105 protein-coding genes (1 of these 105 only partly in view) are annotated in these 113913 nt (G+C 70.9%); 62 read left to right on the top strand and 43 right to left on the bottom strand.

The window, feature by feature from the left end:
* Nucleotides 1-100, top strand: the 3' portion of a protein-coding gene (locus ACPYN5_RS14945) for a hypothetical protein (protein ID WP_424449779.1). It extends 785 nt beyond the left edge of the window; 100 of the gene's 885 nt are visible here — the last part of the coding sequence; the start codon falls outside the window, past its left edge; the stop codon is at nt 98-100.
* A 92-nt stretch (nt 101-192) separates the two neighbouring features.
* On the opposite strand, the gene ACPYN5_RS14940 is transcribed toward ACPYN5_RS14945, so the two are convergent.
* A complete protein-coding gene (locus ACPYN5_RS14940; RefSeq protein WP_424449778.1) occupies nt 193-786 on the bottom strand; it encodes a hypothetical protein in 594 nt (197 codons plus the stop codon).
* Nucleotides 787-1008: 222 nt separating this feature from the next.
* Here ACPYN5_RS14940 and ACPYN5_RS14935 point away from each other — a divergent pair, with 222 nt between their 5' ends.
* Nucleotides 1009-2157 carry a glycosyltransferase gene (locus ACPYN5_RS14935; RefSeq protein WP_424449803.1) on the top strand — a complete coding sequence of 383 codons (1149 nt, stop codon included), beginning with the start codon at nt 1009-1011 and terminating at the stop codon, nt 2155-2157.
* A gap of 2 nt (nt 2158-2159) precedes the next feature.
* A complete protein-coding gene (locus ACPYN5_RS14930) occupies nt 2160-3266 on the top strand; it encodes a glycosyltransferase (protein WP_424449777.1) in 1107 nt (368 codons plus the stop codon).
* On the opposite strand, the gene ACPYN5_RS14925 is transcribed toward ACPYN5_RS14930, so the two are convergent.
* Nucleotides 3247-3540 (bottom strand): hypothetical protein, encoded by a 294-nt coding sequence (locus tag ACPYN5_RS14925; protein ID WP_424449776.1) that lies wholly within the window; start codon nt 3538-3540, stop codon nt 3247-3249. The two genes, ACPYN5_RS14930 and ACPYN5_RS14925, sit on opposite strands and share 20 nt — an antisense overlap.
* Before the next feature lie 71 nt (nt 3541-3611).
* On the opposite strand from ACPYN5_RS14925, the gene ACPYN5_RS14920 reads away from it, so the two are divergent.
* The 3 genes from ACPYN5_RS14920 (at nt 3612) to ACPYN5_RS14910 (ending at nt 7822) form a co-directional block, all read left to right on the top strand.
* Complete coding sequence (locus ACPYN5_RS14920; RefSeq protein ID WP_424449775.1) at nt 3612-4619, top strand: helix-turn-helix domain-containing protein; 1008 nt, start codon at nt 3612-3614, stop codon at nt 4617-4619.
* Nucleotides 4620-4683: 64 nt separating this feature from the next.
* Nucleotides 4684-6903: an ATP-dependent Clp protease ATP-binding subunit gene (locus tag ACPYN5_RS14915; RefSeq protein ID WP_424449774.1), complete on the top strand. Its 2220-nt coding sequence runs from the start codon at nt 4684-4686 to the stop codon at nt 6901-6903.
* A 91-nt stretch (nt 6904-6994) separates the two neighbouring features.
* Nucleotides 6995-7822: a UbiA family prenyltransferase gene (locus ACPYN5_RS14910; RefSeq protein WP_424449773.1), complete on the top strand. Its 828-nt coding sequence runs from the start codon at nt 6995-6997 to the stop codon at nt 7820-7822.
* A gap of 60 nt (nt 7823-7882) precedes the next feature.
* On the opposite strand, the gene ACPYN5_RS14905 is transcribed toward ACPYN5_RS14910, so the two are convergent.
* The 4 genes from ACPYN5_RS14905 to ACPYN5_RS14890 form a co-directional block, all read right to left on the bottom strand.
* Nucleotides 7883-9058, bottom strand: coding sequence for an FAD-dependent oxidoreductase (locus ACPYN5_RS14905; protein WP_424449772.1), 1176 nt, complete (start codon nt 9056-9058; stop codon nt 7883-7885).
* A complete protein-coding gene (locus ACPYN5_RS14900) occupies nt 9051-9749 on the bottom strand; it encodes a methyltransferase domain-containing protein (RefSeq protein WP_424449771.1) in 699 nt (232 codons plus the stop codon). Before ACPYN5_RS14900 ends, ACPYN5_RS14905 begins: the two co-directional genes overlap by 8 nt.
* The gene (locus tag ACPYN5_RS14895) at nt 9740-10957 is read right to left on the bottom strand and encodes a type III polyketide synthase (RefSeq protein WP_424449770.1); all 1218 of its coding nucleotides are present in this window, start codon (nt 10955-10957) and stop codon (nt 9740-9742) included. Before ACPYN5_RS14895 ends, ACPYN5_RS14900 begins: the two co-directional genes overlap by 10 nt.
* Before the next feature lie 130 nt (nt 10958-11087).
* Nucleotides 11088-11669 (bottom strand): nitroreductase family protein, encoded by a 582-nt coding sequence (locus ACPYN5_RS14890; RefSeq protein ID WP_424449769.1) that lies wholly within the window; start codon nt 11667-11669, stop codon nt 11088-11090.
* A gap of 133 nt (nt 11670-11802) precedes the next feature.
* On the opposite strand from ACPYN5_RS14890, the gene ACPYN5_RS14885 reads away from it, so the two are divergent.
* Nucleotides 11803-12192 carry a VOC family protein gene (locus ACPYN5_RS14885; RefSeq protein ID WP_424449768.1) on the top strand — a complete coding sequence of 130 codons (390 nt, stop codon included), beginning with the start codon at nt 11803-11805 and terminating at the stop codon, nt 12190-12192.
* Between the two features lie 100 nt (nt 12193-12292).
* On the opposite strand, the gene ACPYN5_RS14880 is transcribed toward ACPYN5_RS14885, so the two are convergent.
* Nucleotides 12293-13381 (bottom strand): ABC transporter permease, encoded by a 1089-nt coding sequence (locus ACPYN5_RS14880; protein ID WP_424449767.1) that lies wholly within the window; start codon nt 13379-13381, stop codon nt 12293-12295.
* Complete coding sequence (locus tag ACPYN5_RS14875; RefSeq protein WP_424449766.1) at nt 13378-14274, bottom strand: ABC transporter ATP-binding protein; 897 nt, start codon at nt 14272-14274, stop codon at nt 13378-13380. Before ACPYN5_RS14875 ends, ACPYN5_RS14880 begins: the two co-directional genes overlap by 4 nt.
* A 193-nt stretch (nt 14275-14467) precedes the next feature.
* Here ACPYN5_RS14875 and ACPYN5_RS14870 point away from each other — a divergent pair, with 193 nt between their 5' ends.
* Together ACPYN5_RS14870 and ACPYN5_RS14865 are read left to right on the top strand one after the other, a co-directional pair.
* Nucleotides 14468-16279 (top strand): glycoside hydrolase family 15 protein, encoded by a 1812-nt coding sequence (locus ACPYN5_RS14870; RefSeq protein ID WP_424449765.1) that lies wholly within the window; start codon nt 14468-14470, stop codon nt 16277-16279.
* Nucleotides 16280-16355: 76 nt separating this feature from the next.
* The gene (locus tag ACPYN5_RS14865) at nt 16356-17693 is read left to right on the top strand and encodes a hypothetical protein (RefSeq protein WP_424449764.1); all 1338 of its coding nucleotides are present in this window, start codon (nt 16356-16358) and stop codon (nt 17691-17693) included.
* A gap of 43 nt (nt 17694-17736) precedes the next feature.
* Here the strand turns inward: ACPYN5_RS14865 and ACPYN5_RS14860 are convergent, their stop codons facing one another.
* The 3 genes from ACPYN5_RS14860 to ACPYN5_RS14850 form a co-directional block, all read right to left on the bottom strand.
* Nucleotides 17737-18414: a response regulator gene (locus tag ACPYN5_RS14860; RefSeq protein WP_424449802.1), complete on the bottom strand. Its 678-nt coding sequence runs from the start codon at nt 18412-18414 to the stop codon at nt 17737-17739.
* Between the two features lie 50 nt (nt 18415-18464).
* Nucleotides 18465-19754 (bottom strand): sensor histidine kinase, encoded by a 1290-nt coding sequence (locus tag ACPYN5_RS14855; protein ID WP_424449763.1) that lies wholly within the window; start codon nt 19752-19754, stop codon nt 18465-18467.
* A gap of 79 nt (nt 19755-19833) precedes the next feature.
* Complete coding sequence (locus tag ACPYN5_RS14850) at nt 19834-20673, bottom strand: exodeoxyribonuclease III (protein WP_424449762.1); 840 nt, start codon at nt 20671-20673, stop codon at nt 19834-19836.
* A gap of 214 nt (nt 20674-20887) precedes the next feature.
* On the opposite strand from ACPYN5_RS14850, the gene ACPYN5_RS14845 reads away from it, so the two are divergent.
* From ACPYN5_RS14845 to ACPYN5_RS14825, 5 genes are all read left to right on the top strand, one after another.
* Nucleotides 20888-21382 (top strand): metallophosphoesterase family protein, encoded by a 495-nt coding sequence (locus tag ACPYN5_RS14845; RefSeq protein ID WP_424449761.1) that lies wholly within the window; start codon nt 20888-20890, stop codon nt 21380-21382.
* A gap of 59 nt (nt 21383-21441) precedes the next feature.
* The gene (pyrE, locus tag ACPYN5_RS14840) at nt 21442-22020 is read left to right on the top strand and encodes an orotate phosphoribosyltransferase (RefSeq protein WP_424449760.1); all 579 of its coding nucleotides are present in this window, start codon (nt 21442-21444) and stop codon (nt 22018-22020) included.
* Nucleotides 22021-22151: 131 nt separating this feature from the next.
* Nucleotides 22152-23240, top strand: coding sequence for an alkene reductase (locus ACPYN5_RS14835; RefSeq protein WP_424449759.1), 1089 nt, complete (start codon nt 22152-22154; stop codon nt 23238-23240).
* Between the two features lie 284 nt (nt 23241-23524).
* Complete coding sequence (locus tag ACPYN5_RS14830; protein ID WP_424449758.1) at nt 23525-23809, top strand: hypothetical protein; 285 nt, start codon at nt 23525-23527, stop codon at nt 23807-23809.
* Nucleotides 23796-24212, top strand: a complete 417-nt coding sequence (locus tag ACPYN5_RS14825; RefSeq protein WP_424449757.1) for a hypothetical protein — start codon at nt 23796-23798, stop codon at nt 24210-24212. Before ACPYN5_RS14830 ends, ACPYN5_RS14825 begins: the two co-directional genes overlap by 14 nt.
* Before the next feature lie 13 nt (nt 24213-24225).
* On the opposite strand, the gene ACPYN5_RS14820 is transcribed toward ACPYN5_RS14825, so the two are convergent.
* Together ACPYN5_RS14820 and ACPYN5_RS14815 are read right to left on the bottom strand one after the other, a co-directional pair.
* Nucleotides 24226-24411, bottom strand: coding sequence for a hypothetical protein (locus tag ACPYN5_RS14820; RefSeq protein ID WP_424449756.1), 186 nt, complete (start codon nt 24409-24411; stop codon nt 24226-24228).
* A 112-nt stretch (nt 24412-24523) separates the two neighbouring features.
* Nucleotides 24524-25333: an HAD-IIA family hydrolase gene (locus ACPYN5_RS14815; RefSeq protein ID WP_424449755.1), complete on the bottom strand. Its 810-nt coding sequence runs from the start codon at nt 25331-25333 to the stop codon at nt 24524-24526.
* Nucleotides 25334-25375: 42 nt separating this feature from the next.
* Between ACPYN5_RS14815 and ACPYN5_RS14810 the strand changes: the two genes are divergently transcribed.
* Entirely contained in the window at nt 25376-26338 is a 963-nt protein-coding gene (locus ACPYN5_RS14810) for an SDR family NAD(P)-dependent oxidoreductase (protein WP_424449754.1), read from the top strand.
* Nucleotides 26339-26351: 13 nt separating this feature from the next.
* Here ACPYN5_RS14810 and ACPYN5_RS14805 read toward each other — a convergent pair whose 3' ends face one another.
* Nucleotides 26352-26990: a metal-dependent transcriptional regulator gene (locus ACPYN5_RS14805; protein ID WP_424449753.1), complete on the bottom strand. Its 639-nt coding sequence runs from the start codon at nt 26988-26990 to the stop codon at nt 26352-26354.
* A 134-nt stretch (nt 26991-27124) separates the two neighbouring features.
* Between ACPYN5_RS14805 and ACPYN5_RS14800 the strand changes: the two genes are divergently transcribed.
* On the top strand, nt 27125-27772 hold the full coding sequence (locus tag ACPYN5_RS14800; RefSeq protein ID WP_424449752.1) for a TrmH family RNA methyltransferase: 648 nt from the start codon (nt 27125-27127) through the stop codon (nt 27770-27772).
* Nucleotides 27773-27790: 18 nt separating this feature from the next.
* Here ACPYN5_RS14800 and ACPYN5_RS14795 read toward each other — a convergent pair whose 3' ends face one another.
* Both ACPYN5_RS14795 and ACPYN5_RS14790 read right to left on the bottom strand, forming a co-directional pair.
* Nucleotides 27791-28300: a hypothetical protein gene (locus ACPYN5_RS14795; RefSeq protein WP_424449751.1), complete on the bottom strand. Its 510-nt coding sequence runs from the start codon at nt 28298-28300 to the stop codon at nt 27791-27793.
* A 67-nt stretch (nt 28301-28367) separates the two neighbouring features.
* The gene (locus ACPYN5_RS14790; RefSeq protein ID WP_424449750.1) at nt 28368-29684 is read right to left on the bottom strand and encodes an MATE family efflux transporter; all 1317 of its coding nucleotides are present in this window, start codon (nt 29682-29684) and stop codon (nt 28368-28370) included.
* 125 nt (nt 29685-29809) lie between these two features.
* On the opposite strand from ACPYN5_RS14790, the gene ACPYN5_RS14785 reads away from it, so the two are divergent.
* The 3 genes from ACPYN5_RS14785 to ACPYN5_RS14775 are packed head-to-tail and all read left to right on the top strand — an operon-like array spanning nt 29810 to nt 34620.
* Nucleotides 29810-31606, top strand: coding sequence for a lipase family protein (locus ACPYN5_RS14785; RefSeq protein ID WP_424449749.1), 1797 nt, complete (start codon nt 29810-29812; stop codon nt 31604-31606).
* A gap of 46 nt (nt 31607-31652) precedes the next feature.
* Nucleotides 31653-33650 carry a M13 family metallopeptidase gene (locus tag ACPYN5_RS14780; RefSeq protein WP_424449748.1) on the top strand — a complete coding sequence of 666 codons (1998 nt, stop codon included), beginning with the start codon at nt 31653-31655 and terminating at the stop codon, nt 33648-33650.
* A gap of 52 nt (nt 33651-33702) precedes the next feature.
* Nucleotides 33703-34620: a serine hydrolase gene (locus ACPYN5_RS14775; RefSeq protein WP_424449747.1), complete on the top strand. Its 918-nt coding sequence runs from the start codon at nt 33703-33705 to the stop codon at nt 34618-34620.
* 82 nt (nt 34621-34702) lie between these two features.
* Here ACPYN5_RS14775 and purU read toward each other — a convergent pair whose 3' ends face one another.
* The 6 genes from purU to ACPYN5_RS14745 all read right to left on the bottom strand — a co-directional run bounded on the left by purU (nt 34703) and on the right by ACPYN5_RS14745 (nt 41070).
* Nucleotides 34703-35581, bottom strand: a complete 879-nt coding sequence (purU, locus tag ACPYN5_RS14770; RefSeq protein ID WP_424449746.1) for a formyltetrahydrofolate deformylase — start codon at nt 35579-35581, stop codon at nt 34703-34705.
* A gap of 132 nt (nt 35582-35713) precedes the next feature.
* Nucleotides 35714-36349, bottom strand: a complete 636-nt coding sequence (locus ACPYN5_RS14765) for an alpha/beta fold hydrolase (protein ID WP_424449745.1) — start codon at nt 36347-36349, stop codon at nt 35714-35716.
* Nucleotides 36350-36510: 161 nt separating this feature from the next.
* Nucleotides 36511-37704 carry a cobalamin-independent methionine synthase II family protein gene (locus ACPYN5_RS14760; protein WP_424449744.1) on the bottom strand — a complete coding sequence of 398 codons (1194 nt, stop codon included), beginning with the start codon at nt 37702-37704 and terminating at the stop codon, nt 36511-36513.
* A gap of 131 nt (nt 37705-37835) precedes the next feature.
* Nucleotides 37836-38105 (bottom strand): hypothetical protein, encoded by a 270-nt coding sequence (locus tag ACPYN5_RS14755; protein ID WP_424449743.1) that lies wholly within the window; start codon nt 38103-38105, stop codon nt 37836-37838.
* Nucleotides 38106-38158: 53 nt separating this feature from the next.
* A complete protein-coding gene (locus ACPYN5_RS14750; RefSeq protein ID WP_424449742.1) occupies nt 38159-39652 on the bottom strand; it encodes a peptide MFS transporter in 1494 nt (497 codons plus the stop codon).
* Between the two features lie 20 nt (nt 39653-39672).
* On the bottom strand, nt 39673-41070 hold the full coding sequence (locus ACPYN5_RS14745) for an MFS transporter (RefSeq protein WP_424449801.1): 1398 nt from the start codon (nt 41068-41070) through the stop codon (nt 39673-39675).
* A gap of 75 nt (nt 41071-41145) precedes the next feature.
* On the opposite strand from ACPYN5_RS14745, the gene ACPYN5_RS14740 reads away from it, so the two are divergent.
* The 3 genes from ACPYN5_RS14740 (at nt 41146) to ACPYN5_RS14730 (ending at nt 43517) form a co-directional block, all read left to right on the top strand.
* Nucleotides 41146-41877, top strand: a complete 732-nt coding sequence (locus ACPYN5_RS14740; protein ID WP_424449741.1) for a GNAT family N-acetyltransferase — start codon at nt 41146-41148, stop codon at nt 41875-41877.
* 165 nt (nt 41878-42042) lie between these two features.
* Entirely contained in the window at nt 42043-42396 is a 354-nt protein-coding gene (locus ACPYN5_RS14735; RefSeq protein ID WP_424449740.1) for a PadR family transcriptional regulator, read from the top strand.
* Nucleotides 42393-43517: a hypothetical protein gene (locus ACPYN5_RS14730; protein WP_424449739.1), complete on the top strand. Its 1125-nt coding sequence runs from the start codon at nt 42393-42395 to the stop codon at nt 43515-43517. The genes ACPYN5_RS14735 and ACPYN5_RS14730 overlap by 4 nt, the downstream gene beginning before the upstream one ends.
* 170 nt (nt 43518-43687) lie before the next feature.
* On the opposite strand, the gene ACPYN5_RS14725 is transcribed toward ACPYN5_RS14730, so the two are convergent.
* Both ACPYN5_RS14725 and ACPYN5_RS14720 read right to left on the bottom strand, forming a co-directional pair.
* Nucleotides 43688-44143, bottom strand: coding sequence for a MarR family transcriptional regulator (locus ACPYN5_RS14725; protein ID WP_424449738.1), 456 nt, complete (start codon nt 44141-44143; stop codon nt 43688-43690).
* Nucleotides 44144-44250: 107 nt separating this feature from the next.
* Nucleotides 44251-45006 carry an SDR family NAD(P)-dependent oxidoreductase gene (locus ACPYN5_RS14720; protein ID WP_424449737.1) on the bottom strand — a complete coding sequence of 252 codons (756 nt, stop codon included), beginning with the start codon at nt 45004-45006 and terminating at the stop codon, nt 44251-44253.
* Between the two features lie 76 nt (nt 45007-45082).
* On the opposite strand from ACPYN5_RS14720, the gene ACPYN5_RS14715 reads away from it, so the two are divergent.
* The 7 genes from ACPYN5_RS14715 (at nt 45083) to ACPYN5_RS14685 (ending at nt 51356) form a co-directional block, all read left to right on the top strand.
* The gene (locus tag ACPYN5_RS14715; RefSeq protein WP_424449736.1) at nt 45083-45349 is read left to right on the top strand and encodes a hypothetical protein; all 267 of its coding nucleotides are present in this window, start codon (nt 45083-45085) and stop codon (nt 45347-45349) included.
* A gap of 86 nt (nt 45350-45435) precedes the next feature.
* On the top strand, nt 45436-46962 hold the full coding sequence (locus ACPYN5_RS14710) for a SulP family inorganic anion transporter (protein ID WP_424449735.1): 1527 nt from the start codon (nt 45436-45438) through the stop codon (nt 46960-46962).
* Nucleotides 46963-47092: 130 nt separating this feature from the next.
* Entirely contained in the window at nt 47093-47629 is a 537-nt protein-coding gene (locus ACPYN5_RS14705; protein WP_424449734.1) for a hypothetical protein, read from the top strand.
* 329 nt (nt 47630-47958) lie between these two features.
* Nucleotides 47959-49263: an HNH endonuclease signature motif containing protein gene (locus tag ACPYN5_RS14700; protein WP_424449733.1), complete on the top strand. Its 1305-nt coding sequence runs from the start codon at nt 47959-47961 to the stop codon at nt 49261-49263.
* A gap of 137 nt (nt 49264-49400) precedes the next feature.
* Nucleotides 49401-49697 (top strand): DUF7882 family protein, encoded by a 297-nt coding sequence (locus ACPYN5_RS14695; RefSeq protein ID WP_120265238.1) that lies wholly within the window; start codon nt 49401-49403, stop codon nt 49695-49697.
* A gap of 144 nt (nt 49698-49841) precedes the next feature.
* Nucleotides 49842-50210, top strand: coding sequence for a hypothetical protein (locus tag ACPYN5_RS14690; RefSeq protein WP_424449732.1), 369 nt, complete (start codon nt 49842-49844; stop codon nt 50208-50210).
* A 123-nt stretch (nt 50211-50333) separates the two neighbouring features.
* Complete coding sequence (locus tag ACPYN5_RS14685; protein ID WP_424449731.1) at nt 50334-51356, top strand: SDR family oxidoreductase; 1023 nt, start codon at nt 50334-50336, stop codon at nt 51354-51356.
* A 46-nt stretch (nt 51357-51402) separates the two neighbouring features.
* On the opposite strand, the gene ACPYN5_RS14680 is transcribed toward ACPYN5_RS14685, so the two are convergent.
* Nucleotides 51403-52293 (bottom strand): hypothetical protein, encoded by an 891-nt coding sequence (locus ACPYN5_RS14680; protein WP_424449730.1) that lies wholly within the window; start codon nt 52291-52293, stop codon nt 51403-51405.
* A 190-nt stretch (nt 52294-52483) separates the two neighbouring features.
* On the opposite strand from ACPYN5_RS14680, the gene ACPYN5_RS14675 reads away from it, so the two are divergent.
* The 3 genes from ACPYN5_RS14675 to ACPYN5_RS14665 all read left to right on the top strand — a co-directional run bounded on the left by ACPYN5_RS14675 (nt 52484) and on the right by ACPYN5_RS14665 (nt 54371).
* Nucleotides 52484-52654, top strand: a complete 171-nt coding sequence (locus ACPYN5_RS14675; RefSeq protein WP_424449729.1) for a CsbD family protein — start codon at nt 52484-52486, stop codon at nt 52652-52654.
* 167 nt (nt 52655-52821) lie between these two features.
* A complete protein-coding gene (locus ACPYN5_RS14670) occupies nt 52822-53307 on the top strand; it encodes a sigma factor (RefSeq protein ID WP_424449728.1) in 486 nt (161 codons plus the stop codon).
* Nucleotides 53308-53378: 71 nt separating this feature from the next.
* Nucleotides 53379-54371, top strand: coding sequence for an LLM class flavin-dependent oxidoreductase (locus tag ACPYN5_RS14665; protein WP_424449727.1), 993 nt, complete (start codon nt 53379-53381; stop codon nt 54369-54371).
* Nucleotides 54372-54547: 176 nt separating this feature from the next.
* Here the strand turns inward: ACPYN5_RS14665 and ACPYN5_RS14660 are convergent, their stop codons facing one another.
* A complete protein-coding gene (locus ACPYN5_RS14660; protein WP_424449726.1) occupies nt 54548-56191 on the bottom strand; it encodes a sensor histidine kinase in 1644 nt (547 codons plus the stop codon).
* Between the two features lie 221 nt (nt 56192-56412).
* Between ACPYN5_RS14660 and rplM the strand changes: the two genes are divergently transcribed.
* From rplM to ACPYN5_RS14640, 4 genes are all read left to right on the top strand, one after another.
* A complete protein-coding gene (rplM, locus tag ACPYN5_RS14655; RefSeq protein ID WP_424449725.1) occupies nt 56413-56859 on the top strand; it encodes a 50S ribosomal protein L13 in 447 nt (148 codons plus the stop codon).
* 28 nt (nt 56860-56887) lie between these two features.
* Complete coding sequence (rpsI, locus tag ACPYN5_RS14650; RefSeq protein ID WP_424449724.1) at nt 56888-57379, top strand: 30S ribosomal protein S9; 492 nt, start codon at nt 56888-56890, stop codon at nt 57377-57379.
* A gap of 5 nt (nt 57380-57384) precedes the next feature.
* A complete protein-coding gene (gene glmM / locus ACPYN5_RS14645) occupies nt 57385-58743 on the top strand; it encodes a phosphoglucosamine mutase (RefSeq protein WP_424449723.1) in 1359 nt (452 codons plus the stop codon).
* Between the two features lie 395 nt (nt 58744-59138).
* Entirely contained in the window at nt 59139-61157 is a 2019-nt protein-coding gene (locus ACPYN5_RS14640; RefSeq protein WP_424449722.1) for a glycoside hydrolase family 71 protein, read from the top strand.
* Nucleotides 61158-61173: 16 nt separating this feature from the next.
* Here ACPYN5_RS14640 and ACPYN5_RS14635 read toward each other — a convergent pair whose 3' ends face one another.
* Nucleotides 61174-62658 carry a tyrosine-protein kinase domain-containing protein gene (locus ACPYN5_RS14635; protein ID WP_424449721.1) on the bottom strand — a complete coding sequence of 495 codons (1485 nt, stop codon included), beginning with the start codon at nt 62656-62658 and terminating at the stop codon, nt 61174-61176.
* 102 nt (nt 62659-62760) lie between these two features.
* Here ACPYN5_RS14635 and ACPYN5_RS14630 point away from each other — a divergent pair, with 102 nt between their 5' ends.
* Complete coding sequence (locus ACPYN5_RS14630) at nt 62761-64305, top strand: hypothetical protein (protein ID WP_424449720.1); 1545 nt, start codon at nt 62761-62763, stop codon at nt 64303-64305.
* On the opposite strand, the gene ACPYN5_RS14625 is transcribed toward ACPYN5_RS14630, so the two are convergent.
* The 4 genes from ACPYN5_RS14625 to ACPYN5_RS14610 all read right to left on the bottom strand — a co-directional run bounded on the left by ACPYN5_RS14625 (nt 64237) and on the right by ACPYN5_RS14610 (nt 68007).
* Nucleotides 64237-65214, bottom strand: coding sequence for a GDP-L-fucose synthase family protein (locus ACPYN5_RS14625; RefSeq protein ID WP_424449719.1), 978 nt, complete (start codon nt 65212-65214; stop codon nt 64237-64239). The genes ACPYN5_RS14630 and ACPYN5_RS14625 overlap by 69 nt on opposite strands.
* Entirely contained in the window at nt 65211-66236 is a 1026-nt protein-coding gene (gene gmd / locus ACPYN5_RS14620) for a GDP-mannose 4,6-dehydratase (RefSeq protein WP_424449718.1), read from the bottom strand. The genes ACPYN5_RS14625 and gmd overlap by 4 nt, the downstream gene beginning before the upstream one ends.
* Nucleotides 66237-66373: 137 nt before the next feature.
* Nucleotides 66374-67474 carry a glycosyltransferase gene (locus tag ACPYN5_RS14615; RefSeq protein ID WP_424449717.1) on the bottom strand — a complete coding sequence of 367 codons (1101 nt, stop codon included), beginning with the start codon at nt 67472-67474 and terminating at the stop codon, nt 66374-66376.
* Nucleotides 67471-68007 carry an LbetaH domain-containing protein gene (locus tag ACPYN5_RS14610; RefSeq protein ID WP_424449716.1) on the bottom strand — a complete coding sequence of 179 codons (537 nt, stop codon included), beginning with the start codon at nt 68005-68007 and terminating at the stop codon, nt 67471-67473. Before ACPYN5_RS14610 ends, ACPYN5_RS14615 begins: the two co-directional genes overlap by 4 nt.
* A gap of 173 nt (nt 68008-68180) precedes the next feature.
* Between ACPYN5_RS14610 and ACPYN5_RS14605 the strand changes: the two genes are divergently transcribed.
* The 3 genes from ACPYN5_RS14605 to ACPYN5_RS14595 are packed head-to-tail and all read left to right on the top strand — an operon-like array spanning nt 68181 to nt 70865.
* Nucleotides 68181-69404 carry a hypothetical protein gene (locus ACPYN5_RS14605; protein WP_424449715.1) on the top strand — a complete coding sequence of 408 codons (1224 nt, stop codon included), beginning with the start codon at nt 68181-68183 and terminating at the stop codon, nt 69402-69404.
* Entirely contained in the window at nt 69397-70101 is a 705-nt protein-coding gene (locus tag ACPYN5_RS14600) for an acyltransferase (RefSeq protein ID WP_424449714.1), read from the top strand. Before ACPYN5_RS14605 ends, ACPYN5_RS14600 begins: the two co-directional genes overlap by 8 nt.
* Nucleotides 70098-70865, top strand: a complete 768-nt coding sequence (locus ACPYN5_RS14595) for an SGNH/GDSL hydrolase family protein (protein WP_424449713.1) — start codon at nt 70098-70100, stop codon at nt 70863-70865. The genes ACPYN5_RS14600 and ACPYN5_RS14595 overlap by 4 nt, the downstream gene beginning before the upstream one ends.
* Before the next feature lie 19 nt (nt 70866-70884).
* Here the strand turns inward: ACPYN5_RS14595 and ACPYN5_RS14590 are convergent, their stop codons facing one another.
* Complete coding sequence (locus ACPYN5_RS14590; protein ID WP_424449712.1) at nt 70885-71595, bottom strand: CDP-alcohol phosphatidyltransferase family protein; 711 nt, start codon at nt 71593-71595, stop codon at nt 70885-70887.
* Between the two features lie 181 nt (nt 71596-71776).
* Here ACPYN5_RS14590 and ACPYN5_RS14585 point away from each other — a divergent pair, with 181 nt between their 5' ends.
* Nucleotides 71777-77290, top strand: a complete 5514-nt coding sequence (locus ACPYN5_RS14585; RefSeq protein WP_424449711.1) for a LamG-like jellyroll fold domain-containing protein — start codon at nt 71777-71779, stop codon at nt 77288-77290.
* 425 nt (nt 77291-77715) lie between these two features.
* Here ACPYN5_RS14585 and ACPYN5_RS14580 read toward each other — a convergent pair whose 3' ends face one another.
* Nucleotides 77716-79032 carry a glycosyltransferase family 4 protein gene (locus tag ACPYN5_RS14580; RefSeq protein WP_424449710.1) on the bottom strand — a complete coding sequence of 439 codons (1317 nt, stop codon included), beginning with the start codon at nt 79030-79032 and terminating at the stop codon, nt 77716-77718.
* Nucleotides 79032-80510, bottom strand: a complete 1479-nt coding sequence (locus ACPYN5_RS14575; protein ID WP_424449709.1) for a sugar transferase — start codon at nt 80508-80510, stop codon at nt 79032-79034. Before ACPYN5_RS14575 ends, ACPYN5_RS14580 begins: the two co-directional genes overlap by 1 nt.
* A gap of 405 nt (nt 80511-80915) precedes the next feature.
* On the opposite strand from ACPYN5_RS14575, the gene ACPYN5_RS14570 reads away from it, so the two are divergent.
* Complete coding sequence (locus ACPYN5_RS14570; protein WP_424449800.1) at nt 80916-81362, top strand: FAD synthase family protein; 447 nt, start codon at nt 80916-80918, stop codon at nt 81360-81362.
* Nucleotides 81363-81449: 87 nt separating this feature from the next.
* Nucleotides 81450-83225, top strand: a complete 1776-nt coding sequence (locus tag ACPYN5_RS14565) for an ATP-binding protein (protein ID WP_424449708.1) — start codon at nt 81450-81452, stop codon at nt 83223-83225.
* On the opposite strand, the gene ACPYN5_RS14560 is transcribed toward ACPYN5_RS14565, so the two are convergent.
* Nucleotides 83186-84130, bottom strand: coding sequence for a Ppx/GppA phosphatase family protein (locus ACPYN5_RS14560; RefSeq protein WP_424449707.1), 945 nt, complete (start codon nt 84128-84130; stop codon nt 83186-83188). The genes ACPYN5_RS14565 and ACPYN5_RS14560 overlap by 40 nt on opposite strands.
* Before the next feature lie 65 nt (nt 84131-84195).
* On the opposite strand from ACPYN5_RS14560, the gene coaA reads away from it, so the two are divergent.
* The 10 genes from coaA (at nt 84196) to ACPYN5_RS14510 (ending at nt 93931) form a co-directional block, all read left to right on the top strand.
* The gene (coaA, locus tag ACPYN5_RS14555; RefSeq protein ID WP_424449706.1) at nt 84196-85152 is read left to right on the top strand and encodes a type I pantothenate kinase; all 957 of its coding nucleotides are present in this window, start codon (nt 84196-84198) and stop codon (nt 85150-85152) included.
* 1045 nt (nt 85153-86197) lie between these two features.
* Nucleotides 86198-87322, top strand: coding sequence for an esterase/lipase family protein (locus tag ACPYN5_RS14550; protein ID WP_424449705.1), 1125 nt, complete (start codon nt 86198-86200; stop codon nt 87320-87322).
* 70 nt (nt 87323-87392) lie between these two features.
* The gene (gene glmS, locus ACPYN5_RS14545) at nt 87393-89243 is read left to right on the top strand and encodes a glutamine--fructose-6-phosphate transaminase (isomerizing) (RefSeq protein ID WP_424449704.1); all 1851 of its coding nucleotides are present in this window, start codon (nt 87393-87395) and stop codon (nt 89241-89243) included.
* A gap of 25 nt (nt 89244-89268) precedes the next feature.
* On the top strand, nt 89269-89625 hold the full coding sequence (locus tag ACPYN5_RS14540; protein WP_424449703.1) for a holo-ACP synthase: 357 nt from the start codon (nt 89269-89271) through the stop codon (nt 89623-89625).
* A complete protein-coding gene (alr, locus tag ACPYN5_RS14535) occupies nt 89622-90755 on the top strand; it encodes an alanine racemase (protein WP_424449702.1) in 1134 nt (377 codons plus the stop codon). Before ACPYN5_RS14540 ends, alr begins: the two co-directional genes overlap by 4 nt.
* A complete protein-coding gene (tsaE, locus tag ACPYN5_RS14530; RefSeq protein WP_424449799.1) occupies nt 90755-91258 on the top strand; it encodes a tRNA (adenosine(37)-N6)-threonylcarbamoyltransferase complex ATPase subunit type 1 TsaE in 504 nt (167 codons plus the stop codon). Before alr ends, tsaE begins: the two co-directional genes overlap by 1 nt.
* Nucleotides 91259-91294: 36 nt before the next feature.
* A complete protein-coding gene (gene tsaB, locus ACPYN5_RS14525) occupies nt 91295-91957 on the top strand; it encodes a tRNA (adenosine(37)-N6)-threonylcarbamoyltransferase complex dimerization subunit type 1 TsaB (RefSeq protein ID WP_424449701.1) in 663 nt (220 codons plus the stop codon).
* The gene (gene rimI, locus ACPYN5_RS14520) at nt 91954-92421 is read left to right on the top strand and encodes a ribosomal protein S18-alanine N-acetyltransferase (RefSeq protein ID WP_424449700.1); all 468 of its coding nucleotides are present in this window, start codon (nt 91954-91956) and stop codon (nt 92419-92421) included. Before tsaB ends, rimI begins: the two co-directional genes overlap by 4 nt.
* Nucleotides 92418-93485, top strand: a complete 1068-nt coding sequence (tsaD, locus tag ACPYN5_RS14515; protein WP_424449699.1) for a tRNA (adenosine(37)-N6)-threonylcarbamoyltransferase complex transferase subunit TsaD — start codon at nt 92418-92420, stop codon at nt 93483-93485. The genes rimI and tsaD overlap by 4 nt, the downstream gene beginning before the upstream one ends.
* Complete coding sequence (locus ACPYN5_RS14510) at nt 93482-93931, top strand: hypothetical protein (RefSeq protein ID WP_424449698.1); 450 nt, start codon at nt 93482-93484, stop codon at nt 93929-93931. Before tsaD ends, ACPYN5_RS14510 begins: the two co-directional genes overlap by 4 nt.
* Here ACPYN5_RS14510 and ACPYN5_RS14505 read toward each other — a convergent pair.
* Nucleotides 93910-95136, bottom strand: coding sequence for a THUMP-like domain-containing protein (locus ACPYN5_RS14505; RefSeq protein WP_424449697.1), 1227 nt, complete (start codon nt 95134-95136; stop codon nt 93910-93912). The genes ACPYN5_RS14510 and ACPYN5_RS14505 overlap by 22 nt on opposite strands.
* Before the next feature lie 143 nt (nt 95137-95279).
* Here ACPYN5_RS14505 and groES point away from each other — a divergent pair, with 143 nt between their 5' ends.
* From groES to ACPYN5_RS14490, 3 genes are all read left to right on the top strand, one after another.
* A complete protein-coding gene (groES, locus tag ACPYN5_RS14500) occupies nt 95280-95576 on the top strand; it encodes a co-chaperone GroES (RefSeq protein WP_023954390.1) in 297 nt (98 codons plus the stop codon).
* Between the two features lie 141 nt (nt 95577-95717).
* Nucleotides 95718-96659 (top strand): EamA family transporter RarD, encoded by a 942-nt coding sequence (rarD, locus tag ACPYN5_RS14495; protein WP_424449696.1) that lies wholly within the window; start codon nt 95718-95720, stop codon nt 96657-96659.
* A 231-nt stretch (nt 96660-96890) separates the two neighbouring features.
* Nucleotides 96891-98249, top strand: a complete 1359-nt coding sequence (locus ACPYN5_RS14490) for an ABC transporter substrate-binding protein (RefSeq protein WP_424449695.1) — start codon at nt 96891-96893, stop codon at nt 98247-98249.
* Between the two features lie 157 nt (nt 98250-98406).
* Here the strand turns inward: ACPYN5_RS14490 and ACPYN5_RS14485 are convergent, their stop codons facing one another.
* From ACPYN5_RS14485 to ACPYN5_RS14465, 5 genes are all read right to left on the bottom strand, one after another.
* Nucleotides 98407-98706 carry a hypothetical protein gene (locus ACPYN5_RS14485; protein ID WP_424449694.1) on the bottom strand — a complete coding sequence of 100 codons (300 nt, stop codon included), beginning with the start codon at nt 98704-98706 and terminating at the stop codon, nt 98407-98409.
* A gap of 512 nt (nt 98707-99218) precedes the next feature.
* Complete coding sequence (locus ACPYN5_RS14480) at nt 99219-99941, bottom strand: ABC transporter ATP-binding protein (RefSeq protein ID WP_424449693.1); 723 nt, start codon at nt 99939-99941, stop codon at nt 99219-99221.
* A complete protein-coding gene (locus ACPYN5_RS14475; protein ID WP_424449692.1) occupies nt 99938-100972 on the bottom strand; it encodes an ABC transporter ATP-binding protein in 1035 nt (344 codons plus the stop codon). Before ACPYN5_RS14475 ends, ACPYN5_RS14480 begins: the two co-directional genes overlap by 4 nt.
* Entirely contained in the window at nt 100962-101942 is a 981-nt protein-coding gene (locus ACPYN5_RS14470) for a branched-chain amino acid ABC transporter permease (protein ID WP_424449691.1), read from the bottom strand. The genes ACPYN5_RS14475 and ACPYN5_RS14470 overlap by 11 nt, the downstream gene beginning before the upstream one ends.
* A 5-nt stretch (nt 101943-101947) precedes the next feature.
* Nucleotides 101948-103222: a branched-chain amino acid ABC transporter permease gene (locus tag ACPYN5_RS14465; RefSeq protein ID WP_424449690.1), complete on the bottom strand. Its 1275-nt coding sequence runs from the start codon at nt 103220-103222 to the stop codon at nt 101948-101950.
* Nucleotides 103223-103471: 249 nt separating this feature from the next.
* Between ACPYN5_RS14465 and guaB the strand changes: the two genes are divergently transcribed.
* Nucleotides 103472-104977, top strand: coding sequence for an IMP dehydrogenase (guaB, locus tag ACPYN5_RS14460; protein ID WP_424449689.1), 1506 nt, complete (start codon nt 103472-103474; stop codon nt 104975-104977).
* Between the two features lie 162 nt (nt 104978-105139).
* Here guaB and ACPYN5_RS14455 read toward each other — a convergent pair whose 3' ends face one another.
* Nucleotides 105140-105973: an endonuclease domain-containing protein gene (locus tag ACPYN5_RS14455; protein ID WP_424449688.1), complete on the bottom strand. Its 834-nt coding sequence runs from the start codon at nt 105971-105973 to the stop codon at nt 105140-105142.
* Nucleotides 105974-106365: 392 nt separating this feature from the next.
* A complete protein-coding gene (locus ACPYN5_RS14450) occupies nt 106366-107478 on the bottom strand; it encodes an FAD-dependent oxidoreductase (protein WP_424449687.1) in 1113 nt (370 codons plus the stop codon).
* A 124-nt stretch (nt 107479-107602) separates the two neighbouring features.
* On the opposite strand from ACPYN5_RS14450, the gene ACPYN5_RS14445 reads away from it, so the two are divergent.
* The 5 genes from ACPYN5_RS14445 (at nt 107603) to guaA (ending at nt 113480) form a co-directional block, all read left to right on the top strand.
* Nucleotides 107603-109291, top strand: coding sequence for an ABC-F family ATP-binding cassette domain-containing protein (locus ACPYN5_RS14445; RefSeq protein ID WP_424449686.1), 1689 nt, complete (start codon nt 107603-107605; stop codon nt 109289-109291).
* A gap of 57 nt (nt 109292-109348) precedes the next feature.
* Entirely contained in the window at nt 109349-110467 is a 1119-nt protein-coding gene (locus ACPYN5_RS14440) for a GuaB3 family IMP dehydrogenase-related protein (RefSeq protein ID WP_424449798.1), read from the top strand.
* Nucleotides 110468-110537: 70 nt separating this feature from the next.
* Nucleotides 110538-111371 (top strand): SURF1 family protein, encoded by an 834-nt coding sequence (locus ACPYN5_RS14435; protein ID WP_424449797.1) that lies wholly within the window; start codon nt 110538-110540, stop codon nt 111369-111371.
* A 10-nt stretch (nt 111372-111381) separates the two neighbouring features.
* The gene (locus ACPYN5_RS14430; RefSeq protein ID WP_424449685.1) at nt 111382-111903 is read left to right on the top strand and encodes a DUF3817 domain-containing protein; all 522 of its coding nucleotides are present in this window, start codon (nt 111382-111384) and stop codon (nt 111901-111903) included.
* Nucleotides 111900-113480 carry a glutamine-hydrolyzing GMP synthase gene (guaA, locus tag ACPYN5_RS14425; RefSeq protein ID WP_424449684.1) on the top strand — a complete coding sequence of 527 codons (1581 nt, stop codon included), beginning with the start codon at nt 111900-111902 and terminating at the stop codon, nt 113478-113480. Before ACPYN5_RS14430 ends, guaA begins: the two co-directional genes overlap by 4 nt.
* The last annotated feature ends 433 nt before the right edge of the window (nt 113481-113913 follow it).

Here is a 113913-nt window from a genome sequence, read left to right as displayed (position 1 = left end):
CGCGCGCCTCGGCTGGCGTGTCATCCGGGTGAACAAGAGCCACCGCGGTGCGCGGCGACGCGCCATCCTTCTGCGCGCTCAGGAGGCACTGACCCGCTGACTGCCGCTCCCGACGTCGACCCGACGCGAACGGCTGCCCGCACCGGCGCATGACGACCGTTTGCGTCGGGTCGGAGACGGAAAGAGAAGTCGTCAGGCGGGCGGAAGGCGGAGGGTTCCGGCGCTCTCGCCGAGGGTCAGGTCGTCGACCACCCGGAGCGAACGGGCGAGGTGATCGAGCTCGTCCAGCACGGTGCCCACGCGTTCCCGGTCGGCGCACACGGCCGACAGCGTCACGAGGTGCGAGCCGGTGTCCCAGGTGTACGACACGAACGGGGGCGTCCGGGGGTCGGGCGGCAGCGTCATGACGAGCTTCTCGCCCACACCGAGGTACGGCGAGCGGAAGTCCTCGGTGTCGTCATACTCCATCGGCATCATCGCCCGCGCGGTGCGCACCTGCGGCGTCGCCTCCTGCATCTGGGCGAGGACGACGAGCAGCTCGGGGTCGGCCTTCCACATCCACGCCCGCACGCGTCCGTTCGCGCGGCGCATGAGCATCGGCACGGCCTGGCTCGCGACCCACGCGGCGAAGCGTCCCCCTGGGCGCGGTGCACCGCCGATCGCGGTGTTCGCCTGGCCGAGCAGCATCCCGATCGCGCGTTTGCGGGCGCGGCGACCGGAGAATCCGAAGGATTCGGTGACGGCCACCCAACGGGCGGGATCGGCGTCGGCTTCGAGTCGGGCCATGCCCTCAGCCTAGGGATGTCGGCTGGCATGCGCCTGCACGCTCGGGTTTCCCCCAACGCCGCCCCGCCTCCGGGAAGCGCTGAGACCGCTCCGGTAAGCTCGGGCCCGCCGCGACGGCTGAAGCCGGCGGCACTCCGCCGTACAGATTGGGCCTGACCCGTGACCGAATCCACGACGACCGAGGGTGTTCCCGCCAGTTCGCGCGCACCCCTGACCATCGTGATGGGTGCCGACACCTTCGCACCCGACGTCAACGGCGCCGCCCGCTTCGCCGAGCGGCTCTCCGCCGGTCTCGCCGCCCGCGGTCACGACGTGCACGTCGTGACGCCGAGCGTGAAGCACTCGCAGTCGGGCACCTTCACCGAGAACATCGAGGGCGCCGACCTGACCGTGCATCGCCTGCCGGGCTGGCGCTGGTACCCCCATGACTGGCTGCGATTCGTGCTGCCCTGGCGGTCGAAGCACTACGCCCGCCGCGTGCTCGATTCGGTCAAGCCGGATGTCGTGCACAGTCAGTCCCACATCGTCATCGGGCGCGGGCTCACGCGCGAGGCCACGAAGCGGGGCATCCCGGTGGTCGCGACCAACCACGTCATGGCGGAGAACGTCATCGACTTCACGACGCTGCCGCCGTTCCTCGACAAGATCATCATCAAGCTCTGCTGGGACGACGCCCGGCGCACCTTCGAGATGTCACGCGCGGTGACCACTCCGACGCGCAAGGCGGCGGAGTTCCTCCAGGACACGATCGACATCTCCGGCGTGATCCCGATCAGCTGCGGCATCGACAAGCGCAACTACACCCCCGACCTGACGCCTCGCGAGCACCGCCGCATCCTGTTCGTCGGTCGCCTCACCACCGAGAAGCACGTCGAGGTGACCCTCAAGGCGGTCGCGCAGCTGGCGCCGCAGCTCGACGTGCACTTCGACATCGTCGGCGGTGGCGATCAGCGCCGGAACCTCGAGCAGACCGCTCAGCAGCTCGGCATCAGCGATCGCGTGACCTTCCACGGTCGCACCGACGAGGCCGAGCTCCGCGCGGCGTACACGCGCGCCGACGTGTTCGCGATCGCCTCGATCGCCGAGCTCCAGTCGATCGCGACGATGGAGGCCATGGCCTCGGGGCTGCCGGTCGTCGCAGCGGATGCCGTCGCCCTGCCGCACCTCGTCCAGTCGGGCGTCAACGGCTACCTCTTCGAGCCCGGCAACGTCGACGACCTCGCCGACAAGCTGCGCCGCGTGCTCACCGCCTCGCCCGAGGAGTACCTGCGGATGCAGCAGGCATCGCTCGACGGCGTCGAGATCCACGACATCGAGCGCACTCTCGACACCTTCGAGAAGCTCTACCGCGGCGAGCCGCTCGACGCCTGACGATGCGGCTCTTCTTCGACGCGCGCTACATCCGCACCGACTTCCACGACGGCATCAGCCGGTTCTCGCACGAGCTCGCCCACGCCGTCTTCGCGGCGGCGCCCGGGGAGGGCGTGGAGGTCACCTTCATCGTGCACGACCCCGCGCAGCTCGCCTTCCTGCCCGACGGGGCGCCGCATGTCACGCTGCACGCGCCGACGTCGGTGCTCGAGCCGGTCGCGGCCCTGCGGTTGAACCGGCACCGGCCCGACGTCGTGTACTCGCCGATGCAGACCATCGGCGCTCTGGGGCGCCGGTTCGGTCTGATCCTCACCCTGCACGACACGATCTACTACCGGCATCGCACGCCCCCGCGCGACCTGTCGTGGTTCGTCCGCCTGGGCTGGCGCCTGTTCCACCTGTCGTACGCGCCGCAGCGTGCCACGCTCAACGCCGCCGACATCGTCGCGACGGTGAGTGAGACGAGCAAGCGGCAGTTCGCCGACGTAAGGCTCACCAAGCGCGAGGTCGTCGTGCTTCCCAACGCGCCGCAGCGTCTGGCCGAGCTCGCTCCGGCGGGCGCGATGCCGGGGGCCGCGAAACCGCGCAACATCGTCTACATGGGCTCGTTCATGCCCTACAAGAACGTCGAGACCCTCGTCCGCTCGATGCAGTGGCTGCCGGGCCGCACTCTGCACCTGCTGAGCCGCATCTCGGATGCGCGTCGCGCCGAGCTCGAGCAGCTCGCGCCGTCGGACGCCCACATCGTCTTCCACGGCGGTGTGACGGATGCCGAATACGCCGCGCTCCTCGCCGACGCCGGGTTGCTCGCCACGCTGAGTCTCGACGAGGGGTACGGCCTGCCGATCGCCGAGGCGCTCGAGCTCGGTGTTCCCGCGGTGGTCAGCGACATGGAGATCTTCCACGAGGTCGGCGGGGACGGCGCGCTGTATGTGCCGCCACGCGACCCTCGCGCCTTCGCCGCCGCCGTCGAGTCCCTCGATGACGACGAGGCCCGGGCGGGGCTCGTCGCGGCAGGACGCGCGCACATCGCCCGCTTCACCTGGACGGAGTCGGCGTCGCGGCTGCTCGCGGCATCCCGACGCGCCGTTACGCTCCGCGCGCGCTGACCCGGCCGGCCGGGGCGGTCTGAGACCCGCGGGGCTGAGGTCCCCGGGCCGTGGCGCCGCGGGCTGCCGCGTCGCCGACCCGTCCCTCGCCGGCTTCCGCCTGGCGCCGCGACAGTCGGCGAGGAGTTCCGGCGCCGCGACGTCGCCGGAGCGGAAGGCGGGTCGGGTCGGTCGGGATGCGGCGATACCCGTCGCGCGAGGCGACCACGATGGTGGCGGCTGCCGCGAAGACCACGAGCAGGCCGAGGGCGAGGAGAAACAGTTCACGGGACATGGCAGGAACGCTACGATGATCGTTATCCTGCCGATACTGGCAGAGAAGCCATCGTCCGAAGGATTACTGCCATGCACACGATCGCCTGCATCGTCCAGCCGGGCTTCGCGCCGTTCGAGTTCGGGCTGGCCTGCGAGGCGTTCGGGCTCGACCGCAGCGACGAGGGCATCCCGAACTTCGACTTCCGGGTGGTGACGCCCGATCCCGGTGTCGTCCCCGCCAACCTCGCGTTCTCGCTCAACGTCGACGCAGGACTCGCCTTCGCCGACGAGGCCGATCTGGTCGTGATCACACCGATTCCGCGAGAGAGCTGGGATGCGGTGGACGAACGCGTCACGGCGGTGGTGCGACGCGCCGTCGAGCGTGGCGCTTGGGTGCTGACGGTGTGCAGCGGCGCGTTCGTCGTCGCGGCCTCCGGTGTGCTCGACGGCAAGCGCGCGACGACCCACTGGCGCTACGCCGAGACCATGGCGCGCATGTACCCGCGCATAGAGGTCGATCCCGACGTGCTCTACGTCCAGTCCGACCGGATCATCACCTCGGCGGGCACGGCGGCCGGCCTCGACGCCTGCCTGCACCTGCTGCGCATCGAGCTCGGCGCCGAGGCGGCGAACACGATCGCCCGGCGGATGGTGGTTCCGCCCCTCCGTGACGGTGGACAGGCCCAGTTCATCGCCCGGCCCCTGCCCGAGGCGGCGTCCCTGTCGCTCGCGCCCATCACCGACTGGATGATCGCGAATCTCGATCTCGACCTCTCGGTGGATCTGCTCGCGTCGCGCGCGCACATGTCGGCGCGCACCTTCGCCCGGCGGTTCAAGGCCGATTACGGAACGACGCCGGCCGCCTGGCTCGGCCGCCAGCGCATTCTCCGGGCGCAACGCCTGCTCGAGCAGACGGACCTCGGGCTCGAGCAGATCGCCGCCGACAGCGGATTCGGATCGGCCTCGGTGCTGCGCCAGAACTTCGCCCGCGCGCTGGGACTCAGCCCGAGCGCCTACCGGGCGCGCTTCGCCTGCACTCCCGACGCTGTCGCCGCGGCCGGAGTGGAAGGCCGCCTCGCCGAGCCCGTAGCGTCCTGAGCCCGTCGATGTTAAACTTGAGTCACACAGGCTCAAGTTTGAGCCGAGAGATTTCAGGAGACAGATGAACGCCACTCAGCAACCCGGGCAGGAGGACGCGCAGAGCGCCCTCGAGCAGTTCGGCATCAACCTCACCGACCGTGCCCGTCAGGGCAAGCTCGACCCGGTGATCGGTCGCGACAGCGAGATCCGCCGCGTCAGCCAGGTGCTCACGCGACGCACGAAGAACAACCCCGTCCTCATCGGCGAACCCGGCGTCGGCAAGACCGCCGTCGTCGAGGGCCTCGCTCAGCGCATTGTCGCGGGCGACGTCGCCGAGAGCCTCAAGAACAAGGAGCTCGTCTCGCTCGACATCTCGGCGCTTGTCGCCGGCGCGATGTACCGCGGGCAGTTCGAGGAGCGCCTCAAGAGCGTCCTCAAGGAGATCACCGAGTCCGACGGCCGCGTCATCACCTTCATCGACGAGCTGCACGTGCTGATGGGCGCGGGCGGCGGCGAGGGGTCGGTCGCAGCGTCGAACATGCTGAAGCCGATGCTCGCTCGCGGCGAGCTGCGCCTCATCGGCGCCACCACGCTCGACGAGTACCGCGAGTTCATCGAGAAGGATGCCGCCCTCGAACGCCGCTTCCAGCAGGTCTACGTCGGCGAGCCGAGCGTCGAGGACACCATCGCGATCCTCCGCGGGCTCAAGGAGCGCTACGAGGCGCACCACAAGGTCGCGATCGCCGACGGCGCGCTCGTCGCCGCGGCATCCCTGTCGAACCGCTACATCCCGGCCCGTCAGCTGCCCGACAAGGCCATCGACCTGATCGACGAGGCCGCCTCGCGCCTGCGCATGGAGATCGACTCGGCACCGCTCGAGATCGACGAGCTGCGCCGTCACGTCGACCGGCTGAAGCTCGAGGAGCTCGCGCTGAAGAAGGAGAAGGATGCCGCATCGCGCGAGCGCCTCGAAGCGCTGCGCGCGACCCTGAAGGACGAGCAGCAGAAGCTCGACGACCTGCAGGCGCGGTGGGAGCGGGAACGCGCGTCGCTGAACCGCGTGGGTGACCTCAAGACGCGTCTCGACGCCGCCCGCGTGGAGGCGGAGCGCGCGCAGCGCGAGGGGAACCTCGAGAAGGCGTCGCGTCTGCTCTACGCCGAGATCCCCGCGCTCGAGCGCGAGGTCATCGAGGCCGAACGCGCCGAGACGGCCGTGGACGGGCCCGAACGGATGGTCAATGACCAGGTCACCGACGAGGACATCGCCGCCGTGATCGCCGCGTGGACCGGGATCCCGGTCGGCCGGCTGCTGCAGGGCGAGACCGAGAAGCTCGTGCGGCTGGAGTCCGAGCTCGGCAAGCGCCTCATCGGGCAGAAGGTCGCGGTGAAAGCCGTCGCCGACGCCGTGCGCCGCTCGCGCGCGGGCATCAGCGACCCCAACCGTCCGACGGGCTCGTTCCTCTTCCTCGGCCCCACCGGCGTCGGCAAGACCGAGCTGGCCAAGGCGCTCGCGGAGTTCCTCTTCGACGACGAGCACGCCATGGTGCGCATCGACATGTCGGAGTACGGCGAGAAGCACTCCGTCTCGCGGCTCGTCGGTGCGCCTCCGGGCTACATCGGCTACGAGCAGGGGGGACAGCTCACCGAGGCCGTGCGCCGGCGCCCGTACTCGGTCGTGCTCCTCGACGAGGTCGAGAAGGCGCACCCCGAGGTCTTCGACGTGCTGCTGCAGGTGATGGACGACGGCCGCCTCACCGACGGCCAGGGCCGGACGGTCGACTTCCGCAACGTCATCCTGATCCTCACCTCGAACCTCGGGTCGCCGATCCTCATCGACCCGACGCTGAGCCTCGAGCAGAAGCGCGAGCAGGTGCAGATCCTGCTGAGGCAGGCGTTCCGGCCCGAGTTCCTCAACCGCCTCGACGACACCGTGATGTTCGAGGCGCTCAGCCAGGACGACCTCGCCCAGATCGTCGAGCTCTCCGTCGACGCCCTGCAGCGCCGGCTGAAGGACCGGCGTCTCGCGCTGGCCGTGACCCCCGACGCACGCGCGTGGCTCGCCGAGCGCGGCTACGACCCGGTGTTCGGCGCCCGGCCGCTGCGCCGCCTCATCCAGTCCGAGATCCAGGACCGCCTGGCCATGGCGATCCTCTCCGGCGGTGTGCACGACGGCGACGTCGTGCGGGTCGATGTCGCGGCCGACGGCTCGTCGCTCGTGCTCACGAGCGCGGGGCCCGCCGCCGAGCCGGCCGCCCGCCCGGGCGACGACGACGTCATCGAGGCCGAGCTCCTCGACGACTGATCGACCGGCACGCGCAGCCGTGACACTGCCGATCGATCACCCCGGACGCAAGCCCGCGGGTCGGTCGGCCTCGGCGTGGAAGCATAGGGGCATGCGCACCGTGCGGGCCCTGTGGGGCGCCTCCCATCCCGGACCGGCGCTTGTCGTCACGGCCCTCTCGCTGGCGCTGGGGCTGGCCGCCGGCCTCGAGCCGTGGCGCGTCGTCGTGCTCGTGGCCGCGGTGCTCTTCGGGCAGCTGTCGATCGGCATCTCCAACGACGCGATCGATCGTGAGCGCGACCGCGCCGTCGGCCGCCGCGACAAGCCTCTCGTCCGCGACGAGGTCTCGAACCGGACGGCGTGGACCGCCGCGATCGGTTCGGTGATCGTCGCGCTCGCGCTGTCGGTGCCGCTCGGATGGGGGATGCTGCTCGCCCACATGGTCACCATCGGGGCGGGCTGGGCGTACAACGTGGGGCTGAAGGCGACCGCGGTGTCGATCGTCCCGTTCATCGTCAGCTTCGGCCTCTTCCCCTCGCTCGCGACGCTCGCGGCTCCCGAGCCGGAGCTCGCCGCGCCGTTCGCCGCGATCGCCGGCGCCGCGCTCGGTGCAGCGGTGCACCTCACCAACGTGCTGCCCGATCTCGACGACGACCGCGCCACCGGCATCCGCGGTCTGCCGCATCGGCTCGGCGCGAGCGTCTCGGTGCTCATCGCCGTCGCGGGCGTGGTCGTCGCGGCTCTCGCGGTCGTCGTCGGCGGCGGTGCCGGCGGCGTGCTGCCGTGGCTCTTCTTCGCCGCCGTGCTCGCCCTGGCCGTGGCCGTCGTCGTGCGGATGCGGCTGCGGGGGCCTGATCGCACCGGCTTCCGCCTCGTGATGGCGGCAGCGCTCCTGCTCGCCGCCCAGCTCGTGGTGACCGCCGGCGCGCTCGCCGCCTGAGGCCACGCGCGACCCGCGTCAGCCTCGGGCTCGCCGGCAGCGTCGGCGCGAGCGGCGGCCTCAGCGTGCGGCGGAGTCGAGGCCCATCGCGTAGGCGTGCGGGATGAGCGAACCGGTCGCCGCGAGCGCGGCGCCGAGCGTGCGTCGCCGCAGAGCGTGCGTCGCCGCGCTCACGGGGCGGCCGAGGCGCATGTTGACGGCGGCCATGCGTCCGGCGATGCGGGCCGACCGAAGCCGGTCGCGCTCCCATTGCGCGAGCGCCGACGCGGGCTCGACGCCGGTGCGGGTCCACTCGGCCAGCAGGGGAGCGAGGGTCGCCGCATCCAGCAGTCCGAGGTTCATGCCCTGCCCGCCGATGGGGCTGATCTCGTGTGCGCTGTCGCCGATGACGACGAGGCGGCCGCGCCGCATCGCGGGTGCGAGCACGCGCCGCACCCGGAAGCCGGTGGCGCTCGTGACCGCATCGGCGGCGGAGGCCTCGCCGCGCTCGCGCAGCGCGGTGCGCAATCGCGCGAGCCGGGCGTCGGGGTCGTCGGGGTCCGCCTCCCTGGCAGCGCCCCCCGCGGCACCCGGGGCTGCGGCATCCCACGCGACGAATCGTCGACGTCCGCCGGGCAGGGGGAACGACTCCAGCACGCCACTGGCCGCCAGGTGGACGACGGCCGTCTCGGCGTCGGGCCGGTCGGGCACATCCGCGTCGCTCATGAGGTAGCGGTCGGGATAGCTCGTGCGGCGCACCGCCCCGGGGCGGAAGACGAGGTCCCGCGCCCCGACCCCCGCGGCGACGACGACGATGGGCGCGCGCAGCTCGTCATCGCCGCGTGCGTCGGTGACGCTCAGTCTCACGTCGGTGTCGCCGGCGCGGACCGCGGTGACGGTCGTTCCCCGTCGCGGTTCGGGTGCTCCGACGGCCAGCGCCGCCTCTGTCCTCGCCTGGGGGAGGGTCGCGACGTACGGATGCCGCATCGACAGGCGATCGAAGCGGACCACGCCGAGCAGCTTTCCGTCGCTTCGCGCTTCGCCGCGTGCCACGCGGACGGCGTGCTCGAGGATGCGGTCGGTCGCACCGCCCTCCTCGAGGGCGCTCAGCACCGGTGCGTGCAGCCCGATGGCGCGCGATCCGTCGCCGGAGCGGTCGCGGCGCTCGACGACCTCGACGTCGACGTCGCGGCGCGCCAGCTCGGCGGCCAGCAGGGTGCCGACGGGGCCCGCGCCGATGACGATGACGTCAGGCACGGCCGGATCCCACCGCGAGCAGCCGGAACGGTGCAGGACGCAGCACATGCCAGGTGCCGCGGTCGGCGAGCGTCGTGCGCAGCTCGGGCGCTCGATAGCTGCGGCGGATCGAGCGGAGGCCGTCGGTTCGGAGGAAGGTGCCGCGCTGCAGCGGAAGGATGCCGGCGGCGTACAGGGCGTAAGCGGTCCGGCCGCGTTCGATGTCGGCGTGCAGCACGATGCCGTCCGACAGGGCGCGGGAGTCGTCGAGGAACGCCGCCAGCTCGGGCTCGCCGAGGTGATGCAGCACGTGGTTCGAGATGACCGCGTCGAAGCGCTCGCCGGTTGCCCGCAGCTGCGTCGAGTCGGTGCTGCGGAACTCGAGGCCGGGTCGGGAGCGCTCGCGGGCGACCTCGAGCGCCCGCGGATCGGGGTCGATGCCGAGCCATTCCACGCGCAGCCCGTCGCGCTCGGCCAAGCCGGCGAGGCGGGCCGTGACGTCGCCGCCGCCGGAGCCGATGTCGAGCACGCGGGCGGGACGGTCGAGGCGTGCCAGCGCCGGCCGCAGGTGGCGGCGCCACACGGTTCCCCATCCGCTGACCGCGCGGTTGACGATGTCGAAGCGCCGCAGCGTCGCCGAGAGAGCGGCCGGATCGCAGTCCGGATCGTCCATCAGCTCGCGGAGGTCGACGTCGCGGTGCCTCAGGTCCACGACGCGACGGGCTCGGTCAGGGCGGCATCCCGGGGCACCGCATCCGCCGCCGCGACTCCGGCCGTGAGCAGGGCGGCCTCCATCGTGAGCCCGGGGCCGAAGGCGAGGGTCGCGATCGCCTCGCCGTCCGTGAGAGCCTCACCGGTGAGAAGCGCGTGCAGGATGAAGAGGATCGTCGCGCTCGACATGTTGCCGTAGTCGCGAAGCACCGCCCGGGAGACGGCGAGGGCCTCGGGAGCCAGCTCGAGCCCCGACTCGACGCGATCGAGCACGGCGCGTCCGCCCGGATGCACGGCCCACGTGTCGACACGCGCGCCTCGGACGACGTCGTCGACGGCCGCGCGGATCTCGCGCCCGATGATGCGCGGCACCTCGGCGGTCAGCACCATCTCGAAGCCGGCGTCGCCGATCGTCCAGGTCATGTCGCGTTCGCCGTCGTCGGTCACGGCGGTCGCGAACCGTTCGAGGTCGAGCCAGCGCTCGCCGCGGCGCGCCGGGTCGGCGCTGACGACCGCGGCTGCGGCGCCGTCGGCGAACAGCGAGGCGGCCAGGATCTGATCGGGGTCGTCGGCGACGCGGAAGTGCAGGGTGCACAGCTCGGCGCACACGACGAGCACGACCGCCTCGGGCTGCGCCGCGCACATGCGAGCGGCTGCCCGCAGGGCCGGCACGGCGGCGGCGCAGCCGATGAAGCCGAGGTGGTAACGCTCGACGGTCGTGGGCAGCCCGAGGTCGCGGACGAGCCGGTAGTCGGGCCCCGGGGCGTACATGCCGGTGCACGAGACCGTGACGACGTGCGTGATCTCGCCCGGTTCGACGGATGCCGCGGCCAGGGCCTCGCGCGCCGCCCGCGCTGACAGCTCGGGCGCGAGAGCGATGTAGGCGTCGTTGCGCGCGCCGGTGGGCGGTGAGAGGAGGGCCCCCGCGTCGGAGATGACGGGAAGGTCGGCGGTGGCGGGATGGGATGCCGCTCCGGCTGCGGCCGGGTGCTCGCGCGGCGCGGATGCGGGCGAGGCGTCGAGGGCGTCGGCGAGGTCGGTCAGGACCGTGTGGCGGGTCTCGATGGCCGAGGCGTCGAAGGCGGCGCGAACGAGCCGCTGCGACAACCGCCCGATCCCGGGCTGTGACGCGAACAGGTCGCGCACGGAATTCTGATGGAGCACGGCCGGCGGCACGGCGGTGCCGATCGACAGGATGCGGGCGGTCATGCTTGACGATAACCGGCCCAGAGGGCCTCGGGCGCGGGGGTGCCGAACCAGGGGGCCTCGTCTATGGTGCGGGCGGGAACAGCGGCGCCCCGCCGACGCGGGGTCGGCGGGGCGCTGCTGTCGGCGGCGATCAGTCGTCGATGACGACCGACTCGCTCGCGGGGCGGCGCGTACGCGGCGAGAGCTCGCGCTCGCGCACGGCGGAGGGGGCGGCGTCGACGTCGCCGAGGTCACCCACGGCCATGACGGTGACCGGCACGAAGGGCGCCTCGATGCCGAGCTTCTCGGCGAGGGCGGCGGCGTCGAAGCCGGTCATCTGGTGGGTGTAGAGGCCGTCGGCGTGGGCCTGCACGGTGAAGTGAGCGGCAGCCTGACCGAGGTCGTAGAGCGCGGTGGGAACGGGCCTGCCGTCGATCTCGGTCTGTGCGATGAAGACGACGAGCGCGCCGGCGGGGCCGGCCCAGGCCTGGTTGAACTCCACGAGGGCCGAGACGACCTTCGCGTGGGTGGCGGTGCCGCGGCGCGCCACGACGAAGCGCCAGGGCTGGGCGTTGAACGCGGACGGCGCCCAGCGTGCGGCCTCGAGGGCACTGGCCAGGGCGTCCTCGTCGACGGGGGCGACGTCGTCGTACAGACGCGTGCTCCAGCGCGCGGCGAGGACGTCGAGGACGGGGGCGTCGGTTTCGGCGACGCGCTCTTCGATGAGAGACATGGGTTTCTCCGGGGGTCGTGTGGACAGCGTCGGACTCCATCGTCCCGCCAGGAGCGAACGACGGGATCCGCGCCGACATTCCCCGTCATCCGATCCTCTTGTGCGCCGCCTCCGAGAGGGCGACCCTGTCGTCATGAGCGCTTTCACAACCAACGGGGCCTTCAGTGGGTTCAGCGTCGACGACATCGATGCGGCCCGAACCTTCTACGGCGACACCCTCGGTCTCGACGTCGAGACCAACGCGATGGGCTTCCTCCAGGTCCGCCTCGCCTCGGGCGGCGGCATCCTGATCTATGCCAAGCCCGACCACACTCCTGCGAGCTTCACGATCCTGAACTTCCCCGTCGACGACATCGACGCCGCTGTCGACGAGCTGCGCGAGCGGGGCGTCGACACGAAGATCTACCCCGATGACGTGTTCCCCTCCGACGAGCGGGGCATCGTGCGCGGGGAGGGTCGCGGCCCCGACATCGCCTGGTTCCGCGACCCCGCGGGCAACGTCATCGCGGTCCTCCAGGCCTGAACCGCGAAGACGTCGGCGCCGGGTGCGGACATCCCTGAGCGGATGCGCACCCGGCGCCGACATCGCGGGCCGGAAGCCCCGGCGGGCGGGCCCGACAGCGTCAGCGGCGCAGTGCCTCGCCGAGCTTCACACGGGCGCCCATCCGCAGGAGCGAGTTCTCGTAGATCTTCGCACCGAGGAGGATCGCCCCGACGCAGGTCACGAGCAGGATCGCGAGCGAGAGGAGCGGCTCCCACCAGAGCGCGTCGCCGAGGAACAGGCGCATCGGCATGCCGACGGGGGCCGAGAAGGGCACGTACGACATGATGCCGAGGATCAGCGGGTTGTCCCAGGCGAAGATGACGAGGAAGTACGGCGCCATGATCAGCATGAGGAGGGGCGTGGTGGTCGTGCCGATGTCCTCCTGGCGCGAGACCATGGCGGCAGCAGCGGCGAACAGTGCCGCCAGCAGCACGAACCCGAACAGGAAGAACACCGCGAACCACGCGATCGGCGCTCCGATGCCGGTGAGCAGCTCGGTCTGATCCGTCACGGTGAGACCGATCACCGCCACGGCCGCGAGGATGAGGATCTGCCCCATCGCGAGCACGGTGTTGCCGAGGACCTTGCCGGCCAGGAGCGCCCGCACCGGCACCGCCGAGATCAGCAACTCGACGACGCGGGTCTGCTTCTCCTCGACGACCGACTGCGCGATCGTCGCCCCGAAGATCTGCGCCGAGATGAAGAAGACCGCGCCGAACCCGATCGCGACGATGTAGCCGAGGAACCCGGCATCGCCCGACGGGTCGAGCAGCTCGACCTTCGGCAGCTGTGCGAGCGACATGAGGATGCTGTTCGACACCGACGTGTCGCCGATGACGACGTAGCCGCTCGGGGCCGTCGAGTCCGCGACGATCGCGGCGTCGACGTCGCCGTCGCGGACGGCGCTCTCGGCCGCGGCCCGGTCGGCGACGTCCCGGACGTCGAGACCGGGAGCGTTCTGAACGTATGACGCCGCGTCGGGGGTCACCGCGACGGGTGAGCCGCTGTCGTTCCCGGCCGAGAACCCGCCCCATACGACCAGGGCGAGGGCGCCGAGGAAGAGGATGGCGAACGAGATGACGAACGACTTGCTGCGAAGCTTCGAGCCGATCTCGCGTTCGGCGACGAGCCAGGTGCTCTGGGCGAATGAGGGCGATGCGGCGCTCACGGGGCGACCTCCTGGATGACTTCGGTGAAGATCTGGGCGAGGGACGGATGCCGCGGCGTGAAGCTCGCGACGTCGCCGTGCTCGACGGCGCGGCGCAGCACCCGCTGCGCGGTCTCGTCGGCGTCGACGTCGAACAGGGCGTAGCCGCCGTCGAACTCGACGACCTCGACACCGGGTTCGCTGCGCAGCCACCCGGCATCCCCCGCCGAGACCAGCTCGTAGCGGTGACCCTGGTGCTGACGGCGGAGGCCGTCGCGAGTGCCGGCCGCCCGGATGGTGCCGCCGGCGATGATGACGAGGTCGTCGCAGAGGCGCTCGACGACGTCGAGCTGGTGCGACGAGAACAGCACACCCACGCCCTGGGCGGCTCGGCTCTGCAGCACGCCCGCGACGACGTCGACCGCGAGGGGGTCGAGGCCCGAGAACGGCTCGTCGAGGATGAGCACCTGCGGATCGTGCACGAGGGCCGCGGCGATCTGCGCGCGCTGCTGGTTGCCGAGCGACAGGGTCTCGATGTTGTCGTTCAGGCGCTCGCCGAGACCGAGCTCCTCGAGCAGCGCCCGGGCCCGAGTCGTGGCATCGGGCTTGGAGAAACCGTGGAGGCGGGCGAGGTAGACGATCTGCTCGAGGACCTTCATCTTGGGGTACAGCCCGCGCTCCTCGGGCATGTAGCCGAAGCGGCGCCGGTCGGCGGCGGTCAGCGGCGCGCCGTCGATCGTGACCTCGCCGCTGTCGCGGGAGAGCACGCCGAGCATGATGCGCATCGTGGTGGTCTTACCTGCCCCGTTGCCGCCGACGAAGCCGGTCAGGCGTCCGTCGGGAACGCGGAAGCCCACGTCGTCGAGCACGCGGTGCGTGCCGTAGTTCTTGGTGATGCCGCTCAGTTCGAGCATTCCGCCTCCTTAGCCGATGCCTCCACGCTAGGGAGCCGGTGGGCGCGGCGGATCCCCCGCATGGCGGATCGTGCCCTCGGTCCACCCGCCCGGCGGGGGAGCGGCACGGGGGAGCCGCACGGGGGATGCCCGCGCCAGCACCGCATTCCCCTCACGCTTGCCCGGCGGGTACCGGAGCGGAACAATGTCGAGGATGCCCGCAGCGATCGAGCGCTACGCCCTCCTCAGCAACTGCCGCAGCGCCGCTCTGGTGTCGGATGCCGGTGATCTCGACTGGCTCTGCCTGCCGCGATACGACTCCGGGTCGATCTTCGGAGCGCTGCTCGGTGACAGCTCGCACGGCCGCTGGGGCCTGCGCCCGCGCGACCCGCATGCCCGGGCGACACGGCGCTACGACGGCGACACGTTCGTGCTGGTGACCCGCTGGGAGTGCGAGGACGGCGTCGCCGAGGTGCACGAGTTCATGCCCGTCCTCGATGGTGCGGATGCGGTGGTCCGCCGCGTCGCCGGTGTCGAGGGCGAGGTCGCGTTCGTCAGCGAGGTGCGTCTGCGCTTCGACTACGCCCGCGCGGTGCCGTGGGTACGGCAGATCGGGTCCACGAGCACGCCGGATGCCGAGACCACCGGCGTGCTGCTCGCGGTCGCCGGTCCCGATGCCGTGACCGTTCGCGGGCCACGACTCGTCGCGGACGGCGCCATGCACCGCGGTGAGTTCGTCGTCGGCGCCGGGCAGATGGTCGACTCGGTGCTGCAGTGGGCGCCGTCGTTCCGCGACATCCCCCAACCGTTCGACGTCGACGAGGCCCGCGACCGCACCCTGACGTGGTGGACGACGTGGGCGCGCCGCATCGACGACGACGGCCGGTGGGGCGATCGCGTGCTGCGTTCGATGCTCGTGCTGCGAGCGCTCACCCACGCCGAGACCGGCGGCATCGTCGCGGCGGCGACCACGTCGCTGCCCGAGGACTTCGGCGGCACGCGCAACTGGGACTACCGCTACGTCTGGCTGCGCGATGCGGCGCTCACGCTCGAGGCCTACATCTCGCACGGGTATCTCGAAGCGGCCGCGCGCTGGCGCGACTGGCTGCTCCGAGCAGTGGCGGGCGACCCCGCCGATGTCCAGATCATGTACGGCATCGCGGGGGAGCGCGATCTTCCCGAGCGCGAGCTCACGAGCCTGCCCGGGTATGCGGGGTCGGCGCCGGTGCGCGTCGGCAACGGCGCGGTCGACCAGTACCAGGCCGACGTGGTCGGCGAGGTGATGGTCGCCCTCGAAGCCGCCCGGCTCGCCGGCGTCGCCGAGACGACGTTCTCGTGGGCGTTGCAGCGCGCGCTGCTCGACCAGGTCGTCGCGTGGCTCGACCGCGCCGATCACGGCATCTGGGAGATGCGCGGCGCCCCGCAGATGTTCACCCATTCGCGCGCCATGATCTGGGCGGCCCTCGATCGCGGGGTCCGCGCCGTCGAGGACCACGGGCTCGACGGCGACGCCGACACGTGGCGGAGCCTCCGCGAGCGTGTGCGCGACGAGATCGCCGAGCGGGGGGTGGATGCCGCGGGCGGCCACTTCACGCAGCACTTCGGCACCGACGAGGTCGACGCCTCGCTGCTGCTGCTGCCCGCCGTCGGGTTCTGCGCGCCCGATGATCCGCGGATGCTCGCGACCGTCGCGCGGATCGAGCAGACCCTGCTGCGCGACGGCCTCGTGATGCGCTACCGCACCGAGGCCGGAGTCGACGGACTCGGCGGCACCGAGCATCCCTTCCTCGCGTGCTCGTTCTGGCTCGTCGAGCAGTACGCCGCGACCGGGCGCATCGATGACGCGACGCAGCTCATGGACCGCCTGTGCGGTCTGACCAACGACCTCGGCCTGCTGTCGGAGGAGTACGACGTCACGCACGGGCGGCAGGCGGGGAACACCCCGCAAGCCCTGTCGCACCTGGCTCTCGTGGGCGCGGCCGACGCGCTCGCCGGGCACGGCGGCCGGGCGGCGCACCGGCGCTGAGGCGGGCGGGCGCGCGCAGGGCGGACCGCCCCCGTTCGTTCATTGCGCGGATATGCGCGGGGCCTATGATGCCCGGGTGACGTCACTTCCGGCATCCCCCCGCCGCAGGACGCGCCGCCAGCGCTTGGCGGCGTTCGGTCGGACCCGTCGCGGTCTCGTCACCGGATTCGTCGCCTTCCACGTCGCATACATCATCGCCCTCTCACCGCTCATCATCACCGGGGGCACCGAGGGCGATCTGCCGCTGTACCGGCAATGGGCGCAGGATGCCGTGCAGGGGACCTGGCCGGTCATCGACTTCGAATGGGTCTATCCGGCGGGCGCGTTGCTTCCAATCGTCGCGCCCATCGCCCTCGGGCCGTACCTCTACCAGCTCGTCTGGCTGCTCATGCTGGCCGGAGCGAACTGGCTCGCACTCGCGGCGATCGCCGGGGCGCGGCTGCAGCGGCGCTCGGCGTACCCCGCCGCCTGGTACTGGCTCCTGAGCATCCTGCTCCTCGCGCCCGTGTCGATGCTGCGCCTCGAAGGATTTGCCGCCCCGCTCGCGATCGCGGGCCTGGTCTGGGTCTCGCGCCGTCCCGTGGTGGCCGGGGCGCTCATCGCACTCGCGACGTGGGTCAAGGTGTGGCCGGCGGCGATCGCTGCCGCGGTCATCGCCGTGTGCCGCAGCCGGTGGTGGGTTGCTCTGGGCGGACTCGCGGCGAGCGCCGCGATCATGGTGGCCGTCGTTCTCGCCGGCGGCGCGACGAACCTCTTCAGCTTCCTGACCATCCAGGGAACGCGTGCTCCGCAGCTCGAGGCTCCCGTCGCGACGCCCTGGGTGTGGGCGACGATCTGGGAGATGCCCGGTGCGCGCATCCAGCAGAACCACGAGCTCGCGACCCGCGAGGTGATCGGGCACGGCGCGATGGCGGCGGGTGAGATCGTCGGGTGGCTGATGATCGCCGCGTTCATCGCGATCGCGCTGCTGCTGGTGCGGGCCCGCATGACCCGGGTCACCGAGGCCCGCCGCACCGAGTCCGCCGAGGGGCGCCTCGTCGTTCTCGGGGCCTTCGCGTTGACGGCTGCCCTCATCGTCTTCAACAAGGTGGGCTCGCCGCAGTACATGCTGTGGCTCGCCCCCATCGTCGTCGTGGGGCTCCTGCTCGACCCGGACCGCTGGCGGACGCCCGCGATCTGGATGGCGGTGACGAGCTTCCTGACGACCCTCGTCTTCCCGATCTTCTACATGCCCCTCGTCCGGGCCGACCCCTTCGCCGCGAGCCTGCTGCTCGCTCGGAACATCCTGCTGGTCGGCCTGTTCGTGTGGAGCGTCCGAGCGCTGTGGCGGGTCGCCGTGCCGGGACGGGCCCGCCGGCGCGTTCCGGTGCCGATGCAACGCACCTCCCGCTCGCCGGTATCCGATCCGGCCTGAGACGGCGGGCCTGATGCCCGGCCTGACGCCTGCCGGCGGCCCGTCAGGCCCAGCCGTTGCGGTGAGCCAGGACGACGGCGGCGACGCGATCGCGGGCGCCGAGCTTGATGAGGATGTTCGACACATGCGTCTTGACGGTGGCGTCGCCGATGAACAGCTCCCGGGCGATCTCGGCGTTGCTGAGCGCACGCGCCAGCAGGCGCAGCACCTCGGCCTCGCGCTCGGTCAGGCCGTGGTGGGCGGGTGACCGCGACGGGGTGACGGGCGTCGCGTGCTCGGCTGCGAGCGCCGGTGCGACGTCGGCGACGGTGCCGACGGCGGTGCCGCCGGCGGTGCCGCCCGCGAACCGCTCGATCACCCGGCGGGTGACTTCGGGTGCGAGCAGCGCGTCACCGGCGGCGGCGATGCGGACAGCCGCCGTCAGCTCCTCGGGCCCGGCGTTCTTGAGCAGGAACCCGCTCGCGCCGGCCTCCAGCGCCTGGAAGAGGTAGTCGTCGCGGTCGAAGGTGGTCACGACGACGACCGCGCTGGTGTTTCGGGGGTCCGAGACGATGCGGCGCGTGGCCTCGAGTCCGTCGAGGACGGGCATCTGGACGTCCATGAACACGACGTCGGGTCGAACCCGGGCGACCGTCTCGATCGCCTCCGCCCCGTCGCCCGCCTCACCGACGACGGCGATGTCGCCGCCCGCCTCGAGAATCATCCGGAAACCCGCGCGCATGACGGCATGGTCATCGGCGAGCACCACCGTGGTCGGTGTCGACGCATCGCTCACGCGAGCACCCCCTGCTCGATCGGCTCTGCGGCGGTGCGGGAGCCGGCGGGAACACGCGCGCGGACGAGGAAGCCGCCGCGCGGGCGGGGGCCGGCTTCGAGCCAGCCGCCGGATGCCGCCGCGCGCTCGCGCATCCCCACGAGCCCGAGCCCCGGCTTCGCGCCGAACCGCACGCGGCCGTCGTTCGCGACCTCGAGCTCGATCTCGTCGCCGTCGAAGCGCAGGCGCACATCGGCCCGGGCGTCGGGCCCGCCGTGGCGGCGGGCGTTCGTGAGAGCCTCCTGCGCGATGCGGTAGAGGTTCACCTGGGCGACCTCGGACGCCGCGACCGGCTCACCCACGACGCTCAGGGTCGTCGGCATCCCGTTCTCCTCCGCGTACCGCACGAGCTCGCCGATGGCGTTGAGCCGCAGCGTCGAGTCGCGCGGAGAAGCGGCATCCGATGTCCGCAGTGTCTCGAGCAGCTGGCGCAGCTCGGCCAGCGATGCTCGCGCAGACTCTTCGACGACGGCGAGCGCGCGCCGCGCCGCCTCGGGGTCGCGGTCGAGCACCGTGCGCGCCGCACCGGCCTGCACGCCCATGGCGGACACGTGATGGGCGACGACGTCGTGCAGCTCGCGCGCGATCCGCACCCGGTCGAGCGCCACGGCCTGCGCTGCCGTGATCTCGCGCTCGTGCTCGAGTTCGCGCGTGCGCTGCTCGAGCTCCTCACGGCTGAGGGCGCCGGCGTATGCCCGCTCGCCGAACGCGAAAGCCCCGGCGAAGAAGACGACGTTGAAGAGGAACTGCAGCATCATCAGGGCCGCGACCGGGGAGAACAGGGAGAACTCCGCCGCGGTGCCGCCGCCCTCGTCGCTCGCGGCCTGGAACATCGCGGCCAACAGCCACAAGAACATGCCGATGATGACCACGACGCGCACGACCATGGCGCGTCGACGGTTGACGACCCACGCGCCGACGGAGTACATGACGATGAAGAGCGCGATGCTGCCGACATACATCTCGGGGATGTGGAAGGACATGCCGACGAAGTAGACGACGGCCACCGCGATGAGTGCGACCTCGGGAAGGCGGCGGCGCAGCGCGAGTGGCGCGGTCAGGCCCACGGAGTACAGCAGGCCCCAGCCGAGATGCGGAGATTCGTCGCCCCAGACCTGGGCGACGCTGCCCAGCCAGGTGCTGAGGATCGCGCTGACGAGCAGGGCGGCGGCGAGCCAGAGGTCGTTGCGCAGCTGCTCGGGCGTCGGCGCCAGACGCTCGTCGGGAACAGGGGGAGCCACGGACATGCCCCCACGCTACGGGCACCCCGCAGGTGCGACATCCCCCCGACGGGGGACGCGGGCCCCGCCCCTCTCGAGCGGCGGATCAGAAGATCATCGGGCGATCGTCGTCGTCATCGCCGGCGAGGTCGAGGTCGACCACGACGGGAACATGATCGCTCGGGGCCTCGCCCTTGCGCTGATCGCGGTGGATCGCCGCGCCCGTCACGGCATCGGCGAAGGCGGGGGATCCGAGGATGAAGTCGATGCGCAGGCCCTCGTTGCGGGGGAAGCGCAACTGCTTGTAGTCCCAGTAGGTGAAGCCGGTGGGCACGAGCGGACGAACCGTGTCGGCGAGGCCGGCGTCGAGCAGTGCCTGGAACGCGGCGCGCTCGGGAGGCGAGACGTGCGTCGTGACGCCCTCGACCAGGGTCGGGTCGCCGACGTCTTCGGGGGTGGGGCAGATGTTGAAGTCGCCGGTCAGGGCGAGAGGAAGCGCCGGCGAGGCGGCGAGGGTCTCGCGCGTGTACTGTTCGAGCGCCTGCAGCCAGTGCAGCTTGTACACGTAGTGGGGGTCGTCGAGCGAACGCCCGTTGGGCACGTAGAGGCTCCACACCCGGACCCCGCCGACGGTCGCGGCGATCGCGCGCGCCTCCTGCGGCGCGTCGGGGCCCTCGTGGCCCTTGAGGAATCCCGGCATCCCCGGGAACCCGATCTCCACGTCGCTCATCGGCTCACGACTCGCGATCGCGACCCCGTTCCACTGGTTCAGGCCGTGGAGCTCGACGTGGTACCCGGCCGCCTCGAACTGCGCCATCGGGAACTGCTCGGGCTTGCACTTGATCTCCTGCATCGCCAGCACATCGATGTCTTCGTTCACGGCGAAGCCGACGATGCGGTCGACACGAGCACGGATCGAGTTCACGTTCCAGGTGGCAAGACGCATGCCTCCAGCCTATTCGGCGCCCCGGACGTCGCCGCCTCGAGGCCCTGACGGGACGCGCCGGGACCGTGCGCGCGGGCCATGCGCCGGGATGCAAGGAATCATGACCGACACGCCGAAGGGGCGGCCCTCGCCGCGGCGAGCCGCGCACCATCCCTTGCACCGCGGCCCGCGGCATCCCGGTGCGCACAGCCAGGGACCGGGCTAGCGTCGGGGGATGGCCACGAGACTGCTGCTCATCGCCGACACGCACATCCCCGGGCGGGCGCGGATGCTGCCGGATGCCGTGCTGGCGGCGGCCGACGCGGCGGATCTCATCGTGCACGCGGGGGACTGGGTCTCGGCATCCGTCCTCGACGAGCTCGAACGCCACGGCGAGGTGCTGGGTGTGTGGGGCAACAACGACGGCGACGACCTGCGCTCTCGGCTGCCCGAGGTGGCGCGGCGCACGATCGAGGGAGTCCGGGTCGCGGTCGTGCACGAGACCGGCGCCGCGACCGGCCGCGAGCGACGCATGGATGCCGCCTATCCGGACGACGATCTGCTCGTGTTCGGTCACAGCCACATCCCCTGGGACACGACGACTCCGCGCGGCCTGCGGCTGCTCAACCCCGGCTCGCCGACCGATCGGCGCCGCCAGCCCCACAAGACCTTCCTCACACTGACCATCGACGCGGGTGAACTGCGCGACGTGGACCTCGTCGTCGTCTGAGCCGCGGGGCACGCGGAGCCCGTGCGGCGGCGCATCGGGCCGCTCGTAGAATCGGGGGCATGACCGTCGCAGGCACGCCCGAGCTCGAAGCCGACCGCCAGGACCTCATCCGGCTGATCCAGGACGAGGCGGTGTTCCACGGCGACTTCACGCTCTCGAGCGGAAAGAAGGCGACGTACTACGTCGACATGCGCCGCCTGACCCTCGACCACCGCGCCGCCCCCGCGATCGGTCGGATCATGCTCGACCTCATCGCGGACGTCGACGGCGTCGTGGCGGTCGGCGGGCTGACCCTGGGAGCCGACCCCATCGCGAACGCGGTGATGCACGAGTCGGTGCACGCGGGTCGTCCGCTCGACGCTTTCGTCGTGCGCAAGGAGCCGAAGGACCACGGCCGTGGCCGTCAGATCGAGGGCGCGGATGTCGCGGGCAAGCGTGTCGTCGTCGTCGAAGACACCTCGACCACCGGTCAGTCGGCGCTCAAGGCCGTCGAGGCGCTGCGGCGCGAGGGCGCCGAGCCGGTGGCCGTCGCCGTGATCGTCGACCGCAAGACGGGTGCACAGGCCGCCGTCGAGGAGGCCGGGCTGCGCTGGCTCGCCGCGATCGATCTCGACGACCTGGGGCTCCAGCCGCAGTAAGGCCCGCGGCCGCGTCGCAGCTGCTCACCCGGCAGCATCCGCCCCTCCGCTTCGCCGGAGCGGCGAGAACTGCCGGGTGAACCTCGCCTGCGGAGGAATACCCCGCGGGGCCGGCCGGGTTGCGCTTCGGTATGAGCCTGTACGAGCCCGCCGTCTTCGGCACCCTGAACCTCTCGAACCGTGTCGTGATGGCGCCGCTGACGCGCACCCGAGCAGCCGAGGACGGCGTGCCCACCGACGTCATGGTCGAGTACTACCGGCAGCGCGCGGGGCAGGGTCTCATCATCACCGAGGGCACGTGGCCCGTCGTCGAGGGCAAGTCGTACCCCGGCCAGCCGGGCATCCAGACTGATGATCAGATCGCGGGGTGGCGCCGCATCGCCGACGCCGTCCACGAGGCGGGCGGCACGATCGTCATGCAGCTCATGCACGGCGGCCGCGTCTCGCACCCCGACATCACCGGAGCAGACCGCGTCGTCGGCCCCAGCGCGCTGGCCGCCCCCGGGCAGACGCGCACACCGAAGGGCAAGGCCGACATGCCCATCGCCCACGCCCTGTCTGCGGCAGAGATCCCCGAGGTCATCGAGCAGTTCGCGCAGGCCGCGCGCAACGCCCGGGCCGCCGGTCTCGACGGCGTCGAGGTCCACGGCGCGAACGGATACCTCGTCCACGAGTTCCTCTCGCCCGTTTCGAATATGCGCGACGACGAGTACGGCGGATCGCCCGAGAACCGCGCCCGCTTCGCGATCGAGGTCACGCGGGCCGTCGCCGCGGCGGTGGGCGCCGACCGCACCGGCATCCGCCTGTCGCCGCAGCACAACATCCAGGGCGTGCTCGAGCACGATGACGCCGACGCGCTCGCCACGTACACGGCCGTAGCCGAGGGGCTCGCGCCGCTCGGGCTCGCCTTCGTCGACGTGCTGAGCGCCGATCCGACCGGCGAGCTCGTGCAGCACCTCCGCCGGACGGCCGGTGCCCCCTTCATCCTCAACTCCGGATTCGGGTCGCCGACGACGCGTGAAGAGGCAGAGACGCTCGTGACGTCGGACTGGGCGGATGCCGTCGCCGTCGGACGCCCCGTCATCGCGAACCCCGACCTGGCGGCGCGTTGGAAGCAGCGTGCCGAGCTCAACGACGCGCGTCCCGAGCTGTTCTACGGCTCGACGTCCGAGGGGTACACCGACTACCCGTTCCTCGACGAGGTGCGCGCCGGCGTCTGACGCGCGGGGCGGCGGCGGGAGCACGGCCTCTCGTGCGGGTACGGAGGTCCCGTCCCGTGTACGGGACAGGTTCGCACGGTTTCGCGGATGGCCGTCGCCCTCAGCAATTCTCGACGCGAGTGTCCGAGGTGGGCGGTGCTCGCGGGGCGGAGCCTAGGCGAGGGGCCGCCCACGGCGGTACTGTCTGAGCCATCGGTCTGCTCCGATCTGCGTCGCAGGAGGCGGAGGGCCGTGAGTGCTGCTTTGGGGGCGGTGTGGTTTCTCGTGCATGGGGATGGTGTTCGGTGCGGGCCCGGGCACGTCGGTCGGAGCAGGCGGCCGCGCTCGAGCGCGAGGACGACCTCGACCCGAACCGCGAGCCGGACGGCGACCCGGCGCGGGTGTGGGGTGGGTTCGCGCTCGGCCTCATGTTCGCTGTGATCGGTGCCGCCCTCGGTCTGGCGGGTGGGTGGGATCGGATGGCGGTCGGACTTGTCGCCGGAGGCGGTGTCATCGTCGTCATCCAGCTGCTCTGGCTGCGGCGCGGACGCCGTCGCCGTCGGGGAGGGCGACCGGATGAGCCTGCGTGACACGGATGAGGCGCACGTCGCGTTGCTCGCGGCGGGAGCGATCTCCGTCGGAGCCGGCATCGTCATCGTGATGCTGCCCGCCGGACTCGGCTTGGGGCTCGTCGCGATCGTCGTCGGAGTCGCCGCCATCCTGGCCGCCGCTCGATCAGCGCTGACCGCCTGGCGTCGACCTCGAAAGGCCCCGGCCCGACAGACGACCGGACGACGCTTCTGGGACGCCCGGACTCGACTCGAGTCGCTGATGGGAGTCAGCGCCGGGATGGGGGGCTGTGCGCTCCTCGTCTCCGCGATGGCTCCCGAGCACGAACGGTGGTCGACCGCGCTGTTCTCCGCGTCTGTCTTCGTGCCGGCGGTGATCGCGTGGGTGATCGTGCGTGCGATGCGGCGGCGTCGACGGAAGTGAGTGCGCGGGGCGCTCAGCTCTGGAAGACGGGCAGCTGCGAGGCGAGCCCGAGCAGCAGGCCGAAGAACATCAGCAGGATGATGCCGCGCCGGGTCGAGCCGCGGTTGGTGCCGTCGTCGCCGATGCGCTGGTTGCGCACGAAGATGACGAGGGCGATCAGCAGGATCGCGAGGCCGGTGAGTGCGAGGACGATCGACATCAGTCGTCATCCCCGCCGCGCCGACGGCGCATCAGCTGCACGACGATCACGACGAGGCTCGTCGTGAGCATCAGTGCGGCGCTGATCAGCAGAAGGTTCTGCTCGAGCTCGTTCACAGGATGCCCGGATCCTCGGCCTCGTACGGCTCGTCGTCGAGCAGATCGGCGACCGAGTCGAGGATCTCGTCGGGACGGAACGGGTACCGCTCGATCTCGGCGTCGTCCGAGATGCCGGTGCGCACGAGGATCGTGTGCAGGCCCGCCTCGATGCCCGCCACGACATCGGTGTCCATGCGGTCGCCGATCATCCCGGTGTTCTCGGAGTGCGCGCCGATGCGGTTCATCGCCGACCGGAACATCATCGGGTTCGGTTTGCCCACGACATAGGGCGTCTTGCCGGTGGCGTGCGAGATGAGGGCGGCGAACGAGCCGGTGGCCGGAACGACGCCCTCGGGCGTGGGCCCCGTGGCATCCGGGTTGGTGATGATGAACCGCGCACCGGCGTTGATGAAGCGGATCGCCTTGGTGATGGCGTCGAAGGAGTAGTTGCGCGTCTCGCCCACGACGACGTAGTCGGGGTCGCTCTCGGTCATGATGTAACCGGCCTCGTGGAGAGCGGTCGTCAGGCCCGCCTCGCCGATGACGAACGCCGAGCCGCCCGGATGCTGCGAGCGGAGGAAGTCCGCCGTCGCGAGGGCCGACGTCCAGATGCGGTCCTCCGGCACCTCGAGCCCCGACCGCGCCAGTCGCGCGCTGAGGTCGCGTGGCGTGAAGAAGGGGTTGTTGGTCAGCACGAGGAACGGGGTCCCGGTCTCGCGCCACTGCGCGAGCAGTTCCGCCGCTCCCGGGATGGGGTGGTTCTCGTGGACGAGAACGCCGTCCATGTCGGTGAGCCAGCACTCGATATCGGCACGTGTCCGCATGGCCCCAGCCTAGCCGTGGCGATCCGGCCGTAGTCTTCAGTCGTGGCCCGCGACGACTGGAATCCCCGCAAGCTTCCCGACCTGTCGGGCAAGCGCTACCTGGTCACGGGGTCCAACGCCGGACTGGGCTATTTCGCCTCGCTCCAGCTCGCCTCGGCAGGCGCCCACGTCATCATGACCGGACGCAGCCCGCAGCGTCTGGCCACCGCGCGCGCCTCGGTCATGCGCGCTCTTCCCGAAGACGTGGGCTCGGTCGAGACGCTGCTGCTCGACACGAGCAATCTCGGCTCGGTGCGTGCGGCCGCGGCCACCGCGCGGGGCCGCAAGCCGCTGCACGGGCTGCTCCTCAACGCCGGGGTCGTCCACCCGCCCCGCCAGCGCCGCACGACGCCCGACGGTCACGAGCTGGTCTTCGCAACCAATGTGCTCGGTCACTACGCGCTGGCCGGTGAGCTCCTGATCGCGCTCGCCGCCGGGCGCGGCCGGATGGTGTGGGTGGGTTCGGTGTCGACGTCGATCTGGAAATACGACCCGGTCGACATCGAGCTCGAGGACGACTACTCGCCGTGGCGCGCGTACGTGCAGTCGAAGGTCGCCACGACCTCGCTCGGTCTCGAGGCCGACGACCGGCTGCGCGCGGCGAGCGTGCCGGTCGCGAGCCTCGTCGCCCACCCCGGCTATTCGACGAGCGGACGCACCCGCGGCATCGCCGGCATCAACGAGCCGTCGCGGATGACCCGGTTCACCGACAACCTGCAGGTCGTCGTGACGCAGTCGAAGGAACGAGGCGCGTGGCCGCTCATCCGCGCCCTCGTCGATCCGGATGCCGAGGGCGGCGAGTTCTACGGTCCCGGCGGGGTCCTCCGTGGTGAGCCGCGCATCGCGACCCCCGCCGCGGTGACGCGCGACCCCGAGGTCGCAGCGCGCCTGTGGTCGTACTGCGAGCAGACGACGCGTACTCCGTGGCCGTATCTCAAGGCCAGCCGCACCCGGGCGAAGAGCTGAGGTCCGGCCGTCCTCAGGCGGTCACCCAGATCGCCGCAGCGCCGCCGGTCGGCAGCGCGATCGAACCGCCGCCGTCGAGCTGCACGCTCCGCCTGCCGGTGACGGTCAGCGTGTGTCCGACGTCCACGCCCTGCTCCTCGAGGGCGCGCAGCAGCGCGGGATCGCGGTCGCTGACGCGGAGGATGCGGCCCGAATGGCCGATGGCCGCCTCGGCCAGCAGCACGAAGGGCTCGCGATGCACCTCGCCGTCGGCATCGGGGATCGCGTCGCCGTGCGGGTCGAAGCGGGGATCACCGAGGCGCTCGGCGATACCCGACAGCAGCCGATCGCTGATGGTGTGCTCGAGGACCTCTGCCTCGTCGTGAACTTCGTCCCACGCGTAGCCGAACTCGCGGACGAGCCACGTCTCGATGAGGCGATGCCGCCGGATGATGGATGCCGCGCGCAGCCGGCCGGCCTCGGTCAGTGCCACGGGGCCGTAGGGGCGGTGCGACACGAGGTCCTGCGCGGCGAGCTTGCGGACCATCTCGGTCACCGTCGACGGTGCGAGCCCGAGCGTTGCCGCGAGTTGCGAGGGCGTAATGGGCGCGGGCTGCCACTCGGTGTGGTGGTAAATCGTCTTCAGGTAGTCGTCGACGGCGGGGGAGGGCACACTCCACAGTACCCAGCCACCCCCGCCGATCCCGCCGAGTGCACGGCATCCTGCCGAGTGCACGGGGTACGGACGTGCGGATGCCGTGCACTCGGCGCCCAGCCGTGCACTCGGGCGCCGGATAGCCTGGCTCGGTGGACGCTACAGACCCGGCTCAGGAGCACGTCGAAGCGCAGCTCCCGGTCGGTGTGGGGCCCTGGCCCGGCGGACCCGACGCGTGGCCCGACGATTCCCGCTACGACCCGCAGCTTCTCGCCGACGGGGACCGGCGGAACGTCATCGACCGCTACCGCTACTGGCGGCTCGAGGCGATCGTGGCCGACCTGGACGAGCACCGGCATCCGTTCCACGTCGCCATCGAGAACTGGCAGCACGACATGAACATCGGCTCGATCGTGCGCAGCGCCAACGCGTTCGGTGCGGCCGAGGTGCACATCGTCGGACGGCGGCGCTGGAACCGACGGGGAGCGATGGTGACCGACCGCTACCAGCACGTCCGCCACCACGAGGATGTCGCGGCCTTCGCCGCCTGGGCGCGCGAGAACGACCTCCCCATCGTCGCCGTCGACAACGTGCCGGGTTCGGTTCCGGTCGACCGGGCGGAGCTGCCCGAGCGCGCCGTGCTGATGTTCGGCCAGGAAGGTCCGGGGCTCTCGCCCGAAGCGGTGGCCGCGGCATCCGTCGTCGTCGAGATCACGCAGTACGGCTCGACCCGCTCGATCAACGCCTCCGCCGCGGGAGCGGTCGTGATGTACGAGTGGTGCCGTCGCTGGGCTCGCTGAGCCCGGCCGGCCCGGGTGTCAACGCGCCGGATCGCGATCGGGAGTGACCGAGTAGACGAACAGCCCCGCGGCGGAGGCGGTGAGCTCGACCGTGGCATCGGCGGGGACGTCGCGGATGCCGTGCGGCTCCGCGTTCTCGTCGACGGCCGCGCACACGACCTCGCCGCTTGCCAGCACCTTTCCGGCCGCGGCGACGGTGTAGGCCAGGTCGCCCCCGGATCCGCTCACGCAGGCGATCGTCACGATAGCGGGAGCCTCGGCCGCCGTCACCGAGATGATCGGCTCCCTGCCGGGCTCGAGCACGCCCGTCTCGCGCTGCGTCCAGGTCGCACCGCCGAGCGCGTTCTCCGGGATGACGGTGTCGGCCCATCGCACCGCGTCGTCGGCGGTGGGGCGGGGGAGCGTGCCGGGATCGGACGATCGAGTGGGGATCTCGACGGGCGGCGTCCGTTCCGCGCAGCCGCACGTCAGCATCCCGACCGCGAGCACGGCGACGCCGGCGGCGGCTGCGGAGAAGAGCTTCGGCATGCCGCCACGCTAAGGGCGGTTCCTGAGGTTCGGGCGTGAGAGACGTTTCTCCCCGATCACAGTCCGCTCACACGGCGATGCTGAGCCACGCCCCGCGCCGGACGCGCCACCCCAGCGTGAGGAGGCGGGCGAGCATGTACACACCGAAGAACGCCACCGCCAGCCACGCCAGCCCGGCCGCGCCGACCGGATGCAGTGCGGCGATCACGACAAGCGCCGGGATGAACGGCACGAGGTTGAGCCCGCCCGCGATGGCGAGGTAGCGGGCATCGCCGGCACCCATGAGCACCCCGTCGAGCACGAAGACGATGCCGCAGACGGGCTGTGCGATCGCGAGCACGATCAGGGCGGGCTGCACCAGCGCGGCCACCGCCGCATCGCCCGTGAAGACGAGGCCGATCACCCCCGACGCCGCCGCGATGCCGATGCCGACGAGCACGCCGAACCAGGCGCCCCACGCGACCGTCCGACCGAGGACGCGCCGGACGAACGCCTCGTCGCCGGCGCCGAGGCCGCGGCCGATGAGGGCCTGCGCCGCGATGGCGAGGGCGTCCAGCGCGAAGGCGGCGGTGGAGAAGATCGTGAAGGCGACCTGCCATCCGGCGAGTTCGCCGGTGCCCAGACCGGTCGCGACGGCGACGGTGGCCAGGAGGGCCGCGCGCAATGACACCGTGCGCAGGAACAGCCACCCGCCGAGCCGGGCAGAACCGCGCATGCCCTCGGCGCGGGGGCGCAGCGATGCCGAATGAAGACGGGCGAGCCGTCCGATCACCACGACGTAGGCGCCGACCATGCCCCACTGCGCGATGACGGTGCCCAGTGCCGAGCCGCCGATGCCCCAGCCGAATCCGTAGACGAACAGCACGTTCAGCAGGGCGTTGGCGCCGAAGCCGAGCCCGGCGATCCACAGCGGGGTGACGGTGTCCTGCATCCCGCGCAGCAGACCCGTCGCGGCGAAGACGATGAGCATCGCCGGCAGGCCCCACATCGACAGCCGGAGGTAGGTCTCCGCATCCGTCGACACCGCCTCACCCGCCCCGAACATGCCCACCAGCAGCGGGGTGGCGAGCGAGCCGACCGCCGCGAGCACGGCGCCGAGCCCCAGCGCGAGCCACAGTCCGTCGATGCCCGCGCTCACCGCACTCGTCGAGTCGCCCGCCCCGAAGCGGCGCGCGACCGCCGGGGTCGTCGCGTAGGCGAGGAACACCATCAGCCCGACGATCGTCTGCAGCACGGCACCCGCGATGCCCAGCGCCGCGAGGGGCACGACGCCGAGGTGCCCGATGAGGGCCGCATCGACGATGAGGAACATCGGCTCGGCGATGAGAGCGCCCAGCGCGGGAACGGCCAGCCGCAGGATCTCGCGGTTGAGCGTAAGCGCCATGCCTCGAGCCTAGGGCCGCGGCGTCGGCGGGCTCGCCTTGCACGGGGGTCGCGTCGCTGTCGAGCGCCGAGGCCGGCACAGCATCCGCCGCTAGCGTTGATGGTCGACCGGAGGGACGGACTCGGATGCGGTTGCTCAAGCGCCTGGCGATCGCGCGCCTGCACGCGCGGCTGCCGACGTGGGTCCGCGTGGTCGTGGCGGCGGCGGCCGTCGTGCTCGGCGTCGTCATCGTCATCCGCCCGACGACCGCCCTCGACGTGCTCGCCTGGCTCATCGGCGGCGGCATGGCCCTGACCGGGCTGCTCGAGCTCACCGGCCGCGAGGACGAGTCGCATCGGCCGCGCTGGCGGACCGTGACCGGTGTCGCGTGGCTGATCGGCGGCGCGATCGTGTTGCTTGCCCCGGGGCTGACGGTGCGGGTGGTCGCCGTCGTCGTGGGCGTGCTGCTCCTGTCGGGCGGCGTCCTCGGCGTCATCGCGGCGTTCGGGCGCGGCCGCACGTGGGATGCGCGCATCGCCGACGCCGCCTTCGGTGCCTCCGGGGCGATCTTCGGCTCACTCGCGTTGTTCTGGCCCGACATCACCCTGCTCGTCACGGCGGTGGTGTTCGGGGCACGGCTCATCATGAGCGGAGTGGTCGACCTGTGGACGCGGCTGCGCCGGCGCCGCGACGACCGCGCGGCAGCGGGTGTCGGTGACGACGGTCGCCCCCGGCGGCGTTGGGGTCGTACCGTCGTCGCCATCGCCTCGGTCGCGCTCGCGGTGAGCACGACGATCGTCACGGCGCCGCTGCGCGAGGGCTCGACCGTCGTCGACGACTTCTACGCGGCGCCTCGCGACCTGCCCGACGAGCCCGGCCGCCTCGTGCGCGCCGAGCCGTTCACCGGCGGCATTCCCGCGAGCGCGGAAGGCTGGCGCATCCTCTACACCACGACGGGCGTCGACGGTCGCGTGCGCGTCGCCAGCGCGATCGTCGCGGTGCCGCGCGAAGGCGACGGCCAATGGCCCGTCATCGACTGGAACCACGGCACGACCGGTTTCGCTCCGCACTGCGCACCCTCGCTGCAGCCCCGCGGACTGTGGGCGGGAGCGTTCTACATGCTGCCGCGCGCCATCAGGGAGGGATGGGCGGTCGTCGGAACGGACTACATCGGCCTCGGCACCGAGGGCCCGCATCCCTACCTCGTCGGCTTGCCGAGCGCACACGCCTCGCTCGACGCCGTCCGCGCCGCGCGCGAGCTCGACGAGGCGGACCTCGGCGCGCGCACGGTGGTGTGGGGTCATTCGCAGGGCGGCGCCGCGGCGCTGTGGGCGGGCTCCGTCGCACGCGAGTACGCGCCCGAGGTGTGGGTGCAGGGAGTCGCGGCGCTCGCGCCGGCGAGCGACCCCGCCGCGCTCGTGCAGGGGATCTCGGGCGTCACCGGCGGCAGCATCTTCGCCTCGTACGCATTCGCCTCGTTCTCGGAGATCTACCCCGAGATCGAGTACCGCGACTACGTGCGACCGGGAGCGGAGACGGTGCTGCGCCAGATGTCGGAGCGGTGTCTGTCCGACCCCACGATCGTGCTGTCGGTGGCGGCTGCGCTCGGGATGAGCCGTGATCCGGCGCTGTTCTCGCGATCGCCGGCATCCGGTGTGCTCGGCCGGCACCTGCGCGAGAACACGGCGCCGCTGCGCTCGACCGCGCCTGTTCTGCTGGCGCACGGCGGAGCCGACAGCGTCATCCCCGTCCAGACCCAGGCGGACTTCGTCGACCGGATGTGCGGGGCCGGCCAGGACGTCGACTTCCGCACCTACGCGGGCTTCGAGCACGCGGGTGTCGTCGAGCGCCCGTCGCCCCTCATCGACGAGCTGTTCGACTGGACGAAGGATCGTTTCGCCGGCATCCCGGTGGCCGAGGGGTGTACCACCACGGAACGCTGAGCGTGCTCCGAAGTTCGTGTCGTCCGGTCGGCCTAGCATGGGTGCCATGACCGATCCCGTCCTCCCCTCCGGCATCGACATCGCCGAGCTCAGCCCCGAGATCCGCCCGCAGGACGACCTGTTCCGGCACGTCAACGGCAGCTGGCTCGAGCGCACCGCGATCCCCGACGACAAGGCCCGTTGGGGGTCGTTCCACCTCATCGCCGAGCAGGCGGAGAGCGACGTCCGCGCCATCGTCGATGAGGCGACGACGGCCGAGCCCGGCACGGTCCGCCGCAAGATCGGCGACCTGTTCACGAGCTTCATGGACACCGAGCGCATCGACCGGCTCGGCGCCGAGCCGCTGCGACCGCAGCTCGCCCGGGTCGATGCGATCGACTCCGTCCCGTCGCTGCTGCGCACCGTCGGCGAGCTCGAACGCGAGGGCATCGGCGGGATGATCGGCACGTTCATCGAGCCCGATCCCGGGCATCCCGAGCGTTACGTCGTCTTCTTCGTGCAGGGCGGCCTGTCGCTGCCCGATGAGAGCTACTACCGTCTCGACAACTTCGCCCCGACGCGTGCCGCGTTCCGCGGCTACGCCGAGCGCATGCTCGAGCTCGCCGGGGTCGGCGACGCGGCGGAGCAGGCCGAGCGCATCGCCCGCCTCGAGACGGAGCTGGCCACGCACCACTGGGACAACGTCCGCAATCGCGACGCGGTCGCCACCTACAACCTGCAGACCTGGGATGAGGTGCGCGCGCTCGCCGGCGTCGACCTCGACCCGTGGCTCGACGGGCTCGCCCCCCGACACCGCGACGGCTTCGCCGAGATCAACGTCAATCAGCCGAGCTTCCTCTCCGGTCTCGGCTCCCTGCTGACCGACGAGCACCTCGAAGACTGGAAGGCGTGGCTGCGGCTGCAGGTCGTGCGCGCGTCGGCGCCGTTCCTTCCCGAGGCGTTCGTCGCCGAGAACTTCGCGTTCTACGGCACCCAGCTGACGGGCGTGCCGGTCAACCGCGAGCGCTGGAAGCGCGGCGTGAGCATCGTGCAGGCCGCCCTCGGCGAGGCGGTGGGCGAGATCTATGTCGAGCGGCACTTCCCGCCGCAGGCGAAGGTCGAGATGGACGCGCTCGTGGCGAACCTCATCGAGGCGTACCGGCAGTCGATCACGGCGCTGGAGTGGATGACGCCGGCCACGCGCGAACGCGCGCTCGAGAAGCTCGCGGCGTTCACGCCGAAGATCGGGTTCCCCGACCGGTGGAAGGACTACTCGGCGCTCGAGATCGAGCCGGCCGATCTTCTCGGCAACGTCCTGCGCTCGACCGAGTGGGAGTACGAGCGGCAGCTGGCGAAGCTCGGCCAGCCGATCGATCGCGACGAGTGGCACATGACCCCGCAGACGGTCAACGCGTACTACAACCCGCTCATGAACGAGATCGTGTTCCCCGCCGCCATCCTGCAGCTGCCGTTCTTCTCTTCCGAGCGCGATGCGGCTGCGAACTACGGCGGCATCGGCGCGGTCATCGGCCACGAGATCGGGCACGGGTTCGACGACCAGGGCAGCGCCTACGACGGCACCGGAGCTCTCAACGACTGGTGGACCGACGCCGATCGCGCCGCCTTCGAAGAGCGCACCGGAGCCCTGATCGAGCAGTACAACGCGCTCGTGCCGCAGGGGCTCGGCGAGGAGCACACCGTCAACGGTGCGCTCACGATCGGCGAGAACATCGGCGACCTCGGTGGTCTGGGGATCGCGCTGAAGGCCTACCGCCTGCACCTCGCCGCGACGATGTCGGAGGACGAGCTGGCCGAGGCGCCCGACGGGCCCGTGATCGACGGTTTCACCGGGGTGCAGCGCCTGCTGCTCAGCTGGGGCCAGATCTGGCAGCAGAAGGGCCGCGACGCCGAGACCATCCGGCTGCTGACGATCGACCCGCACGCGCCGAACGAGTTCCGCTGCAACCAGATCGTCCGGAACATCGACGCGTTCTACGATGCGTTCGGCGTGACCGAGGGCGACGAGCTGTGGCTCGCGCCCGAACGCCGCGTCACGATCTGGTGATCGACCGAATCGAATCGCTGAGACTGACTCCGACGGAGACGAGAACATGACGGTGGACGGATCAGAGTCCTCCTCCGAAACCGCCCGCTCCCGGGCGGAGCGTCGCTCCGGCCCCCGGCCGCGGCGGCGCTCCGGCGCGCCGCGCCGGGGATTCGCGTCGACGGAGAAGGCCCTCGACGCTCTCGCAGCCTCGGGGGCACGGGTGTCGGTGCGGGTCGCCGACCTCGACCGAGGCACGCCCGTGCTCGCCGGCGACGACTTCGTGACCCTTCCCATCGCCGGGGTGGGGATCGTGCCGCTGCTGATCGAGGTGGCGACGCGATTCGATGCCGGCAGCCTGGATCCGCTCGAGATCGTCGACCGGTCGGCCGTCGGTGACGTCGCGGTCGCGGGAATCTGGCGTCATCTGCTCGCACCGGCCCTGCCGCTGGGCGACCTCGCCGTGCTGGCGGCCTCGACCGGCGACGCGCTCGCCGCCAACGCCCTGCTCGACCGGGTCGGCCTCGACGCGGTGCGTGCACGACTCGGAAGCCTCGGGATGCCGCGGACGGCACTGCTCGACCGCTTCCGCGACGACCGCGGCCCCGACGACGCGCCGCACTACGCCCTCGGCACGGCGCGCGAGCTGGCCGCGATGTTCGCTGCGCTCGTCAACACCGACGTCGTCTCGGCCGGGGTGAGCGCGCAGGTGTCGGAGTGGCTGAGTCTGAATCACGACCTGTCGCTCGTCGGGTCGGTGACGGGCCTCGACCCGTTCGCCCACGACGACGACAAGCACGAGCTGCTCTTCGTCAACAAGACCGGCCGGGCCGACGGCATCCGGGCCGAGGCCGGCGTGCTCGCGGGCCCCCGTGCCGGGGTGTCGTACGCGATGATCGTCGGCTTCGACGACCTGTCGATGAGCGACCGGCTGCGTGCCCACGAGGCGTTCCGTGCCTTCGGGCTCGACCTCATGGAGTACGTCTTCTGAGGTGATCCGACCCGCGCTCGAGTCTCACTCCGTGTCGTGACGGGGCGCAGGTGGGCGCGCGCGTCGCGGTCGTATCCGCCGGTCAGAAGACGATCGTGTGGTTCCCGTGCCGGATGACGCGGTCCTGCGCGTGCCACAGCACGGCTCGTGAGAGCACCTGACGCTCGACGTCGGCTCCGCGTCGCGCGAGCTCGGCTGCCGTGTCGGCGTGGGTGACGCGGATCGTGTCCTGCTCGATGATCGGGCCCTCGTCGAGGTCGGTGGTCACGTAGTGGCTCGTCGCTCCGATGAGCTTGACGCCGCGCTCCTTGGCCTTCTTGTAGGGCTCGGCGCCGATGAAGGCCGGCAGGAACGAGTGGTGGATGTTGATCACGGGCACGCCGAGCTTCTCGAGGAAGTCCGACGAGAGGATCTGCATGTAGCGGGCGAGCACGACGAAGTCGACGTTGCCCACGAGCAGCTTCAGGATCTCGGCCTCGGACGCCGACTTGTCGGGTCCGGGGGTGGAGGGGACGTGGAAGAACGGCACGTTGAACGAACGGACGTCCTCGGCCGACGTGGTGTGGTTCGACACGACCATCGGCACCGTGACCGGGAGGTCGCCGCGGCGGTGGCGCCACAGCAGGTCGAGGAGGCAGTGGTCCTGCTTCGACGACAGGATCGCCATGCGCTTGGGCACCGACTGATCGGTGAGCGACCACTGCAGGTCGAATCCCGCCAGCGTCTCGCCGATCTCCGCCTCGATCGCGGGTCGGTCGACCGCGAAGTTCGGACGGTGGAACACGACGCGGCAGAAGTAGGCGCCGCCGGTCGGGTCGTCGGAGTACTGGTCGAAGGCGACGATGTTGCCGCCGACCCGCGTCACCATGGCCGACAGGGCTGCGATGATGCCCGGCTGATCCCGACCGTGCACGATGAGGCAGGCGTGGGCGGGATGGAGCGCAGTCGACGAAGCGGTCATCCTTCGATTCTGCCCTGTCCGCCGGGGGCTCCCGGCACGCTCAGGCTGTCCGCTCGCCGGATTCCGCGGATGCGGTGGGTGCCGCATCCGCGATTCGTGGCGAGTCGACGGGAATGAGACGGGAGCGCGGGGTCAGTCGACGTCGAGGTAGTCCTCGATGACGAAGGCCGCCTCGCCCGCGTGGGTCGCGGGGAAGAGATGCCCGCCGCCCTCGAGGGTCACGAGGCTGACGAGCCCCGGAGCGGCGGCCTGCAGTCGCTCGCCATTGGCCGGGGGCAGCACCTCGTCGGCACCGCCCTGGATGAGCATCACCGGAACGGTCGGAGCGAGCGCACGCCACTCCTCGGCCGACACGGATGCCGCAGCCGCCGCCTGCAGCGGCTCGAGGTCGGTGCGGGGCGTCTCGCCCTCGGCGCCGAGCAGCAGCACGCCGTCGACGCGGTCGGTGTGGTCGATCGACACGGTGCGCGCGACGGCGCCGCCGAAGGCGTGACCCCCGACCCACGCGTCGCCGAGTCCGACGTGGTCCATGACGTCGACGACATCCTGTGCCAGGTCGTGCAGCGTGGCGCCCTCGGTCTGCGCCGTGCGGTAGCCGACCCGCAGAATGCGGAAGTCCTCCTCGGCCAGCACGTGGGCGAGGGTGCCGAGGGCGGCGATGTTGCTGTACCCGGGGATCAGCACGAGGACGGGCTCGCTACCGGCATCCTCCACGTAGGGGATGGCGCGGCCCTCGGGCTCGAAGATCTGCGGCTGTGTCTCGGTCATGGCTTCCTCTCGCGCTGTCCTGCGACCCTTCACGCTAGTCGAATCGGCTCACCGCCCGCCGGGCGCTGCTGCAAGGGACCGTGGTCGACACCCCGGATGCGGATGCCGGAACCCGGGGTGTCGGCGCCGTTCCGTTGCATCGCGGACCGACGGCGAACGGGTCAGGCCCGCGAGCCGGCGATGCGGGCGCCCTCACCGAGCGAGGCGAGCTTGGCCCAGGCGATGTCGGGGTGGATGCGCCCGCCGAGACCGCAGTCGGTCGAGGCGATCACGCGGTCGGGCCCGACGATGCTCGCGAAGCGCTCGATGCGCTGCGCGACGAGCTCCGGGTGCTCGACGACGTTGGTGGCGTGGCTGACGACTCCGGGCACGAGCACGAGGTCGCTCGGCACGTTCGCGTCCGCCCAGACGCCCGACTCGTGCTCGTGACGGACGTTGCCCGCTTCGAATGAGATGGAGCCGACGTTCGCCTCGAGGACGACGGGCAGGATGTCGGCGAGTGCGACGTCGGTCGTGTGCGGTCCGTGCCACGAGCCCCAGCACAGGTGCAGTCGGACGAGCTCCTTCGGCAGCCCTGCGATCGCGTGATTGATCGCCTCGACCCGGATACGCGTGAAGGCCTGGTAGTCGGCGATCGAGGGCTCCGGGCTGATCTGGTCGAAGTTCTCGGCGAGCGAGGGGTCGTCGAGCTGCACGATGAGGCCGGCGTCGGTGATGGCCTTGTACTCCTCGCGCAGCGCTTCGGCCCACGCGAAGATGTGCTCCTCGTCGCTGGCGTAGTACTCGTTGCGCACCCGGGAGGCCGAACCGGGCGCGATCGCGGTCAGGAACCCCTGCTCGCCGTCGCGCAACGCGGCGGTGAGGTTCGCGATGTCGGATGCCACGGCGGCGTGACCCCGGTAAGCGATGGGCCCGGTGGTGGTGGGGAAGGCTGTCGCGGTGGCGCCGGCGTCGACGGCCTCGGCGTAGACGGCGGGGAACAGCTGCCGGTCGCGGCGATCGAGGAACGAGGTCAGGCGGATGCGGCCGGGCTCGGAGCGGACGGGCGGCTCGTTGAAGGCGTTCACCTCGGTCAGTGACAGGCCGCTCACGCGCTGGAACGAGTACGACCACCAGGCGCCATAGTCGACCGCGTTCGACATCGCCTTGCCGAATTCGCCGTCACCGACCTGTGTCACGCCCGCAGCGCGCTGCCGCGTGACGACGTCGGCGACGGCCTGAGCCGTCAGCTCGGCGAACTCGGGCGTCGACTGCAGCGTGAATCCGTCCTCGGCGAAGCTGCGGACGCGGTTGGCGTCGATGAGCGCCTGCGTGCGAGGGAGGCTGCCGGCGGTGGTCGTGGTGATCTCGGTCATGCGCGTCGCTTTCTGGTCGGGCCGATCGACGCCAGCGGGGCGCCCGTCGGATCCGTCCGCGACTCTAACGTCGGTCCCGTGGCGGGCCGGCATCCTGCGTCATCGTGTGACGGTGACGCAACGGATGAGGGTCACCAGACGATGCCGCCGCCGATCGAGATGCCGCCCCAGGTGAGCAGCACGAAGATGCCGGCGAACACGACGGGGGCGATGCCTCTGCCGCTGCGTGCGAGGCCCTTGAGCAGGGCGATGACGACGAGCACCGCTGAGACGAGCGAGAGCCCGCCGCCGAGGATGAGCCCGATGAACAGCGGGATCGGCATGAGAACGAGTCCGAGGAGTGCCACCCAGAAGGCGGCCCAGGCGGTCGGGTTCGAACGGCGCTCGACAGAGGAAGACATGCGTCCATCCTCTCGCGCGGGACGCCCTCGTGACGAGGGCTCGCGCTTCGCCGTCAGCGGACGTCGCGCATCAGCGCGAGCACGGGCTTGCGTGCCGCGGCCAGTGCGAGACCGAGGACGATCGCGATCGCCCCGAGGATCGAGAAGTAGGGCACCTCGTTCTCGGGGTCGTAGAGAGGGGCGAGAAGGCCCGAGATCGCGGTTCCGAGTGAGACCGAGAGGAAGAACAGCGCCACCATCTGCGTCTGGAACGCGGCCGGAGCGAGCTTCGTCGCCGCTGACAGCCCGACCGGCGAGATCAGCAGCTCGGCGACGGTGAAGACGAAGAGGATGCCGACGATCCCGAGCAGCGGGGTCGACGACGGGCCTCCGCCGGCGAAGGGGAGGAAGAGCAGGAACGCGAGCCCCATGACGGCGACGCCCGCGGCGAACTTGATCGGAGTCGACGGCTGGCGGGTGCCCAGCCGCGTCCACAGCGCCGCGAAGACGCCCGAGAGGATGATGATGAACACCGGGTTGATGGACTGAACCCAGTCCGGCGGCATCTGCCAGCCGAGGAAGTTCAGGTCGAGTCGCTTCTCGGCGTAGATCGGAACGACGGTGAACTGCTGCTGGTACAGCGACCAGAATGCGACGCTGACGATGAAGAGCGGGATGAAGCCGTACACGCGCGACCGCTCGGTCGAGGTGATGCGGGCGCTCGAGATGATCACGGTGAAGTACGCGATCGTCGCGGCGATCACCACGACGACCACGACGAGCGAGAGGTTGTCGGCCCGGATGACGCCGACGGCGACGAGCAGCGCGACAGCGGCGACCGCCAGGGCGGCGATGCCGATCATCAGCGGGTAGCGCGAGCGCGGCAGCGGGTTGGGGATGCGACGGGCCGACTCGGGCAGCGCCCGCCGTCCGATCGCGTACTGGACGAGGCCGATGGTCATGCCGACCGCCGCGGCGCCGAAGGCCCAGTGGAATCCGAGGCTCGTGCGCAGGAATCCGGTGAGCAGCGGACCCGCGAACGCGCCGAGGTTGATGCCGAGGTAGAACAGCGAGAAGCCGGCGTCGCGCCGGGGATCGTGCTCGGAGTAGAGGGTTCCGACGACCGCCGTCGCGTTCGCCTTCAGGCCGCCCGAACCCAGGGCGACGAGCACGAGGCCGACCGCCACCGACAGCAGACCCGGAAGCACGGCGAGGGCGACGTGACCCGCGACGATGATGATCGCACTGAAGAAGAGCACGCGCTCCGAGCCGAGCAGGCGATCGGCGACCCACGCCCCGAGGATGGTCGAGAGGTAGACCGCCCCGCCGTATGCGCCGACGATGCCGACAGCCGTCGCCTGCGGCAGGCCGGCCCCGCCCTCGGACACCGAGAAGTAGAGGTAGTAGACCAGGACGATCTGCATGCCGTAGAAGCTGAAGCGTTCCCACAGCTCGACGCCGAAGATGTGCGTGAGAGCCCACGGCTGCCCGAAGAACCGGGTGTCGCCGGCGCGTGCGTCGGACGAGCGGGGGCGGGATGCGGTGGAGGCTGCGTCCTCGTGGCTCATGAACGCCGACGATACGCCGGTCAGCGCAGCGACGGGCGCGTCTCGTGCGGATCGCGGCGCTGCGGTATGCACAGGGCCACCGCGAGCGCGATCACGGCGGCACCGAGGCCGAGCGCGAACGACAGCTGGAATGCCGCGGGTGTCGGCACCGCCACACCGGCCCGTTCGACGGAGAACGCCGCGAGCACGGCGCCGATGAGCGCCGCGGCGGTGCTCGTGCCGAGCGAGCGGAACAGAGCGTTCAGCCCGTTCGAGGCCCCCGTCTCGGTCGGGGGCACCGAGCGCATGATGAGCATCGGCATGCCCGCGTAGCCGAATCCGATCCCGACGCCGATGAGGAGGTTCGCCGCCAGCAGGTGCCACACCTCCGACGCCCACAGAAGCGAGAAGCCGTAGGCGAGGATCAGCGCGATCGAACCGAGGACGAGCAGCAGCCGCGGGCCGACCGTGCGGGCGAGCCGGCCCGAGAAGGGCGAGAGCACCATCATGACCAGTCCCGCAGGCATGACGATGAGGCTGGCCTGCAGCAGGGTCAGTCCGAAGCCGCCGACGGCCACGGGCAGCTCGAGCATCTGCGGGTACGACACGTTCGAGGCGAACAGCGAGAAGCCGATCGCCACCGACGCGAGGTTCGTCAGCAGGACGGCCGGGCGCGCGGCAACGCGCAGGTCGAGCAGGGGGTCGGCGATGCGCAGCTCGAACCAGCCCCACGCGAGCAGGACGAGGATGCCGCCGAGGCCGCAGGCGAGGGTCGCCGCCGAGGTCCAGCCCCACGTGTTGCCGCGCGAGACCGCGAGGAGCACGCCGGTCAGGCCGATCGCGAGTCCGATCGCGCCGGCGACGTCGAAGCGGCCGGGGGTGCGCAGCACGCTCGGAGGCACGACGAGCACGACGAGGACGAGGACGACGACGCCGAGGCCCGCCGACATCCAGAACAGCACATGCCAGTCGCTGGTCTCGGTGACGAGCGCGCTGATCGGCATGCCGACCGCTCCGCCGACGCCGAGGGTCGCCGACATCAGAGCGATCGCCGGGTCGACGCGGTTCTCGTGGAGCACGTCGCGCATGATCGAGATCCCGAGCGGCACGACGCCCGTCACCGCGCCCTGGAGCGCGCGCCCGACGATCACCCCGATGATGTCGGTCGACAGCGCCGCGACGATGGACCCTGCGATCAGGAGTGCGAGCAGCACGACGACGATGCGCCGTTTGCCGTACATGTCGCCGAGGCGCCCGGCGATCGGGGTGAAGACCGCGGCGGCGAGAAGGGTGGCCGTGACGACCCAGGCCGTGTTTTCACGGCTCGAATCGAGCAGCTCGGGCAGCTTCGACTGGATCGGGACGACGAGGGTGAACATGAACGACGACGCCAGGCCTGCGGTGGCGAGGACGGCGACGATCGCTCCCTGCCGCGGCATCCGAGTGAGTCGTCGTCGTTGGTCGTCGCCTGATGCCATCCCGTCAGGCTATCCGCGGCGGCGTAGGGTGGGCTCATGAGCGAGAGCGTTCCCCCCATCGAAGCCGACGTGCCCGCGGGGATCGACATCCGCCCCCTCGAGACCGTCGCCGACATCTTCGCCGGTGCGGCGGTGCTGCGCGAAGTCTGGGGCGGCGACCGCGATTCGGTGCCCACGAACCTCATGCGCGCGCTGGCGTACTCCGGCAACTATGTCGTCGGTCTCTTCGACGGCGATCGGGTCGTGGGCGCATCGGTCGCCTTCTTCGCCGCGCCCGGCGCGCGGTCGATGCACTCGCACGTGACCGGCGTGCTGCCCGAGTACCAGCAGCAGGGCCTCGGGCGCGTGCTCAAGCAGCACCAGCGCGCCTGGGCGTTCGCGCGCGACGTCGGCACCATCACGTGGACGTTCGACCCGCTGTTCGCGCGCAACGCGCACTTCAACCTGCAGGTGCTCGGGGCGCGCATCAGCGACTACCTCGTCGATCAGTACGGCCTCATGGACGACGGCATCAACCGCGGCGAGGTCACCGACCGGCTCATGGTGACGTGGCCCCTCGCGGCGCCCCCGCAGGAGCGGCCGGCCGATGACCGGGTCGTGGCCACCATCGCGGTGCCCGCCGACATCCACGCGATCCGCGCAGCGTCTCCGGCCGAGGCGGATGCCTGGCGCGACCGCGTCCGCGCCCAGTTCCTCGAGCACTTCGCAGCCGGGCTCGTCGTCGGTGGTTTCGACGACGCTCGCGGCTTCCTCCTCGTCCGTCCCTGACCACCGGCGGCGCGGGTGGGGGCTCGCGTTGCGCGCGGTTGCAAGGGATCGTCGGTGACACGCCGGGTTGGAGGCATCCGTGCCGGGGTGTCGCGTCAGATGTCTTGCATCGCGGCCCGGGGGTCCGTACTTCTATCTCTAGGTATATAGAGATAGGGTCCTGACATGCAGCCGCTCAAACGGGTGACCCCGGCGACCGTCGACGTCCTGGAAGTGCTCGTCGGAGAGCCGGAACCGGTGTGGGGGCTGCTCGTCGTCAGTCGCACCGGCCGGCCGGCGGGCAGCGTGTACCCGATCCTCGAACGCCTCGAATCGAACGAGTGGGTCATCTCCGAGTGGGAGGTCGATGGGCGCCGCAGCGGACCACGTCGGCGGCTCTATCGGCTGACCCCGGAGGGGCTTGTCGCAGCGCGTGCCGCGTTCGAGGCCCACGCCGTGCGGATGCAGCGCCGCCGGGCTGATCGGCTCGAGCCCGAGTCGCCCCCGATTCCAGGCGACGCGACGGGAGCGATCGCATGAACGTCGACCTCGTCCTTCGCGCGGTGAGCCGTACGATGCCGGTGGCATCGCGCGCCCGTCACCTCGAGCAGTGGCGGGCGGATGTCGCGGGCGCCCACGAAGCCGGGATACGGCCGGAGGATGTCGTGCGCGGAGCGATCGCCGTCGCGCTGACCGCCGACCGTGACTCGCCCGTGCTCACCGGCGAGCCGCGAGGTGCGACCCCGCGCCGGCTGAGCCGACAGGGCGTCGCGCTGGTCGCCGCAGTCGTCACGATGACGGGTGCGATGTGGCTGACGGGAGATCTCGACCGCGCGGCTGTTGACATCTCACCGGCGCTCGAGATCGCGCTCGCCGGGGCACGGTCCGTGCTGAGCATGCTCACCTTCGGGGGAGTGCTGTTCGCCGCCGCGCTCTTCGTCGGCGCGGCCGCCCTGTCGCGCTCGAACGTCGTGCGGGTGGCCTTCGCCGCCACAGCGCTCGGCCTCGCTCTCCTCGCGGTCGCCGCGTTGCACCCCACCGCGGCGGAGGTAGCGGCCGCGGGCATCGGCCTCACCGCAGGCGGGGCGGCCGTGGGGGTCACCGGCGCCTGGCGCTCGATGCCTCTCATCCTGGCGCCCCGCTCATCACCGCTCGTCCGCCGCGCTCCGATCGCAATAGCCGGTCTTGCATCGGTGGCCGTGCTGCTCGTGCTCGGTGCGCTCGACACACTGATCTGGAATCCACTGGCGAAGGTTCCCGGCCGCGACCTCGACGCTATCTATACGGCGATGATCGGGGCCGACGGCTTCGATCCCGTGACCGCGGTGACGTTCGTCGTGGTGTGGGGGGTCGTGTGGTTCATCGCGGCGGCCTGTGTGACCGTCGGCGCGTTGGCCACCCGTGGAGCGTGGCTCACGCCGCGCCGGCTCGGCATCCTGTATCTCGCGATCATCGGCATCGCTCTGTTCCTCCGCCTTTTCTCGGGCTTCGGGATCGGGATGTCCATCGCCGACACCTTCGCCACGTCAGGCGGCGACGTGTCGGTGGTCTCGCAGATCTTCCACCTGATCGGGCCGCTGAGCCTCGCCGGCGCTTTCCTGCTCTTCGGTTGGGCGCCCCGGGAGCGATCAGCCCCGAAAGCGGCATTTGCCGCCGGCTGAGCTCGGGAGGGCAATACGGCGCCGCGTCGCGTTGTGCGCGGGCGCAAGGGATCATCGACGACACGCGGGGGTGGAGGCATCCGGATCCGGGCGTCGGGCGGGATGCCTTGCATCGCGGCCCGGGGTCGAACAGACCGGGCCGGGGCCGTTTTTCGTGCCGGGGCGCCGACTCAGGCGGCTTCGGCGGCGAGGCGCATCCGCAAGAGGAAGTCGACGAGCACGGCCGCCGAACCGGCGGGCATGTCGGCGATGACGTCCTCGACACGGTGCTGCACCTCGGAACCCGAGCGGCGCAGACCCTCGACCGGGCGGTCGCCGAGCGTCACGAAGACCTTCCGGCGGTCGGACGGATGCGGCTGCCGGCGCAGGTACCCCGAGCGCTCGAGGCGATCGAGCATGGCCGTCGTGCTCGCAGACGAGATGCCGAGCTCCTGCGTGATGTTCGACGGGGTGAGGGTGACCGCGCGGTCCTGGGCCTCGATGAGCTTCTCGAGGGCGACGAGGTCGTTCTCGCTCACGAGCATGGAGTCACGCAAGCGCAAGCGGATCGCGCCTTCCGCCGCCTCGTACCCCCACAGCGCGTCGAGAACTGCCGAGGCCGACGATGTCTCACCCTGCACTGTCATGTTTCCCCCGCGTTCATCGGCCTAGCGCTTCAGTCTTGCGCAGTGGGTCTCCGCGGGGGAGCTCTTCCGGTGAGAGGGCTCAGCTGATATGGCAGGGAAGGTGAACCTCAGTGCACCGAGAAGCCGCCGTCGATGGCGATCGACTGACCGGTGACGTAGGCCGACCCGGGACCCGCGAGGAAGATCGCGGCGGCTGCGAAGTCGTCGGGCACGCCATTGCGCCCGACGAAGGTGCGCGCCGCGAGCGTCTCGACGACAGCAGGATCACTGGCGAGCCGCTCGTTGAGGCGCGTGAGAACAAAGCCCGGGATGAGCACGTTCGATGTCACACCAGAGGCCGACCATGCCTCGGCCTGCGACCGGGCGAGCCCCTCGAGCGCCGCTTTCGAGGCGCCATAAGCGCCGCTCGATGCGAAGGCCCGGCTCGCCTGCTGCGAGCTGATCGAGATGATCCGGCCGTATCCGCGCTCGATCATGCCCGGCGCGAGCCGCTGCCCGAGGAGGAACGGCGCATCGAGATTGACCGCCATCGTGGCATCCCACGACGGTTCGTCGAGCTCGAGGAGTGGGGGCCGGATGTTGATGCCCGCGGAGTTCACCAGGATGTCGATGTCGCCGGCCTGTTCGGCGAGCTCGTGGCAGCCGCTGCGCGACGACAGGTCGGCGACGATCCCCGCTGCGAGCCCGCCCTCGGCGCGGATGTGCTGGACGGTGTCGTCGACGAGCTCGCGTCCGCGCGCCGCGACGACGACCTCGGCACCGGCGGACGCCAGCGCCTCGGCGATTCCACGCCCGATACCCGAGCTGCCGCCGGTGACGAGGGCACGGCGACCGGCGAGCCCGAAAAGACTGGTGAGATCCATTCCTCCAGCGTATGCAGTACGCGTGTTCGATCGCAGCTCTGGTGAGTGTCGTAGGTATGTTCTATCCTCGACTTCCATGACCGATACGACGAGCGCTCACGACGTCACCCTCTGGCTCGTCGACGACATCCCCGCGCGGATGTTCTTCGCGGGTCGGCGTTGGACGGTGACGGACATCCCGACGCGCCTGCGCGACTCGATCTGGTCACTCGCCGCCGACGACGATCGGCGGCGCGGCCTCTATGGATGGCGCTTCCAGGCGACCGACCCGGACGGCGAGACATTCGTCTTCGACGTCTATCGGGGCGAGGAGGGATGGCACGTGCACCGGGCCTACGCTTGACGGGGCGCTGTACCGCGGCGTCGCACCGGGGCGTCGCACCGGGCGCGATTCCGACACCCGCCGAAGGCATCGACCGAAAGGACCGGATGACCGCCGTCACCCCCGTTCGCGACAGCGCTTCCCGTTACCGCATCGAGCCCACGGTGCTGCAGGCGCTGCGCAGTCCTCGGTTGCTCACCCGCGAGGTGCTCGCCGGGCTGGTCGTCGCACTCGCGCTCATCCCCGAAGCGATCGCGTTCTCGATCATCGCCGGCGTCGACCCCCGCGTCGGACTCTTCTCGTCGTTCATCATGGCCGTTGCGATCTCGTTCCTCGGCGGCAGGCCGGCCATGATCACGGCGGCGACGGGGGCGATCGCGCTCGTCATTGCGCCGGTGGTGCGCGAGCACGGCATGGACTATCTCGTCGCCACCGTCCTGCTCGGCGGCCTCATCCAGATCGTGCTCGCCGTGCTCGGTGTCGCGAAGCTCATGCGGTTCATTCCGCGGTCCGTGATGGTGGGATTCGTCAACGCGCTCGCGATCCTCATCTTCCTCGCCCAGCTGCCGCAGCTGTTCGGCTCCGGCATCCCGTGGCTCGTCTGGCCGCTCGTCGCGGTCGGCCTCGTCATCCTCGTCGTGCTGCCGCGGCTGACCAAGGTGGTCCCCGCCCCGCTCGTCACGATCGTGCTGCTCACGGGTGCGGTCGTCGCCTTCGGCTGGCAGGTGCCGACCGTGGGCGACCAGGGTGAGCTGCCGTCGAGCCTGCCGACGCTGTTCCTGCCCGACGTTCCCCTGACCTTCGAGACGCTGCGCATCATCGCGCCTTACGCGCTCGCCATGGCGGTCGTCGGCCTCCTCGAGTCGCTCATGACGGCCAAGCTCGTCGACGACATCACCGACACACACTCGCGCAAGACACGGGAAGCGCTCGGTCAGGGAGCAGCGAACATCATCTCCGGCGCGTTCGGCGGCATGGGCGGATGCGCCATGATCGGCCAGACGATGATCAACGTGAAGGCATCCGGGGCGCGCACGCGCATCTCGACGTTCCTCGCGGGGGTCTTCCTGCTGATCCTCGTGCTCGCGCTCGGCGACGTCGTCGCGATCATGCCGATGGCGGCGCTGGTCGCCGTGATGATCATGGTGACGGTGGCGACGTTCGACTGGCACAGCGTTCGTCCCGCCACGCTCCGACGGATGCCCAAGAGCGAGACGGCGGTCATGCTCATCACGGTCGTGGCCACGGTGTGGACTCACAACCTCGCCATCGGAGTCATCCTGGGCGTCGTCGCCGCGATGGTCATGTTCGCCCGCCGCGTCGCCCACTTCGTCACCGTCACCCGGGTCCTCGATCTCTCCCGCGGTGCGCCCGTGGCTCGTTACGAGGTCGACGGGGAGCTCTTCTTCGCGTCGAGCAACGATCTGACGACGCAGTTCGCCTATGCCGACGACCCTGACCGCATCATCATCGACATGAGCAGGTCGCACGTGTGGGACGCCTCGACGGTGGCAGCGCTCGACGCGATCGTCAGCAAGTACGAACGCCACGGTAAGTCTGTGACGATCGAGGGGCTCGATGCCGCGGCATCCGCTCTGCATGGGCGTTTGAGCGGAAACGTCGGAGCGCACTGACGGGCTGGCTGCAGGTAGGCAGTCGGGGAGCGCAACCCCTGGTGTGCGAGCGTGTGACGGAGGTAGCTTTCTGCCACATCTGGCAGCTGGTGATGCGATTCTCCGGCGGCCCCGCTGAACGGAGCGCACGATGGTCAACCCCCGGCCGACCGCCATGACATCCGACCTGGTCACGCGGCGCAGTGTTCTGCGCGCTGCGGTGTGGACCGCGCCGGTCATCGTCGTCGCAGCCGCGACACCGGCAGCAGCGGCCTCGCTGCCCGTGCGTGAGGTCGCGGTCGTCTACCCGGACCGGCTCGATGTCGCCTCATACTCACCGGGAACCGTGCAGATCAACTCGGCTGCGATCATCTACGACTACGCGCGTTGGGGGTTGAGCGGGGAGGAAGAGGCGAGCGGTCCCGATACCGCGACGGTGAGCTACCTCGTCGAGGCGGTCCGGGTCGATGTCGGCACGGTCGTCGCGAGCACCGAGGGCGGCCCTGTCGTCATCGCGAAGTACCAGGAGGGCAGTGTGACGCAGCGCGTGTTCTCCGACGTGCCGCCGGGCGACTACGTCATCCGCGTGACGGTCACGAACGTCGACCCGTCGGCGTCGACGCTGCCGTACGAGTTCCGTGCGACCGTCCCGCAGGCGATCGAGTCGGCTGTCGTCACGGTTCTCTAGACTGGGCTGTCTCCGCATCGGCGGGCGTGGGGATCTTGCGCCTGGGGTGCGGCGATTCCTCCCCGACGAGGAGGACGAGCGAGTTCTCCACAGGCGGTAGGATGTTCGATTGGAATGTCGTACCCCGCTGTCATGATGGGAACATGCAAGCGGGTGGCGATGAGCGTGATCAGGGTGGGGACCTCGATCCGTCGCCGCACGCTCACGCGTTCTCGACGTTCGCTCAGGCACTGAACGCGGCGCACGCGGCTGACATTCTCACAACGCGGGCACTGGCCGAGTTGGGTCGGTCGGCGCTGCGTGAGGCGCGCCGTGATGGGGTGCGTGGGATGGCGTCGGACATGGAACTGCGGTCGGTCGCGGCCGAGGCGGCAGGGTTGGCGCGGCGCAGCGACAGCCGGTTGCAGGCTGATATCGATCACGCGTTGACGATCGTGGATGACTACCCCGCGGTGTTCGCCGCGTGGGAGTCTCGCCGGATCACCCGCGACCACGTCGACGTCGTCGTGAAAGCCGGGGCCGGCGTGCCCGCGGAAGTGCGGGCGGAGTTCGAGGCTGCGGCGATCGCGGTATGCGAGCGCGACATCGCCACCCGGGTGCGCGAACCGTTGCGGGCTTTGGCGGAGAAACTGCATGAGCGGTCGTTCACACAGCGACACCGCGAGGCTGCGGCGGGACGGTGTGTGCGGATGCTGCACGGTTCCGACGGGATGTCGGATGTGATCGCGACCGTCCCCACGGTGATCGCGGTGGGAATGCTCGACCGGCTCACGCAGATGGGCCAGGCGGTCAAGGACGCACGAGTGCCAGCCGGGGCGGGTGGCGTGGTGGGCGACGGCGCGGGCGCTGCTGGCGCGGGTGGCGCGGATGCTGCTGGCGCGAATGCTGCTGGCGCGGGTGGCGCGGATGCTGCTGGCGCGAATGCTGCTGGCGCGGGTGGCGCGGATGCTGCGGGCGCTGCCGAGGCACCCGATGTGCGGACGATGGACCAACTACGCGCCGACATCCTCAGCGACCTCGTCCTCGGCGGGGCGCCGGTCGTGGACCCGACCTACGGGACCGACCGGGCCGGCGGGCTCGGGGCGATCCGCGGGCGGGTGCAGGTCGCTGTCACCGCCGAGACGCTGATGGGCAAGGACGAGCATCCCGCCGAAGCTATAGGGGCCGCGCTGATCGACGCGGAGAGCGCACGCAAGCTCGCGGGACAGGTCGCAGAGTGGGACCGGCTGTTCATCGACCCCGTCACCCGCACCCCTGTCGAGGTCGACACGTACCGGCCGACTGCGTCGATGAAGAAATTCCTCACCGCCCGAGACCAGCACTGCCGATTCCCCGGATGCCGGCGGGCGGCGATCCGGTGCGAGATCGACCACACCATCGACTACGCCACAGGCGGCCACACCCACATCTTCAACCTCGCCCACCTGTGCCAAAGACACCACTCCATGAAGCAATTCACCAAGTGGGGAGTCCGGCAGGCCGGGGCCGGGGTGCTGATCTGGACCTCGCCGCTCGGGCGGGTCTACCGCGAAGACGTGCCGATACCGGCGGTGTGCTTCACGATCGACAACCCGAATCCACCACCACCGGGCGCGGGAACGGGCGGGCCACCCGACGACCCACCACCCTTCTGAATGATCCCGACGCGCGCGGCCCGAAGCCCTGCTGCGGCGGCTCCTCCTGAGCGCTGCACGAAGCCGTCACCGTCTCGGCTGCTCGCCGCGACGGGCGACTGAGCCTCCGTGCATCCGGGGCGGCTTAAGCTGTCGCGGTGGGCAGATTCTTCTACGACAACGCGGCGAACTTCGTTGAGATCGACGACCGTGCGCTGGCTCATCTCCGGCTGGTCCTGATGACGAAGCTGCGGCGCGGCGAGCCCCTCATGTTCGAGACGACCTCTCCCCACGGGACGAGCCGCCGCGACTTCTGGCTGCACCCCACCATCTCGGTGCAGTTCCAGTTCGCCGGCAGTCGGCAGCCCCAGATCAACCCGAAGTGGATCGACGCCCTGATGGAATCGGCGAACAGCGCGGACGGCCTCCGTATGGTGCCCGAGCCCCAGGGCTGACGCCGCTCTGACCCTGACCGCCACCGCCTCGATTCCCACCTTTCGACAGACGCGTGCACGAGCCCGTCCAGTAGTTCGGCGGTTCGCACCGCGGCCTGCAGAAAACCGGGCGAGGTCGTTCCGATTGTGGCAAGATTTCACCTGATGAGCGACGACATGACGCGTGTGCCGGTGCGCACGAAGACCCTGCTCGAGCAGTGGGTGGCGGAGTTCGTCGAGCAAGGCCAGTCGCACGGCGTCGAGATCAAGGTCGCGATCCAGGACGGCTCCGAGGGACTCGACACCGGCCTGGTGATCGTGCATCTGCAGAACGCGCCCGCCGACATCTACCTCCAGCCCCGCGGGATCGACGAACCCGAGTGGGAGGCGACGCTCTCGGCTCGCTCGGAGGATCTGACGCTCACGCCGTACGCGATGGCCGGTCTCGCCGCCGAGGTCGCCTTCGCCGGCACCCTGTGCACCTTCCTGCAGTTCAAGTCGCTGCAGTGGGACCGCATGACAGGCATGCGCTGAGCGCTCTCGCCTAGACCATTCCGTCGGGGCTGGCAACAGCTGCGTGCGCACGCCCACGCGTGCCGACAATGGTCGCGAGATCGCGAGCTTCCACCGTGGATGCCTCGGTGGAAGGAGATCGTCATGGCTGCAACAACCGGGCGCGGAGTCGCCGTCGTCACGGGAGGAAGCGCCGGCCTCGGCCGTGCCATCGTCCGCGAGCTGGCCGGCCGCGGTTGGGATGTCGCGGTGCTCGCACGTGGACGCGACGGGCTCGACGGCGCTGTCGCTGACATCGAAGAGGCCGGCAGGCGCGGGTTCGCCGTCTCGGTCGACGTCGCCGACTCGGATGCCGTCGACCGGGCCGCCACCGAGGTGGAGGACGTTCTCGGCCCGATCGACCTCTGGGTGAACAACGTCATGTCCGGGGCGATCGCCGCCTTCCTCGACACGTCCGCCGACGACTTCGACCGCGCCACAGCGGTTACCTACCTCGGCACCGTCAACGGCACGCGCGCGGCCCTGCGGCGCATGCGCGATCGCGACCACGGACACATCATCCAGATCGGCTCTGCGCTCGCCCACCGCGGCATCCCGCTGCAGTCGGCCTACTGCGGCGCCAAGCACGCGGTCCACGGGTTCACGGATGCCGTCGTGTCCGAACTCACGCACGAGAAGAGCAGCGTCGCGGTGTCCATCGTCGACATGCCCGCCCTCAACACGACGCAGTTCGGGTGGGTGAAGTCGAACTTCCCGCACCACCCGCAGCCGGTGCCGCCGATCTACCAGCCCGAAGTCGGCGCCCGCGCCGTCGCCGACGTCGCGGATCGACCCCGCCGTCGCACCTGGGTGGGGGAATCGACGGTCGGGCTCATCCTCGGAACCCGCGTCGCCGGTCGTTTCCTCGACTGGTACCTCGCGAAGAACGCGTGGGAGGGACAGTTCGCCCCCGATGCCGGCGCGCCGGGGAGCGCCCCCAACCTCTACGAGCCGGTGCCGGGCGACCACGGGGCCCACGGCGTCTTCGATGACCGCGCGCGCAACGGGAGCCTGCAGACCTGGGCCATCCGCCACCGGGCGCCGCTCTACACCGCCGCCTCCGCCGCCATCGCGGGCGCTGTAGCGGGCGCGGTCGCGGGAGCGAGGGCGCTGCTGCGGCGGCGCTGAATGTCGCGGGGCGCGCGGGCGCCGTCTCGCGGCACGGCCGCGTCCGTCAGCCGGCGCGCACCGACCCGAACCACAGTGCGAAGTAGTAGCTGAAGTTGCGGTTGCCGTACGACGAGCAGGGGCCGCCCGATCCCCATCCCGCGGACAATGCCGCAGCGTCGGGCTGGTATGGCGTGTAGTTGTACAGCGCCGCGGTGGCGTCGTTCGCGATCGCGACATCCGTGCCGCCGCACTCGGGGTTCGGGTGGAAGGCGATGAAGTGCGTGCCGGGCTGGCGCATGAAGCCCGACGCCCGGTATGACGCGAGGTCGGTCGCCCCGGCGACGATCTGCGCGCCCACGCCCTCGTACTGCGGGTCGCATGGCGCCGTGTCGGGACAGCTGGCGCCCATCGCCGTGCGCAGCCGCGCGTCCGAGGGTGCCCGAGCCGCGCGCCCCTCGACAAGCGACTGCTCCTTCTGAAGAGTCACCAGGATGACGCGCGCCGAGATCCCGCAGGCATCCTGGACGCGATGGATGATCTCCGCGACCGGGAGCTCGCCGCCCTCGATGGCGCGGCACACGACCTCGCCGGTCCGCTCGGACACCCGTGCCTCGCGCGACGAGATGCCCGCCGTCGCCACGTTCAGGCACGCGCCGTTGACGCATTCGCCGATCCGCTCGTCGAGGAACTCCTGGATCTGCGCGGCCGACAGGGCGTCGCGATCGAAGAACAGGTCGTCATCGATGAGGTTCCCCGGATCGATGTCGCCGGCGTTCGGTGGGAGTTCGCGCGGCTCGCTGCCCAGCACCGGTGCCTCGCCGGCAGTGCTCAGCAGGTTGGCGGCCGTCACTCCGATCGCGGTGATCACCGTCACGAGCAGTACGGGGACGAGGACGAGGATGGCGGCGATCCCGAGGCGACGCCGACGGCGCAGCATCCGGGATCGTGAAGCCATGGGAACGATCGTGCCCCACCCGGTCACGAGAAGGCTGAGAGTGCCGTCGCTCGCGCATTACCTCATTCCCGGCTCGAACGCGACCGGGTGCGCGGTCGGACCGGGCCGACCTACCGTGAGATGACCGGGATGAAGCGTCCCGGCATCCGGGGACATGAGCCCCGGACGCAGATCGACGGAAGGGGCCGATATGGGACTCGACGACAAGATCAAGAACGCAGCTCAGGACGTTGCCGGCAAGGCGAAGGAAGCCACCGGCAAGGCCACCGACAACGAGCGTCTCGAAGGCGAAGGCCACAAGGACCAGACCGCCGCCAACGTCAAGCAGGCCGGCGAGAACGTCAAGGACGCCTTCAAGTAAGACGCTTCTTCACGCGAGCGCCCCGGGTCCCCGTGACCCGGGGCGCTCTGCCGTTCCAGCCGCCGAACGAGTTCGCAGATCCATTCACCTGACTAGATTCGCCTAGCACGGGGAAGCGGGCGAGACAAGCGTTTCCCGCGGCGGCGACCTGGCCGCACGATTTCCTCATGACGGATCTCCTCGTGCCCGAGACCGCTCCGGGCGAGCCGCAGCGCACCGAGCTCGAGCCTGAGCTCGACAGCCTCCTCATCGCTGCCGCGGCTGATGACCGAATCGCCTTCGCGCGACTGTACGACGCGATCGGGGCGGCGGCTTTCGGCCTTGCGCTGCACGTGACCGGCAGCCGCTCCCTCGCGGAAGAGGTCGTCGGAGAGGCCTTCCTGGAGATCTGGCACACTGCCTCCGCATTCGATGAGAGTGCCGGTACGGCCCGGCGGTGGGTCCTCTCACTCGTCCGCAGGCGCGCGTTCGACCGCGTGAGCCGGCTCACGCCGGTGCAGCAGCAGGTGCTCGACCTGGCCGCATTCGGCGGGTGCAGCCAGGCCGAGATAGCGGAACGCACCGGACAACCGATCGGCGTGGTGAAGGCGCGGATGCGTGAGGCGCTGACGTGCCTTCATGACGCACGGCTCGATGTCGAGACCGTCGCCTGAGCCCGCTACCGCACCGACCGCGCCCGGGGCAACCGGCATCTCTCTCCCGGGCACGCCGGAAAGACTGAGGCATGGCCTTCATCGGATATCACGCGTCGCACGAACAGCTCGCGCCCAGCGCGCTTCTGGAGGCCGTGATCGAGGCCGAGCGCGTCGGATTCGACGGGGCGTTCAGCGCCGACCATCTCGCTCCCTGGACACCGCGCCAGGGGCACTCCGGCAACGCGATCGCCTGGCTCGGTGCGGCGCTCGCCTCGACGCGTTTCTCGATCGGATCGGTCTCGACGCCAGGCCAGCTGTACCACCCCGTCGTCAGCGCGCAGGCGATCGCGACCCTCGCCGAGATGTTCCCCGGACGCTACTTCGCAGCGCTCGGCAGTGGAGAGCTGCTCAACGAGCACGTCACGGGCGCGCCGTGGCCGTCGAAGGACGAGCGCACCGCGCGGCTGGGCGAGTGCGTGGGCGTCATGCGCGGCCTGCTCGCCGGTGAGACGGTCGATCACGACGGCCGTGTCCGCGTGCACGACGCGCGCCTGTGGAGCCTGCCGGCGGGCCCGGCGACGCTCATGGCGACCGCGGCCTCCGCCGAGACCGCGCGCTGGGCGGCGGGGTGGGCCGACGGGCTCGTCACGGTGGGAACGCGGCGCGAGCAGGTCGCCGAGGTCGTCGACGCCTATCTGGATGCGGGCGGCCTGGGCCCCACCTGCCTGCAGGTGCACATCGCCCTCGCCGGAACATCCGCCGAGGCGGCCGCGCTCGTCCGGGATCAGTGGCTGCACGGCGTCGTGGCCCCGCCCGAGGCATGGGACATCGCGCAGCCGGAGGAGTTCGCCGCGCGCGCCGGTGAGCCGACCGACGCGGAGCTCGCCGAGCACGTCATCATCGGCGTGGATTCACCGGGTGGCATCGCCGAGCTAGCCGACAGCCTCGCCGACCTGGTCGCGGCCGGTTTCGACCGGCTGTACCTCCACGAGATCTCGCAGGATCAGGGCGCCTTCCTCGGCGGACGCGCGGGCAGGCTTCTGCGGGCGCTGCGCGAACGACTCGACGCGGCCCCGCGCTGAGGCATCCTCTCCTCCCCAGGACGACCGAACGCGCACTCACCCCCGGTCGCGTGCTCGCGTACGGAATGGGCAGCCCGCTCCGGCGACAGTAGTGGGGCACCGTGCGATTCCGGGTCGGGGAGCTGGTTGGGGAACGGCTCCCCGCCCCGGGTGTCGGGCTGTGGCAGCCCGCCGGGTCAGCGCCCGATCGGAGGCGTCGCGGGCAGAACGATGGCCATCGCCGTGCCGCCGGAAGCGGACGCGCCGACCCGAACCCGCCCGCCGTGGGCGACCACGGCGTTGCGCACGACCGAGAGGCCGATGCCGAAGCCCTGAATGGCGTTCTGTCGGGCGTAGTCGGTCCGGTAAAACGGATCGAACACACGCGTGCGCTCGGCCGAGCTCAAGCCGGGGCCGCTGTCGCTCACGACGATCTGGACGCCCGACTCGTCCACGCGCTGGCCGATGACCACCGCGGATGCCGGCGGGCTGAACTTCACGGCGTTCACGAGCAGCTCTTCGAGGGACTGACGGATGCGGACGGGGTCGAGCACGACACGGTCGGCCGTCGCCCCGATCTGCTGGATGGAGCTGCCGCGGTTCTCGGCTCGAGGCGACACGGCGCGTACCGCCGAGGCGATCAGCTCGCTGAGGGTGACCGGCCGCGGCGAGACCTCGGTGTCGGTCGAAGCGGCGGCCAGCAGCTCGTTGATGCGGTCGGTCAGCACGAGGACGTTGCGCTCGACCATCGACAGGTACCGGGTCGCCGCCGGGTCGTCGTCGCGCACATGGTCGGTCAGCAGATCGAGGTATCCCGTCACACTCGTCAGCGGAGTGCGCAGCTCGTGCGAGACCGTTCGCAGGAAGTCCTGTCGGATCTGCGCGGCATCCGCCAGCTCGGTCACGTCGTGCGCGGCCACGAGTGTGCCCAGCAGGGTTCCGTCGGCCCGGCGAACCCGGTCGGAGTCGGCGAGGATCGCCCGTTGTGCCGACGCCGGACCGACCCACTCGACGGTGTCGCTCGTGCTCTCACCGCGCAACGCGCGGGGGATGAGCTGCTCGTGATGGGGCACGGGGGTCGAGCGGTCGGCGGCGAGGACCGCGTCGCCCGCGTAGGGCGGCTCGCTCAGTGAGAAACCCATCGCTCGCGACAGCTCCTCGGCGGTGCGGTTGGCCAGGACCAGACGACCGGCGTCGTCGTACAGCACCACGCCGCTGCGCACGGTGTCGAGAACGGTGCGCAGCACGAGCTCGTTGTCGTGGGCTCGGGTGAGGGCCCGGGCGCGCTCCTCATGAAGTGCGCGCAGCCGAGCGCCGCGGCGCCGGAGGTGCTCAGCCGCGATGTTCACGACGACGGCGATGGCGAGGATGAGGCCCGGCAGGGTGAATACGTTCACCCAGTCGAGCGGTGTCGTCGGCCAACTTCCGCGCACGACGAAGGGCAGCGAGGTCATGAGCGCGGTGGCGCCCACGGCGGCGACGAACGCGACGGGCGGGAAGCCGTAGGCGATCCACAGGATCGGGAAGATCGCCAGCATGCTCACGCCCGGCATCAGCCAGATGACCTCGGCGCGCAGCAGGGCGACCGCGACGATGTCGGCGACAGCCACGACGAGCAGCCACGACGGCGAGACACGCTCCCACGGCAGCAGGGCCGTGGCCATCGTGGACACCAGGGTGAGCAGGGCCGCAGCGCACACGAGCGGGGTCGACAGCGAGGCCGGCGCGCCGATCGCGAGCGCCACGAACACGAGGAGGGCCCCGACCGTGAAAGGCAGCTGCGCGCGCGTGAACACGCGCAGGCGTCCGACGCGCGACCGTTCGAGTTCGAACAGGGGCATCCGGGGGTCTCCGATCGAGGTGTGGGAGGGATCGAAGAACGGCCCGGGGAGAAGGCACGGCTTTGATTACGTCGGTAGTTAGCGTACGCTGTCTCTTTGGTGCCTGTGCCCGCTGGCTCGGTACCGCGAACGTGAGCCCTCCACTGGCGTGTTCTCCACGAGAACCACCCCGGAGCGGGATTCACGAACTTCTCCGTTCGATATAAGAAAGCAGCACTATTGTGACGCGCACTTTCACCCCCAAGGCTGGCGAGATCCAGCGCGAGTGGCTGGTCATCGACGCAACCGACGTCGTCCTCGGCCGCCTCGCCTCGCACGCCGCGGTCCTTCTCCGCGGCAAGCACAAGGCCTCGTTCGCCCCCCACGTCGACACCGGTGACTTCGTCATCGTCGTCAACGCCGAGAAGGTCGCCCTGACCGGCCAGAAGCTCCAGAAGAAGAAGGCGTACCGCCACTCCGGCTACCCGGGTGGTCTGAAGTCGGTCACCTACGCGGAGCTGCTCGAGAAGAACCCGGTCCGCGCGGTCGAGAAGGCCATTCGCGGCATGCTCCCCAAGAACAGCCTGGGCGCCCAGCAGCTTTCGAAGCTCAAGGTCTACGCCGGTGCCGAGCACCCGCACGCTGCGCAGCAGCCCACCACCTACACCTTCGACCAGGTCGCCCAGTAAGCGCCGCGAAACACTCAAGGAAACACTGATGGCGAAGATCGCTGACTCCCTCGAGGAGACTCCCCAGAACTACTCCACCGAGACGCCCGCGTCGGAGGCCGCTGCCGCCGCCGCACCGCGTCCGGTGCTCTCCGTCCCCGGCGCTGCCGTGGGTCGCCGCAAGCAGGCCATCGCCCGCGTGCGTCTGATCCCCGGCTCGGGCACCATCACGGTCAACGGCCGCACGCTCGAGGACTACTTCCCGAACAAGCTGCACCAGCAGCTGATCAACGACCCGTTCACGGTGCTCGAGCTCGCCGGCTCGTACGACGTGATCGCCCGCATCTCCGGCGGTGGCCCCTCGGGTCAGGCCGGCGCGCTGCGTCTGGGCATCGCCCGTTCGCTGAACGGCATCGACGAGGAGAACAACCGCCCGACCCTGAAGAAGGCCGGCTTCCTCTCGCGCGACGCTCGCGTCAAGGAGCGCAAGAAGGCCGGTCTCAAGAAGGCGCGTAAGGCTCCTCAGTACTCGAAGCGTTAAGCTCCGTGGCGCTGTTCGGTACGGACGGTGTTCGGGGGCTGGCCAACGGCCCCCTCACCGCCGAACTCGCACTCACCCTGGCCCAGGCGACTGCCGTCGTCCTGGGCCAGGGCCGTATCGCGGAGGCGCGAAAGGCCGCCGGCAAGCGGCTGACCGCCGTCGTCGCGCGCGACCCGCGCGTCTCGGGCGAGTTCCTCTCGGCCGCGGTCGCCGCGGGCCTGGCGTCATCCGGCGTCGACGTGCTGGATGCGGGAGTCCTGCCGACGCCCGCTGCGGCGTTCCTCATCGGCGACATCGACGCGGACTTCGGCGTCATGGTCTCGGCGTCGCACAACCCCGCCCCCGATAACGGCATCAAGATCTTCGCTCGCGGCGGGGTCAAGCTGCCCGACGAGGTCGAGCGACGCATCGAAGAGGCTCTCACCGGCCCGAAGCTCCAGCCCACGGGCGCGGACGTCGGACGCATCCGGGTCTTCGCCGACGCCGAGGACCGTTACGTCGTGCACCTGCTCGGGTCGCTTCCGCACACGCTCGACGGGATCCACGTCGTCCTCGACTGCGCCAACGGCGCGGCATCCGGCGTCTCGCCCCAGACATTCCGCGATGCGGGCGCGAAAGTCACCGTCATCGGTGCCGATCCCGACGGACTCAACATCAACGAGGGAGTCGGCTCGACGCACCTCGACCGGGTCGCGGCCGAGGTGATCCGCACGGGCGCCGACATCGGCATCGCCCACGACGGGGATGCCGACCGCTGCCTCGCCGTCGATGCGGAAGGTCGCGTCATCGACGGCGACCAGATCATGGCCATCCTCGCGGTGGCGATGAAGCAACGTGGGCGACTGCCCTTCAACACCCTGGTCGCGACCGTCATGAGCAACCTGGGGCTGCACCGTGCGATGGCCGAACACGGCATCACGGTCGAGCAGACCGCGGTGGGCGATCGCTACGTGCTCGAGCGGATGAACCAGGGCCGCTTCGGCCTCGGCGGCGAGCAGAGCGGCCATGTCATCATGAGCCGCTACGCGACGACCGGCGACGGACTGCTGACGGGGCTCCACCTCGCGGCCGAGATGGCGCGTCAGGGCAAGACGGCCGCGGAACTCGCGGCTGTCATGACGGTCTATCCGCAGGTGCTCGTCAACGTGCGCGGCGTCGACCGCGATCGCGTGGGCAGCGACGAGGGCCTGCAGGATGCCGTCGCGGCTGCCAGTGCGCGTCTGGGTGACTCGGGCCGCGTGCTGCTGCGCGCTTCCGGCACCGAGCCCCTCGTCCGGGTCATGGTCGAGGCGACGACCGCGGCCGACGCGCAGAGCATCGCCGACGAGCTCGCCGCCGTCGTGGCCGACCGACTCGCGCTCTGAGCCGTTGCGCCGCCGCCGGCGCGGCGGGCGCGATATGAGGCCGCCGTCCTGACGTCATCCCCCAAGGACGCCAGGACGGCGAGCCGTGCGCGCACACCCCCAAAATGGCGCGCATCGATGTTCGGGCCTCTTCGGGGAGGCCCACCGCTCACAGCTCCGAATCCGGAGCGTGTGCGGCCGTGGGATCAGATTATCTTCCGGTGGGCAGGAAAGGCTGAGCCTCTGCAGACCTTGCGGCAACGTTGCGCTCGTCTTCACACGACCTTGTGGTTCCGAACCTGCGGGGCGCATTTTGCACGCTCGCGGCTTCGTGCCACACTCGTGGGGATTGCTGGGGGAGGGACTTGGCGGGCGGTGCGCGCTCGTCAAGGTGATTGCTACCCAACGAGGAAGACATGAAACCCGTCAATCAGGATCCCCGAACCATCCGCCGACGACGATCTTCGCAAGCCGTCGTCGCGACCCTGTCCGCTCTTGCGCTCATGCTCGCCGGCGCCAGCTCGGCGCAGGCATCAGGCGACGTCGCCCCCCAAGCGACCGTGGCCCGCACGGTGACGGTGACGGTCGCGCCCAGCGACGTCGCCACCGTCTCGTCACGGACGCCCAAGACCGTGCTGAAGACCCAACCGCTCAGCGCGACGTCGACCCAGGACCGGAGCTACGCGCGCTTCACGCTGCCGGCCGATGTCGACACCACGAAGCCCGTGTCGGCATCGCTGTCGATGACGGTGCGGTACACGACCGCGACAGCGGCCGGTGTCGACGTCTACGCGGAGCGAGGCGCGTGGTCGAGCTCGACCCTGACCTACGCCAACCGTCCGAGTGAGGCCGGAGCCCGGCTGGCTCAGTCGAGCAGTACCGCTCGGGTCGGCTCGGCGCTGACCCTGCCGCTCGGCGACGTCGCGCAGGTCGCCGCCAAGGGTCAGCTCTCCGTCCGCCTGATGTACCGGCAGAAGCACGTCTCCACGACGTTCTTCCGAACGGGCGACAAGGCGCCGTCGCTGAAGCTCACCTACACGCGCAAGCCCGCCGCCGCGCCCGCCCCCACGACGCCGCCGAGCGCTCCCGCGCCGCCGAGCCAGCCTGCGCCGCCGTCCACAGTCGACACCTCGCGAAAGGTGTTCGCCCACTACTTCCCGCCGTACCCGGTGTCCATCGACAACAAGCCAGCGGAGAGCGACTACTACACGCGCAACTACCTGAGCCCGGACGGCGAGGGCGGCAAGCACGCCGAGTACGGCGGGCTGCTGCGCGACCGACCGCTCGCCGTGCCGCCTTCCGGGTCGTCGTCGTGGAAGCTCGACAACCTTCGGCGCGAGGTCACGCAGGCCAAGAGCGCGGGCATCGACGGTTTCACCGTCAACATCATGAGCGTGGGCGGCTCCAACTGGGAGGCGACGAAGAATCTCTTCGTCGCAGCCGAGCGGCAGGGCGGCTTCGCCGTGGTCCCGATGATCGATGCGTCCGCCTCGGTGGCGAACAGCGATCCCGCCACCGTGGCGGACCGGCTCGCGGAGCTCTACCGGTCCAAGGCCGCGTTCCGCGTCGGTGACCGGATGCTGCTGTCGTCGTTCGCGGCCGAGAAGAAGAGCGTCGACTGGTGGTCGCGCATCATCGACCGGCTGAAGCGGGTGCACGGTGTGCCCGTGACCTTCCAGGCCGTGTTCCTCAACGCCTCCGACGCCAACATGTCCGCCTTCCGCGGCATCGCCGACGGGTACGGGAACTGGGGCGTGCGCACCGAATGGCACACCGCCAACGGCCCCGACTACGCCGCGCGTGCCGCAGCCCTGGGGAAGACCTGGATGGCGCCGGTCTCGGTGCAGGACTACCGGCCGCGCGCCGGCGTGTTCGCCGAATCGGGCAACACCGACAACCTGCGGGCCTCCTGGAAGCGCGCGATCGACACCGGGGCGCAGTACGTGCAGCTGGTGACGTGGAACGACTACAGCGAGAGCACGCAGTTCGCCCCGTCGGCCGACCACGGCGACACGTTCCTCGACATCAGTCGGCCCTACCTCGACTGGTTCCACAGCGGTACGCAGCCGCGTGTTACGCAGGACCAGGCCTTCCTGGTGCACCGCACGCAGTTCACCGGTGCCCGACCGACCCTCGGCCACCTGCTGGCGGCACCGACTCTCGGCGGCACTTCGGGCAGCCCGACCGACGAGGTGGAGGCGGTCGTCTACCTCACCGCTCCCGCGACTCTCACCGTCACCGTGGGCGGAACGACGACCCGCTTCGACGCTCCGGCCGGTCGGTCGGTGTACACGGTGCCGCTCCGAGAAGGTGCGGTGTCGGCGAGCATCGACCGTTCCGGCAAGCGGATCGTCTCGCTGTCCTCTCCGTACCGCGTCGTGGGATCGCCGCGCGTGCAGGATCTCAGCTACTACGGGGTGAGCAGCCTGGGCTGACGCCCGGAGCGACCGCTCACCGCCGCCCCGCGGCCGACGGCTCTTCCCGGAGCCCGTCGGCCGCGGGGCGTTCGTTCGAGGCGTCGGTGGTGCCGGATGCGCCGCGACTGCTCGCCCCCGTGCCGCGACCGCCGCGAACGCGGCGCCCGGCATCCGGTGCGACGGCGTACGTGGCGTAGCTCCGCCGGTCGGCGCGCGCCGACCGGGCCAGGTTCAGCACGACGCCGTGGATCGTGGCGCCCACCGAGGTCAGCCGCGCGACCGTCCGGCGGACGTCGCGTTCGCGCACCCGGCCGGCTCCGACCACCAGCACCGCTCCGCCGAAGACGCGCGCCAGGACGGCAGCGTCCGCGACCGGGTGCACCGGTGGCGCATCGATGATGACGATGTCGTGCGCGGCACGCAGGTTCTCGAGAACGTCGAGGGCGCGTTCGGACTCGAGCAGTTCGGACGGGTTGGGCGGAACGGGCCCGGCCAGCAGGACGTGCAGTCGGTCGGGGCCCCATGCCACCAGGGCGTCGTCGAGCGTCGCCTCACCGGCGATGACGTTCGTGAACCCGAGGTCGGGCGGAAGGTCGAGGATGCGGCTCAGGCTCGGCCGTCGGAGGTCGGCCTCGACGAGGCACACCGATGCCCCGGTGGCCGCGAGGGCGACGGCGGCATTCGCGGCCGTCGTACTCTTGCCCTCGCTCGGCACGGATGACGTGAACACGAAGACGCGGTGCTCTTGCGACGCCTGCACGAAGCGCAGGTTTCCCCGAAGTCGGCGGTAGTCCTCGGAGCGCAGGGAGTGCGGCGCCGACAGGAGCGCGAGCGGAGCGCGGTCCGCGGTGCGGTCGGCGCTCACCGTGCCGATGATCGCCGCACCGGCGGCTTCCTGTGCCTGCTCCACCGTGCGGACGCGCGTACCGAACATCAGCCGCAGCAGCACGACGCCGGCGGCGGCCACGAGACCGCCGAGTGCTCCGAGGATGACGAGCATCGGCGTGTGCGGTGCGGAGGGCAGGTTCGGCGGCACGGCGTTCTCGATGACGCGCAGGCGGACCGGCGACGTGCCGTCGACCTGCGGCGAGAGCGTCGGCACGACCTCGGCGAGCTTGGCGGCGACGAGATTGGCGATGCGAGCCGCTTCGCGCGGCGACGGATCGACCGCCGAGATCGAGATCATCGACGTGTTCAGGGGAACCGCGGTCGACACGCGCGAGCGCAGCTTCGCGGTCGAATCCTCCAGCCCCAGCTCGTCGATGACCGGCGCCAGCACGATCTCACGCGTCGCAACGGTGCTGAGATTGCGCGCCTGCTGCTGCGAGAAGTTGCTGCCCTGCGCCAATTCGCCCGTCGTCGAGCTGCCGGTCACCGCGACGAACACGTCGGCGCGAGCCGTGTACTCCCGTGGCACCGACCAGGCGTAGGCGAGCGCAGCAGTGGCGCCCAGCGCCATCAATACGACCACCGTCATCCAGTGATAGCGGATCACCCGCAGAACACGGTTGGACTCCATAGCGTCCCCCATTCGCGCGTCGATGAATCGACGCGGCCCCAATATGCCGCGTGTGAGAAACACGCGGACCCCCGTCTGCCATGATATGCGAGGGGGAGGCTCGTGGGGAAGCACACCGGAACGATCGGCGCAGCGGGAATCCGCAGCGACGCCGAGACGTCACTGCGCGGCGGCGCGCGCATCGCGCTGCTCGCGCTCTCGATCGGCGTGCTGAGCATCGCGTTGCCGGTCGCGCTCATCTCGGACATCCCCGACCGCGGGCGCAGCGAGGCCTGGATCGTCACGTTGCTGATCATGGTCTACGGCGGCATCCGCCTCTCGCTGACGTGGGTGTCGGGACGGCCCCACCTGTTCGACTTCTTCTTCTGGGTCTTCGGCTACATCTTCATGGGGCTCGCGCCGACGGCGCAGATCCGCGCCGACGCCGTTTCGACCACGACGCCCGGCATCGATCCGGCCTTCGACCTGCCCACGGCGGGAATCGTCGCGCTGGGCCTCGGGTGTTACGAGATCGCACGTGCGGCCTGGATGCTCCTGCAGCACGCCCGCCCGCCGCGCGCCGCACGCGCGCCGCGCGCCGTCGGCCCGGCGCGGGCGATCGGGCTCGCCGTCGTCGGGCTCGGCATCAGTGCGTTCTTCGTCGCCCAGCTCGGCCCGGCCGCGGCCCTCGGCAGCCGTGAGGCGGCGTTCGCCGCCCGCGAGGCGCGCTGGCCCGATCCCGCGGTGCGTGCCGTCATGTACGCGGCGGCGGTCTACCCGCTGCTCATCGCGACGGGAGCGATGACGCAGCTGCGCCGAGTCGCGCGCTCACGGGCCGGCCGCATCGCGTACACGACCGCCGCCGTCGCGGCCGCGGTCGTCCTCCTGCTGATTGTCAATCCGATCGCGAGCGCCCGATACACCTTCGGCACCGTCGCCGTCGCCCTCGCGATCTTCGCGGGCGCTGCCGCGACCCGGTTCCGCGCGCGCGTGACGATGCTTCTGGCGATCGTGGCGTTCCTGTTCGTGTTCCCGATCGCCGACGCTTTCCGCACCGACGAGGTGCGCGTCAACCGTACGAGCTTCTTCGGCGAGTACCTCGCGAACCCCGACTACGACGCGTTCTGGCAGATCGCCAACTCACTCGCCTATTGGCTCGACGGTCTCGTCGAGCCGGCACGGCAGTTCCTCGGCAGCATCCTGTTCTGGGTGCCGCGCGCGATCTGGCCCGACAAGCCCACCGACACCGGCATCGTGCTCGCGGAGTACCGCGGATACGCGTTCGACAACCTCTCGGCGCCGATGTGGGCCGAAGCGATGGTCAACGGCGGAATCATCGCCGTCGTGGTCGTCTTCATCGCGCTCGGCATCGTGCTGCGGGCCATGGACGTGCGTATCGTCCCGGCGTTCGCCGGCGGCGGCGTGTGGGCGATCGTCGGCGCGGTGCTGCCGGTGTACATGACGATCCTCATGCGCGGATCGCTCCTGCAGGCCACCGGCGCGACGACCGTGATGATCGCATGCCTTCTGCTCGTCGCCGGGCAGCTGGGTTTGCCCGGCGACGAGGGTTCGGATGGCGCGGAGCCGGATCGCGCGGGATCAGGCGACGCGGAGCTCGGCGTGGCTGCGCCGGTACCACGCGATCGTACGGGCCAGCCCCCCGCGTAGCCCGATGCCCGGCGTCCAGCCGGTCGAGCGCAGCAGCGAGATGTCGAGCAGCTTCTGCGGCGTGCCGTCGGGCTTGGATGCATCCCAGCGGGTCTCGCCGCGATAGTCGACGATCTCGGCGATCTCGTCGGCGACCTCGCGGATCGTCATGTCGCGACCGGTTCCGACGTTGACGTGCGATGCTCCGTCGTAGTGCTCCATGAGGTGCACGATCGCCGATGCGAGATCGTCGGCATGCATGAACTCCCGACGCGGGTTGCCCGATCCCCAGTTCGTCACGACGGGGATCCCGAGCGCGGCAGCTTCGTCGTAGCGGCGGATGAGCGCCGGCAGCACGTGCGATCCGAGCGGCGAGAAATTGTCGTTCGGACCGTAGAGGTTCGTCGGCATGACCGAGATCCACGGCAGCCCGTACTGGCGTCGCACCGCCTGAGCGTTCAGGATGCCGGCGATCTTCGCGATCGCGTACGCATCGTTGGTCGGCTCGAGATGACCGGTCAGCAGGCTGTCCTCGCGCAACGGCTGCGCGGCGAGCTTCGGGTAGATGCACGACGACCCGAGGAACACCAGCCGCTCGACGCCCGTTTCGGCCGCAGCGTCCATGACGTTGGACTGGATGCGGAGGTTGACGCTCAGGAAGTCGACCGGATAGGTGCTGTTGGCGAGGATTCCGCCCACCTTGGCCGCCGCGAGCACGACGTAGCGCGGTCGCTGCTCGCGGAAGAACCGGAACACCTTGTCGCGCTCGGTCAGATCGAGCTCGGACGAGGTCCGGGTCACGATGCGGTCGAAGCCCTCCGATTCGAGACGCCGCACCACGGCGCTGCCGGCGAGGCCGCGATGGCCCGCGACGAAGAACGTCGCGTGTCTGTCGAGGCGGCCCGGGACGAAGTCGAGACCGTCGCTCACGCGGCCCAACCCGACAGGGCGACGGTGTCGATCCACGGGCGACCGGCGAACTCGAGGGCGCGGACGTCGGCGTCGACCATGATGCGCGCCAGCTCGAGCGGCCCGACCGTCGCCTTCCAGCCGAGCTTCTCCTCGGCCTTGCTGGGGTCGCCGATCAGGGCGTCCACCTCGGTCGGACGCAGGTAGCGCTCGTCGAAACGGACGTGACGCCGCCAGTCGAGACCGACGTGTCCGAACGCGGCCTCGAGGAACTCCCGCACCGTGATGCCGATGCCGGTGGCGAGCACGAAGTCCTCGGGCTCGTCGGCCTGCAGCATGCGCCACATGCCCTCGACGTACTCTGCGGCGTAGCCCCAGTCGCGCACGGCGTCGATGTTGCCGAGGTAGACGTGGTCCTGCGTCCCGAGCTTGATGGCCGCCACAGCACGGGTGATCTTGCGCGTCACGAACGTCTCGCCGCGGCGCGGCGACTCGTGGTTGAAGAGGATCCCGTTGACGGCGAACATGTCGTACGCCTCGCGGTAGTTCTTCGTGATCCAGTAGCTGTAGAGCTTCGCGGCGGCGTAGGGCGAACGCGGGTAGAAGGGCGTGTTCTCGTTCTGCGGCGGGGGAGTGGCCCCGTACAGCTCGGACGAGGAGGCCTGGTAGAAGCGGGTCTGGATGCCGGACATGCGCACGGCATCGAGCAGCCGCACCGAGCCGGTGCCGGTGGTGTCGGCGGTGTGCTCCGGCTCGTCGAACGAGACCCGCACGTGCGACTGGGCCCCCAGGTTGTACACCTCGTCGGGCTGGATCTGCGCCAGCAGCGTCGCCATCCGGACGCCGTCGCTGAGGTCGCCGTAGTGCAGGAACAGACGCGCCCCCACCTCGTGCGGATCGACGTACAGGTGATCGATGCGCGACGTGTTGAACGTCGACGCGCGGCGGACCAGACCGTGGACCTCGTAGCCCTTCGCGAGCAGCAGCTCGGCGAGATAGGAACCGTCCTGGCCCGTGATACCGGTGATGAATGCACGCTTCATGAGCGTTCTCCCCCAAAGCCTCGGCGCTGCAGCCCCGTCGCGCGACCCGAGCGGACCCCTCCGCTCGGCGCGTGCCGATCCCCAAATCGACGGTGTTGCGAGTATAGGGATGCCGAGCTCTCCACCACAAGCGCGGGTCATCGGGCGTAGAGCGTGACGAGCCTCTCCGCGATGGCGGGCATGGTGAATCGGTCCCGGGTGAGGGCGCGCCCACGGGCGCCGCGAGCGCGTGCGTCGACGGGGTCGCTGAGCAGTCGTCGCATCGCGGCGACGAGCGGTTCGAGCCCGCCGTCCGTGACGAAACCGGCGTCGGCGTCGCGGACCGCCGGGGCCAGCCCGCAGGTGTCGGTGACGACGACCGGGAGCCCCGCCGACATCGCTTCGAGCACCGACATCGGATACGGCTCGTCGACCGACGGCAGCACGTAGCCGCTCGCGTGCCGCATCCGCTCTCCTGTCCGCGCCGGCTCCAGAGCGCCCTCCCACCGGATCCGGTCGGCGTGTCCCGAGGCCGCGATGGCGGCGCGCACGGCGTCGCCCTCGCCCTCGTCGGGTCCGACGAGGCTGAAGCGCGCCGCGGGGAACTCGGGCGCCAGGCGCGCCGCGGCCTCGACGAAGTGCACCGGCCGTTTCCGCGGCGCGAGACGGGCGAGGTAGAGCAGTTCAGGGCCGGGCGGGTCGGCCAGCGACCCCGCGGGAACACCGTTGGGCAGCTCGACGAGGCGCGCGCGCCCACGCCCGACCGCCTCGAGCGAGGATCGTTCCCGCTCCGTCAGGTGGGTGACCGCCCGCGCGGCGGCGAGGGCCGGCCGGGTCAGCGCGGCATCGAGTGGGACGGCGAGCGGGTTGGCGGTCTCGTCGATCATCCCGTGCGTCTGCAGCACGGTCGCGACGCCGCGGGCCTGCGCGATGCGCGCCGCGGGCAGCGTCACGAGGTCGCGCGCGGCGTGGACATGCACCACGTCGAACTCGTCGACGTGCCGTCGCAGCGAGCGCAGCAGACCCGGTGACCCGATGCCCGCGAAGCCGATGCCCGGGATGATCGTCCGCGCGGGGAACAGGCGCGCGGGGATGCCGTCGACCTCGGACGGGACGACGTCGTAGCCGCGCGCGGCCCCTGCCACGACGACGTCGTGCCCGAGGTCGCGCAGCGCCATGAGCTGATTCAGCGCCACGCGCACCGGCCCGCCGTACTCGCCGTGCGGACTGACGAGGGTGACGACCGCGAGGATCCTCACGACCGCACGACCGCGGCAGGAGCGAGCGCCGTGCCCCCCGCGGGGACGTCGTTGACGACGAGGGCCGTGGCGCCGACGAGTGCGTCGGCGCCGATCCGGACGCCCCGAAGCACCGTCGCGCGGGCGGCGACCCAGGCGCCGTCCTCGACGACGATCGGTGCGTTGTCGAACTCGAAGGTCGGGGATCGGCGGTCATGGCTGCCCGTGCACAGCAGGGCTCCCTGCGAGACGCACACGTCGCTGCCGATCGTGACGGGTTCGAGGTTCAGGATCCAGACGCGCTCGCCGATCCAGGTGTCGTCGCCGATCTCGAGCTTCCAGGGCCAGTGGACCCGTACCCCGGAGCGGAGATTGACCCCGCGCCCGATGCGCGCGCCGAACGCCCGCAGCACCGCGATGCGCACCCGCACCGGGACGAACCACGGCATCACCGCGATCGCCGACGCGAGCTGCCACGCCGCCTGCCAGACGGGCCCGCGGCCCTTGTCGTATCCCCTGCCGCTGAAGCCAGCGAGCCTTCGCCGTTCCCCCATGGCGCCTCATCGTACACACGGCCCGGGAACCGGCTGGAGACAGAAGGCCATCCGATGCGGTACCGTCGCTTCCGTACGGACAGGCGTGGGGACGCCGTCCGGATTCGGGGGGTATTGGGGGAATGTCCGACGTGCGACGGCGATTGCGCCGTCTCTCCGGCGGACTCGGCAGGATGTCGGGTTTCGCTCTGTCCATCGGCCTGCTGGCGGTCGCATCGCTGGCAGCCATTCCGGTGATGGTCTCCGCCGAGGGCGATCGTGGCTGGGGGGCGATCGCCCTCGGTCAGGCCGTGGGCGCCATCGCCGCCGCGGCGATCGGATACGGCTGGGGGGTGTCGGGACCCGCTCGCATCGCGGTCGCCGACGAACCGCAGCGCCGGACGGCATACGTCGAATCCGTCCGTGCCCGGCTCGTGCTCTTCGCTCCGATCACGCTCGCGAGCGGCCTGGCCGCCGCAGCTCTCGCACCGCAGTCGGCGGGGCTCGCCGCCCTCGGCGCCGTGACGGCGGCCGCGGCCGGGGTGTCGGCCAACTGGTACTTCGTCGGCCGCGGGGCGCCGTTCGCGCTCCTGCTCGCCGAGACGCTGCCGCGCGTCGCCGGGACCGTGGTCGGGATCGCCCTGATGCTCGCCGGCGGGGGAGCCGCGGCTGGACTGGCGGGGATGCTCGGCGGGATGGTCGCGGCCTTCCTGGGGTCGACCGCCTGGATCCTGCTGAGGTCGCGCCGCCACCGCGCTGTCGCGCCGAAGCCCCAGCGGCTGTCGCGCATCCTGGCCGAGCAGCGGCACGGCATGGGGTCGGCGCTCGGCAGCGCGATCTACATCGCGCTGCCGCTGGTCGTCGTCTCCGTCGTCGCGCCCGCGGCGCAGCCGGTCTTCGCCCTCGTCGACAAATTCCAGCGCCAGATCGGCGTCGCCTTGCAGCCGGTGATCACCGTCGCTCAGGGCTGGGTGCCCCGTCGCGACAGCGTCGAGAGCGCGTCGCGGGCAGGGAGCGCGCTCCTCGTCGGCGGCGCGCTGTCGCTCGTGATGGGTCTGGCGGTCGTGGTCGCGGGCGGGCCCGCACTGGCGTGGCTCGGCAGCGGAGAGATCGCGGTCGTGCCGGTGGCCATCGTGCTCATGGCGTCGTTCGTCGCGGTCAACTTCTTCGAGTCCCTCGTGGCCAAGGCGCTGCTGCCCTCGCTGGGGCGCCTGCGCATCGGTGCGCACGCGACGATCGTGAGCACCGTCGTCGTCGTCCCCCTCGTCGCCCTCGGGGCGATCCTGTGGGGTGCGCCCGGCGCGCTGGCGGCCGTCGTGGCGGGCCTTCTCACGCGCGGCGCGGTCGAGGCGGTCGCCGCATCGCGCGCCATCCGATCGAGCAAGACCCTCGTCGTCCGGGAGGAGATCGATGCCTGACAAGATCCGTGATCTGCTGAGGCTCGCACTGTGGCTGCTGCCCGCGAGCCCCGTGAAGAATGCGCTGCTTCGTCGCGCGGGCCACCGCATCCACGCCACCGCACAGGCTCGTGCGAGCCTCGTGTGGCGGGTCGCATCGTTCGAGATGGGTCCCGGCTCGTCGTTCGGGTCGGCCAACGTCGTGAAGAACATGCGTGAGATCCGGCTGGGGCGCGACACCCTGCTCGGCCGCTGGAACCTGATCTCGTCCCATCCCTCGTTCGTCCGGCATCTGCCCGGTGGCGGGGCGCTCGTCCTGGGGGATCACGCCAAGATCACCAGCCGCCACCAGCTCGACTGCTCGGGATCGGTGACGCTCGGTGCCTTCGCGTCGATCGCGGGGCACCAGAGCCGCGTGATGTCGCACAGCGTCGACCTCGAGCGCGACGCCCAGGCCGCCTTCCCCGTCGTCATCGGCGAGCGGGCGTTCGTCGGCACCCGCGTGCTCATCCTCGGCGGCGCCGTGCTGCCGCCGCGCTCCGTGCTCGGAGCCGGGTCGGTCCTGACCCGCGCGCGCGGCGTACCCGAGCCCGGTCTCTGGGCGGGGGTGCCCGCGAAGCTCCGGGGCGCGGTGTCGGGAGCCTGGTTCGACCGCCACGAGACCTCGACCCACGACCTGTGGATCCCCGAGACCGACGAGATCGTGAAGACCCGATGAACTCCGCCAGGCGCTCGCGGCGGATGTCCGACGTCGCACCGTCACCTCGACCCGCGCGGAGACCGGGCGGCGGACACTGGTGGCAGATCGACTGGGGCGGGATGCCGGTGTGGGCCGTCGCCCTCTCGGTGGTCGCGATCGGCGGGCTGCTCGCCGGCGGCTTCGCGCTGCGCCCGAGCACCGCGGCCGAGGACACGCCCTCGCCGATCGTGGTCTTCCTCGGGGACTCGTACACGGCCGGTACCGGCGCGTCGGACGACTCGCTCGGCTGGGCGAGCCTCGTAGGCGAAGCGGAGGGGTGGCGGGTGCGCAACCTGGCACGCGGCGGCACGGGATACGCGTCGACGGTGACGGGGGATGCCGCCCCGGCGGCCTGCGGTCGCGACGAGTGCCCCTCCTTCGGGCAGATGGCGCAGGAAGGGACGTCTCTGCTTCCGGACATCGTCGTGGTCTCCGGCGGGCGCAACGACGTCGGCGACGAACCCGTGGATGCGGAGGTCGATGCGTTCTTCGACACCGTCGCGGCGGCCTATCCGGGCAGCCGCATCTACGTCACGGATGTGCTCTGGCACGACCGGGCGCCGGAGGCTGTGGAACGGCTGTCGGAGGTCGTCCAGCGCGATGCGCGGCGTATCGGGGCCACCTGGCTCGACATCGGTCAGCCGTTGGCGACCGGCGACGGCCTGCTCGCTCCCGACGGCATCCATCCGAACGACGCGGGACACGAGGCCATCGCGCGAGCGGTCATCGCCGCCCTCGGGTGATCTCCGGCTCGCCGCGCTCTCAGCTCTGCACCGGCACGGAAGCGCCGGCGAGCGATCGGAACCACTTGCGCGCCAGCAGTGCGGTGATGCCGGTGGTGGCGAGCAGCAGGGCGGCGTAGACCGCGAGGAAGACCTCGGGTGCACCCCACAGCACGAACGCGACCGCCAGGATGCCGTAGTCGGCGGGCAGCAGCAGCACCGCCCGCAGCGTCGACGGGGGCGGGGTCGGCCCCGATGCCGGTGCGAGGAGCGAGTACAGGGTCAGGCCGGCGAAGAGGATCACGGCCACGAGCGCGTACCCGAGGGGAAGAAGCAGCCAGGCTCCTCCGGACCGGCCATTCGCCGTGAAGCCGATGAGCACGGCCGCGTGGACGCCGACCATCTTGCCCGCATCCACGACATGGTCGAGCCATTCGCCCGCGCGCGATGACGCACCGGTGAGGCGGGCCACCTGGCCGTCGGCCGCGTCGAGGGCGAAGCCGACGACGAGGAGGGCGGCTGCGATGACGCCGGTGACCGCGCTCGTCGGCACGGCGGCGACGACGACGAGTCCGGCCACTGTCGCGAGCGCGGAGATCGCCGTCACGGCGTTCGGCCCGATGCCGGCCGCCGCCGCTCCTGCGGCGAACACCCGCCCCATCGGGCGATTCACCCAGCGCGAGTACAGCGAGACGCCGCGCTTGCCCTTCTGAGCCCGCCGCAAGCTGTTCCACGCGTCGCCGAATCGCACTATCGCCCCCAAATCGTGCCGGTCGGTGGAATCCGACCTATGCGTCCCCTGAGCCACAGTGTACGATGCACGAGACCGGAGTGGTGCTGGGGCATCGATCCGGTCCTGGGGAGGGGCGTACGGCGGGGGCCGTGCGTTTGGGGAAGCGCTCGCGAGGGCGCGCAACACTTGGGGAACACTCGTGCGTACACGCATCGCGGCCGTCGCCGCTGCCGTTCTGGCTCTCATCATCGGCGTCGGCGTCGTGGGCGTCAGCGCCCCGGCATCCGCTCTATCGCCGGGGGTGTCGTTCGCTGCGGAAGATCAGCCGACCTGGCAGACCAACGGCACGATCTACGCTCTCGGTGCGGCCGGGGGCAAGGTCGTCGCCGGCGGGACCTTCTCGCAGATCCGTCCGCCGGCGGGTCGATCCGATGCGGTGCGAGCGCGCAGCGCCCTCGTCATCCTCGACGCCGAGACCGGCGAACCCGACGCGTGCCAGTTCGGCCTCACGCTGAGCGGCGGCACGCCGACGATCCGGGCGATCACGGTCAGCGCCGATCAGTCCCGCGTGTTCATCGCGGGCAACTTCTCCGCCGTCGGCGGCGTCAACGTCGCGCGCATCGCGGTGCTCGACGTCCAGGCCTGCACGGTGGCGCCGTTCAAGTCGCCGCTGCCCGGGTCGACCGTCACGGCGCTGGCCCTCCATGGCAACGTGCTGTACGCCGGCGGCCTCTTCAAGACCGTGGGCGGTCAGACCCGCGAGGCCTTCGCGGCGTTCGACGCGACGAGCGGCGCACTCCTGCCGTGGACCGCCAATGCCGTGCGCGGTCGTACCGACCTGCCGCCGCAGGTCAACGAGGGTCGCGCGATCGCCGTCTCACCCGACGGCGCCAAGGTCGTCGTCGGCGGCGACCTCTTCTCCATCAACGGCCAGTACTCGCATTCGATCGCGATCGTCAGCGGCGCGAGCATCGTCGACGGCACCGGCGGCGACGTGCTGCGCACCTATGCGCCGGGCTTCATCCCCGACACCTCGGTCACGAAGACGATCATCGACGGTGGCGACGGGCGGTTCTACATCGGCAACGAGGGCACCGGCGGCGGGGTCTTCGACGGTAAGGCCGCGTTCTCGTGGGCGACGGGCGACCAGGTCTGGCGCGACACCTGTCTGGGAGCGACCCAGTCGCTCGTGATGTACCAGGGCACGCTCTACTCGGCCAGCCACGCGCACGACTGCAGCGGCATCAACGCGTTCAACGACGGCATCCGTCGCTACTTCATGGCGCAGAACCCCGACTCGATGGAGGTCCTCGGCTGGCTTCCGCTCGGTAACGACGGCATCGGCGAGGGCATCGGCCCCCGCGCCCTCGCGGTGGCCACCGGCAACGGCAGCGGACAGCGCTACCTGTGGTCGGGCGGCGACTTCACGACCATCAACGGACGGGCGCAGCAGGGTCTCACCCGGTTCGGCCCGCAGGACACCGGAGCCCCGCCCACGCCCGTGGCGAGCGCGCAGGCGACCAGCGACGGCACGGTCCAGGTGCGATTCCGCACCGTCGTGGACGCCGACGACAGCCACCTGACCTACAGCGTGTACCGCGGCAACGCCACGGACCCGATTTGGACGGGGACCGGCAGGTCGCTGTGGTGGGAGCGTCCGCAGATCACCTTCGTCGACGCGAACGTCACCCCTGGGGCGACCTACTCGTATCGCGTCACCGCGAGTGACGGCACCAACACCTCGGCACGTTCCGCCGCCGTCAGCGCGACAGCTCGCTCGGCCGGGGCCGACTACCCGGCCGCGGTGCGTGCCGACGGGCCGACCAGTCTGTGGTCCGGCACGACCAACGGAACGTGGGTTCACGACTCCGGCGCGGCGCAGAGCCGCACCGACGCGGTGCCGGCGATCCTCATGGACGGCGCGACCGTGTCGGCCAACGGGGCCGTCCCGGCCGCCGGCGGCTCGCTGCAGTTCGACGGGACCGACGACTACGCGATCACCGATCAGCTGCGCCCCGGGCCCTCGACCTACACCGTGGAGGCGTGGATCAACACGACCACGACCTCGGGCGGGAAGATCGCCGGATTCGGCAACGGCCGTCCGCGCACCGGATCGAACACCTCCAACCTCAGCGGATCGTACGACCGGCACGTCTACATGCAGAACGACGGCCGCGTGACCTTCGGTGTCTGGATCGGCGGCGCTTCGACCGTCACCACGCCGCAGCCGCTGAACGACGGGCAATGGCACCACGTCGTCGCGACGCAGGGGGCGGGCGGCATGGCGCTCTACGTCGACGGTCTCCGCGTCGGGTCGAACGCCAACACCAACCAGCAGCCGTACTGGGGCGTCTGGCGTGTCGGCGGCGACAAGCTCGGCGGATGGCCCGGCCAGCCCGCGAGCAACTTCTTCGGCGGGCTCATCGACGAGGTCGCTGTGTACCCGACCGCGCTGCCTGCCTCGCGCGTCGCCGCGCACTACCAGGCCTCCGGCCGGACGCTCGACCTGAACGCGGCTCCCGCCGACGCCTACGGCGCCGCTGTCTTCGGTTCCGACCCCGCGCTCTACTGGCGCTTCGACGACACCGACGGTGTCGCCGCCGACGCGTCGCTGTTCAAGACGAACCCGGGCACCTACAACACCGGCGTCGTGACGCAGCCCTCGGGTGCCGTCTCGGGCAGCGGGTCCATCCAGCTGCCGGGCAACGAGTCGGGCACGGTCGCGCTCAGCCGGCCCACATCCCCGACGAGCACGACCTCGGGTGAGATCTGGTTCCGCACCGACACCACGGCGGGCGGCAAGCTGTTCGGCTTCGAGAACACCCAGACCGGTAACGGTTGGAACTACGACAAGCACCTGTACATGACGAACGACGGGCGCCTCGTCTGGGGTTCGTACCCCGGATACGCCGCCACGGTCGAGTCGTCGAAGGCCTACAACGACAACCGCTGGCACCACGCGGTCGCCGTCATCGACGAGACCGGGCGCAAGCTCTACGTCGACGGCGAGCTGGTCGCGGCGAACGGACAGACCGGTGCCGAAACCGGCGACGGCTACTGGCGGGTCGGCGGCGGCAACATCGGTGGTTGGCCCAGCCAGCCGCAGTCGTTCTACTTCGACGGTGAACTCGACGAGTTCGCGATCTACCCCGCGACCCTCGACGCAGCCACCGTGGCGCGGCACTACGCGATCGGCGTCGCCGACACGACAGCCCCGACGGCTCCGGCCGGGCTGTCCGCGCAGACGCTCGCCGACGGTGTCCACCTGACGTGGACGGCCGCGACGGACGACCACGCGGTGGTGTCGTACACCCTCTACCGTGGAACGACGCCCGACTTCGCGCCGAGCGACGACACCCGTCTCGGCACGAGTGCGACCACCGAGTTCGTCGATGCGGCCCAGGTCCCCGGTACGCGGTACTACCGCGTCGTCGCGGTCGACGGAGCCGGCAACGTGTCTCCGGCGACGGATGCCGTGCAGGTCGATGTCCGCGACACGACCGCGCCGCAGACTCCGGCTGCGCCCACCGCGACCGTGGGCGCCGATGCGGTGTCGCTGACGTGGGCTGCCGTGGCCGACGACGTCGCCGTCACGGGGTACACGGTCCACCGCGGCACGACCGCCGACTTCGCGGCCACGGCCGAAAACGCCGTCGGCACCACGGCGACGACCGCGTTCGCCGACCCGCTCCCGGCGCCCGGCACGTACTTCTACCGGGTCACCGCGTCGGATGCGGCGGGCAACGTCAGCCCGGCGTCGCCGGCGTCGGGCGCGGCCCTCGTCGCCGCTCCCGACACCACGCCGCCGACCGCGCCGGCCTCGGCCACCGCGGCCCTCGTCGACGGCACGGTGCAGGTGCGCTGGACCGCCGCCTCCGATGACCGAGGGGTCAGTGGGTACCGTGTCCACCGGGGCTCCGACGCCGCATTCGTCCCCGACGAGACGAACCGTGTCGGTGAGGTGACCGACCTGCGGTACGACGACGCGGGGCTGCCTCCGGGTGTCTATCACTACAAGATCGTCGCCGTGGACGCGGCCGGGAACGTCGGTGCGGCCGCGTCGGTCGCCGTGACGATCGAGTCGGTCGAGCCCGTGGAGGTCACGGTCCCGATCGCCGACGACGCCATGGTGGTACAGGGCGTGCCGGGCACCAACTACGGTGCGAACACGCAGCTCTCGAGCCGCGGCGGCACCAGTCAGATCGAGTCGCTCCTCTCGGCTGCACTGCCGTCCGCACCGAGCGGGACGACGCTGACCCGGGTCACGCTGAGGCTGCGGACATCGACCGATCCGACCGCGGCCAGCATCGAGCCCACCGATTTCGCGGTGATCTCCGACAACTGGAACGAATCGACCGTCACCTGGAGCACCCGTCCGACGACGCCGGGCACGGCAGTCGGTCGTCTCGGGCAGGCTCCGGCCCTGAACACCGCGTACGCGGTCGACCTCTCGGCGGGGGCCCTGCGGCCGCTCCTCGGGCAGAAGGCCACGCTGCGGATGACGGGCACCGGCGCCGACAACCTCCGGCTGTGGTCGTCCGAGGCGTCGAACAGCACCTACCGTCCCGTCCTCGTCCTCGAGTTCACACCGCTGTCGGCGCCCGACACGGCGGCGCCCACCGCGCCGACGGGAGTGCAGGCCAACGCCACGGGCTCGACGGTCGGGCTCGCCTGGACGGCTGCGGCCGACGACCGCGGTGTCGTGCGGTACGACATCCACCGCAGCACGGTGCCGGGGTTCGCCGTCTCGGCGTCCACGAAGGTCGGCGATGCCACCGCCACCACCGCGCAGGACGGTCCGCTCCAGCCGGGGACCTACGTGTACCGGATCGTCGCCGTGGACGCGGCGGGCAACGCCGGACCGGCGTCGGGCGAAGCATCGGTCACGGTCACCGCACCCGACACGACGGCGCCCTCGACACCGGCCGCGCCTGCGGTGACGGTGTCGGGCGGATCCGCTCAGCTCTCGTGGCCGGCCAGCACCGACGACGTCGGAGTGTCCGGGTACGACGTCTACCGGGGAGCGACCGCAGGCTTCGCCGCCGACGCGAGCTCGCGTGTCGCCTCCGTCACCGCGCCCACCCACACCGACACCGGGCTGGCGCCGGGTACCTACTGGTACCGCATCGTGGCTCGTGACGCCGCCGGCAACGCCAGCGCACCGTCGGGGTCCGCCTCGGGTACCGTCGTGGCGCCCGTGCAGACGGTGACGGCGACGGTCGCCGTCGATGCGGATGCCGCGGGCTATGCCAACGCGCCCACGCAGAACTACGCGACCTCGAACCAGCTCGTCTCACGCGGCGACGTCGGACAGCAGAGCTTCCTCGAGCTCTCGCTGCCCGCGCTCCCGCCGGGCGCCACCCTGGTCTCGGCGACGCTGGCCCTGCGCACCTCGACGGACCCGTCTGCGGGAAGCGCGGGGGCTCACGACATCCATGTCATGGACGGGGTGTGGGATGAGGCCACACTCACCTGGAACAACCGGCCCACGACCGTCCGTGGGTCCGGCGCCATCGGGGCCCTGTCGGGTGCGACCGCGACCAACACCGCCTATTCCGTCCCGCTCGCGACCGATCAGTTGACGCCGCTCCTGGGACAGAGCGTGACGCTGCGGCTCTCGACCGCCTCGGCCGACAACCTACGGGTCTTCTCCCGCGAGGCGACCTCGGCGAGCCAGCGGCCCAGCCTCACGCTCACCTACACCCTGCCCTGAGCGGCGGGGGCGGCCTACGCCGCACCTGAGGCCCGGCTGACGACCCGAACGTCATCCGGGCCTCCGTGGTGCTCGGCGACCCTGCCGGTGGGCGCGCGCATCACCGCACGGTGTTCCGCGTCCACCGGGCGTGCAGACTCGTCCGTGTCAGCCCGCGAGCGCTCGAGGTCGTCGGTCTCTTACAGCCACTCGACCACCCGATCGCGATGATCAGGGCGAAGACGCCGAGCGCCGAGATGAATCACGAGACGGACAACAGGCGACCGCCCACTTCCGCGCTCGTTGTCTGACACCAACGAGCGCGCACGAACGAGCCCGGCCGAACGAGCGCGCACGAACGAGGCCGCCCACGCGCCGGGCAGCACGCCGAAACGGGGGCCGCAGACGCGACCCCCGCCGGGTGGTGAGCGAACGTCGTTGTCCGATCACGAGGGTGCGCGTTGCGCGGTCGTGGCCGACGCGACCTCCGTCGGGCGGCCGGGCCGGGCTGCGCCGCTGGTGGCGTCGTGGTGTCCGCTCGCGATCGCGGCGGCGAGGGCGCGTGCGAAGCCGCCCACGGCGGCTTCCTCGGTGAGGATGCGACGCCGGTAGCTCTGCGCCGCCGTGCCGTACTGCGCCGCCCGCTCCGGGTCGGCGGCGAGCTCTTCGGCCGCCGAGACCAGCGCGTCCGGTGCGGCGGCCGGGACGACAGGGCCGGCTCCGGCTGCCTCCATCTCGGCGTAGGTCGTGCTCGACGCGTCGACGGCGGCCAGGACCGGCTTCCCGGCCGCGAAGTACGACGTGAGCTTGCTCGGCACGGACATCTCGGTCAGGCCCGGTCGTTCGTTGACGAGCAGCACGTCGGCGGCCGCGAGCACCTGCAGGAACTCGCCCTCGGGCAGCGGGTCGACGAACGAGACGGCATCCGCGCCGGGCAGCTGCTCCAGCGCCGATCGCTGCCCGCCATCGCCGACGAGCACGAAGCGCACACGCGATCCTCGCTCCCGTGCCACGACGGCGGCATCGACGACGTTCTCCAGGCCCTGCTTCGCGCCCATCGCGCCGGTGTGCAGCACGATGATCTCGTCGTCGCGCCAGCCCATGCGTCGCCGCGTCTCGGCAGCATCCCGCACGTCCGGCTCGGGCACGTGCGACCAGTTGCGCACGACGTCGATCGGACGCGAGACGCCCAAGCGCTCCTCGAGTGCGCTCCGGAACCGGCGGTGGATGACGACGACCCGTTCCGAAGCGGCCAGCAGGCTCGCCTCGACGGCGCCGATCGCCCCCGCGCCCGTTCCCGAGCCCGCTTCCTGCACACCGAGGGCGTAGATGTCCTGCACCCACGTGACGACCGGGATGCGGCGCATCCGAGCCCGCAGGGCGACCAGGCGCGACGCGAGAAGTGCGGGGGAGACGACGACGACGACGGCGGGGTCATCCCACCGGCACGTCACGGCTCGCAGGCCGAAGGAGATCTCGAACGCCGCCCGCTTGAGCGTGCTCGGGACGCGGGGCACGTAGTGCCGGAGGCGCCGGACATCGACTCCTGCGACGGCTGCCCGCGCGGGGAGATCGCGATACTCCTCGGGCGTTCGCCACCACGGATAGTGCGGGTACGAGGTGATGACGCGGACATCCCAGCCCTCGCGTGCCAGGCCCTCGGCCATACCCGTCGTGTAGGGGCTGACTCCGGTCGGCTCAGGGGCGTAGTTGATGCCCACGAACAGGACCGAAGCGGGCGTCGAGGATTGCTGCGTGCTCATCAGTAGGCTCCCACGGGTCGGAGCATCACCTTGACGGTGCGCCACATGATCATGAGGTCGAGGGTCACGGACCAGTTCTCGACGTAACGCAGGTCGAGGGCGACGCTGTCCTCCCACGACAGGTCGCTGCGTCCGCTCACCTGCCAGAGGCCCGTGATCCCCGGTTTGATGTAGAGCCGGCGGAAGACGCGGCCCTGGTAGTTGCGGACCTCCGAGGGCAGGGGCGGGCGCGGGCCCGAGATGCTCATGTCGCCGCGGAGGACGTTGAAGAACTGCGGCAGCTCATCGAGCGAGTAGCGGCGCAGCACGCGCCCGACGCGCGTCACGCGCGGGTCGGAGCGCAGTTTGAACAGCGGTCCGGCGCCGTCGTTGGCGGGCAGCAGCTCAGCGAGTTCCTGCTCGGCTGTGTCGGTCATCGAGCGGAACTTCAGCATCGTGAACTCTCGCCCGTCGCGGCCCACGCGGCGCTGGCGGAAGAACACCGGGCCGGGAGAGTCGAGCTTGATCGCCACGGCGATCAGCGGGGTCGCCAGAGCCACGGCGGTGCACGCGACGGCGCTGACGATGAGGTCGAGCAGCCGCTTGAGAGTGTGAGCGGCCCCTTCGAACACCGGGATCTTCACGTGGATGAGCGGGAGCCCTTCGATCGGGCTGAGGCTGATGCGAGGACCGGCGACATCGGCGAGTCTGCTCGACATGATGAGCTCGGCGGCGGTGCCCTCCAGCTGCCACGCCAGCGATCGCGAGAAGTCGGGATCATCGTCGGGGATGCTCGCGACGACGATGGTGTCGGCACCCACCGCCCGCGCCACCTCGGCTATGTCAGCTGCAGTGCGCACGGCGTACACGCGGCGCGGGTCGCCGCCGGCCTCAGCATCGGTGAGCGCGAGCGCGATCACGGCGTAGCCGTTGTCGGCGAGCGCGAGCTGGCGCGTGACGTAGTCGACGTCGCGACGCCTGCCGGCGATCAGCGTCGGCGACGCGTACTCGCCCAGGCGCCGCCGCATCCGCAGCCACGCGCGCCACCTCCAGCGGGCGATCAGCAGGGCCAGGAGCCCGGCAGGCAGGGCGACGATCATCTGCATACGCAGGCCGTCCCACTGCGCGACCTCGAACCCCACCGCCAGGATGCCGAAGGCGACACCCGTCGCGTTGGCGACGCGTTTGTACTCGCTCGAGCCCGCCCCCATGACGCGGGGCTCGCGGGATCCGAACAGCGCGAGTCCGAGCAGCCAGACGATCAGGGTCGCGGTCGCGATCGCGGCGGCGACCGAGGGTGGCGTGCCGAACCGTACGGACACGACACCGGCACCGCAGACCGCAGCGCCGGCGACGAGCGTGTCGGTCACCCGCAGGCGGCGGGCATATCGTCGCTCGCGCTGCCTCCGCAGCTCGAGGCTCGGTCGGCGGCGAGGCGAGACCGCCGGATCGCGGATCTCTTCCGAGCCGATCTCCGCCCGATCATCGACGGCGGTCATCGGTTCGATCCGTGATCGTGTGCCGTGACGCGCACGACCGCATGGCTGACGCGCACGACCGCATGGCTGACGCGCATGATGTGCTCCCCCCAATGGAACATCGCGACGAAGTCGCTCAGATCGGACGTGAGTTCCCAGGCTCACGACCGAGTGCGTCGGATTGCTCCGTGGCCGTTCCCACAACGGCCCGCCCTCGATTTGTACACCATGTCGGGGGCGTAGGGGAAGTGCCACTGCGTGCCGCGCATCATGTCGGCGCGCGCCCGCGACACATGCGCGACACGCCGACTACCGAAAGCGGACGCGCTCGGTGTACTGTCTGACGCACCGGCTCTATGCCGGGATTTGGGGAATGCGCTCGTCGGGTGGGACCGACGGGCGGGTCACGAGCGTTTTGGGGGCGCTATGACACAGCGGATCGGATACGCCGCGGGGGCTTTCGATGTCTTTCACATCGGCCATCTGCAGATCCTTCGGCGTGCCCGTGAGCACTGCGACATCCTCATCGCCGGGGTGGTGAGCGACGAGATGCTTCTGCGCACCAAGGGCATCTCGTCGTTCATCCCCACCGACGAACGCGCCGAGATCGTCCGCCATATCGACTTCGTGGACGACGTTCACATCGAGCGCGTTCCCGACAAGCTCGATGCCTGGCGGGAAGTCGGTTTCACGCACTTCTTCAAGGGCGACGACTGGCGCGACACCGAACGTGGGCGCGACTTGGAGAGGCGGTTCGCGCGCGTCGGCGTCGAGGTCGTCTATTTCCCCTATACCGCTCACACCTCGAGCACGCAGCTGAGACGAGCCCTCGCGGCGGCGGCCGATCGCGGGCGCAGCGCCGCGAGCGCCTGAGGCGTGCCGGCCGGTCCACCCGCGTCATCGCGATTCGCTAGGATTTCCGCCAGCGAGGGATCGACCGCCGAGTTCGAGGGGGCGGATGTGAGCTGGGGGCGAGCATCGCGACGTCGAGCGCGTCTGCGCCCGGGCGTCGTGATCTGGTGGGATGCCGTGTCGGGCGGGCGGTTCTTCACCACCTGGAGTGCGCTCATCGCCCTTCCTCTTTCCGCCATCGTCCTCGCCCCGTACGCATCGATCGACACGGCGCTCGAGCTCGTGACCGCTCAGCTCTCGGCGCTGCTCGTCGCCTCGGCGCTGGCCGGCGCTCTGCTGCCCGTCGCGCTCGCCGAGCGCCGGATGTCCTCGCCGGCGGCGCGGGGAGCCCTCGTGCTGAGCGCACTCGTCGCGGCGGCCGTCGCCCGACCGTTCCTCAACGACGCCCTTGCCGTCGGCGTCTTCGGTCTCGGAGCCGACCCCGCGTGGGCGGAGCGCATCGTCACCAACGTCGTCGCGTGGGTCAGTGTCCTCTCGCTCGTCGCGGTGACGGAGCAGCTCTACGCCAGCTCTCGGACGGCGCGGACCCGCCTGGTCGACGCGCTGCAGGCGGTGACCGACGAACAGCGCCGCGCGGGCCGTTACGAGAGGGAGAGCCGGGAGTTCCTCGCGGCGGAGGTCGCCGAGCTGCGAGGCGCGCTGACGGCGCTCGTCTCGGCACCGCTCGACTTCGAACGGGTCCGCGTCTTCTCCGACGGTGTGCGTGCGGTGAGTCATCGCGCTCGAGACCGAGCCGGGCTCGAACTGGCGGAGGTCGCCGCTGACCGGGCCGTGCCCGTGGTGGCGAGCGGCGTGCGGACCTTCTTCGAGCGCTTGCGGCCGCCCGCGGTGGGCCTCGTCGGCGTCATCTTCGCCGCCGGGAGTGCGCCGTTCGCGCTGCGCACCGGTGGCCCGGCGCTCGCGGCCGTGGTGACCGTGAGCATCATCGTCCTCTGCCTCGGCGCCGACCACGTCAGTCGGCACCTTTCCCGCGGCTGTGCGCCCCACGAGCGCGGCGTCCGCATCGTCGCGGTGTGGGTGGGCGCCGGGATCGTCGCCGCGGCCGCCGCCGTGCCGATCGTGGGCGGGCACACCGCCGTGCCGCTGGTCACGGTCGTCGCCCTCCCCGCCGTCGCGATCATCGCGGCGCTGTGCGCTGGAGCAGTCCACCGGGGCAGGGTCGAATCGCGCCGGCTCGGCCGGGCGCTGCGAGCCGTCGTCCGTTCCGCCGCCGACCAGACTTCCGGCGCACGCCAGAACCTGGTGCACGCCTCCGAGGTCCTTCACGGTCGCGTGCAGGGCAGCTGCGTCATGCTCGCGGCCCAGGTCGACGACGAGGTCGCGACCGCGGCTGACATCCGCGCATTCGAGCTCGCGATCGGCGCGGGGCTGTCCGACGCGCTCGAAGCGGGAGGGTCGCCGGGTGCTCGGCCCGCGGATCTGGCCGAGACGGTCGCGATCTGGAAGCCGGTGCTGACGGTGTCATCGGACGTCGACCCGGCCGCGGCGACCGCGATGGCCGACGCGCTGGTGTCGACCCGCGTGGTCGCGGTCGTCGCCGAGGGGCTGGTCAACGCGGTCAAGCACGCCGCAGCGCGCTCGGCGGCGATCGAGGTGCACGGTGCCGACGACGGATCGGCTGTGGCGGTGCGCATCCGCACGCCCGGCCGGCTGCGCGGCGACACGCGCGGACCGGGCCTGGGCGTCTCGGGGCTCGGGTCGTCGGCGCGTGTGTTCCAGGTGGGCGACGACGTCGTGCTCGAGGCCCTCGTGCCGATCGCCGCTGTGACGCCCGTGGCCGCCGGTCAGGGTCGCGGGGCGCTCCACGACAGCGACTCGATGTAGCGCAGGAGCACTCCTTCGCGCAGCGCCCAGGGCGAGACCTCGAGCTCGTCGACATCGAATGCCCGCATCGCCTCGTGCAGGACCACGGCGCCGGCGACGATCTGGAAGGTCCGGTCGGCGGTGATGCCGGGAAGCTCCTGCCGAGCGGATGCCGGGATGCGGGCGAGCCGGGGGATCCACGAGCCCAGCGCCGAGCGCGGCAGCGTCATCCGTTCGATCCCCGACCAGCCCGGCACCGGGTATCCCGCGAGCTTCGCGAGCGAACGGATCGCCTTCGACGACCCCACGACGTGATCGGGTCGCGGGGCGTCGGACATCGCCGCGATGACCGGCTTCAGCGTCGTCCGGGCGTGCTCGCGCAGGCGCTCGACAGCCTCCTCGCCCGGGGGGTCGGCGGCGAGGAACTGCACCGTCATCCGGCCCGCCCCGAGCGGCACCGACGCGGCGGCATCGGGCAGCTCATCGCTGCCTGCCGCGATCTCCAGCGAGCCCCCGCCGATGTCGAACAAAAGGATCTGCCCGGCGGACCAGCCGAACCAGCGACGCACGGCGAGGAAGGTGAACCGCGCCTCCGACTCGCCGCCCAGCACCTGCAGGTCCTGGCCGAGCGCCTCCTCGATCGCCGCGATGACCCGGGGCCCGTTGGTCGCATCGCGCACGGCGCTCGTGGCCGTGGCGAGCAGCTCGACGACGTTCTCGGTGCGCGAGACGGCCACCGCCTCGGTCACGGCTGCGACCAGCGCACGCACCCCGTCGTCGCTGATCGATCCGTCGGGCTCGAGATATCGCATGAGGCGAAGAACGGTCCGCTTGCTCGTCCGAGCGAGCGGGCGCCCACCGGGGCGGACATCGGCGACGAGCAGGTGGACCGTGTTCGAACCGATGTCGAGGACTCCCAGACGCACAGGTTCACAGTAGTGGCAGCCTGGTCACGCCGTGCCGGGCGCGAGCGCGGGCTACGATGAGCGCGATGTCCCCAGAAGATGTGCAGGCGCTGACGCCGCTCGCCCCCGCGCTGTACCGAGAGATCGGCCGCGCCGACTGGTCACGGCTCGCCGCGGGAGTGACGCAGCCGCTCACCGAGACCGAGATCGTCCAGCTGCGTGGACTCGGTGACCGGATGGATCTCGGCGAGGTCGCGCAGGTCTATCTCCCGCTGAGCCGGCTGTTGTCGCTGTATGCCAGCGCCACCCGGCGTCTGGGGGCCGACACCGACGCGTTCCTCGGTGAGGAGGACAGCACCACGCCCTTCGTCGTCGCGGTCGCCGGGTCGGTCGCGGTCGGCAAGTCGACGGTGGCCCGTCTGCTGCGGGAGCTCATGAGCCGCTGGCCCGGGACTCCTCGTGTGGAGCTCGTCACGACCGACGGCTTCCTCTATCCCAACGCCGAGCTCGAGCGCCGCGGGCTCATGGCGCGCAAGGGCTTCCCGGAGTCGTACGACCGGCGCGCGCTGATCGAGTTCCTCACCGAGGTCAAGTCGGGTGCGCCCGAGGTGCACGCGCCGTTCTACTCGCACATGCGATACGACATCGTCCCCGACGCGCAGATCACCGTGCGCCGTCCGGATGTCGTGATCGTCGAGGGACTGAACGTCCTCGCACCGCCACCGGCACCGCACGAAGTCGCGGTTAGCGACCTGTTCGACTTCTCGATCTACGTCGACGCCGACGCCGAGCACATCCGGGGCTGGTACGTCGATCGCTTCATGGCGCTCAAGGCCGGGGCCTTCAACAACCCGTCGTCGTACTTCAAGACCTTCGCCGACCTCGACGACGACGAGGCGGTCGCCATGGCGCGCGGGTTCTGGAACGACATCAATCTGCCGAATCTCCTTGAGAACGTGCTGCCGACGAAGCATCGCGCCACGCTCATCCTGAGCAAGGGCGCCTCGCACGCGGTGGAGCGCGTGCTCCTGCGCAAGGTCTGACACCCGGTCGGATGAGACGGGCGGCGTGCCCGCCGATCCGTGAGGATGACGGGCACGCCTGGTTGTGACGACCCCCGCTCAGGGGGAGGGGTGCAACCCGAAACCGCGCGGTCCGGTCGGACGAGCCGGCGTGGCCGGGGCCCGGGTCGCGGTGATCGAGCGTGAGCCGCCACATCCGAGTGGCGTATATCGGAGTGCCGGCCGTGGCCGACGGAGCGGAGTCCGACCGACTCGGTCGACGCCGCAGCGACGACTGCTCCCCAGCAGCCGTGCGAGCGCGTGGAATCGCCTCGTCATCCTTGTCCCCATTCCCCAGCGAGAGCGGAAGACTCCAACTCTCGTTCCCCAATACCGCCGGGCCGAGCGCGCCGGGTCCCATCCCGGCGAGTCCGTGAGCCCCGCGTTCCGCCCGGGCCGAGGCCGCGGGCTGCGCTCAGTATGTCAGAGGGGCACGCTCACGGGAAGCACGGATTTCGGGTGGATGTCGGCTGCGGGCGGCATCCCGTGTGCGTTGTGCAGTGCGCGTGCGCGGCTGCGCACTGCACAACGCCCCCACGGTGCACAGATCCCCATCGACACCTTGAGTTCGACGCGCCTCGCGACTCCCGCGCCCCCCAAAAGCGGGGAGTCAACGCATCGAGCTTGATGCTACCGCCGAAACTCGTGTCCGCCAATAGGGGGACAAAGTGGACTTTTCCGTGATAGCGGTCGAGCAGCTTCGTTTCCGGTAAGCTTCTCTCGCCTGCGCAGTACTCGAACCGTTCCCCAAGCGGTGATTCGGTCGACCCGCCGTCCCCAACGGCCCGGCCGAGAGCGTGCGGGTGTTGCGGGGCCCTCTCGAGTAAATCAGTCCCCAAATGGCTGACTCGAGAGGGCCCTCGTCTTACTTCGCGGAGAAGTCGTCCGCTGTTTCCGTTACGCACCCGTCATCACAACCTGCTAGGTATGAATCATGGATCTGGGGCGGCGTTCGCGCGCTCTCGTGCGCGCAGTCCGGTCCGCGCGCTCGCGTGCGTCCCCCCGGCGTTCCCGGTGGCGCTCACTCGTGGCCCTGAGCACGGTCGCCGTGCTCGCAGCGACCGCGACGCTCGCACCGGCCGCGGCGTCGTCGGCGTTCGCGCCGGCGGGAGCCACGGGCCAGGTGGCCGCCGCGCTCGGTGACCGCGTCGTGCGCTTCAGCGAGCAGGGCGAGCAGGATTCCCGCGCGGTGCTCCTCGTCCACGGGTGGCTCAGCACCGTGCTCCCCGACGGAGACGGCCAGCGGTCGTTCGCCCGGTCGCCGTTCTCCCGGCCGGTCCAGTGGCGCGACGGCTCCGGCGCACCCGTGACGCGTGGCATGTCGGCATCGCTGCAGCAGCGGCTCGACGCGCTGCCCGGTGTGGCGGTGTACGCGTTCGACTACTCCGCCAACTCCGCGGGCTGGGTCGGCTCCAACGGCTCGGCCGACAATCTGGCCGCCGCCATCCGGTCGATCGCCCAATCCGTGAGCGGTCCGGTCGACATCGTGACGCACTCGATGGGCGGGCTGGCTCTGCGCTATGCGCTCCGCGACGATCCGGGCGCCGCCGCGCTGATCGGGGAGGTCGTCACGGTCGGCACCCCCACGCAGGGGTCGGACATCGCCAACGTCGCGGTCGACATCGCCGCGACGATCCGCGCGTCGATGTCGAGCATCCCGGTGCTGCAGAATCTCGTGCTGCCGTGGATCGGGGCGGTGTGCAACAACCAGCTCGCCAGCGACGCGCGCGGCGGCTGCGATCTCCCGCCCGTCATCCGCACCGGTATCGCGGCGCTCGGACCCGGGGGTACGGCGCTGCGCGCCGGATCCGCCGACCTGGCCGACCTTCCCGACTGGCCCGCGGGTCTGCGAGTGCACGCGATCGCGGGATCGGCCGTCGTCGCCGTGCCGCTGCCGACCGGGCGGACGTGGGAGGCACGGCTCGGCGACGGCCTCGTGGCGGAGCCCTCCGCCGTCGCAGATGCCGACACCGCCACCGTCGTCACGTGTCGAACCGACCTCGCCCCGGGCTTCGCCGGGCTCGGGATGATCCTGTCGGGGGAGGTCGCGGCGCCTCCGTTCGGCGGCTCGTGCGGTCACGACGCGATCTTCGCGAACCTCGAGGTCGTCGACGCCGTCCTCGCCGCGCTGAACGGAGCGCCACGGGCCTGAGGTCCACCTCTCTCGCGCGCGCCGACGCCGGCGCGGGGCGCGCCATGCCGCGCGATCTAGGATGGACCCCATGTGCGGAATCATCGGATACGTGGGTCCTCGTCCCTCCCAGGACATCCTCATCTCGGGTCTGGCCCGCCTCGAGTACCGCGGCTACGACTCCGCCGGAATCGCCGTCATCGACGGTGAGGGCGGCCTCGGAACGCGCAAGCGCGCCGGCAAGCTGCAGGTGCTGCGCGACGATCTCGCCGCCCGCCCGCTCGCCGAGGGCACGACCGGCATCGGTCACACCCGCTGGGCGACGCACGGCGGCCCCACCGACGAGAACGCGCACCCGCATCTCGCCGACGACGACAAGCTCGCCGTCATCCACAACGGCATCATCGAGAACTTCTCCGAGTTGAAGTCCGAGCTCGTCGCCGAGGGTCACACCTTCCGCAGCGAGACCGACACCGAGGTCGCGGCCGCGCTGCTGGGCCGCGAGTACGCGGCATCCGGAGACCTCGTCGAAGCCTTCCGTGCGACCGTCTCCCGGCTCGAGGGTGCGTTCACGCTGCTCGCGCTGCACCGCGATCAGCCCGGCCTCGTCGTCGGAGCGCGCCGCAACTCGCCGCTCGTGATCGGCCTCGGCGACGGCGAGAACTTCCTCGGCTCCGACGTCGCCGCGTTCGTCGAGCACACGCGCCACGCCCTCGCGATCGGCCAGGACGAGATCGTCGCGATCACCCCCGACGAGGTCACCGTCACCGACTTCTCGGGCGACGCCGTCGACGTCGAGCCCTTCGAGGTCGTGTGGGATGCCGCGGCCGCCGACAAGGGCGGCTGGTCGTCGTTCATGGCCAAGGAGGTCTCGGAAGAGCCCGAGGCCGTCGCCAACACCATCCGCGGGCGCGTGCACGACGGTCTCGTGCAGATCCCCGAGCTCGACGGTCTCGACGCGCTGTTCACGGGCATCGACCGCATCATCGTCATCGCGTGCGGCACCGCAGCCTATGCCGGCATGGTCGGCAAGTACGCGCTGGAGCAGTGGGCCCGCGTGCCCGTCGACGTCGAGCTCGCCCACGAGTTCCGCTACCGCGATCCGGTCATCGGGCCCCGCACCCTCGTCGTGTCGATCAGCCAGTCGGGCGAGACGATGGACACCCTGATGGCCGTCAAATACGCCCGCGAAGCCGGCGCGAAGACCCTGTCGATCTGCAACACCCAGGGCGCGACGATCCCGCGGGAGTCCGACGCGATCGTGTACACGCACGCCGGCCCTGAGGTGGCCGTCGCCTCGACCAAGGCCTTCGTGGCGCAGATCACCGCGCTCTACCTGCTCGCCCTTCACGTGGGACGCGTGCGCGGTGCGCTCGACGCCCAGACGATCGCGGCGCAGGTCCGTCAGCTCGAGGCCGTGCCCGAGAAGATCGCCCGGGTCCTCGCAACCGAGCAGGAGCACATCGAGCAGTTCGCGCACTGGATGGCCGACACCCGCTCGGTGATCTTCCTCGGCCGCCACGTCGGCTACCCGATCGCCCTCGAGGGCGCCCTCAAGCTCAAGGAGATCTCGTACATCCACGCGGAGGGCTTCGCCGCCGGTGAGCTCAAGCACGGGCCGATCGCGCTCATCGAGCCGGGTCAGCCCGTGTTCGTGATGGTCCCCTCGCCCAGCAGCTCGCCGCTGCTGCACGCGAAGGTCGTCTCGAACATCCAGGAGATCCGCGCGCGCGGTGCCCGCATCATCGCGGTGGCCGAAGAGGGGGATGCCGCTGTGCTCCCGTTCGCCGACGAGGTGCTGCGCATCCCGCTGGCCGAGCCGCTGTTCGAGCCGCTGCTGGCCGTGGTGCCGCTTCACATCTTCGCGATGGGACTCGCCACCGCCAAGGGACTCGACGTCGACCAGCCGCGCAACCTGGCGAAGTCGGTCACGGTCGAGTGACCCGGCGCGGGCAGAGGGGGATGCCGTGATCGTCGGCATCGGCGTCGACCTGGTCGACGTCTCGCGTTTCGAGCGATCGCTCGAGCGCACCCCCCGGCTGCGCGAGCGGCTCTTCTCGCCTGCCGAGCGCGTTCTGAAGCCGCGATCGCTCGCGGCCCGGTATGCCGCCAAAGAGGCGCTGATCAAGGCCCTCGGCGGTTCGGACGGCGTGCACTGGGTGGATATCGAAGTGACGTCGGAGACGTCGGGTCGTCCTGTCTTCGCGCTCACGGGTGAGACGGCTGCGACCGTCGCCGCGCGAGGAGTGACGGCGCTGCACCTGTCGCTGTCGCACGACGCGAACCTCGCCACGGCGTACGTGGTCGCGGAGGATGCCGCATGACCGCGCGGCCGCTGCGCGAGGCGCTCATCGACGTCGAGGCGATCGAGCACAATGTCCGCCACATGCGCCGCCTCGTCCAGACCGAGGTCATCGCCGTCGTCAAGGCCGACGGGTACGGGCACGGTGCGGTCCGCGCGGCGACGGCCGCGCTCTCGGGCGGCGCGACACGGCTCGGAGTCGCCGACATCGCCGAGGCGGTGGCCCTCCGTCGCGCCGGCATCACCGCACCGATCGTGGCGTGGCTGCACGGACCCGACGCCGACTTCCGCGGCGCTGCCGAGCACGGCGTCGAACTCGGAATCTCGAGTTTCGCGCAGCTGCAGGCCGCAGCGGCCGCGGCATTCGCGGGGCATCCACTCGGCCTGCACCTCAAGGTCGAGACGGGCCTCGGGCGCAACGGCGTCGAGCCGCGCGAGTGGCAGCGCGTCTGCGCCGAGGCCGCCCGCCTCGAACGCATCGGACAGGTGCGGGTCATCGGGGTCTTCAGCCACCTCTCGAACACGAGCCTCGACGACGACCGCGCCGCGCTGGGCCGGTTCCGCGACGCGCTCGCCGAGGCGGAAGCGGTCGGAGTCCATCCGCCGCTGCGTCACATCGCCGCCTCCAACGCGGCCATCGCGCTGCCGGAGGCGCGGCTGAACTGCGTCCGTCTGGGAATCGCCGTCTACGGCCTCTCGCCTCTGCCCGAGCGCTCCTCGGCCGATCTCGGGCTGCGTCCCGCGATGACGCTGCGCACCTCGGTCGCCGCGGTCCGCCGCGTGCCCGCCGGCCATGGCGTCTCGTACGGGTACACCCACCGCACCGCCGCCGAGACGACGCTCGCCCTCGTACCGCTCGGATACGCCGACGGCGTGCCGCGGCAGGCGTCGGGCCGCGGGCCGGTGGTCATCGGCGGCCGGCGGTTCACCGTCTCGGGCCGCATCGCGATGGACCAGTTCGTCGTGGACGTCGGCGACGCCGACGTCTCGATCGGCGACGAGGTGGTGCTCTTCGGCGACCCCACGCTGGGCTTTCCCGCGGCCGCCGAGTGGGGCGACGCCGCCGACACCATCGACTACGAGATCGTCACCCGTATCGGCCCGCGCGTGCACCGCACGGCGGTATCGTCCGAGATGACGGGAGGTCGATGATGGGCGGAATGGACGAGTACCTCGGCGGACGCGAGGTGACGTCGGCTGACGAGATGGAGGCGTGGGGACGCGAGATCGGCTCGCGGCTGCGCGCCGGCGACCTCGTCGTGCTGACCGGTCCGCTCGGTGCGGGCAAGACGACGCTGACCCGCGGCATCGGCGCCGGTCTCGGGGTCCGCGGCCCGATCCAGAGCCCGACGTTCGTGATCGCGCGCACGCATCCCTCGCTCGTCGACGGCCCCCCGCTCATCCACGTCGACGCGTACCGCCTGGGTTCGCCGGCCGAGCTGTCGGACCTGGACCTCGACCTCGACGCGAGCGTCACGATCGTCGAGTGGGGACACGGCATGGTCGACGGCCTACGCGACAGCTGGTGGGAGATCGAGCTCGAGCGCGGCTGGAGCGGCACGGGCCTCGACAACGCCTGCGGCACGAGCGGTCCGGCTGCCGCCGAGATGGCCGACGCCGCGCCCCGCATCGTCACCGTCACCCGCCGCCCCTGAGCGCACCGGCCCGCGCGCCGGGCTACCCTGGGTGACGTGATTCTGGGCATCGACACCTCGATCGGCACGGCCGTCGCGATCGTCGACCCCGCCGGTGCCGTCCGGGCCGAGGCGTTCAGTCCCGACCACCGGGGTCACGCCGAGGTCATCGGCGACCTCCTCGTCCGCGCCTTCGAGGAAGCGGCGACTGACCCCGCCGAGGTCACGGCCGTCGCCGCCGGTATGGGGCCCGGGCCCTTCACGGGGCTGCGTGTGGGCATCGCGGCCGCTCGGGCGTTCGCGCTCGGCCGCGGCATCCCGCTCATTCCCATCGCCAGCCACGACGCCGCCGCACGCGCCCGCGTCGATCCCGCCTTCGCCACGGGCGGCGCCGCCCCCGTCGAGGGCGAGCCGGTCGCCGTCGTGACCGACGCGCGCCGACGCGAGCTCGCCGTCTCGGTCTACCGCGTCGAGAACGGGATGCCGGTGCGCGTCGTCGATCCCCACCTCGTGCTCCGCGCCGCGGCGGAGCCTGTCGGACTCTTCGGCGTCCCCGCCTCGGAGCTTCCCGAGACGACGTCGATCAGCGCCGCGGCCCTCGCGCGCATCGCCGCCGAGCGGCTCGCTGCGGGCACCGTCGACACCGCGGCCGCCGAGCCGCTGTACCTGCGTGCGCCCGACGTCTCGGTTCCCGCCGGTCCGAAGAAGGTCGGCACATGAGCCTGCGCACCGCCACCCGCGACGACCTCGAGGCCATCATGGCGCTCGAGGAGTCGTCCTTCCCGTCGGACGCGTGGAGCCGCACCGCGATGTCGGCCGAGCTCGCCTCGCCGCACGGCCGGTACCTCGTCGACGTCGAGGACGGCCGCGTCGTCGGCTACGGCGGAGTGAGGGCCGTGCGGGGTGCGGCCGACGCCGATATCCAGACCATCGCCCTCGAGCCCGCCCTCCGCGGTACCGGCCGCGGCCGGACCCTGCTCCGGGCGCTGATCGACGAGGCCCGCCAGCGCGGAGCGCGCGAGGTCTTCCTCGAGGTGCGTGCCGACAACCCCATCGCACAGGGACTGTACGCGTCGGAAGGCTTCGCCGAGATCGCCCGGCGCCCCCGCTACTACCAGCCCGACGATGTGGACGCGATCATCATGCAGCTGAACCTGCGAAGCGAGGGCGGGACCGACCGATGACCACCACCCCGGCCCGCGCCGAACCGCTCGTCCTGGGCATCGAGACCAGCTGCGACGAGACGGGGATCGGCATCGTGCGCGGTCGCACGCTGCTGTCGAACACGATCGCGAGCTCGATGGCCGAGCACGCCCGATACGGCGGCGTCGTGCCCGAGGTCGCGGCGCGAGCGCACCTCGAGGCGCTCCAGCCGGCCATCGAGGCGGCGGTCGCCGAGGCGGGCGTCTCGCTCCGCGACCTCGACGCCGTGGCGGTGACGAGTGGGCCGGGACTGGCCGGCGCGCTCATGGTCGGCGTCGGTGCCGCCAAGGCCCTCGCCGTGTCGCTCGGGAAGCCGCTCTACGCGGTCAACCACCTCGTCGGGCACATCGCGGCCGACATCCTGACCGGCGACGACGTGGAGTACCCGACGGTGGCGCTCCTGGTCAGCGGGGGGCACACCTCGCTGCTGCTCGTGCGCGATCTCGTCTCGGACGTCGAGATGCTCGGCGAGACGATGGATGACGCCGCCGGCGAGGCGTTCGACAAGATCGCCCGCATCCTGGGCCTGCCCTACCCCGGCGGCCCCGAGATCGATCGCGCCGCGGCGAACGGCGACCCCGACGCCATCCGCTTCCCGCGGGGCCTCTCGCGAGCCTCCGACATGGCCGCGCATCGCTACGACTTCTCCTTCTCGGGGCTGAAGACCGCGGTCGCGCGGTGGGTCGAGCAGCGCGAGGCCGCCGGCGAGACCGTACCGGTCGCCGATGTCGCGGCGTCCTTCCGCGAAGCGGTCGTCGACGTGCTCGTGACGAAGGCCCTCGACGCGTGCGCGCAGCACGGTGTGCCCCGTCTTCTGCTCGGCGGCGGCGTGATCGCGAACCGGCGGCTGCGCGAGGTGGCCATCGAGCGCGCGGCGGCGGCGGGTGTCGCGGTGCGCATCCCGCCGCTCACCCTGTGCACCGACAACGGCGCGATGATCGCCGCGCTCGCCGCCGAGCTCGTCTCGTCGGGTGCGGAGCCCTCGACCCTGTCGTTCGGCGCCGATTCGACGCTGCCCGTGACCGAGATCCAGGTGCGCGCGTGAGCGACGACCGGACGCGCAGCGCGCGTCCTGCAGTGGAGGCGCCGACCGACGACGTCGCGCCGGCTCCCGAGGCAGCCCCTCTCCCGGGGGAGCACCGCGGCGGGTTCCAGCGGGAGTTCACACAGCCCACGCCTCTCGCGTACCTGCCCGAGGTCGAGCCCGTGGCGCCGGAGCCGCGCGTCGAGTGGGTGCCGGCTCCCGAGGCCCTGCCCCGGTCGGGATCGTGGGCGTTGGGCCTCTCGGTCGTGGCGCTCGTGCTCTCCCTGTTCGTCGGGTGGGCCTTCCCGCTCGGCATCGCGTCGATCGTCATGGCCGTGCTCGCCGTCCGCCGTCCGTGGGAGAGCCGGACGGTCGCCGTGTGGGCCCTCTGCCTCGGGGCGCTCTCGGTCGTCTACAGCGCGGGATGGCTCGTGTGGGCTGCCGCTCAGGCGGGGCTGCTCGGCTGAGCCGGGCGCTCGCCCGCATCGTCGACGCGGTCCGCGAGGACGGCGACGCGCCGATCGCCGACGCGGGTGAGGAAGAGGGTCGCCGACCCGTCGCCCGCGAGCGTGAGCTTCTTGCGGAACTGTGCGGGGTCGACGTCGACGCCCCGCTTCTTGATCTCCAGGATGCCGATGCCCGCGCGCTTCAGCGCCGCATCGATGTCTCGCGTCTTCAGCGGCAGCACCTCGCGGACGCGGAAGGTGGTCGCGAAGGCGCTCGTGTGCCCGTCGTCGGAGGTCATGTACGCCGTGCCGCCCGCGAGCATGCCGGCGTCGAGCGACCGGGCCACCTCGCCGATCAACCGGGAGCGGATGACGGCGCCGTCGGGCTCGTGCAGGTAGGCGCCGAGATCGCGCGGTTCGGCGTCGGCGGCGTCATCCGCCGCGGTGAGCTCCGCCGCGCGATCGCCGCGCAGCACCAGGGCCGAGCGCCGCACTCCGGGGCGGGCGAGGGTCCGAGACCACAGCACGAGCTCGATCGTCGAGCCGTCGGCGCTGATCCACTGGGCCTCGACGTCTGCGGGGAGGTCGTCCCGGTCGAAGGCCGGGCCGAGCTTGATGCCGCTCGGCATCCGGCGGGCGAGGTCGAACGCCCAGTCGAGCGGAGGCGTGTAGTCGGATGCCGAGACGCGCCGCGTCTCGCCGTGCCCCGAGGTGCGTCGGGCGGGGTCGAGCCACACCGCGTCGATGTCGCCGAGATCTGTCTCCTCGGCGCGGCCGTGCCGCACCCGGGCGGATCCGCCGAACGGGGCCAGGTTGTAGGCGGCGATGGCGGCGGTGATCTCGTCCGCGTCGACGGCGAGGACGTCCAGACCGATGCCGGCGAACCCGAGCGCGTCGCCGCCGATGCCGCAGCCGAGGTCGGCGACCCGTGTGACGCCCGCGTCGCGGAAGCGTCCCGCGTGACGGGCGGCGACGGCCAGCCGGGTGGCCTGCTCGAGGCCGGCGCGGGTGAACAGCATCCGGTCGGCGAAGGGGCCGAACTTCGCCCGCGCCCGCTCGCGCAGGCGGGCCTGGCCGACGGCCCCGGAGACGAGGTCGGGGGAGAGGCCCTCGCGCCGCAGCCGCGACACCGCGGCCGCGGCATCCGCCGTCGACGAGATGCGCAGGGTGTCGACCAGACGGAGTCCCTCGGGAGTCAGCAACGCGGCGAGCTCGGCGTGATCCACCACGACAGCCTACGGGGCGGGGCCACCGCTGACGAGGCGACGTTGGCACTCGCGTTGCATGAGTGCCAACGTCCCTCTAGACTCTGATTTGGCACTCTCAGGGTGAGATTGCCAACCAGTCTTGTGGGAGAAAGAGGTAGACCGTGTCGGTTTCCATCAAGCCGCTCGAGGACCGCATCGTCATCAAGCAGGTCGAGGCCGAGCAGACCACCGCGAGTGGTCTGGTCATCCCCGACACCGCCAAGGAGAAGCCCCAGGAGGGCGAGGTCGTGGCCGTGGGCCCCGGCCGCATCGATGACAACGGCAACCGCGTTCCGCTCGACGTCGCCGTCGGCGACCGGGTGATCTACAGCAAGTACGGCGGAACCGAGGTCAAGTTCGGCGCTGACGAGTTCCTCGTGCTCTCGGCGCGCGACGTCCTCGCCGTCGTGGTCCGCTGACGCAGAGCTCTTCCGCGAAGGCCCGGGTGCACACCGCACCCGGGCCTTCGCCATGTCTCGCAGGCGCGTTGGCGGGTCGACGGCGATCGATGGCAGTCCGCCACCGGCGTCCTGTGTCATGACCCGCCCTATGCTTGGCTCGTGACACCCCTCGACCCCGCCCGTGAACGCTCGCTCGGTGGGGTCTACGCCTTCTCGGCGTATGTCCTGTGGGGCTTCATGCCCCTGTACTTCCTCACGCTGGCCCCGATGGGCCCCTTCGAGGTCGTCTCGTGGCGCATCCTCTTCTCCCTCGTCTTCTGCGCGATCCTCCTGACGGTGCTCCGGGGATGGGGAAAGCTGGTCACGATCCTGCGCACCCCGCGCCTGGTGCTCTGGACGATCGTGGCGGGCCTGCTCATCTACGTGAACTGGCAGGTCTTCCTCATCAGCACCCTCACGGGTCATGTGATCGAGGGGAGCCTCGGGTACTTCATCAACCCGATCGTCACGGTGCTGCTCGGGGTCCTCGTCCTCAAGGAGCGGCTGCGCCTCGCACAGTGGGTCGCGATCGGCATCGCCGCCGTCGCGGTCGGGGTCATCGTCGTCGGCTACGGGGCGTTCCCGTGGATCGCGCTCACGCTCGCCGCGAGCTTCGGAACGTATGGACTGGTCAAGAAGCAGATCGGACCGTCGGTGGATGCCGTCAGCGGGCTGACCCTCGAATCGCTCTGGCTCGCACCGGTCGCGATCGTGCAGGCGATCGTCGTCGCGGTCACCGGCGGGCTCGTCTTCGGTTCGATCAGCGGGGGGCACACGGTCCTCGTGACTCTCGCCGGCGTCGTCACCGCCGTACCGCTGCTCTTCTTCGCAGCCGGCGCCCGCCGCAGCAGCCTGACGGTGATCGGCCTGCTGCAGTTCGTGGCGCCGATCCTGCAGTTCATCACGGGCGCGTGGATCCTCGGCGAGCCGATGCCCCTCGAGCGCTGGATCGGGTTCGGCCTCGTCTGGCTGGCGCTGGTCGTACTGACGGTCGACTCGTTGCGCGCCGCCCGTCGCCCGAAGCGCGCGGCCGAGGCATCCGACGTCGCTCCCGTCGTCTGACGAGCCGCCCGCGGCCCCACGCGGGTCGGCGTCGCATTCCGGCTCGCGAGCCGATGACCTTGGCACCGGTCCCACCCGCGGAATCCCGCGTCTCGCGAGGCTCCGGAGATAACGATTCGGTCGCGTAACAGACCGTTAACACATCGCAACATCGCCGACGCGAGCGCGCCACTAGGTTTGACCCAACCTCGCGGGGCTTCGGCGCCGCGTTTACACTCATCAAGGAGCACAATGGGCGTTCTCACCCGTTCCCGCACCGCGAAGGTCCTCGGCGGTATCGCCGTGATCGGCGCGAGTGCCCTCGTCCTCGCAGGCTGTGCCGGAAACAGCGAACCCGCTGCGTCGGGCGACTCCGGCGGGAGCACCTCGGCCGACTTCCCGATCGACTGCGATGCCGCCGAGCCCGCGTCGTACACGCCGGAGTACGCCTCGTCCTCCACGGGCCCCGGCACCGACCTCACGTACACGATCGGCACGGCTCTGCCCGTGACCGGCAACCTCGCCTTCCTCGGCCCGCCCGAGATCTCGGCGACCGAGTTCGCCGCTTCGCAGGTCAACGCCGCCGGCAAGGGCATCACGATCGACCTCAAGCAGGGCGACTCGGGCGACACCGACAACAAGGCGTACGAGACGGAGATCCCGCGTCTGCTGGGCGAGGGCGCCACGGCGATCGTCGGTGCGGCATCCTCGGGAACGTCGCTGCAGTTCATCGATCAGGTCATCGCGGCCGACGCCATCCAGTTCTCGCCGGCGAACACCTCGGCTGAGTTCACCGGCTACGAGGACAAGGGCCTGTACTGGCGCACCGCGCCCTCCGACGTGCTGCAGGGCGAGGTGCTCGGCAACCTGATCGGTGCTGACGGCAACGAGACCCTCGGCATGATCGTGCTGAACGACTCGTACGGAACCGGCCTCGCGTGCTTCACCAAGGCGGCCTTCGAGGCAGCCGGTGGCGAGGTCGTCGCGACGTCGCTGTACAACACGGGTGACACGAACTTCTCGGCCCAGGTCGAGGACGTGCTCGCGGCAGGCCCCGACGCGATCGCCCTGATCACGTTCGAAGAGGTCAAGACGATCATCCCCGAGCTGCTGGGAGCCGAGGTGACCCCCGAGCAGCTGTACCTCGTCGACGGCAACCTGGCGAACTTCAGCGAGGACTTCGAGGCCGGCACGATGGCCGGCGCGAAGGGAACCTACCCCGCGGTGGACCCCGCGTCGATCGCCTCGTTCCGCGACGACCTGCAGTCGTTCTGGACCGGAGCCGGCAACGCCGAGCTCCAGGACTTCACCTACGCACCGGAGTCGTATGACGCGATCGTCCTGCTCGCCCTTGCGGCGCTGCAGGCCGGTTCGACGGCGGGCCCGGATGTCGCAGCCAACCTCCAGGCGGTCTCGGGCGGTGCGGGCGAGGGCACGAAGTGCACGACGTTCGCGGAGTGCGCCGACCTGATCATCGCCGGTGAGGCAGCCGACTACGACGGCGTCTCGGGCCCCATCACCTTCAACGAGGTGGGCGACCCGACCGAGGCCTCCATCGGTGTCTTCGAGTACGGCGACGACAACAACTACGAGTTCGTCCGCGTCGGCTGAGTCCGATTCCGCGAAGGGCCCCGGTCGACCGACCGGGGCCCTTCGTCGTGCGGTGGGGTGGGGCGCGTGCTGGGCTGGGTTCGCGCGGGGGCTTGGGTTGACAGTCGACGCCCGCTCTTCGGGCGAGAGTGGGCGCGAGCTGCCAGGTGGAGCGCGGTCAGCGCGGGGGAGACCAGCCGCGCCGTCGGAGGGCACCGCCCACGAGCGTCACTGCCGCGGAGCCGGTGGGTCGGATGTGCGCCGAGGTGAGCCGCACCACCTCGAAGCCGAGAGCGACGTAGGCGGTGTGCTTCTCGATGTCGCGCGCCCATTGGCGTCTCGACGTGCGGTGGTGGTCGCCCTCGACCTCCGCCCCCGAGACTCGCCACCTCGACGTGCGTCGGGGCGAGCTGGCGTCCTCGGATGCCGTGCCGGCGCGGTGCGCGCGCGGGCGCGATGACCCCCACCTCGAGCTCACGCGAGGAGCGCGCGCTCGTTCCCCACAGCACCGCTGCCGTCCGCCCGCAGAAGAAGGCCCGCCCGTCCATGATCTGGGCATAGGCTCGCGCGTGGTCGAGCACCCGGCACCGGACATCCTGATCGTCGGCGAGCGGCCCGGATGCTACGGCATCCTCTGTTCCGCGCTTCCGCCGCACGCCGCGGAAAGGGGTGTCGAGGTCTGCCGCCCGCAACCGCTTGGGCGAGACGCCCGAGGCCGATGCCGCGGCGCATGAGAACACCTCACCGAGGTCCTCGGGCAGGGGCTCCGGAGATCGCGGCATCCCCTCATCCTGCGGACGGTCGCGGCTCGCGCGGGAGCCCGCGTCGCCGCCTGTGCACAATGCACCCGCATCCTTCGTGGGGGAGGAGCCCGCCCCTCATCGCCCCGAGACGCAGTTCGCCTGGCGGTTCTCTCCCCTTCCGCGGATGCGAAGGGGAGAGAACTGCCAGGCGAAGCCACGCGAGGCGCCGGCCCAGGCCAGCCCGAGCTCAGGTGCCGAGCGTACCCAGGTACAGCCCGATGACCTTCGGGTCGTTCAGCAGCTCACGGCCGGTGCCGGTGTAGGCGTCGCGTCCCTGATCGAGGACGTATCCGCGGTCGCAGATCTGCAGGCAGCGGCGCGCGTTCTGCTCGACCATGATCGTCGTCACGCCGGCCTTGTTGATCTCCGACACCCGCAGGAACGCCTCGTCCTGGCGCGACGGCGACAGACCCGCCGAGGGCTCGTCGAGCAGCAGGACGTAGGGGTCCATCATGAGCGCTCGGCCCATGGCGACCATCTGCCGCTCGCCGCCCGAGAGCGATCCCGCCCGCTGCTGCAGACGCTTGGCGAGGTCGGGGAAGATCGACGTCACAAAGTCCGTGCGCTCGGCCACCACCTTGGGTCGCTGATACGCCCCCATCTGCAGGTTCTCGGCGATCGTGAGGCTCGGGAAGACGTTGTTCGTCTGCGGCACGAAGCCGACGCCTTTCGACACGAGCTTGTTGGCCCGCAGCCCCGTGATCTCGTCGCCGTTGAGCTTGACCGATCCGGAACGGACCTTGACCTGCCCGAAGATGGCCTTCAGCATCGTGGATTTGCCGGCGCCGTTGGGGCCGATGATCCCGACGAGCTCGCCGGGGGCCGCCGTGAGGTTCGCCCCGTTGAGGATGTTCACCCCCGGCAGGTAGCCGGCGTGGACGTCGGTCAGTTCGACGACGTTCTCGGTCACTTCTGGTCCTCAGCCTTCTGGTCGCCGGATGCGCCCGACGTCGGGCCGCCCGCGGCATCCGTCACCGGTGCCTCGTCGATCGCCTGGTCGAGCTCGTGGACGGTCTCGACGAGACTCTCCGCCTCGGGCGGGAGCTCCCCGGCGTAACGCCCCGTCACGACACCGAGGTCGACGTCCTGATGGGCGCCGAGGTAGGCGTCGATGACCGCGGGGTTCTGCATCACGGTGTCGGGCGGCCCCTCGGCGACGACCCGACCCTCGGCCATCACGACGACCCAGTCGGCGATGTGGCGAACCATGTGCATGTCGTGCTCGACGAACACGACCGTCATGCCGAGGTCCTTGAGGTCGAGGATGTGGTCGAGCAGCGACTGCGTCAGCGCCGGGTTCACGCCGGCCATCGGCTCGTCGAGCATGACCAGAACGGGATCGCTCATGAGCGCCCGGGCCATCTCGAGGAGCTTGCGTTGCCCGCCCGAGAGCGACGCGGCGAAGTCCTTCTCCTTGGCGTCGAGCTTGAACCGCGCCAGCAGTCCGCGCGCCTTCTCCTCGATCGCCGACTCCTGCCCCCGCCACAGGAAGGGGAGGATGCCGGCGAAGATCCCCTCGCCCTTCTGCTTCGGGGCGCCGAGCTTCATGTTCTCGAGCACGGTGAGCAGACCGAGCGACTTCGTCAGCTGGAAGGTGCGGACCTGACCCATCCGGGCCGCCTTGAAGGCGGGGATGCCGGCGAGGTTGGTGCCGTCGAACGACCACGACCCGGCGTTGGGCTTGTCGAAGCCGGTCAGCAGGTTGAACAGCGTCGTCTTGCCGGCGCCGTTCGGGCCGATGAGCGCGGTGATCGCGCCGCGCGGGATCTCGAGGTGCTCGACGTCGACCGCGGTCAGGCCGCCGAAGACGCGCTTGACGCCGTCGGCGACGATGATCGGGTCGACCTTCGCGACGCCGGGGCGGACCTCGCCGCTGCCGTCGTCTTTGTGCAGGCCGGTCGCCTTGGGGCGCGGCGTGGGGGGTACGACATCAGCGGACAAAGGTCAGCTCCTTCTTGCTTCCGAGGATGCCCTGGGGGCGGAAGATCACCAGCAGCATGAGCGCTACGCCGACCAGCACGAACACGAGCATCTGGCTCTGCTCGGTGGTCAGGAACGGCAGCCAGCCGATGTTGACGAGGGCCGGCAGCAGGTTCGAGAGGAACGCGCGGACCACCCAGAACAGCACGGCGCCAAGCACCGGGCCGAAGATGGTGGCCGCGCCGCCGAGCAGCAGGGCCGTCCACACGTAGAACGTCTGCGAGGTGACGTACACGTTCGGGTTGACGTTGGTGCCCATCGCGGTGACGATGCCGCCGGCCGCGATGATGACGCCGCCGACGATCAGCGCCTGCATCTTGAAGGCGAAGACGTTCTTGCCGAGCGAGCGCACCGCGTCCTCGTCCTCGCGGATGCCGCGGATGACGCGTCCCCACGGACTCCGCATCAGCAGCCAGACGAGGGTCACGACGATGGCGATCGTGATGATGCCCACGATGATGACCCACCACTGGTCGGACTGGTAGGTCCAGGGTCCGAAGCCCCAGCGTCCGGGCGGCAGCGGGTTGCTCGCGCGGAAGCCGGCCTGGAAGCCCGAGAGGCCGTCGGCCGAACCCGTCTGGTTGCGGAACGCCGAGGTGAGGAAGAGCAGACGCAGCACCTCGGCGGCGGCGATCGTGACGATCGCGAGGTAGTCGCCGCGCAGGCGCAGGGTCGGGATGCCCATGACGAGCGCGAACACGACGGCGGCGATGAGCCCGATGAGGGCGGCCACCGGCCACGCGAGGCCGAAGGTCAGGATCGAGATGGCGAAGCCGTAGGCCCCGATCGCCATGAACCCGGCGACGCCCATGTTGAGCAGGCCCGCGAAGCCGAAGTGCACCGAGAGACCGATGGCGGCGAGGATGTAGCCGAGCGTCGCCGGGGCGAGGATCTGGGCCGCGGTGTTGCTGAGGATCTGAAGGAAGTTCACGGTGCCTATCCGATTCGCTCTCGGCGCCCGAGGAGACCCTGCGGGCGGAACAGCAGGATGACGATCAGCACGACCAGCGCGCCGACGTACTTGAGGTCAGAGGGGATCCACAGCGTCGATACCTCGACGAGGAGCCCCACGATGATGGCACCCACGAGAGCGCCGAACGCGGTGCCGAGACCGCCGAGCGTGACGGCGGCGAAGATGAGCAGCAGGATGCTGGTGCCCATGTCCCACTTGATGCCCGGGCGGAAGTAAGCCCACAGCACACCCGAGAGGCCCGCCAGCGCTGCCGAGACGACCCAGACGACCCGGACGACCGCGTCGACGTCGATGCCGCTGGCGGCGGCGAGCGAGGGGTTGTCCGAGACGGCGCGCGTCGCGCGTCCGATCCGCGTGCGCATGAGCCACCACGCGAAGGCTGCGATGACCACGAGCGAGACGCCCATGCTGATCAGGTCGGTGATGGTGAGGCGGATCGGGCCGAGACCGGGGATGACGGAGGTCGAGCCGCCGGGAAGCTGCGCCGTGCCGCCGCCGACGAACATCTGGAACACGTAGCGCAGCGCCAGCGACAGACCGATCGAGACGATCATCAGCTGCACGGTTCCGAGGCCGCGACGGCGCAGGGGGCGCCAGAGCCCGGCATCCATCGTCAGCCCGAACAGCGCCGAGACGCCGACCGCCAGGGGGATCGCCACCCAGATGGGCAGGCCGAGCCCGGCCGAGAACAGCAGGGCGGTGAGCGCCCCGAAGGTCACCATCTCACCGTGCGCGAAGTTCGACAGCCCCGTGGTGCCGAACACGAGCGACACACCGATCGCGGCGAGCGCGAGCATGAGGCCGAAGTTCAGCCCGTTGACGGCGCGCGAGAGCAGCTGGTCGGTGAAGCTCGTGGTCTGGCGCTCGGCCGCCTCGAGGGTGAAGTTGCGCGTGATGGTGCTGGTCGCACCGAACTCGACCTCGATGGTCGACTCGAAGCCGTCTGGGACCGAGACCCCCGAGGGGAGGCTGTCCTCGACGAGCTCGACGGTGTAGGCGACGTCCTTGGTCGGGACGCCGATCGAGAAGCTGCCTCTCTCGTTCGTCTCGCCCTCGGCTTCGAAGTCGCCGCCGGTCACGACGATCGTCGCTCCTGCGACGGGCTCGCCGCCGGTGCGGACGTTGCCCGCGATCGTGAACGGTAACGACTCGGCGTCGTCTCCTGCGGCCATGGCGGGGGAGGCGATGCCCAAGAACGCGATGGCGGCCAGGAGGCCGGCGATCAACGTCGAGAACATGCGCCTCGGGCGACGAGCAGCGCGCGTCATCGAAGTGATCGCCACTGGCACCTCCTGAGATAAGTGGTCGAACGCGCCGAGAGGTACCGGTTCGGTGGCTTCGGCGACACCTGAACGTATGCGCTGATTGTTGCCTGCGTGTTTCGGGTGCGCAACTTCGACCGCGGTGTGTCGTTTGCGGGATCGCGGGCCGGGAATTCCTCCGGGGCATGGGCGCTTAGAATCGTTGAGACTTTTCAAGGAGTGCGCATGAGCGACTACAACGACCCGTTCGGATTCGTCGGCCTCACCTACGACGACGTCCTCCTCCTGCCGGGGCACACCGACGTCATCCCGTCCGAGGCTGACACATCGTCGCGCGTGACGCGCCGCATCACGGTGGCCACCCCGCTGCTGTCGGCTGCGATGGACACCGTCACCGAGGCTCGCCTCGCCATCGCCATCGCGCGCGAGGGCGGCATCGGCATCATCCACCGCAACCTCTCCATCGAGGAGCAGGCCGCGATGGTCGACCGGGTCAAGCGCAGCGAGTCGGGCATGATCACCGACCCGATCACGACGACCCCGGATGCCACCATCGAAGAGGTCGACGCTCTGTGCGGCCAGTACCGCATCTCCGGTCTCCCCGTCGTCGACGACGAGGGGCACCTGCTCGGCATCGTGACCAACCGCGACATGCGCTTCGTCTCGGGCTTCGAGCGCCAGACGACCAAGGTGCGCGATGTCATGACGAGCGAGAACCTCGTCACCGGCCGGGTCGGGATCGGCGCGAACGAGGTCATCGCGCTGTTCGCCCATCACCGCGTCGAGAAGCTGCCCCTCCTCGACGACGAGGGCAAGCTCGCCGGTCTCATCACGATCAAGGACTTCGACAAGAGCGAGAAGTACCCCCTCGCCACGAAGGACGACCAGGGCCGCCTCCGCGTCGGCGCGGCGATCGGCTTCTTCGGCGACGCCTGGCAGCGTGCCGAGGCCCTGCGCGACGCCGGTGTCGACGTCATCGTGGTCGACACCGCGAACGGTCAGTCAGCCGGCGTCATCGACATGGTCAAGCGCCTGAAGGCGGATGCATCCTTCGAGCACATCGACGTCATCGGCGGCAACGTCGCGACGCGCGAGGGCGCTCAGGCTCTCATCGACGCCGGAGTGGACGCGGTCAAGGTGGGCGTCGGACCGGGCTCGATCTGCACGACCCGCGTCGTCGCGGGCGTGGGCGTGCCCCAGGTGACCGCGATCTACGAGGCGTCGCTGGCCGCGCGCGAAGCCGGCATCCCGATCATCGCTGACGGCGGTCTGCAGTACTCGGGTGACATCGCGAAGGCCCTCGTCGCGGGCGCCGACTCGGTCATGCTGGGCTCGCTCCTCGCCGGAACCGACGAGTCGCCGGGCGAGATCGTCTTCCAGGGCGGCAAGCAGTTCAAGCAGTACCGCGGCATGGGTTCGCTCGGTGCGCTGCAGACCCGCGGCAAGAAGACGTCGTACTCCAAGGACCGTTACTTCCAGGCCGACGTGCCGAGCGACGACAAGCTCATCCCCGAGGGCATCGAGGGCCAGGTCGCCTACCGCGGACCGGTCTCGGCCGTCGCGTACCAGCTGATCGGCGGACTGCGTCAGTCGATGTTCTACGTCGGTGCCCGCACGGTCGAGGAGCTCAAGGCCCGCGGCAAGTTCGTGCGCATCACTTCGGCCGGCCTCAAGGAGTCGCACCCGCACGACGTCCAGATCGTCGTCGAGGCGCCCAACTACAAGCGCTGACCGCGCGCGTCGCGTCCTGCTCGGGCGCGTGGGTCGCGCAGCAGCGTGAGCGAAGGAGATCTGCACCCCGGAGGACCGTCGCTCGGCGGACACCCTCCGAAGCGCAGATCTCCTTCTGTGTGCCTGGAGGGTTCGTCTGTCTGGATGGTGCGGCGCCCGGCCTCACCCCGCACGGTGCAGCCCCTGGGCGACGGCGGTCGCGATGAGTCCGTGAACCTGCGGCCACTCGTCCACGACCTGCGCGTAAGTGACACGGATGACGTGATAGCCGTGCAGCATCAGCTGCGCGTCATGCTCGATGTCCGCCGCGCGTTGCCTTCCGACGTGGTGGCCCCCGTCTATCTGCACGACGAGGCGCTCGCCCACGAGAAGGTCGACCGGTCGCCCGAGCAGCCAGACCTGTTGCCGGAGCGGTACCCCGAGCCAGCGCAACCGCTGCGGGAGGATCGTCTCGAGACCGGAGTCCGAGTACGGATCGGCCCGAGACAACAGCTTCCGCGCGGCCGGCGGCAGGTCGAGCCGGCTGAGGACTTCGCGCGAGGTGAGCTGGCGCCGCAGCGCGGATTCCCAGATCACCAGAGCCGACTCGAAAGGCTGACATCGCGCCACGGTCACCAGGACGTTCTCGACCCGGTCGACGAGAGAGTCCGGATGCCGCGGCACGGCCGGCTCGTGCCAGTGCACAGTTGCCCGCCGGGAAGGAGCGCGACCCGCGTGCGGCCGCGCCGCGACGTGGGGTCGGTCCTCGGCGAGGACCCACAGGCCGAGTCGCCGCGCCGCGCTGATGCAAGCGATGACCACACCGTGACGTGCAGCCGCGACGAGTTCCGGGTCCGCGTCGGGGAGCGCGACCCATCCGCGGCGCACCCGGAGAAGCGCGCCCGTCTCGATGGCGGTCTGCACACGGTGCCTCGACGCGCCGGCGTCGTGCAGTGCGGTGGTCCGAGCGACTCCGTCGGTTCTCCGCATCCACGACGCGAGTTGGCTTTCATCCATCCGTCCAGGGTCGGTCGAACGAGCGGCCGGCGGTGATGCTCCCGCACAACCCGGGGATGCGCAGCGGCCGGCGCCCGCCGGGGAGGATTCGCGGCCTGCGGGGCTGAAGTTCGCAGACCAGCACCGCGGGGGTGCTGCGCAGCGGAGGATTTCTGCGCAGGGGAGGAGGTTCTGCGCGGAGGCCCCCTCCGCTACGCGGATCTCCTCCGCGGGCCCCGCCGCGTCGCTCCGTAGCGACGCTCAAGACTTTCTGCACAGCGGAGGATTTCTGCGCAGGGGAGGAGGAGATCCGCGTAGGCCCCCTCCCCTGCGCGGATCTCCTCCGCAGGCCCCGCCGCATCGCTCCGTAGCGACGCTCCGGCGCCTCGGCGCGGCGCGGCACCGCCCCCGAGTCAGGCCGCGGGCAGGCGGAAGGGCGCTGCCGCGCGGGCGGCCGGATCGAGCGCGAGGTCGGCCAGGGTGCCGCCCACGCCGGGGGCGAACTTGAATCCGTGGCCCGAGAACCCCGCTCCCACCACGACCGAGCCGGCGCGGTCGAGCACGAAGGCGCTGTCGTCGGTCGAGGTGTACGTGCACGACAGATGCACGGCCGATGCCGGGTCGAGGCCCGGCATCCATTCCCGTACGTAGTCGACGAGGGTCTCGTGGTGCGTGACGCGGTGGGGGCGGTGGTCGGGGTCGATGACGTCTCCGACGCGGTGGAAGCCCACCTTCACCCCCTCGCCCGGTGTCGGCATGCCGTAGACCGGCGCCGGGTACCGAGCGGGATCGAGCCGGTGGTTGAACGAGGGCCACGGCCCGGTGGTCGGGGCGAAGTGAGCCGGGGTCTCCTCGGTCACCGTCAGGCGCGGCAGGCGGATGCCGGGCAGCAGGCGCTCCGTCCAGGCGCCGACGGTCGCGACGACGACCTCCGCCTCGACCTCGCCCCCGCTGGCCAGCCGCACGCGTGCGCCGCGCTCGCCGAGGTCGTCGATCCCCGCCACGGGTGCGCCCCAGCGCACCTCGCCGCCGCCGTCGAGAACCCGCCGCTCCAGCTCGAGCATCGCCGCGGAGGCGCGCGCGACCCCCGCGTCGGCGGAGAAGAGGACATCGGTCTCGAACCGCATCCCGGGCCAGCGCGCACCCGCCTCTGCCGCGGAGAGCATCTCGGCCGGGATGCCGCGTTCGCCGAGGTTTCGCGCGATGGTCTCGAGACCGTCGTCGCCGTCGGCGCCACCGCCGAGGTCGCTGCCGGCGCCGTGCGTCACCAGGCCGTGCCGTCGCAGCAGCGGTTCGCCGTCGACGTCGCCGAGAGCGTCCCAGCCCTCCCGTGCGCGCTGCAGCAGATCGAGGTAGTGCGCATCGGCGTAGGCGTTGTTGAAGTTCCGCGTCGCGCCGTGCGAGGCGCCGTGGGCGTGCCCCCTGCCGAACCGCTCGAGGACGAGCGGTCGTTCGCCCCGGCGGGTGAGCGCCCACGCGGTCGCGAGGCCCATGATGCCTGCGCCGACGATCACGATGCGTGTCATTCCCCCAGCATCCCACCCGACGTCGCGCTCACTCGCCCGCCCGGTTCACGGCCCGTTCCCAGGCGTCACCCGTGGTGCGATAGCCTGGTCGGCTCCGCAGTGGAGCGGAAAGGCCCGGTCCACCATGGGATCGCTCGACATCCAGGGTGTCTCGTACACCCTCCCCGACGGCAGACCGCTGCTCGACGAGGTCACGTTCCGCGTCGGCGCGGGATCGACCACCGCCCTCATCGGCCAGAACGGCGCCGGCAAGACGACGCTGCTCCGCATCGTGCGGGGGGATGCCGCAGCCCACGGCGGCGTGGTGCAGATCGACGGCGGTCTCGGCGTCATGGACCAGTTCGTCGGGCACGGCGCTGCCGGAGAGACGGTCCACGACCTGCTCATCTCCGTGGCCCCCGAGCGGGTGCGCCGCGCGGCGCGCGAGCTCGACGACGCCGAGAACGCCGTCATCGCCTCCGACGAGCTCGACACCCAGATGCGCTACGCCGCGGCCATCGCCGACTATGCCGACGCGGGCGGCTACGAGTACGAGACGGTCTGGGACACCTGCACGACCGCCGCCCTCGGTGTGCCGTTCGAGCGGGCCCGGTATCGGGAGCTGACGACGCTCTCGGGCGGCGAGCAGAAGCGGCTCGCCCTGGAGGCTCTGCTCCGCGGGCCCGACGAAGTGCTGCTCCTCGACGAGCCGGACAACTACCTCGACGTCCCGGGCAAGCGCTGGCTCGAGGAGCGCCTGCGCGAGACCGCCAAGACGATCCTCCTCGTCTCGCACGACCGCGAGCTGCTGGCCCGGGCCGCCGATCGCATCGTGACGCTCGAGGCCGGAGGAGCGGGCAGCACCGCGTGGGTGCACGGCGGGGGGTTCGAGACCTACCACTGTGCTCGCGAGGACCGCATGTCGCGGCTCGACGAGCTGCGTCGGCGCTGGGACGAGGAACACGCGAAGCTGAAGAAGTTCGTCGCCGAGATGAAGGTCAAGGCGGCGGCGAGCGACGACTTCGCTTCCCGGTACCGGGCGGCGCAGACCCGGCTGCGGCGCTTCGAGGAGGCCGGACCTCCTGAGGAGCGGCCTGCCGACCAGCACCTCGAGCTGCGCCTGCGCGGCTCGCGCACCGGCAAACGGGCCGTCGTCGCCGAGGGCCTCGAGCTGCTCGGGCTGATGCGTCCGTTCGACCTGGAGGTCTGGTTCGGCGACCGGGTCGCCGTCCTCGGCTCCAACGGCTCGGGCAAGTCCCACTTCCTGCGGCTGCTGGCCGCGGGCGGCACGGCGCCCGACTCCCTGCTCGGGCACGTCACCGCCGTCGGCGCCGCACTCGAACCGGTCGCGCATGCGGGCAAGGTGACCCTCGGGGCCCGCGTGGTCCCCGGCTGGTTCGCCCAGACTCACCGGCATCCGGAGTTCGACGGCCGCACGCTCCTCGAGATCCTGCACCGCGGCGACGACCGCCGGGCGGGGATGCCGCGGGATGCCGCGAGCTCGGCGCTGGATCGGTACGGCCTCGTGCGGCAGGCCGAGCAGGGCTTCGACAGCCTGTCCGGCGGGCAGCAGGCGCGGTTCCAGGTGCTGCTGCTGGAACTGTCCGGCGCGACGCTCCTGCTGCTGGACGAGCCGACCGACAACCTCGACCTCACGTCGGCCGAAGCCCTCGAGCGAGCCCTGGCGGCGTTCGAGGGAACCGTGCTGGCCGTCACCCACGACCGCTGGTTCGCGCGCTCGTTCGACCGGTACGTCGTCTTCGGCGGCGACGGCCGGGTGTACGAGTCGGGCGAAGCGGTCTGGGACGAGCAGCGGGTCGCCCGGGCGCGGTGACCGCCCGGCCGGTCCGGATGCCGCGTCCGGACCGGCCGGTAGGCTGAGGGGGTGACCATGGAGATCGAGCTCGGCCGCGCCAAGCGCGCCCGTCGGGCCTACGCGTTCGACGACATCGCGGTCGTGCCCTCGCGGCGCACCCGCAACACCGAGGACGTGTCGACCGCGTGGTCGATCGACGCGTTCCAGTTCTCCATCCCGGTGCTCGGCGCCCCGATGGACTCGGTGATGAGTCCGCGAACGGCGATCATGCTCGGTCAGCTCGGCGGACTCGGCGTGCTCGACCTCGAGGGACTCTGGACGCGCTACGACGACCCCGAGCCGCTGCTCGCAGAGATCGCGGGCCTGCCCGATGCCTCCGCGACGCGTCGCATGCAGGAGCTGTACGCCGAGCCGATCCGGCCCGAGCTCGTGCGCGACCGCCTCGCCGAGATCCGCGCCGCGGGTGTCACGGTCGCCGGCTCGCTCACTCCGCAGCGCACGCAGGAGCTGTACGAGACGGTCGTCGCCGCCGGCGTCGACCTGTTCGTCATCCGCGGCACGACGGTCTCGGCCGAGCACGTCTCGAGCGTCGACGAGCCTCTGAACCTCAAGAAGTTCATCTACGACCTCGATGTGCCCGTCATCGTGGGCGGCGCCGCGACCTACACCGCGGCCCTCCACCTCATGCGTACCGGAGCGGCCGGCGTGCTGGTCGGCTTCGGCGGCGGCGCCGCCTCGACGACCCGCGCGACCCTGGGCCTTCACGCGCCGATGGCCACGGCCGTCGCCGACGTGGCCGGGGCCCGTCGCGACTACCTCGACGAGTCGGGCGGCCGGTACGTCCACGTCATCGCCGACGGTGGCGTCGGCACGTCGGGCGACATCGTCAAAGCGCTCGCGATGGGCGCCGACGCGGTCATGCTGGGCGTCGCTCTGGCGCGGGCAACGGATGCCCCCGGGCAGGGGTTCCATTGGGGGCCCGAGGCTCACCACGCTCAGCTGCCGCGCGGTCGACGGGTCGCCGTCGAGCAGGTCGGGTCGCTCGAGGAGGTCCTCTACGGACCGGCCCCCGTGGCCGACGGCACCGCGAACCTCGTCGGCGCGCTGAAGAAGTCGATGGCCACGACCGGCTACTCCGACCTGAAGGAGTTCCAGCGCGTAGAGGTCGTGGTGGCGCCGTACAGCGTGCGGTGACATGAGCGCCACCGACCCCGCCCCTTCCGCCGCGCCGCCGACGGCGTTCGCGCCCACGTTGCGCGAGGTCATGCTGCGCCCGTGGTGGCTCGGCATGCTCGCGTTCGCGCTGCTCGTGGCGGCGGTGTTCGCGTGGCTCGGTCAGTGGCAGCTCTCGCGCGCGGTCGACACCTCGCCGCCCCCGCCGGGTCAGACCGAGCAGGTGCGCCCGCTTGCCGACGTCGCTCAGCCGGGGGAGTACCTCCCCGAGCCCCTCGTCGGTCAGCGGGTCGAGGTGAGCGGCTCATTCGTCGCGGAAGACTTCGACATCGTCTCGTCGCGCTTCGACCGCGGCGAGGAGGGGTACTGGGTCACGGGTCAGCTGCGGCTGGATGCCGACGCGGTCGGCTCCGGCGACCCCACCTCCCTCGCCGTCGCGGTGGGGTGGACGGCAGACCGCGATGAGGCCGAGAGAGCCGTCGAGACGCTCGACGCCGAGCCGCCGCAGGCGGTGGAGCTCACGGGGCGCATCATCTCCGACGAGGGACCCGCACTTCCGGGCCGCGGCGCCGAGCCGCAGGAGATGACCCGGATGTCGCCCGCCGCGCTCCTCAGCCGGTGGCACGACGTCGAGGGGCTCGATGTCTATCGCGGCTACCTCACTTCCGCGGAGGCCTTCGGCGGTCTGACCGCGATCCATTCACCCGCTCCCGATGAGCGCTCGAACGTCAACTGGCTCAACATCTTCTACGCGGTCGAGTGGGCGGTGTTCGCCGGCTTCGCGTTCTACATGTGGTACCGCCTGGCCAAGGACGCCTGGGAGAAGGAGCTCGAGGACCTCGAGGACGCGGACTCCGATGACGAGGGTGCGGACGAGCCGGCGGTCGATGTCGCGGCGGGAAGCGCGTCGCCGGGCCGCGACTAGACTGGACGCCATGCCCCGCGCCCCGAAACTCGCCACGTTCCCGGCGATCCGGAACGCTCTGCGCTTCTACCAGATCTGTTCGGTGATCACGGGCGTCGGGCTCCTTCTGCTGCTGGCCGAGATGATCCTGAAGTACACGCCCATCCACCTCGAGCTCTTCGCCGGGGGATCGGGCGGGTTCCTCTGGTTCGCGCCCGTGATCGCGGGCGCCGACTGCGAGTGGTGGTCGCTCTTCCTCCCGCAGACCAACACCTGCGAGATGCTGTCCACGGGCGACGGCTTCAACATCTCGCTCGCGATCCTCGTCGTGCACGGCTGGTTCTACGTCGTGTACCTCTTCTCGTGCTTCCGCGTGTGGAGCCTCATGCGATGGTCGTTCCCGCGCTTCATCCTGCTCGCACTCGGCGGCGTCGTGCCCGCTCTCTCGTTCTTCATGGAGGCCCGCGTCGGACGCGAGGTGAGGACTTACCTCGCCGAGCGTGAAGCCGCCGAGGCCGCCGCATCCATCCCCGCCACGGAAGGCACCCGGTGACAACACAGACCGAAACGTCGCAGCGTCCTGTTCTCGTCGTCGACTTCGGCGCACAGTACGCCCAGCTCATCGCCCGGCGCGTGCGCGAGGCCGGCGTCTACAGCGAGCTGGTCCCGCACACCGCGACCGCCGAGGAGATCGCCGCCAAGGAACCGGTGGGCATCATCCTCTCGGGTGGGCCGTCGTCCGTTTACGAGCCCGGAGCGCCGGCGCTCGACCCGGGCGTGTTCGACCTCGGCGTGCCGACCCTGGGCATCTGCTACGGCTTCCAGGTGATGGCGCAGACCCTCGGCGGCGAGGTCGCCAACACGGGTCTGCGCGAGTACGGCGCGACCGACGCGACGATCGTCACGGAGGGCACCCTCCTCGAGGGGCAGCCGGTCGAGCAGAACGTCTGGATGAGCCACGGCGACCAGGTGTCGCGCGCCCCCGAAGGCTTCGAGGTGCTCGCACGCACGGCCGCGACGCCCGTCGCCGCGTTCGCGAACGACATCCGCAAGTTCTACGGCGTGCAATGGCACCCCGAGGTGAAGCACTCCGATCACGGGCAGAACGTGATCGAGAACTTCCTGCACAAGGCGGCAGGGCTCCCCGCCGACTGGAACAGCGGGAACGTCATCGCTGAGCAGGTGGAGCGCATCCGCGAACAGGTCGGTTCCGGTCGGGTGATCTCCGCGCTCTCGGGCGGTGTCGACTCGGCGGTCTCGACCGCCCTTGTGCATAAGGCCGTCGGCGACAAGCTGACGGCGATCTTCGTCGACCACGGCCTCCTCCGAAAGGGTGAGCGCGAACAGGTCGAGAACGACTACGTCGCCTCGACCGGGGTGCGGTTGATCACGGTCGACGCCCGCGAGCGCTTCCTCGAGGCGCTCGCCGGGGTGAGCGACCCCGAGCAGAAGCGCAAGATCATCGGGCGCGAGTTCATCCGAGCCTTCGAGCAGGCCGAGCGCGACCTCATGGCCGAGGCGGAAGCCGATGGCGAGCCGATCCGTTTCCTCGTGCAGGGAACGCTGTACCCCGACGTGGTCGAATCCGGTGGGGGAGCGGGCACCGCGAACATCAAGAGCCACCACAACGTCGGAGGCCTACCCGAAGACCTGCAGTTCGAGCTGATCGAACCGCTGCGCACGTTGTTCAAGGACGAGGTCCGAGCCATCGGTCGCGAGCTCGGCCTGCCCGAGGCGATCGTCGGGCGTCAGCCCTTTCCGGGGCCCGGCCTCGGAATCCGCATCGTGGGCGAGGTCACCGCTGACCGTCTCGAGATCCTGCGTGATGCCGATGCCATCGCACGCGCCGAGCTGACGAAAGCGGGACTGGACGCGGAGATCTGGCAGTGCCCGGTCGTGCTCCTCGCCGATGTCCGCTCGGTGGGGGTGCAGGGGGACGGTCGCACGTACGGTCACCCGATCGTGCTGCGTCCCGTCTCGAGCGAAGACGCCATGACGGCCGACTGGACGCGACTGCCCTACGACGTCCTGTCGAAGATCTCCAACCGCATCACCAACGAGGTGCGCGACATCAACCGCGTCGTGCTCGACGTCACGTCGAAGCCCCCGGGGACGATCGAGTGGGAGTGAGCGCACACGTCGCTCCATGCGAAACGGCGGATGCCGCGACCGAGAGGGTCGCGGCATCCGCCCTTTTCCGCGTGATGACGCGGATCGCGGGGCCCGCGGACACACGCGACACGCCCGGGATGTCGCTCCGCTTTGCCAGGATGCCGGGAGCCGCGTAACTTATTACTTGTTCGCCCCACAGGGAAGAGCGAAGGGCCGGAAGGCCTACGCCCCCTCAAGCGGAGAACAAACTCCATCCCAAACCTCCTTGCGAGAACACGACGCCTGCGTCTAGGATGGGAACCTCCACCCCGAACAGCAGTCCTCGACTGTCGCGGAGCATTCGCTCCGAGTCCAGATCGAAGCGCGTCGCGGTGGGGTATGGTTGTGAAGTTGCCCTCTGGGCTGGCTGTGAGGTCAGTTGGGGGAGCGTCCGATCCTTGAGAACTCAACA

The organism is Microbacterium arborescens (assembly GCF_049707515.1).
Classification (GTDB): domain Bacteria; phylum Actinomycetota; class Actinomycetes; order Actinomycetales; family Microbacteriaceae; genus Microbacterium; species Microbacterium arborescens_B.
Note: the sequence above shows the minus strand (reverse complement) of the source record. Positions and strands in the feature narration are given on the sequence as shown.

Coding starts and splice junctions, on each gene's coding strand:
- ACPYN5_RS14940 (WP_424449778.1), bottom strand. CDS start 786: ATGGCCCGACTCGAAGCCGACGCCGATCCCGCCCGTTGGGTGGCCGTC.
- ACPYN5_RS14935 (WP_424449803.1), top strand. CDS start 1,009: ATGGGTGCCGACACCTTCGCACCCGACGTCAACGGCGCCGCCCGCTTC.
- ACPYN5_RS14930 (WP_424449777.1), top strand. CDS start 2,160: ATGCGGCTCTTCTTCGACGCGCGCTACATCCGCACCGACTTCCACGAC.
- ACPYN5_RS14925 (WP_424449776.1), bottom strand. CDS start 3,540: ATGTCCCGTGAACTGTTTCTCCTCGCCCTCGGCCTGCTCGTGGTCTTC.
- ACPYN5_RS14920 (WP_424449775.1), top strand. CDS start 3,612: ATGCACACGATCGCCTGCATCGTCCAGCCGGGCTTCGCGCCGTTCGAG.
- ACPYN5_RS14915 (WP_424449774.1), top strand. CDS start 4,684: ATGAACGCCACTCAGCAACCCGGGCAGGAGGACGCGCAGAGCGCCCTC.
- ACPYN5_RS14910 (WP_424449773.1), top strand. CDS start 6,995: ATGCGCACCGTGCGGGCCCTGTGGGGCGCCTCCCATCCCGGACCGGCG.
- ACPYN5_RS14895 (WP_424449770.1), bottom strand. CDS start 10,957: ATGACCGCCCGCATCCTGTCGATCGGCACCGCCGTGCCGCCGGCCGTG.
- ACPYN5_RS14890 (WP_424449769.1), bottom strand. CDS start 11,669: ATGTCTCTCATCGAAGAGCGCGTCGCCGAAACCGACGCCCCCGTCCTC.
- ACPYN5_RS14885 (WP_424449768.1), top strand. CDS start 11,803: ATGAGCGCTTTCACAACCAACGGGGCCTTCAGTGGGTTCAGCGTCGAC.
- ACPYN5_RS14875 (WP_424449766.1), bottom strand. CDS start 14,274: ATGCTCGAACTGAGCGGCATCACCAAGAACTACGGCACGCACCGCGTG.
- ACPYN5_RS14870 (WP_424449765.1), top strand. CDS start 14,468: ATGCCCGCAGCGATCGAGCGCTACGCCCTCCTCAGCAACTGCCGCAGC.
- ACPYN5_RS14860 (WP_424449802.1), bottom strand. CDS start 18,414: ATGCGCGCGGGTTTCCGGATGATTCTCGAGGCGGGCGGCGACATCGCC.
- ACPYN5_RS14855 (WP_424449763.1), bottom strand. CDS start 19,754: ATGTCCGTGGCTCCCCCTGTTCCCGACGAGCGTCTGGCGCCGACGCCC.
- ACPYN5_RS14850 (WP_424449762.1), bottom strand. CDS start 20,673: ATGCGTCTTGCCACCTGGAACGTGAACTCGATCCGTGCTCGTGTCGAC.
- ACPYN5_RS14845 (WP_424449761.1), top strand. CDS start 20,888: ATGGCCACGAGACTGCTGCTCATCGCCGACACGCACATCCCCGGGCGG.
- pyrE (WP_424449760.1), top strand. CDS start 21,442: ATGACCGTCGCAGGCACGCCCGAGCTCGAAGCCGACCGCCAGGACCTC.
- ACPYN5_RS14835 (WP_424449759.1), top strand. CDS start 22,152: ATGAGCCTGTACGAGCCCGCCGTCTTCGGCACCCTGAACCTCTCGAAC.
- ACPYN5_RS14825 (WP_424449757.1), top strand. CDS start 23,796: ATGAGCCTGCGTGACACGGATGAGGCGCACGTCGCGTTGCTCGCGGCG.
- ACPYN5_RS14820 (WP_424449756.1), bottom strand. CDS start 24,411: ATGTCGATCGTCCTCGCACTCACCGGCCTCGCGATCCTGCTGATCGCC.
- ACPYN5_RS14815 (WP_424449755.1), bottom strand. CDS start 25,333: ATGCGGACACGTGCCGATATCGAGTGCTGGCTCACCGACATGGACGGC.
- ACPYN5_RS14795 (WP_424449751.1), bottom strand. CDS start 28,300: ATGCCGAAGCTCTTCTCCGCAGCCGCCGCCGGCGTCGCCGTGCTCGCG.
- ACPYN5_RS14790 (WP_424449750.1), bottom strand. CDS start 29,684: ATGGCGCTTACGCTCAACCGCGAGATCCTGCGGCTGGCCGTTCCCGCG.
- ACPYN5_RS14785 (WP_424449749.1), top strand. CDS start 29,810: ATGCGGTTGCTCAAGCGCCTGGCGATCGCGCGCCTGCACGCGCGGCTG.
- ACPYN5_RS14780 (WP_424449748.1), top strand. CDS start 31,653: ATGACCGATCCCGTCCTCCCCTCCGGCATCGACATCGCCGAGCTCAGC.
- purU (WP_424449746.1), bottom strand. CDS start 35,581: ATGACCGCTTCGTCGACTGCGCTCCATCCCGCCCACGCCTGCCTCATC.
- ACPYN5_RS14765 (WP_424449745.1), bottom strand. CDS start 36,349: ATGACCGAGACACAGCCGCAGATCTTCGAGCCCGAGGGCCGCGCCATC.
- ACPYN5_RS14760 (WP_424449744.1), bottom strand. CDS start 37,704: ATGACCGAGATCACCACGACCACCGCCGGCAGCCTCCCTCGCACGCAG.
- ACPYN5_RS14755 (WP_424449743.1), bottom strand. CDS start 38,105: ATGTCTTCCTCTGTCGAGCGCCGTTCGAACCCGACCGCCTGGGCCGCC.
- ACPYN5_RS14750 (WP_424449742.1), bottom strand. CDS start 39,652: ATGAGCCACGAGGACGCAGCCTCCACCGCATCCCGCCCCCGCTCGTCC.
- ACPYN5_RS14745 (WP_424449801.1), bottom strand. CDS start 41,070: ATGCCGCGGCAGGGAGCGATCGTCGCCGTCCTCGCCACCGCAGGCCTG.
- ACPYN5_RS14740 (WP_424449741.1), top strand. CDS start 41,146: ATGAGCGAGAGCGTTCCCCCCATCGAAGCCGACGTGCCCGCGGGGATC.
- ACPYN5_RS14735 (WP_424449740.1), top strand. CDS start 42,043: ATGCAGCCGCTCAAACGGGTGACCCCGGCGACCGTCGACGTCCTGGAA.
- ACPYN5_RS14730 (WP_424449739.1), top strand. CDS start 42,393: ATGAACGTCGACCTCGTCCTTCGCGCGGTGAGCCGTACGATGCCGGTG.
- ACPYN5_RS14725 (WP_424449738.1), bottom strand. CDS start 44,143: ATGACAGTGCAGGGTGAGACATCGTCGGCCTCGGCAGTTCTCGACGCG.
- ACPYN5_RS14720 (WP_424449737.1), bottom strand. CDS start 45,006: ATGGATCTCACCAGTCTTTTCGGGCTCGCCGGTCGCCGTGCCCTCGTC.
- ACPYN5_RS14715 (WP_424449736.1), top strand. CDS start 45,083: ATGACCGATACGACGAGCGCTCACGACGTCACCCTCTGGCTCGTCGAC.
- ACPYN5_RS14710 (WP_424449735.1), top strand. CDS start 45,436: ATGACCGCCGTCACCCCCGTTCGCGACAGCGCTTCCCGTTACCGCATC.
- ACPYN5_RS14705 (WP_424449734.1), top strand. CDS start 47,093: ATGGTCAACCCCCGGCCGACCGCCATGACATCCGACCTGGTCACGCGG.
- ACPYN5_RS14700 (WP_424449733.1), top strand. CDS start 47,959: ATGGCGTCGGACATGGAACTGCGGTCGGTCGCGGCCGAGGCGGCAGGG.
- ACPYN5_RS14690 (WP_424449732.1), top strand. CDS start 49,842: ATGAGCGACGACATGACGCGTGTGCCGGTGCGCACGAAGACCCTGCTC.
- ACPYN5_RS14685 (WP_424449731.1), top strand. CDS start 50,334: ATGGCTGCAACAACCGGGCGCGGAGTCGCCGTCGTCACGGGAGGAAGC.
- ACPYN5_RS14680 (WP_424449730.1), bottom strand. CDS start 52,293: ATGGCTTCACGATCCCGGATGCTGCGCCGTCGGCGTCGCCTCGGGATC.
- ACPYN5_RS14675 (WP_424449729.1), top strand. CDS start 52,484: ATGGGACTCGACGACAAGATCAAGAACGCAGCTCAGGACGTTGCCGGC.
- ACPYN5_RS14670 (WP_424449728.1), top strand. CDS start 52,822: ATGACGGATCTCCTCGTGCCCGAGACCGCTCCGGGCGAGCCGCAGCGC.
- ACPYN5_RS14665 (WP_424449727.1), top strand. CDS start 53,379: ATGGCCTTCATCGGATATCACGCGTCGCACGAACAGCTCGCGCCCAGC.
- ACPYN5_RS14660 (WP_424449726.1), bottom strand. CDS start 56,191: ATGCCCCTGTTCGAACTCGAACGGTCGCGCGTCGGACGCCTGCGCGTG.
- rpsI (WP_424449724.1), top strand. CDS start 56,888: ATGGCGAAGATCGCTGACTCCCTCGAGGAGACTCCCCAGAACTACTCC.
- ACPYN5_RS14640 (WP_424449722.1), top strand. CDS start 59,139: ATGAAACCCGTCAATCAGGATCCCCGAACCATCCGCCGACGACGATCT.
- ACPYN5_RS14635 (WP_424449721.1), bottom strand. CDS start 62,658: ATGGAGTCCAACCGTGTTCTGCGGGTGATCCGCTATCACTGGATGACG.
- gmd (WP_424449718.1), bottom strand. CDS start 66,236: ATGAAGCGTGCATTCATCACCGGTATCACGGGCCAGGACGGTTCCTAT.
- ACPYN5_RS14610 (WP_424449716.1), bottom strand. CDS start 68,007: ATGGGGGAACGGCGAAGGCTCGCTGGCTTCAGCGGCAGGGGATACGAC.
- ACPYN5_RS14605 (WP_424449715.1), top strand. CDS start 68,181: ATGTCGGGTTTCGCTCTGTCCATCGGCCTGCTGGCGGTCGCATCGCTG.
- ACPYN5_RS14600 (WP_424449714.1), top strand. CDS start 69,397: ATGCCTGACAAGATCCGTGATCTGCTGAGGCTCGCACTGTGGCTGCTG.
- ACPYN5_RS14595 (WP_424449713.1), top strand. CDS start 70,098: ATGAACTCCGCCAGGCGCTCGCGGCGGATGTCCGACGTCGCACCGTCA.
- ACPYN5_RS14580 (WP_424449710.1), bottom strand. CDS start 79,032: ATGAGCACGCAGCAATCCTCGACGCCCGCTTCGGTCCTGTTCGTGGGC.
- ACPYN5_RS14575 (WP_424449709.1), bottom strand. CDS start 80,510: ATGACCGCCGTCGATGATCGGGCGGAGATCGGCTCGGAAGAGATCCGC.
- ACPYN5_RS14570 (WP_424449800.1), top strand. CDS start 80,916: ATGACACAGCGGATCGGATACGCCGCGGGGGCTTTCGATGTCTTTCAC.
- coaA (WP_424449706.1), top strand. CDS start 84,196: ATGTCCCCAGAAGATGTGCAGGCGCTGACGCCGCTCGCCCCCGCGCTG.
- glmS (WP_424449704.1), top strand. CDS start 87,393: ATGTGCGGAATCATCGGATACGTGGGTCCTCGTCCCTCCCAGGACATC.
- alr (WP_424449702.1), top strand. CDS start 89,622: ATGACCGCGCGGCCGCTGCGCGAGGCGCTCATCGACGTCGAGGCGATC.
- tsaE (WP_424449799.1), top strand. CDS start 90,755: ATGGGCGGAATGGACGAGTACCTCGGCGGACGCGAGGTGACGTCGGCT.
- rimI (WP_424449700.1), top strand. CDS start 91,954: ATGAGCCTGCGCACCGCCACCCGCGACGACCTCGAGGCCATCATGGCG.
- tsaD (WP_424449699.1), top strand. CDS start 92,418: ATGACCACCACCCCGGCCCGCGCCGAACCGCTCGTCCTGGGCATCGAG.
- ACPYN5_RS14490 (WP_424449695.1), top strand. CDS start 96,891: ATGGGCGTTCTCACCCGTTCCCGCACCGCGAAGGTCCTCGGCGGTATC.
- ACPYN5_RS14465 (WP_424449690.1), bottom strand. CDS start 103,222: ATGTTCTCGACGTTGATCGCCGGCCTCCTGGCCGCCATCGCGTTCTTG.
- guaB (WP_424449689.1), top strand. CDS start 103,472: ATGAGCGACTACAACGACCCGTTCGGATTCGTCGGCCTCACCTACGAC.
- ACPYN5_RS14455 (WP_424449688.1), bottom strand. CDS start 105,973: ATGGATGAAAGCCAACTCGCGTCGTGGATGCGGAGAACCGACGGAGTC.
- ACPYN5_RS14450 (WP_424449687.1), bottom strand. CDS start 107,478: ATGACACGCATCGTGATCGTCGGCGCAGGCATCATGGGCCTCGCGACC.
- ACPYN5_RS14445 (WP_424449686.1), top strand. CDS start 107,603: ATGGGATCGCTCGACATCCAGGGTGTCTCGTACACCCTCCCCGACGGC.
- ACPYN5_RS14440 (WP_424449798.1), top strand. CDS start 109,349: ATGGAGATCGAGCTCGGCCGCGCCAAGCGCGCCCGTCGGGCCTACGCG.
- ACPYN5_RS14435 (WP_424449797.1), top strand. CDS start 110,538: ATGCTGCGCCCGTGGTGGCTCGGCATGCTCGCGTTCGCGCTGCTCGTG.
- ACPYN5_RS14430 (WP_424449685.1), top strand. CDS start 111,382: ATGCCCCGCGCCCCGAAACTCGCCACGTTCCCGGCGATCCGGAACGCT.